This is a genomic window from Pseudooceanicola aquaeponti, from assembly GCF_050897975.1.
Taxonomy (GTDB): Bacteria; Pseudomonadota; Alphaproteobacteria; order Rhodobacterales; family Rhodobacteraceae; genus Pseudooceanicola.
Genome location: NZ_JBPAXY010000006.1, coordinates 54,180 through 166,171 on the forward strand (window position 1 = coordinate 54,180; position 111,992 = coordinate 166,171).

Annotated in this window: 103 protein-coding genes and 2 tRNA genes (2 of these 105 cut by a window edge); 72 read left to right on the forward strand and 33 right to left on the reverse strand. The window is 67.4% G+C overall.

Going from position 1 to position 111,992, the window contains the following annotated elements:
* The 5 genes in view from ACRARE_RS15215 to ACRARE_RS15235 are tightly spaced (at most 5 nt apart) and all read left to right on the forward strand, a layout consistent with a single transcriptional unit that may run on beyond the window.
* On the forward strand, window positions 1–605 hold the 3' portion of the coding sequence (locus tag ACRARE_RS15215; protein WP_432657307.1) for an ABC transporter permease. 391 nt of this gene lie to the left of the window's left edge; the window shows 605 of its 996 coding nt (coding positions 392–996); its start codon lies beyond the left edge, outside the window; its stop codon occupies window positions 603–605.
* Window positions 602–1,447, forward strand: a complete 846-nt coding sequence (locus tag ACRARE_RS15220; protein WP_432657308.1) for an ABC transporter permease — start codon at window positions 602–604, stop codon at window positions 1,445–1,447. The genes ACRARE_RS15215 and ACRARE_RS15220 overlap by 4 nt, the downstream gene beginning before the upstream one ends.
* Window positions 1,447–2,466 carry an ABC transporter ATP-binding protein gene (locus tag ACRARE_RS15225; RefSeq protein ID WP_432657309.1) on the forward strand — a complete coding sequence of 340 codons (1,020 nt, stop codon included), beginning with the start codon at window positions 1,447–1,449 and terminating at the stop codon, window positions 2,464–2,466. The genes ACRARE_RS15220 and ACRARE_RS15225 overlap by 1 nt, the downstream gene beginning before the upstream one ends.
* On the forward strand, window positions 2,463–3,305 hold the full coding sequence (locus tag ACRARE_RS15230) for an ATP-binding cassette domain-containing protein (protein ID WP_432657310.1): 843 nt from the start codon (window positions 2,463–2,465) through the stop codon (window positions 3,303–3,305). Before ACRARE_RS15225 ends, ACRARE_RS15230 begins: the two co-directional genes overlap by 4 nt.
* A 5-nt stretch (window positions 3,306–3,310) precedes the next feature.
* A complete protein-coding gene (locus tag ACRARE_RS15235; protein WP_432657311.1) occupies window positions 3,311–4,636 on the forward strand; it encodes a UbiD family decarboxylase in 1,326 nt (441 codons plus the stop codon).
* A 24-nt stretch (window positions 4,637–4,660) separates the two neighbouring features.
* On the opposite strand, the gene ACRARE_RS15240 is transcribed toward ACRARE_RS15235, so the two are convergent.
* Window positions 4,661–5,122, reverse strand: coding sequence for a TIGR02444 family protein (locus tag ACRARE_RS15240; RefSeq protein WP_432657312.1), 462 nt, complete (start codon window positions 5,120–5,122; stop codon window positions 4,661–4,663).
* A gap of 7 nt (window positions 5,123–5,129) precedes the next feature.
* The gene (locus tag ACRARE_RS15245; protein WP_432657313.1) at window positions 5,130–5,714 is read right to left on the reverse strand and encodes a UbiX family flavin prenyltransferase; all 585 of its coding nucleotides are present in this window, start codon (window positions 5,712–5,714) and stop codon (window positions 5,130–5,132) included.
* A 324-nt stretch (window positions 5,715–6,038) separates the two neighbouring features.
* On the opposite strand from ACRARE_RS15245, the gene ACRARE_RS15250 reads away from it, so the two are divergent.
* Complete coding sequence (locus tag ACRARE_RS15250) at window positions 6,039–6,806, forward strand: SDR family NAD(P)-dependent oxidoreductase (RefSeq protein ID WP_432657314.1); 768 nt, start codon at window positions 6,039–6,041, stop codon at window positions 6,804–6,806.
* A 76-nt stretch (window positions 6,807–6,882) separates the two neighbouring features.
* Here the strand turns inward: ACRARE_RS15250 and ACRARE_RS15255 are convergent, their stop codons facing one another.
* Window positions 6,883–8,094, reverse strand: a complete 1,212-nt coding sequence (locus ACRARE_RS15255) for a multidrug effflux MFS transporter (protein ID WP_432657315.1) — start codon at window positions 8,092–8,094, stop codon at window positions 6,883–6,885.
* A gap of 29 nt (window positions 8,095–8,123) precedes the next feature.
* Complete coding sequence (locus tag ACRARE_RS15260; protein WP_432657316.1) at window positions 8,124–8,861, reverse strand: SDR family oxidoreductase; 738 nt, start codon at window positions 8,859–8,861, stop codon at window positions 8,124–8,126.
* A gap of 261 nt (window positions 8,862–9,122) precedes the next feature.
* Between ACRARE_RS15260 and ACRARE_RS15265 the strand changes: the two genes are divergently transcribed.
* The 10 genes from ACRARE_RS15265 (at window position 9,123) to ACRARE_RS15310 (ending at window position 16,692) form a co-directional block, all read left to right on the forward strand.
* The gene (locus tag ACRARE_RS15265; protein WP_432657317.1) at window positions 9,123–9,836 is read left to right on the forward strand and encodes a YoaK family protein; all 714 of its coding nucleotides are present in this window, start codon (window positions 9,123–9,125) and stop codon (window positions 9,834–9,836) included.
* A gap of 202 nt (window positions 9,837–10,038) precedes the next feature.
* Complete coding sequence (gene atpD, locus ACRARE_RS15270; protein ID WP_432657318.1) at window positions 10,039–11,499, forward strand: F0F1 ATP synthase subunit beta; 1,461 nt, start codon at window positions 10,039–10,041, stop codon at window positions 11,497–11,499.
* A complete protein-coding gene (locus ACRARE_RS15275) occupies window positions 11,496–11,963 on the forward strand; it encodes a F0F1 ATP synthase subunit epsilon (protein WP_432657319.1) in 468 nt (155 codons plus the stop codon). The genes atpD and ACRARE_RS15275 overlap by 4 nt, the downstream gene beginning before the upstream one ends.
* Window positions 11,960–12,235: an AtpZ/AtpI family protein gene (locus ACRARE_RS15280; RefSeq protein WP_432657320.1), complete on the forward strand. Its 276-nt coding sequence runs from the start codon at window positions 11,960–11,962 to the stop codon at window positions 12,233–12,235. Before ACRARE_RS15275 ends, ACRARE_RS15280 begins: the two co-directional genes overlap by 4 nt.
* A complete protein-coding gene (locus ACRARE_RS15285; protein WP_432657321.1) occupies window positions 12,232–12,534 on the forward strand; it encodes an N-ATPase subunit AtpR in 303 nt (100 codons plus the stop codon). Before ACRARE_RS15280 ends, ACRARE_RS15285 begins: the two co-directional genes overlap by 4 nt.
* Complete coding sequence (locus ACRARE_RS15290; RefSeq protein ID WP_432657322.1) at window positions 12,531–13,235, forward strand: F0F1 ATP synthase subunit A; 705 nt, start codon at window positions 12,531–12,533, stop codon at window positions 13,233–13,235. Before ACRARE_RS15285 ends, ACRARE_RS15290 begins: the two co-directional genes overlap by 4 nt.
* A gap of 3 nt (window positions 13,236–13,238) precedes the next feature.
* Window positions 13,239–13,484, forward strand: coding sequence for a F0F1 ATP synthase subunit C (locus ACRARE_RS15295; RefSeq protein ID WP_432657323.1), 246 nt, complete (start codon window positions 13,239–13,241; stop codon window positions 13,482–13,484).
* Window positions 13,485–13,491: 7 nt separating this feature from the next.
* Entirely contained in the window at window positions 13,492–14,223 is a 732-nt protein-coding gene (locus tag ACRARE_RS15300; protein WP_432657324.1) for a F0F1 ATP synthase subunit B family protein, read from the forward strand.
* Window positions 14,216–15,796: a F0F1 ATP synthase subunit alpha gene (locus ACRARE_RS15305; protein WP_432657325.1), complete on the forward strand. Its 1,581-nt coding sequence runs from the start codon at window positions 14,216–14,218 to the stop codon at window positions 15,794–15,796. Before ACRARE_RS15300 ends, ACRARE_RS15305 begins: the two co-directional genes overlap by 8 nt.
* A complete protein-coding gene (locus ACRARE_RS15310) occupies window positions 15,793–16,692 on the forward strand; it encodes a F0F1 ATP synthase subunit gamma (protein ID WP_432657326.1) in 900 nt (299 codons plus the stop codon). Before ACRARE_RS15305 ends, ACRARE_RS15310 begins: the two co-directional genes overlap by 4 nt.
* 119 nt (window positions 16,693–16,811) lie before the next feature.
* On the opposite strand, the gene ACRARE_RS15315 is transcribed toward ACRARE_RS15310, so the two are convergent.
* Together ACRARE_RS15315 and ACRARE_RS15320 are read right to left on the reverse strand one after the other, a co-directional pair.
* Window positions 16,812–18,284, reverse strand: a complete 1,473-nt coding sequence (locus tag ACRARE_RS15315) for a sensor histidine kinase (protein WP_432657327.1) — start codon at window positions 18,282–18,284, stop codon at window positions 16,812–16,814.
* Window positions 18,281–19,000, reverse strand: a complete 720-nt coding sequence (locus ACRARE_RS15320; RefSeq protein ID WP_432657328.1) for a response regulator transcription factor — start codon at window positions 18,998–19,000, stop codon at window positions 18,281–18,283. The genes ACRARE_RS15315 and ACRARE_RS15320 overlap by 4 nt, the downstream gene beginning before the upstream one ends.
* A gap of 283 nt (window positions 19,001–19,283) precedes the next feature.
* On the opposite strand from ACRARE_RS15320, the gene ACRARE_RS15325 reads away from it, so the two are divergent.
* From ACRARE_RS15325 to ACRARE_RS15350, 6 genes are all read left to right on the forward strand, one after another.
* A complete protein-coding gene (locus ACRARE_RS15325; RefSeq protein ID WP_432657329.1) occupies window positions 19,284–20,525 on the forward strand; it encodes an ABC transporter substrate-binding protein in 1,242 nt (413 codons plus the stop codon).
* 102 nt (window positions 20,526–20,627) lie between these two features.
* Entirely contained in the window at window positions 20,628–21,500 is an 873-nt protein-coding gene (locus ACRARE_RS15330; RefSeq protein ID WP_432657330.1) for a carbohydrate ABC transporter permease, read from the forward strand.
* Window positions 21,493–22,401, forward strand: coding sequence for a carbohydrate ABC transporter permease (locus tag ACRARE_RS15335; RefSeq protein WP_432657331.1), 909 nt, complete (start codon window positions 21,493–21,495; stop codon window positions 22,399–22,401). Before ACRARE_RS15330 ends, ACRARE_RS15335 begins: the two co-directional genes overlap by 8 nt.
* A 4-nt stretch (window positions 22,402–22,405) precedes the next feature.
* Window positions 22,406–23,503 carry an ABC transporter ATP-binding protein gene (locus ACRARE_RS15340; protein WP_432657332.1) on the forward strand — a complete coding sequence of 366 codons (1,098 nt, stop codon included), beginning with the start codon at window positions 22,406–22,408 and terminating at the stop codon, window positions 23,501–23,503.
* Between the two features lie 326 nt (window positions 23,504–23,829).
* Window positions 23,830–24,723, forward strand: coding sequence for a glucokinase (locus tag ACRARE_RS15345; RefSeq protein WP_432657333.1), 894 nt, complete (start codon window positions 23,830–23,832; stop codon window positions 24,721–24,723).
* A gap of 121 nt (window positions 24,724–24,844) precedes the next feature.
* On the forward strand, window positions 24,845–25,621 hold the full coding sequence (locus ACRARE_RS15350) for an AbiU2 domain-containing protein (RefSeq protein ID WP_432657334.1): 777 nt from the start codon (window positions 24,845–24,847) through the stop codon (window positions 25,619–25,621).
* A 19-nt stretch (window positions 25,622–25,640) separates the two neighbouring features.
* Here ACRARE_RS15350 and ACRARE_RS15355 read toward each other — a convergent pair.
* The 5 genes from ACRARE_RS15355 to ACRARE_RS15375 form a co-directional block, all read right to left on the reverse strand.
* A tRNA-Glu gene (locus tag ACRARE_RS15355) sits at window positions 25,641–25,715 on the reverse strand.
* 105 nt (window positions 25,716–25,820) lie between these two features.
* Window positions 25,821–25,895: transfer RNA gene (locus tag ACRARE_RS15360), tRNA-Glu, on the reverse strand.
* 127 nt (window positions 25,896–26,022) lie between these two features.
* Window positions 26,023–27,768, reverse strand: coding sequence for a single-stranded-DNA-specific exonuclease RecJ (gene recJ / locus ACRARE_RS15365; RefSeq protein WP_432657335.1), 1,746 nt, complete (start codon window positions 27,766–27,768; stop codon window positions 26,023–26,025).
* 91 nt (window positions 27,769–27,859) lie between these two features.
* The gene (locus ACRARE_RS15370; RefSeq protein ID WP_432657336.1) at window positions 27,860–29,161 is read right to left on the reverse strand and encodes a homoserine dehydrogenase; all 1,302 of its coding nucleotides are present in this window, start codon (window positions 29,159–29,161) and stop codon (window positions 27,860–27,862) included.
* 179 nt (window positions 29,162–29,340) lie between these two features.
* Complete coding sequence (locus tag ACRARE_RS15375) at window positions 29,341–29,622, reverse strand: hypothetical protein (protein ID WP_432657337.1); 282 nt, start codon at window positions 29,620–29,622, stop codon at window positions 29,341–29,343.
* Between the two features lie 147 nt (window positions 29,623–29,769).
* On the opposite strand from ACRARE_RS15375, the gene ACRARE_RS15380 reads away from it, so the two are divergent.
* Both ACRARE_RS15380 and ACRARE_RS15385 read left to right on the forward strand, forming a co-directional pair.
* The gene (locus ACRARE_RS15380) at window positions 29,770–30,357 is read left to right on the forward strand and encodes a TetR/AcrR family transcriptional regulator (protein WP_432657338.1); all 588 of its coding nucleotides are present in this window, start codon (window positions 29,770–29,772) and stop codon (window positions 30,355–30,357) included.
* Between the two features lie 103 nt (window positions 30,358–30,460).
* Window positions 30,461–30,958: a hypothetical protein gene (locus ACRARE_RS15385; RefSeq protein ID WP_432657339.1), complete on the forward strand. Its 498-nt coding sequence runs from the start codon at window positions 30,461–30,463 to the stop codon at window positions 30,956–30,958.
* A gap of 34 nt (window positions 30,959–30,992) precedes the next feature.
* On the opposite strand, the gene ACRARE_RS15390 is transcribed toward ACRARE_RS15385, so the two are convergent.
* Genes ACRARE_RS15390 through ACRARE_RS15400 form a run of 3 tightly spaced genes read right to left on the reverse strand, consistent with a single transcriptional unit; the run spans window position 30,993 to window position 33,420 of the window.
* The gene (locus tag ACRARE_RS15390) at window positions 30,993–31,547 is read right to left on the reverse strand and encodes a TadE/TadG family type IV pilus assembly protein (RefSeq protein WP_432657340.1); all 555 of its coding nucleotides are present in this window, start codon (window positions 31,545–31,547) and stop codon (window positions 30,993–30,995) included.
* Window positions 31,547–32,098 (reverse strand): TadE/TadG family type IV pilus assembly protein, encoded by a 552-nt coding sequence (locus tag ACRARE_RS15395; RefSeq protein ID WP_432657341.1) that lies wholly within the window; start codon window positions 32,096–32,098, stop codon window positions 31,547–31,549. The genes ACRARE_RS15390 and ACRARE_RS15395 overlap by 1 nt, the downstream gene beginning before the upstream one ends.
* The gene (locus ACRARE_RS15400; RefSeq protein WP_432657342.1) at window positions 32,098–33,420 is read right to left on the reverse strand and encodes a Tad domain-containing protein; all 1,323 of its coding nucleotides are present in this window, start codon (window positions 33,418–33,420) and stop codon (window positions 32,098–32,100) included. The genes ACRARE_RS15395 and ACRARE_RS15400 overlap by 1 nt, the downstream gene beginning before the upstream one ends.
* A 458-nt stretch (window positions 33,421–33,878) precedes the next feature.
* Between ACRARE_RS15400 and ACRARE_RS15405 the strand changes: the two genes are divergently transcribed.
* The gene (locus ACRARE_RS15405) at window positions 33,879–35,309 is read left to right on the forward strand and encodes a Glu/Leu/Phe/Val family dehydrogenase (RefSeq protein WP_432657343.1); all 1,431 of its coding nucleotides are present in this window, start codon (window positions 33,879–33,881) and stop codon (window positions 35,307–35,309) included.
* Between the two features lie 66 nt (window positions 35,310–35,375).
* On the opposite strand, the gene ACRARE_RS15410 is transcribed toward ACRARE_RS15405, so the two are convergent.
* Window positions 35,376–35,867: a flavodoxin family protein gene (locus ACRARE_RS15410; protein WP_432657344.1), complete on the reverse strand. Its 492-nt coding sequence runs from the start codon at window positions 35,865–35,867 to the stop codon at window positions 35,376–35,378.
* A gap of 201 nt (window positions 35,868–36,068) precedes the next feature.
* Here ACRARE_RS15410 and ACRARE_RS15415 point away from each other — a divergent pair, with 201 nt between their 5' ends.
* From ACRARE_RS15415 to ACRARE_RS15455, 9 genes are all read left to right on the forward strand, one after another.
* A complete protein-coding gene (locus ACRARE_RS15415) occupies window positions 36,069–37,322 on the forward strand; it encodes a sarcosine oxidase subunit beta family protein (RefSeq protein ID WP_432657345.1) in 1,254 nt (417 codons plus the stop codon).
* 39 nt (window positions 37,323–37,361) lie between these two features.
* Window positions 37,362–37,619, forward strand: coding sequence for a sarcosine oxidase subunit delta (locus ACRARE_RS15420; protein WP_432657346.1), 258 nt, complete (start codon window positions 37,362–37,364; stop codon window positions 37,617–37,619).
* The gene (locus ACRARE_RS15425; RefSeq protein ID WP_432657347.1) at window positions 37,616–40,549 is read left to right on the forward strand and encodes a sarcosine oxidase subunit alpha family protein; all 2,934 of its coding nucleotides are present in this window, start codon (window positions 37,616–37,618) and stop codon (window positions 40,547–40,549) included. The genes ACRARE_RS15420 and ACRARE_RS15425 overlap by 4 nt, the downstream gene beginning before the upstream one ends.
* Window positions 40,542–41,096 carry a sarcosine oxidase subunit gamma gene (locus ACRARE_RS15430; RefSeq protein ID WP_432657348.1) on the forward strand — a complete coding sequence of 185 codons (555 nt, stop codon included), beginning with the start codon at window positions 40,542–40,544 and terminating at the stop codon, window positions 41,094–41,096. Before ACRARE_RS15425 ends, ACRARE_RS15430 begins: the two co-directional genes overlap by 8 nt.
* Before the next feature lie 85 nt (window positions 41,097–41,181).
* Complete coding sequence (dnaG, locus tag ACRARE_RS15435) at window positions 41,182–43,170, forward strand: DNA primase (protein ID WP_432657349.1); 1,989 nt, start codon at window positions 41,182–41,184, stop codon at window positions 43,168–43,170.
* 144 nt (window positions 43,171–43,314) lie between these two features.
* Window positions 43,315–45,303 carry an RNA polymerase sigma factor RpoD gene (rpoD, locus tag ACRARE_RS15440; RefSeq protein WP_432657350.1) on the forward strand — a complete coding sequence of 663 codons (1,989 nt, stop codon included), beginning with the start codon at window positions 43,315–43,317 and terminating at the stop codon, window positions 45,301–45,303.
* 204 nt (window positions 45,304–45,507) lie between these two features.
* Window positions 45,508–45,981, forward strand: a complete 474-nt coding sequence (locus tag ACRARE_RS15445; RefSeq protein ID WP_432657351.1) for a YbjN domain-containing protein — start codon at window positions 45,508–45,510, stop codon at window positions 45,979–45,981.
* Window positions 45,982–46,196: 215 nt separating this feature from the next.
* Window positions 46,197–47,174 (forward strand): ABC transporter substrate-binding protein, encoded by a 978-nt coding sequence (locus tag ACRARE_RS15450; RefSeq protein ID WP_432657352.1) that lies wholly within the window; start codon window positions 46,197–46,199, stop codon window positions 47,172–47,174.
* A 4-nt stretch (window positions 47,175–47,178) separates the two neighbouring features.
* On the forward strand, window positions 47,179–48,870 hold the full coding sequence (locus ACRARE_RS15455) for an ABC transporter permease (RefSeq protein WP_432657353.1): 1,692 nt from the start codon (window positions 47,179–47,181) through the stop codon (window positions 48,868–48,870).
* A gap of 99 nt (window positions 48,871–48,969) precedes the next feature.
* On the opposite strand, the gene ACRARE_RS15460 is transcribed toward ACRARE_RS15455, so the two are convergent.
* On the reverse strand, window positions 48,970–50,703 hold the full coding sequence (locus ACRARE_RS15460; RefSeq protein WP_432657354.1) for a hydantoinase B/oxoprolinase family protein: 1,734 nt from the start codon (window positions 50,701–50,703) through the stop codon (window positions 48,970–48,972).
* A 289-nt stretch (window positions 50,704–50,992) separates the two neighbouring features.
* Window positions 50,993–53,044: a hydantoinase/oxoprolinase family protein gene (locus ACRARE_RS15465; RefSeq protein ID WP_432657355.1), complete on the reverse strand. Its 2,052-nt coding sequence runs from the start codon at window positions 53,042–53,044 to the stop codon at window positions 50,993–50,995.
* 174 nt (window positions 53,045–53,218) lie between these two features.
* On the opposite strand from ACRARE_RS15465, the gene ACRARE_RS15470 reads away from it, so the two are divergent.
* The 6 genes from ACRARE_RS15470 (at window position 53,219) to ACRARE_RS15495 (ending at window position 59,657) form a co-directional block, all read left to right on the forward strand.
* The gene (locus ACRARE_RS15470; RefSeq protein ID WP_432657356.1) at window positions 53,219–54,601 is read left to right on the forward strand and encodes a hypothetical protein; all 1,383 of its coding nucleotides are present in this window, start codon (window positions 53,219–53,221) and stop codon (window positions 54,599–54,601) included.
* Window positions 54,602–54,781: 180 nt separating this feature from the next.
* Complete coding sequence (locus ACRARE_RS15475; RefSeq protein ID WP_432657357.1) at window positions 54,782–56,092, forward strand: ABC transporter substrate-binding protein; 1,311 nt, start codon at window positions 54,782–54,784, stop codon at window positions 56,090–56,092.
* A 244-nt stretch (window positions 56,093–56,336) separates the two neighbouring features.
* Window positions 56,337–57,272: a branched-chain amino acid ABC transporter permease gene (locus ACRARE_RS15480; protein WP_432657358.1), complete on the forward strand. Its 936-nt coding sequence runs from the start codon at window positions 56,337–56,339 to the stop codon at window positions 57,270–57,272.
* A complete protein-coding gene (locus ACRARE_RS15485) occupies window positions 57,269–58,207 on the forward strand; it encodes a branched-chain amino acid ABC transporter permease (RefSeq protein ID WP_432657359.1) in 939 nt (312 codons plus the stop codon). Before ACRARE_RS15480 ends, ACRARE_RS15485 begins: the two co-directional genes overlap by 4 nt.
* Complete coding sequence (locus ACRARE_RS15490) at window positions 58,204–58,950, forward strand: ABC transporter ATP-binding protein (RefSeq protein WP_432657360.1); 747 nt, start codon at window positions 58,204–58,206, stop codon at window positions 58,948–58,950. The genes ACRARE_RS15485 and ACRARE_RS15490 overlap by 4 nt, the downstream gene beginning before the upstream one ends.
* Window positions 58,950–59,657, forward strand: coding sequence for an ABC transporter ATP-binding protein (locus tag ACRARE_RS15495; RefSeq protein WP_432657361.1), 708 nt, complete (start codon window positions 58,950–58,952; stop codon window positions 59,655–59,657). The genes ACRARE_RS15490 and ACRARE_RS15495 overlap by 1 nt, the downstream gene beginning before the upstream one ends.
* 255 nt (window positions 59,658–59,912) lie before the next feature.
* Here the strand turns inward: ACRARE_RS15495 and ACRARE_RS15500 are convergent, their stop codons facing one another.
* Window positions 59,913–60,350 (reverse strand): MarR family winged helix-turn-helix transcriptional regulator, encoded by a 438-nt coding sequence (locus tag ACRARE_RS15500; protein WP_432657362.1) that lies wholly within the window; start codon window positions 60,348–60,350, stop codon window positions 59,913–59,915.
* Window positions 60,351–60,542: 192 nt separating this feature from the next.
* Between ACRARE_RS15500 and ACRARE_RS15505 the strand changes: the two genes are divergently transcribed.
* Genes ACRARE_RS15505 through ACRARE_RS15515 form a run of 3 tightly spaced genes read left to right on the forward strand, consistent with a single transcriptional unit; the run spans window position 60,543 to window position 63,480 of the window.
* Entirely contained in the window at window positions 60,543–62,042 is a 1,500-nt protein-coding gene (locus ACRARE_RS15505) for a 6-hydroxynicotinate reductase (protein ID WP_432657363.1), read from the forward strand.
* A complete protein-coding gene (locus ACRARE_RS15510; RefSeq protein ID WP_432657364.1) occupies window positions 62,042–62,845 on the forward strand; it encodes a UPF0280 family protein in 804 nt (267 codons plus the stop codon). The genes ACRARE_RS15505 and ACRARE_RS15510 overlap by 1 nt, the downstream gene beginning before the upstream one ends.
* Window positions 62,846–62,901: 56 nt before the next feature.
* Window positions 62,902–63,480 (forward strand): amino acid synthesis family protein, encoded by a 579-nt coding sequence (locus ACRARE_RS15515; RefSeq protein ID WP_432657365.1) that lies wholly within the window; start codon window positions 62,902–62,904, stop codon window positions 63,478–63,480.
* A gap of 129 nt (window positions 63,481–63,609) precedes the next feature.
* Here ACRARE_RS15515 and ACRARE_RS15520 read toward each other — a convergent pair whose 3' ends face one another.
* Window positions 63,610–64,632, reverse strand: a complete 1,023-nt coding sequence (locus ACRARE_RS15520) for a ketopantoate reductase family protein (RefSeq protein WP_432657366.1) — start codon at window positions 64,630–64,632, stop codon at window positions 63,610–63,612.
* Between the two features lie 353 nt (window positions 64,633–64,985).
* Here ACRARE_RS15520 and ACRARE_RS15525 point away from each other — a divergent pair, with 353 nt between their 5' ends.
* The 3 genes from ACRARE_RS15525 (at window position 64,986) to ACRARE_RS15535 (ending at window position 68,442) form a co-directional block, all read left to right on the forward strand.
* The gene (locus ACRARE_RS15525; protein WP_432657367.1) at window positions 64,986–67,142 is read left to right on the forward strand and encodes an anthranilate synthase; all 2,157 of its coding nucleotides are present in this window, start codon (window positions 64,986–64,988) and stop codon (window positions 67,140–67,142) included.
* Between the two features lie 264 nt (window positions 67,143–67,406).
* Window positions 67,407–67,727, forward strand: coding sequence for an H-NS histone family protein (locus tag ACRARE_RS15530; RefSeq protein ID WP_432657368.1), 321 nt, complete (start codon window positions 67,407–67,409; stop codon window positions 67,725–67,727).
* A 334-nt stretch (window positions 67,728–68,061) separates the two neighbouring features.
* Window positions 68,062–68,442: a YigZ family protein gene (locus ACRARE_RS15535; protein ID WP_432657369.1), complete on the forward strand. Its 381-nt coding sequence runs from the start codon at window positions 68,062–68,064 to the stop codon at window positions 68,440–68,442.
* Between the two features lie 10 nt (window positions 68,443–68,452).
* On the opposite strand, the gene ACRARE_RS15540 is transcribed toward ACRARE_RS15535, so the two are convergent.
* Entirely contained in the window at window positions 68,453–69,067 is a 615-nt protein-coding gene (locus ACRARE_RS15540; protein ID WP_432657370.1) for a TetR family transcriptional regulator C-terminal domain-containing protein, read from the reverse strand.
* Between the two features lie 258 nt (window positions 69,068–69,325).
* Between ACRARE_RS15540 and ACRARE_RS15545 the strand changes: the two genes are divergently transcribed.
* From ACRARE_RS15545 to ACRARE_RS15580, 8 genes are all read left to right on the forward strand, one after another.
* Entirely contained in the window at window positions 69,326–70,576 is a 1,251-nt protein-coding gene (locus ACRARE_RS15545) for a Zn-dependent hydrolase (RefSeq protein WP_432657371.1), read from the forward strand.
* Window positions 70,577–70,699: 123 nt separating this feature from the next.
* Entirely contained in the window at window positions 70,700–72,160 is a 1,461-nt protein-coding gene (gene hydA, locus ACRARE_RS15550; protein WP_432657372.1) for a dihydropyrimidinase, read from the forward strand.
* 10 nt (window positions 72,161–72,170) lie between these two features.
* Window positions 72,171–72,953, forward strand: a complete 783-nt coding sequence (locus ACRARE_RS15555; RefSeq protein ID WP_432657373.1) for an ABC transporter ATP-binding protein — start codon at window positions 72,171–72,173, stop codon at window positions 72,951–72,953.
* Window positions 72,940–73,380: a GNAT family N-acetyltransferase gene (locus ACRARE_RS15560; RefSeq protein WP_432657374.1), complete on the forward strand. Its 441-nt coding sequence runs from the start codon at window positions 72,940–72,942 to the stop codon at window positions 73,378–73,380. Before ACRARE_RS15555 ends, ACRARE_RS15560 begins: the two co-directional genes overlap by 14 nt.
* On the forward strand, window positions 73,377–74,294 hold the full coding sequence (locus ACRARE_RS15565; protein ID WP_432657375.1) for an ABC transporter permease: 918 nt from the start codon (window positions 73,377–73,379) through the stop codon (window positions 74,292–74,294). The genes ACRARE_RS15560 and ACRARE_RS15565 overlap by 4 nt, the downstream gene beginning before the upstream one ends.
* 187 nt (window positions 74,295–74,481) lie before the next feature.
* Window positions 74,482–75,324, forward strand: a complete 843-nt coding sequence (locus ACRARE_RS15570) for an ABC transporter permease (RefSeq protein ID WP_432657376.1) — start codon at window positions 74,482–74,484, stop codon at window positions 75,322–75,324.
* Between the two features lie 44 nt (window positions 75,325–75,368).
* On the forward strand, window positions 75,369–76,361 hold the full coding sequence (locus ACRARE_RS15575) for an ABC transporter substrate-binding protein (RefSeq protein ID WP_432657377.1): 993 nt from the start codon (window positions 75,369–75,371) through the stop codon (window positions 76,359–76,361).
* Between the two features lie 157 nt (window positions 76,362–76,518).
* Window positions 76,519–77,232 (forward strand): FadR/GntR family transcriptional regulator, encoded by a 714-nt coding sequence (locus tag ACRARE_RS15580; protein WP_432657683.1) that lies wholly within the window; start codon window positions 76,519–76,521, stop codon window positions 77,230–77,232.
* A gap of 218 nt (window positions 77,233–77,450) precedes the next feature.
* Here ACRARE_RS15580 and ACRARE_RS15585 read toward each other — a convergent pair whose 3' ends face one another.
* On the reverse strand, window positions 77,451–78,155 hold the full coding sequence (locus ACRARE_RS15585) for a DUF1028 domain-containing protein (RefSeq protein ID WP_432657378.1): 705 nt from the start codon (window positions 78,153–78,155) through the stop codon (window positions 77,451–77,453).
* A 105-nt stretch (window positions 78,156–78,260) separates the two neighbouring features.
* Between ACRARE_RS15585 and ACRARE_RS15590 the strand changes: the two genes are divergently transcribed.
* From ACRARE_RS15590 to ACRARE_RS15605, 4 genes are all read left to right on the forward strand, one after another.
* Entirely contained in the window at window positions 78,261–79,850 is a 1,590-nt protein-coding gene (locus ACRARE_RS15590) for an ABC transporter substrate-binding protein (protein ID WP_432657379.1), read from the forward strand.
* Window positions 79,851–80,056: 206 nt separating this feature from the next.
* Window positions 80,057–81,004 (forward strand): ABC transporter permease, encoded by a 948-nt coding sequence (locus ACRARE_RS15595; protein WP_432657380.1) that lies wholly within the window; start codon window positions 80,057–80,059, stop codon window positions 81,002–81,004.
* Window positions 81,005–81,017: 13 nt separating this feature from the next.
* Window positions 81,018–82,916, forward strand: coding sequence for a dipeptide/oligopeptide/nickel ABC transporter permease/ATP-binding protein (locus ACRARE_RS15600; protein ID WP_432657381.1), 1,899 nt, complete (start codon window positions 81,018–81,020; stop codon window positions 82,914–82,916).
* Entirely contained in the window at window positions 82,913–83,869 is a 957-nt protein-coding gene (locus tag ACRARE_RS15605) for an ABC transporter ATP-binding protein (RefSeq protein WP_432657382.1), read from the forward strand. Before ACRARE_RS15600 ends, ACRARE_RS15605 begins: the two co-directional genes overlap by 4 nt.
* A 9-nt stretch (window positions 83,870–83,878) precedes the next feature.
* Here ACRARE_RS15605 and ACRARE_RS15610 read toward each other — a convergent pair whose 3' ends face one another.
* Together ACRARE_RS15610 and phaR are read right to left on the reverse strand one after the other, a co-directional pair.
* Window positions 83,879–84,865, reverse strand: a complete 987-nt coding sequence (locus ACRARE_RS15610; protein ID WP_432657383.1) for a LysR family transcriptional regulator — start codon at window positions 84,863–84,865, stop codon at window positions 83,879–83,881.
* Between the two features lie 26 nt (window positions 84,866–84,891).
* A complete protein-coding gene (phaR, locus tag ACRARE_RS15615) occupies window positions 84,892–85,458 on the reverse strand; it encodes a polyhydroxyalkanoate synthesis repressor PhaR (protein WP_432657384.1) in 567 nt (188 codons plus the stop codon).
* 226 nt (window positions 85,459–85,684) lie between these two features.
* On the opposite strand from phaR, the gene ACRARE_RS15620 reads away from it, so the two are divergent.
* Complete coding sequence (locus ACRARE_RS15620) at window positions 85,685–86,269, forward strand: outer membrane protein (RefSeq protein ID WP_432657385.1); 585 nt, start codon at window positions 85,685–85,687, stop codon at window positions 86,267–86,269.
* Window positions 86,270–86,429: 160 nt separating this feature from the next.
* Here the strand turns inward: ACRARE_RS15620 and ACRARE_RS15625 are convergent, their stop codons facing one another.
* Window positions 86,430–86,873 carry a phasin family protein gene (locus ACRARE_RS15625; protein WP_432657386.1) on the reverse strand — a complete coding sequence of 148 codons (444 nt, stop codon included), beginning with the start codon at window positions 86,871–86,873 and terminating at the stop codon, window positions 86,430–86,432.
* On the opposite strand from ACRARE_RS15625, the gene ACRARE_RS15630 reads away from it, so the two are divergent.
* A complete protein-coding gene (locus ACRARE_RS15630; RefSeq protein WP_432657387.1) occupies window positions 86,842–87,063 on the forward strand; it encodes a hypothetical protein in 222 nt (73 codons plus the stop codon). The two genes, ACRARE_RS15625 and ACRARE_RS15630, sit on opposite strands and share 32 nt — an antisense overlap.
* 12 nt (window positions 87,064–87,075) lie before the next feature.
* Here ACRARE_RS15630 and ACRARE_RS15635 read toward each other — a convergent pair whose 3' ends face one another.
* Complete coding sequence (locus tag ACRARE_RS15635; RefSeq protein ID WP_432657388.1) at window positions 87,076–88,884, reverse strand: PHA/PHB synthase family protein; 1,809 nt, start codon at window positions 88,882–88,884, stop codon at window positions 87,076–87,078.
* A 143-nt stretch (window positions 88,885–89,027) separates the two neighbouring features.
* Between ACRARE_RS15635 and phaZ the strand changes: the two genes are divergently transcribed.
* On the forward strand, window positions 89,028–90,299 hold the full coding sequence (gene phaZ / locus ACRARE_RS15640; protein WP_432657389.1) for a polyhydroxyalkanoate depolymerase: 1,272 nt from the start codon (window positions 89,028–89,030) through the stop codon (window positions 90,297–90,299).
* 105 nt (window positions 90,300–90,404) lie between these two features.
* On the opposite strand, the gene ACRARE_RS15645 is transcribed toward phaZ, so the two are convergent.
* The gene (locus tag ACRARE_RS15645) at window positions 90,405–90,860 is read right to left on the reverse strand and encodes a methylated-DNA--[protein]-cysteine S-methyltransferase (RefSeq protein WP_432657390.1); all 456 of its coding nucleotides are present in this window, start codon (window positions 90,858–90,860) and stop codon (window positions 90,405–90,407) included.
* Between the two features lie 389 nt (window positions 90,861–91,249).
* Between ACRARE_RS15645 and ACRARE_RS15650 the strand changes: the two genes are divergently transcribed.
* A complete protein-coding gene (locus ACRARE_RS15650; RefSeq protein WP_432657391.1) occupies window positions 91,250–91,666 on the forward strand; it encodes a hypothetical protein in 417 nt (138 codons plus the stop codon).
* 248 nt (window positions 91,667–91,914) lie between these two features.
* Here ACRARE_RS15650 and ileS read toward each other — a convergent pair whose 3' ends face one another.
* From ileS to ACRARE_RS15670, 4 genes are all read right to left on the reverse strand, one after another.
* Window positions 91,915–94,821, reverse strand: a complete 2,907-nt coding sequence (ileS, locus tag ACRARE_RS15655) for an isoleucine--tRNA ligase (protein ID WP_432657392.1) — start codon at window positions 94,819–94,821, stop codon at window positions 91,915–91,917.
* A gap of 406 nt (window positions 94,822–95,227) precedes the next feature.
* Window positions 95,228–96,268 (reverse strand): YcjF family protein, encoded by a 1,041-nt coding sequence (locus ACRARE_RS15660; RefSeq protein ID WP_432657393.1) that lies wholly within the window; start codon window positions 96,266–96,268, stop codon window positions 95,228–95,230.
* On the reverse strand, window positions 96,265–96,741 hold the full coding sequence (locus tag ACRARE_RS15665) for a GNAT family N-acetyltransferase (RefSeq protein ID WP_432657394.1): 477 nt from the start codon (window positions 96,739–96,741) through the stop codon (window positions 96,265–96,267). Before ACRARE_RS15665 ends, ACRARE_RS15660 begins: the two co-directional genes overlap by 4 nt.
* A complete protein-coding gene (locus ACRARE_RS15670; protein ID WP_432657395.1) occupies window positions 96,738–98,183 on the reverse strand; it encodes a YcjX family GTP-binding protein in 1,446 nt (481 codons plus the stop codon). Before ACRARE_RS15670 ends, ACRARE_RS15665 begins: the two co-directional genes overlap by 4 nt.
* A 127-nt stretch (window positions 98,184–98,310) precedes the next feature.
* Between ACRARE_RS15670 and truA the strand changes: the two genes are divergently transcribed.
* The 3 genes from truA (at window position 98,311) to ACRARE_RS15685 (ending at window position 102,168) form a co-directional block, all read left to right on the forward strand.
* A complete protein-coding gene (truA, locus tag ACRARE_RS15675; RefSeq protein WP_432657396.1) occupies window positions 98,311–99,078 on the forward strand; it encodes a tRNA pseudouridine(38-40) synthase TruA in 768 nt (255 codons plus the stop codon).
* A gap of 401 nt (window positions 99,079–99,479) precedes the next feature.
* On the forward strand, window positions 99,480–100,445 hold the full coding sequence (locus ACRARE_RS15680; protein WP_432657397.1) for an isopenicillin N synthase family dioxygenase: 966 nt from the start codon (window positions 99,480–99,482) through the stop codon (window positions 100,443–100,445).
* 88 nt (window positions 100,446–100,533) lie between these two features.
* Entirely contained in the window at window positions 100,534–102,168 is a 1,635-nt protein-coding gene (locus tag ACRARE_RS15685; RefSeq protein WP_432657398.1) for a S1 family peptidase, read from the forward strand.
* Between the two features lie 58 nt (window positions 102,169–102,226).
* On the opposite strand, the gene ACRARE_RS15690 is transcribed toward ACRARE_RS15685, so the two are convergent.
* From ACRARE_RS15690 to ACRARE_RS15700, 3 genes are all read right to left on the reverse strand, one after another.
* Window positions 102,227–102,715 (reverse strand): hypothetical protein, encoded by a 489-nt coding sequence (locus ACRARE_RS15690; RefSeq protein WP_432657399.1) that lies wholly within the window; start codon window positions 102,713–102,715, stop codon window positions 102,227–102,229.
* Window positions 102,716–102,888: 173 nt separating this feature from the next.
* Window positions 102,889–104,109 (reverse strand): DegT/DnrJ/EryC1/StrS family aminotransferase, encoded by a 1,221-nt coding sequence (locus ACRARE_RS15695; protein ID WP_432657400.1) that lies wholly within the window; start codon window positions 104,107–104,109, stop codon window positions 102,889–102,891.
* A 149-nt stretch (window positions 104,110–104,258) separates the two neighbouring features.
* Window positions 104,259–104,909, reverse strand: a complete 651-nt coding sequence (locus tag ACRARE_RS15700; protein ID WP_432657401.1) for an IclR family transcriptional regulator — start codon at window positions 104,907–104,909, stop codon at window positions 104,259–104,261.
* 111 nt (window positions 104,910–105,020) lie between these two features.
* Here ACRARE_RS15700 and ACRARE_RS15705 point away from each other — a divergent pair, with 111 nt between their 5' ends.
* The 7 genes from ACRARE_RS15705 to ACRARE_RS15735 all read left to right on the forward strand — a co-directional run.
* The gene (locus ACRARE_RS15705) at window positions 105,021–105,887 is read left to right on the forward strand and encodes a Bug family tripartite tricarboxylate transporter substrate binding protein (protein WP_432657402.1); all 867 of its coding nucleotides are present in this window, start codon (window positions 105,021–105,023) and stop codon (window positions 105,885–105,887) included.
* A 93-nt stretch (window positions 105,888–105,980) separates the two neighbouring features.
* Entirely contained in the window at window positions 105,981–106,460 is a 480-nt protein-coding gene (locus tag ACRARE_RS15710; RefSeq protein ID WP_432657403.1) for a tripartite tricarboxylate transporter TctB family protein, read from the forward strand.
* Window positions 106,461–106,470: 10 nt separating this feature from the next.
* A complete protein-coding gene (locus tag ACRARE_RS15715) occupies window positions 106,471–107,982 on the forward strand; it encodes a tripartite tricarboxylate transporter permease (RefSeq protein ID WP_432657404.1) in 1,512 nt (503 codons plus the stop codon).
* Window positions 107,979–109,457, forward strand: coding sequence for an aldehyde dehydrogenase (locus tag ACRARE_RS15720; RefSeq protein WP_432657405.1), 1,479 nt, complete (start codon window positions 107,979–107,981; stop codon window positions 109,455–109,457). The genes ACRARE_RS15715 and ACRARE_RS15720 overlap by 4 nt, the downstream gene beginning before the upstream one ends.
* A gap of 4 nt (window positions 109,458–109,461) precedes the next feature.
* Entirely contained in the window at window positions 109,462–110,580 is a 1,119-nt protein-coding gene (locus tag ACRARE_RS15725; protein WP_432657406.1) for a zinc-binding dehydrogenase, read from the forward strand.
* Window positions 110,577–111,764: a CaiB/BaiF CoA transferase family protein gene (locus ACRARE_RS15730; RefSeq protein ID WP_432657407.1), complete on the forward strand. Its 1,188-nt coding sequence runs from the start codon at window positions 110,577–110,579 to the stop codon at window positions 111,762–111,764. Before ACRARE_RS15725 ends, ACRARE_RS15730 begins: the two co-directional genes overlap by 4 nt.
* Window positions 111,757–111,992: the 5' portion of a citryl-CoA lyase gene (locus ACRARE_RS15735; protein ID WP_432657408.1), read on the forward strand. It continues 580 nt past the right edge of the window; the window shows 236 of its 816 coding nt (coding positions 1–236); its start codon is at window positions 111,757–111,759; its stop codon lies beyond the right edge, outside the window. The genes ACRARE_RS15730 and ACRARE_RS15735 overlap by 8 nt, the downstream gene beginning before the upstream one ends.

The window sequence follows — 111,992 nt, forward strand, 5'->3', positions numbered from 1 at the left end:
CGGCGCGCTATGCCAACCGGGCGCCGGATCAGGCGATCTCGCTGGTGGCGCTGCTGCTTTACGCCACGCCGCCCTATTGGATCGGGCTGATCCTGATCCTGGTCTTCTCGGTCTGGCTGGGCTGGACGCCGACCTCGGGCATGGTGGATGTGCTGGCCTTCAACACCGGCTGGGCCCATGTGGTCGACGTGGCGCATCACATGATCCTGCCCGCGCTGACCCAGGCGTTTTTCTACCTGGCGATCTATATCCGGCTGGTGCGGGCGGGGATGCTGGACGTGCTGTCGCTGGACTTCGTCCGGGTGGCCCGCGCCAAAGGCATCTCGGAAAGCCGCATCATGTATCGCCACGCCCTGCGCAACGCCGTGCTGCCCCTGCTGACCGTGGTGGGCACCAACCTTGGCGGCTTCCTGGGCGGTGCGGTGCTGACCGAGACGGTCTTTTCCTGGCCCGGGGTGGGGCGGCTGATGTTCGACGCCATGTTCGCCCGTGACCTGAACCTGCTCTTGTCGATCCTGGTGCTGTCCTCGGCCTTCGTGGTGCTGACCAACCTGGTGGTCGACCTGCTCTATGTGGTCATCAACCCGACGGTGGAGCTTAAATGATGCGTGCGTTTCTCACTTCCGCCGCCCGCAACTGGCCCGTGTCGCTGGGCGCGCTCTTGCTGCTGGCCGTGCTCTTCATGGCACTGACCGCAGGCCTCTTCTTCCCCGAAGGCCCCTACGTCAGCGTCGGTCGCCCGCTGCAATGGCCCGGCGATCTGGCGCGCGCGCCCATGGGCACCGACGCCCTGGGCCGCAACATGGCTGCGGGCATCTTCTACGGGGCGCGCATCTCGCTTCTGGTGGGCTTTGCCTCGGTCGCCGTGGCGCTGGTCTTCGGCATCCTGGTGGGCGCCTATGCGGGCTATTACGGCGGCTGGGTCGACAACCTGCTGATGCGCGCGACAGAGCTGTTCCAGACCATCCCGCAGTTCATGCTGGCCATCGTCGTGGTCGCCATCTTCGGCCCCACCATCAAGGTCATCGTCTTTGCCCTGGCCGTGGTCAGCTGGCCCGCCATCGCGCGGCTGGTGCGGGGCGAGTTTCTGGTGATCCGTGAACGGGCCTATATCCAGGGCTGTATCGTGCTGGGCATGTCCGACAGCCGGATCATCTTTACCCAGATCCTGCCCAATGCCCTGTCGGGCGTCATGGTGATGTCCACCGTGCTGGTGGCCACCGCCATCCTGATGGAAAGCGCGCTGTCCTTCCTGGGCTTCGGTGATCCCAACGTCATCACCTGGGGCTCGATGATCGGGTCGGGCCGCAACAACATGCGCGACGCCTGGTACATCATCACCATTCCCGGCCTCTGCCTGCTGATCACCGCCCTGGCGCTGAACCTGGTGGGCAACGGGTTGACCGACCTGATGAACCCGCGCCTGCGCAAACGGAAGGTGAAATGATGCTGGATCTGAACGCAGAGGCTCCGTTGCTGGAGGTCGAGAACCTCGAAGTTACCGTCGCGGGCCACCCCGAGGCGCGCATCCTGCGCGGCGTCACCTTCGCCGTCCACCGGGGCGAGACCCTGGCCATCGTGGGCGAGTCGGGTTGCGGCAAGTCGATGACCTCTCTCGCCGTCATGGGCCTGCTGCCCGACGGGGTTCAGAAGGTCGCCGGATCGCTGCGCCTGGATGCTGCAGAGCTGCCGATCACCGACAACCGCCGGATGCGCAAGATCCGCGCGGCGCGGATCGGCATGGTCTTTCAGGAACCCATGGCGGCGCTGAACCCGGTCTTTCCGGTGGGAAAACAGGTGGCCGAGGTGATCGGCGAACACCTGAGCCTCAGCCGTGCCGAGACCCGCGCCCGGGTGCTGCGCCTGCTGGATCAGGTGGGCCTGCCCGATCCGGCCCGCATCGCCAAATCCTATCCGCACCGCCTGTCGGGCGGCCAGTTGCAGCGGGTGGTGATCGCCATGGCCCTGGCCTGCGACCCCGAGGTGATCATCGCCGATGAGCCCACCACCGCGCTGGACGTGACCGTGCAGGCCCAGATCATGCGCCTGCTGAAAGAGCTGCAAGAGACCACCCAGGTGGCCATCGTGCTGGTGACCCACAACCTGGGCCTGGTGGCCCATACCGCCGACCGCGTGGCGGTGATGTACGGCGGCCGCAAGGTCGAAGAGGCGCCGACGCGCGAGCTGTTCCTGAACCCGCAGCACCCCTATACCCGCGGCCTGCTGGACGCGACGCCACATCCCGACCGGCAGCGCAAAGGCGGCAAGCTTTTGAACGAGATCCCGGGCACCGTGCCCTCGATCACCGATCCCATGCCCGGCTGCCGCTTCGCGCCGCGCTGCGCCTTCGCCCAGGCCGATTGCCAGGCCGCACCCCCGCCCGAGACCGGCCCGGCAGGCCATCGCGTCGCCTGCTACCACCCCGCCGCCTGGGCGGCCCAGGACAAGACGGAGGCCCCGCAATGAGCATGACCCCGCTTCTGCGCGTCACCGACCTGCATTGCAGCTTCAAGGTCTCTTCCGGGATGATCCACCCGGTGCGCGGCGTCTCCTTCGAGCTGGAGCGGGGCGAGACCCTGGCCCTGGTGGGCGAGTCGGGCTGCGGCAAGACCACCCTGGCGCGCTGCATCCTGGGGCTGCAACAGGCCACCTCGGGCTCGATCCAGCTGGACGGGAACGAGATGGCGGGACTGGACCGGATGCAACTGCGCAAGTTCCGCCCGCAGGTGCAATGCGTCTTCCAGGATCCGTTCTCGTCCCTGAACCCGCGCAAGCGGGTGGAGGTGCTGCTGCGCGAGCCGCTGGATGTGCACCATGTCGGTCCGAAGGAAGACCGCCTGAAGGCCGTGCACGAGATGATGGAGCGCGTGGGCCTGCCGTCCGAATGGGGGCGCCGCTTCCCGCATGAGTTCTCGGGCGGCCAGCGCCAGCGGATCGGCATCGCCCGCGCCCTGATGCTGCGCCCCGATCTGCTGATCTGCGATGAGCCGGTTTCGGCGCTGGACGTCTCGGTGCAGGCGCAGATCATCAACCTGCTGGACGAGCTGCAACGCGATCTGGGCGTTAGTTACCTGTTCATCAGCCATGACCTGACCCTGGTGGAAACCTTCGCCGACCGCGTGGCGATGATGTTCAAGGGTGAGATCGTCGAGACCGGCCCGGCCCGCGAGGTCTGGCGCAATCCGCAAAGCGATTTCACCCGCCGGATGATCGACGCGATCCCGGTGCCGGACGTGACCCGCCCTGCGCCGCCCGCCTTCCGCCCCGACGCGGCCCCTCAAGACAAGATCCTGACTGAAAGCTGACCCTCATGAAGACCACCATCGAAGACATGCGCGCCCATGGCGAACTGGCCGAGGTCAGCAAGCCCGTCCAGCCGAAACACCAGCTGGCCGCCGTCACCCGCGCGTCGCAGAAGGCCAGCGAACAGGCAGTGCTGTTTCACGACGTGGCGGGCAGCGACCTGCCGGTCATCACCAATGTCTTCGGCAGCCACGACCGCCTGCGCCGGATGATCGCCACCGCCGCCGAACAGACCTTTTGCGAACGCTGGAACGACCTGACCGAAGAGGCGGGCGCGGCCCTGGCCGAGGATTGCCTGGTGCCCTTCGAGGGCGCGGATGACTTTGTCTCGGGCAAGCTCTCGGATCTGCCCGCCATCACCTATCACGCCCGCGACGGCGGCCCCTATTTCACCTCGGCCATCTACCTGGCCAAGGATCCCGAAACCGGCGTGCCCAACCTGTCGTTTCACCGCAGCCAGATCATCAGCGATGACGAGTTGCGGGTGCGTCTGGGCGGCCCGCACGACCTGACCCGCTATCAGAAGATCGCCGAAGAAAAGGGCGAGGCGCTGGAAGCGGCGCTGTTGCTCTCGGGCCCGCCCGAAATCTTTCTCGGCGCCTGCGCCTCGCTGCCCTATGAGGCCTCCGAGCTGAACATGGCCGCCAAGATCCGCGGCGAGGCCATCGCCATGCGCCGCTGCAAGACCATCGACCTGGAGGTGCCCGCCTCGGTCGACATCGTGGTCGAGGGCCGTTTCCTGCCCAACGTCAAACGCCCCGAGGGCCCCTTTGGCGAGTTCATGGGGAACTATGTCGAGGTGGGCGACAACCACGTCTTCGAGGTGACCCATGTCAGCTATCGCCGCGATGCCGTCTTCCACTCGCTGCTCTGCGGCTCGCCCGAGGATCTGCGCCCGCTGGAGGCGGTGACGGCGGCGCGCGTCTACAAGCATGTGTCGGGCACCGTGCGGGGCGTCATCGACGTCTCCTGCCGGCCCAACGTCATGATCTCGATCATCAAGATCAAGAAGATGTACGAGGGCCACGCCCAGCACGTCTTCCTGGCCGCGCTGGCCTCGCACCTGGATTACAACAAGGTGGTGATCGTGGTGGATGAGGACGTAGACATCCAGAACATGGATGACGTGATGTGGGCCTATATGACCCGTGGCCGCGCCGATACCCGCGCCATGATCCTGAACGACATTCCGGGCTTTTACCGGGATGAGAAGAAGGACCATTGGGGCCGGCTCTGCATCGACGCCACCATGCCCTGGGGCCGCGAGGCCGAGTTCGCCCGCAAGACCGTGCCCGGCGAGGATGACATCGACCTCAAGGCCTGGCTGGACTGACCGAACCTCTCCCCCTCGGGGTTCTCACGCCCCGAGGAACCTTCGGGCCAGCGTTTCGCTGGCCCCTTTTTCATCCAGATAGGCCCGCGCCGCGCCGCCCTCGGGGGCCACGGTGTCCAGGGTTTCGAACAGGGCACAGAGGCGGGCCAGTTGCAGGCGCTCGGCGTGCAGCTCCAGCGCCTTGACCTGGTCGCGCAGGGCGGCCTCGTCTTCGGTCTGGGCTTGGGTCTTTTGCCATTGGCGCACGGCGCGCAGGGGCCGCACGACCTGGGCGCGCCACGGCTCCACGGCCTCTGTCAGCGCCTGACGCCCGGCCTTGGTGGGCGACAGGCCCGCGCGGTCGGCCAGCAGCAGGAACAGCGCCATGACCACATCGACGTCATGATCGTCCTGAAGCGCCAGACAGGTGCGTTGCAGATCCGGCGCGGCGAGGTAGAGCGCCTTCATCCGGTCCCAGCAGGTGGCGGTGAATTGGGCGCGCTCCATGGCCGTCCTATCCGTTCTTCCAGCGGCGCATCCGCCCGGTGTCGATGTCGAAAAGATCCAGAACCCGGCTGACCGAATGGTCCACCATCTCGTCCAGATCCTTGGGCATGGCATAGAAGGCCGGAACGGGCGGCGCAATGATCGCCCCCATTTCCGAGGCCTGGGTCATGGTCCGCAGGTGCCCGGTGTGCAGCGGCGTCTCGCGCACCATCAGCACCAGGCGGCGGCGTTCCTTCAGCACCACATCGGCGGCCCGGCTCATCAGGCTGGAGGTGACGCCGGTGGCGATCTCGGAAAGGGTGCGGATCGAACAGGGGGCGATGATCATCCCCATGGTGCGGAACGACCCGCTGGAGATCGCGGCGCCAATGTCGCTGGATTTATGCACCTTGTCGGCCAGATCGCGCACCTGGGCGACCTTCAGGCGGCTTTCATGGGCCAGGGTCACCTCGGCCGAGGGGGACATGACCAGGTGGCTTTCGATGTCCAGCGCGCGCAGCATTTCCAGCAGGCGGATGCCCAGCACGACGCCCGAGGCGCCAGTGATGCCGACGATCATCCGTTGCGGCGGGCGTGCGGGGGTGTCCGGCATAGGGGGCTCCGTCCTGGGCGCGGGGGCGCGAGGTGTCCGGCCATCTGGCCGCAGCGGGCGGCGGGGTGCAAGCGCCGGACGGGGCCGGGGGCGCGGCAAGGTCCGAAATCGAAAAAACGAATGCCGATTGCCGCAACCCTGCCGCGCGGCGCGGCAGGGGGGCAAGGCGGCGGGCGGGATTGATGAGGGGCGCTCATCACTCTCAGGCGCGGGGGCAGGCTAATCCTTTGGCAGGGCGGCGTTATCTCAGTTCAGGTAAGGACGCGCGCCGCCTTGTGCCGTCTCGGCCCGAGGACCGCTCCAGCAGAGAGAAAGGATACCGTCATGCACATGATGCTTGAAGGAAAGACCGCCGTGATCACTGGGGCGAGCAAGGGGATCGGCTATGCCATTGCCAAGCTGTTCTCGGAAGAGGGCGCCAATGTGGTGATCACCGCCCGCCGTCAGGGCCCGCTGGACGAGGCCGCCGAGACCATCCGCGCAGCGGGCGGCAAGGTCTTGGCGGTGGTCGCCGACAGCGCCGACCGCGAGGCCCCGGGCCGTGTGTTCAAAGAGGCGATCGAGGCCTTCGGCCAGGTCGACATCCTGGTCAACAACGCCGGTGTGGGCGAGATGTTCGCGGTCGAGAAGACCACCGATGACCACTTCGACGAGATCATGCAGATCAACCTGGCCGGGCCCTTCCGCTTTGCCCGCGAGGCGATCAACCACATGATGCCCCGCAACGAGGGGCGGATCATCAACGTCAGCTCGGTCAACGGCACCCTGCCGATCTGCGGCGTGGCCTATACCACCACCAAGGGCGGGCTGAACACCATGACCCTGAACATGGCCATTCGCCTGTCGGGCACCAGGATCCGCGTCAATGCCATCGCGCCGGGGGTGACCGACACCGACGCCGCGCGCGCCTGGGCGGCGGGCGAACAGGAAGGTGGCGGCGAGATGCTGGAATTCTCGGACAAGTACACCAACACCACCGTGCCCTCGACCCAGCCGATCGACCAGGCCTATGCGGCGCTTTATCTGGCCTCGGAGATGGGGCGTTGCGTCACCGGCCAGGTGATCCAGGTGGACAACGGTCAGTTCATCTAAGGCCTAGCGGTCAGAAACGGAAAGGCCGGGCATCTGCCCGGCCTTTTTCCTGCCTCTGGCCTGCACCGTCCGGGGATCAGCGCCCGGCCATGGCGGGCAGCCGTCCCAGCAGCCAGGTGGTGAGGAAACAGCTGACGCCCGCCAGGGCCATCACCAGGCCGAAGGGGGCGGCGGTGCCATTGGCGAAGGCTCCCACCAGGGCCGAGCCCAGGATGCCGCCGCCATATTGCAGCGCCCCGCAGAAGGCCGCGACCGACCCCGCGTCGCGCCCCGCCACGTCCAGCGCGCCCGACAGCCCGTTGGGCATCACCAGACCGGTGCAACCCAGGAACAGGAACAGCGGCACGAAGACCCCGATCCAGCCGCCAAGGTCGGTCAGCCCGGCCAGGGCCGAGCACAGGCCGAAGACCGCCGCCAGTCTGGCGCCCAGGCGCAGCACTCGCTGGGTGCCCAGGCGCGCCACGATACGGCTGTTGATCAGGTTGCCGGTGGTGACCGCGCCGACACAGGCGGCAAACAGCAGCCCGTAGGCCTCGGGCGACAACCCGTGATAGTCGATGAAGACAAAGGGGGTGCCCGCCACATAGGCGAACATGCCGATGTAGAAGAACCCCACGGCCAGGGCATGGCACAGCACCGCGGGGTTCAGGGCGATCTGCCCATAGGTGCGGAAGGCGCGGCCCAGGCGCAACTCGGGGGTGCGGGCGGCGGGGGCCAGCGGCTCTGGCAGGGTCAAGAGCGCGCCCAGGGCCACTGCCCCGATCACCACCAGCAGGGCAAAGATCATCCGCCAGCCGAAGCTGCCCGCGATCAGCGCGCCGGCGCTGGGCGCGATCACCGGGGCGATGGTCATCACCGCCATCAGCACCGACATCATCTGCGCTGCCCGCGCCCCCGCGTAAAGGTCGCGCACCATGGCCCGCGACAGCACCACGCTGGCCGCTGCGCCGAAGGCCTGCACCACCCGCCACAGCACCAGGCTGCCGATGCTGTCCGACAGGCCGCAGCCGACCGAGCCCGCGATGAACAGCGCCAGCCCCACGGCCACCGGGCCGCGCCGACCAAGCGCGTCGCTGATCGGCCCCCAGATCAGCTGACCGACCGACAGGCCGATCAGATAGGTGGTGACGGTGAATTCCATCGCCCCCGGGCCGACGCCCAGGTCCTGGGCCATGGCGGGCATGGCGGGCAGGTAGAAGTCGGTGGAAACCGAGGCGAAAGCCATGAGCAGCGACAGGACCGCCCCGGCGTGCCAGACGCCCGGTGCGCCGCGGTGGTCTTTGCTCATCTGCTCGTCGTCCTTCTTTCCCGGGCCTGTTACATCATCTGCACGGTGGGGCGCATCAAGATTTCGCTGATGTCCACATCCTCGGGTTGGCTGACCGCATAGACCACGCCGCGGGCGAAGGCATCGGGGGCGATCGCCGACTGGTCGTAGAACTCGCTCATGCCCTTCTGGATTTCTTCCGACTTGATCGACTGCACCAGCTCCGTGGCGATGGCCCCGGGCGACAGCACGGTGACCCGGCCGCCCCAGTCCTTCACCTCCTGGCGCAGGGATTCCGCGATGGCCCGGACGCCGAACTTGGTCGCCGAATAGACCGCGCCCACCGGGGTGCAGACATGGCCCGCCACGGACGAGACGAAGATGTTCTGCCCCGTGCCCTGGGCCTTCATCACCGGCAGTACCGCGCCCAGCCCGTAAAGCACGCCCTTGAGATTGACGTCGATACACCGGTCCCATTCGTCATGGCGGTTTTCCACCAGCGGGGCGAAGGGCATCAGACCGGCATTGTGCAACATGACGTCGATGCGCCCGAAGCGCGCCTGTGCCGCCTCGATGAACCCTTGCAGGGCCAGGCGGTCGGTCACATCCACCGTATGGGCCATGGCGTTCTCGGCGCCCAGTTCCGCCACCAGCGCCTCCAGCCGGTCCAGGCGGCGGGCGCCCAGGGCGACCTTGGCCCCAGCCCGGACCAGATGGCGGGCGGTTTCCGCCCCCAGACCCGAGCTGGCGCCGGTGATGACCACGATCTTGCCGTCCACATTCTGCATGGGGGCTCTCCTTCGTCTTTGTGAAACCTGGGGGCGGCCCGGCAGGCCGGGCGTCGCCCCTGATGGCCCTCAAGATATGTGGTCCCGGGCGGGGGACTATGGCGCCCGCGCTCATGATGGTGATGGGCCAGGCGACAGAACGGCGGCGGGCAGGGCAGGGGGCTGCGCCCGCCGGGCCGATTGCGCCTGCGCCGGGGCGCGTTACACTTGGCCCCGGACGCATCGGCGGGATGCGATGCGCGGGGACGGAAAGAGGCCGTTATGCTGATACATGCAGGGCAGGATCGCAGCGTCTCGGTCGATCTGCGGCTGGCGATCTGGCTGTCGCTGGCGGCGGGGGCGGTGAATGCGGCGGGGTTTCGCGCCCTGGGCTATTTCTCGGCCAATATGACCGGCAATGTCTCGACCCTGTCGGACATGATGGCCCTTGGCCGGATCGGCACCGCGCTGTGGTTCCTGGCGCTGTTGCTGGCCTTCATCCTGGGGGCCTTCGTTTCGGGCCTGCTGATCGCCATGGGGCACCGCCGCCGGATCCGGGGCATCTATGCCTTCTCGATCCTGCTGGAGGCGCTGTTGCTGGTGCTCTTGGCGCTGATGGACCTGCTGTGGCAGGTGGCTTTTGCCGGGCATCTGATGCTGATCGGCCTGTCGGCGCTGATGGGATTGCAGAACGCGGCGACGACACGGATCTCTGACGGACGGGTGCGCAGCACCCATGTCTCGGGCCTGGCCACCGACATTGGCCTCGAACTGGCGGCCCTGGCCAGCCCGGGCGAGGCCGGGGTCGATACCCGCCGTCTGGTGGCCGCCCGCCTTGGCCTGCACCTGGCCACGCTGCTGGCCTTCTTTAGCGGCGGGCTGGCCGGGGTCTGGGGCTATGAGCGCACCGGGCCGGTGGTCTTCCTGGCGGTGGCCGCGCTGCTGCTGGTGCTGGCGGTGCCGCAGCTGCGGCGCAGTTTCGCGCCTGGCGCCTGAGGCCCCGTGCAGGCGCCAGCACGGTCCCGGCGCCCCTGCCACTGCCTGCTCGGTGGGCAGGATCGGCCCGCTGTCGCCGATGGCTGCCCCTGCGACACCGCGACGGGTGACAGGCCCGGCATCCGGGTATAGGCCAGAGGTATTCCCTTCGGAGATCAGACCCTTGGCATCCGAGACCTCAGCCCCCTCCGGGCGCCCCTCCGTGCCCGCCACCCCCGAGACCCCGCCCGACGCCCTGGCCGAGGCCCCGGGCCGGGTGATCGCGATCCGGGGCGCGGTGGTCGACATAGCCTTCGACGCCGGGCCGCTGCCCGCGGTCAATGATGCGCTGGAAATCAGGGCCCCCGACAGGGATCCCGACATGGCGCCGGTGCTGGTCGAGGTGCAGGCCCACCTGGACGCCACCCGCCTGCGCGCCATCGCCCTTCAGGCCACCAGCGGTCTGCGCCGGGGCACGCCCGTTCGCGCCCTGGGCGGGCCGCTGACCGCCCCCGTGGGTCCGGCGGTGCTGGGCCGCCTGCTGGACGTGACCGGCGCCACCGGCGACCGGGGCGCGCCGCTGCCCGCCGACACCCCACGCCGCCCGATCCACGCCGCCCCGCCGCCCTTTGCCGCCCAGGGCGCGGCGGCGCAGATCTTTCATACCGGCATCAAGGTCATCGACCTGCTGGCGCCCCTGGCCCAGGGCGGCAAGGCCGCCATGTTCGGTGGCGCGGGCGTCGGCAAGACCGTCCTGGTGATGGAGCTGATCCAGGCCATGGTGGCCCGCTACGAGGGGATCTCGGTCTTTTCCGGCATCGGCGAACGCTCTCGCGAGGGGCACGAGATGTTGCAGGACATGACCGAGGCCGGGGTGCTGGGGCACACGGTGCTGGTCTATGGGCAGATGAACGAGCCCCCCGGCGCGCGCTGGCGGGTGCCGATGACCGCCCTGGCCATTTCCGAGCATTTCCGCGACGCGGAGGGGCGTAACGTCCTGCTGTTGATGGATAACGTCTTTCGCTTCGTCCAGGCGGGCTCCGAGGTGTCGGGGCTTCTGGGGCGCATGGCCAGCCGGGTGGGCTATCAGCCGACCCTGGCCACCGAGGTGGCGGCGCTTCAGGAACGCATCGCCTCGGCCAACGGGGCGGCGATCACCGCCATCGAGGCGGTCTATGTGCCCGCCGACGACTTCACCGACCCGGCGGTCACCGCCATCGCGGGCCATGTGGACAGCATGGTGGTCCTGTCGCGCGCCATGGCCGCCGATGGCATGTATCCGGCGGTGGATCCCATCGCCTCCTCCTCTATCCTGCTGGACCCGCGGGTAATGGGCGCAGAGCATGTGGCCATCGCCACCGAGGTCCGCCGCACCATCGAACATTACCGCGAGCTTCAGGATGTGATTTCGCTTCTGGGCAAGGAAGAGCTGGGCCGCGAGGATCGCCATATCGTCGACCGGGCGCGGCGCCTGCAACGTTTCCTTACCCAGCCTTTCAGCGTGACCGAGGCCTTTACCGGCATGGCGGGCCGGTCCGTCGCGCTGGAGGATACCATCGCCGGCTGTCGCGCCATCCTGGCGGGCGAGGCCGACGACTGGGACGAGGCCTCGCTTTACATGGTCGGCACCTTTGAAGAGGCCCGCGCCAAGGAAGAGGCCGCCCGCCGCGAGGCCGCCGCATGAGCGCGCCCCTGCTGCATCTGACCATCACCACGCCGATGGCCGCCCTGGTCGAGGTCCGCACCCCCTCGGTCCGGGCCGAGGATGCCAGCGGCGGTTTCGGCCTCTGGCCCGGCCATGTGGACCTACTGACGGCGCTGCCCGCCTCGGTGGTGCGCTGGCGCGATGTTGAGGGCGGCGCCTGGCACTTCTGCGCCCTGCGCGGCGGTCTGTTGAGCGTGAGGGACGGCGCCGAGGTGGCGATTGCCTGCCGCGAGGGGGTGCTGGGCCGTGATCTGGCGGAGCTGGCGGGGGATGTGGCCGCCTTCCGCGCCCGCGAGGCCGGGCAGGACCGCGACCTGCGGGTCGAACAGACCCGGCTGCACGCCCAGGCGGTGCGCCAGATGATGCGCTATCTGCGCCCGGACCGTCCGGGGCTGCTGTCGCATCCGCCGCGGATCCAGCCGGGGCAGGGGGTGCCGCGATGAGCCAGCCCCCCGACCGCACCGAAGAGGCCGCCCGCCGCAGCCAGACCCGCGACCGCCTGGGGCAGGAGGTGCCCGAACCCTCGCTGGCGGCGCGCCTGGGCCAGATCGGCATCCTGGGCTGGACCATCGTCGTTCCCATGCTGCTGGCCACGGTGCTGGGCCGCTTTCTGGACCGGGTCTTTGCCACTGGCATCTTCTTTACCGCCCCCGCCATCATGCTGGGCGCGGTGTTTGGCCTCTGGTCCGCCTGGCGCTGGATGCACCGGCAATGATGCAGCTGGCCGCCGCATATCCCGCCGCCACAGCCCTGCTGGCCGCCCTTCTGGGGCTGGGCCTGGGGGTGGTGCATTTCGCCTCGCTGCGCCGGGTGACGGATCTCTACCTCGGCCCGGGCCGGGCACCCGCGCGGGCCCTGGCGCTGCAACTGGCGCGGCTGGCGCTCTTGGTGGCGGTCTTTGTCCTGCTGGCGGGCCTTGGGGCCTATCCGCTGCTGGCGGGCGCGGCGGGCCTGGTGCTGGGCCGGGCGCTGGTGCTGCGCCGGGCGCGGGCCGAAGAGAGAGGGGAGGCGTGATGGAAAACCCGCTGGAAAGCCACGCCCTGTTCCACATCGGCCCGGTGCCGGTGGCCGAAAGCGTGGTGGTGACCTGGGCGCTGATGGCGCTGCTGGTGCTGGGCGCCGCCCTGGCCACCCGGCGCCTGGCGCTCAGCCCCTCGAAGGGGCAGGTGGTGCTGGAGATGCTGGTTTCCATGGTCGACGACCTGATCCGCGACACGATGAACCGCGACCCGGCCCCCTTCCGGGCGCTGATCGGCACCCTTCTGGTCTTTGTGCTGGTGGCCAACTGGTCCGGCCTTCTGCCGGGGGTCGAGCCGCCCACCTCGCATCTGGAAACCGACGCGGCGCTGGCGCTGGTCGTCTTCATCGCCACTATCGCCTATGGCATCCGCGCCCGGGGCCTGGGCGGCTATCTGGCCACCTTCGCCGAACCCTCCTGGGTGATGATCCCGCTGAACGTGATCGAGCAGATCACCCGGGCCTTCTCGCTGATGGTGCGCCTTTTCGGCAATGTGATGAGCGGGGTCTTTATCGCCGCCATCGTGCTGTCGCTGGCCGGGCTTCTGGTGCCGATCCCCTTCATGGCGCTGGATCTGCTGACCGGCGCCATCCAGGCCTATATCTTCGCCGTCCTCGCCACCGTCTTCATCGGCGCCGCCGCCGGTGAGGGCGCGGCGGCGCCCCCCGCTGACACGAACAATACGAAGGATCCCTGACCCATGGACAATCTTATCGAAGTGGTCTCGATCATCGCCGCAGCCCTGGCCGTGGGCATGGGGGCCATCGGCCCCGCCCTGGGCGAAGGCCGCGCCGTCGCCGCCGCCATGGATGCCATCGCCCGCCAGCCAGAGGCGGCGGGCACCATCAGCCGCACCCTGTTTGTCGGCCTGGCGATGATCGAGACCATGGCGATCTATACCCTGGTGATCGCCCTGCTGGTCCTTTTCGCCAACCCCTTCGTCTGAGCCGGTCATGACCATCGACTGGTGGACCCTCGGCCTCCAGACCGTGAACTTCCTCGTCCTGGTGGGGTTGCTGGGATATTTCCTTTTCGGTCCGGTGAACCGGATCCTGGCGGCGCGGCAACAGGCGGCGCGCGCCGGGCTGGAGGCGGCTGAGGAAGCTCGGGCCGAAGCCGAGGCCACGCGCGCCGCGGCGCGGGCCGAGCAAGAGCGCCAGGCCGCCGCCCGTGCCGCGCAGTTGGAGGCCGCCCGCGCGGAGGCGGAAGAGACCCGCGCCCGGCTGCTGGAAGAGGCGCGGCACGCCGCCGAGGAGAGCCGCGCCCAGGCCCTGGCCGATCTCGACCGCCAGCGCACCCGCCAGGCCCGCCAGCTTGAGGCGCAGGCCGCCACCCTGGCCACCGAGATTGCCGCCCGCCTGCTGGACCGCCTGCCCCCGGCGGCCCGGGTGGCGGGCTTCCTCGACGGGCTGATCGCCGCCCTGGACGCCCTGCCGCAGGCCAGCCGCGCGGCGCTCTGCGCAGGCCCGGTGACCCTGCGCACCCCCCGCCCGCTAGGCGAGGCCGAGACCGCAGAGATCGCCGCGCGCCTGGCCGAGGCCCTGGGTCAGGACGTGCCCTTCACAGTCGAGACCGACGCGGGCCTCCTGGCCGGGTTGGAACTGGTCACCCCCACGGCGGTTGTGGCCAATCACCTCCGGGCCGATCTGGACCGGATCCGGGCGGAGCTGAACGCCGATGGCTGATCCCGACATGACCCCCGAGACCGACAGCGAACCGAACGCCCCCTGGCTCGACCGCAGCCGCGCCACCCTGGCGGCCACGCCGCTGGCGGCCGAGGCCCGGGCGCTTGGCCGTGTGGTCTCGGTCGCCGATGGCGTGGCGCAGGTGGCGGGCCTGCCCGATGTGGCGCTGAACGCCCTGCTGCGTTTCGAAGGGGGCCAGCTTGGCTTTGCCCATACCCTGGACGAGGCAGTGATCGACGTGGTGGTGCTGGACGACAGCGCCGCGATCCGCGCCGGTGCCGCCGTGCGCGACCTGGGCGAGGTGGTGCAGGTGCCCGTGGGCCCGGGCCTGCTGGGCCGGGTGGTCGACCCGCTGGGCCGCCCGCTGGACGGGGCGGGGCCGGTCGAGGCGGCAGGCCATCTGCCCATCGAGCGCCCGGCGCCCGCCATCATCGAGCGTGACAACGTCTCGGAACCGCTGGAGACCGGGGTTCTGGTGGTCGACAGCCTGTTTGCCCTGGGTCGTGGCCAGCGCGAGCTGATCGTCGGCGACCGCGCCACCGGCAAGACCGCGCTGGCGGTGGATGCGATCCTCAACCAGAAGGACAGCGACGTGATCTGCATCTACGTCGCCGTGGGCCAGCGCGCCTCGGCGGTAGAGCGGGTGATCGAGGCGGTGCGCGCCCATGGCGCGCCCGAGCGCTGTATCTTCGTCATGGGGGGGGCGGCCACCGCGCCCGGCCTGCAATGGATCGCCCCCTTCGCCGGCATGGCCATGGCCGAGCATTTCCGCGACGCGGGCCAGAACGCGCTGATCGTCATCGACGACCTGACCCGCCATGCGGCCACCCACCGGGAACTGGCCCTGCTGACCCGCGAACCCCCGGGGCGCGAGGCCTACCCGGGCGACATCTTCTATCTGCACGCTAGGCTGCTGGAGCGTGCGGCGAAACTGGCGCCGGAACAGGGCGGTGGCTCGCTGACCGCGTTGCCCATTGCCGAGACCGACGCAGGCAATCTTTCGGCCTATATTCCGACCAACCTGATCTCGATCACCGACGGGCAAATCGTGCTGGACAGCGGGCTGTTCGCCGCCAACCAGCGCCCCGCCGTCGATGTGGGCCTGTCGGTCAGCCGGGTGGGCGGCAAGGCGCAGCACCGGGCGCTGCGCGACGTGTCGGGCCGGGTGCGGCTGGACTATGCCCAGTTCCAGGAGCTGGAGATGTTCACCCGCTTCGGCGGCATCTCGAACCCGCGTATCGCGGCGCAGATCGCCCGGGGCCAGCGTATCCGCGCCCTGCTGGGCCAGCCGCGCTTTACCGGCTACCGCCTGGCCGATCAGGTGGCCCTGCTGGCCGGGCTGGCCGAAGGCGCGCTGGACGGGCTGACGCCTGAGCAGATCCCCGGCTTGCGCGACAGGCTGCCCGCCTGGCTGGACAGCCGGGCCGCTGCGGCGGTGGCCGATCTGACGCGCAGCGGCCAGCTGACGGCCGAGACCCGCGCGGCGCTGGTCGCCGCCCTGGCAGATCTGGCGCGGGACATGGGCAGGGCTGCCGACAAGGCCGAGGCCGAGGCCGGGGACGCCCCCGCATGAGCGGGCGCCTGGCAGAGGTCGAGGGGCGCATCGACACGGTGCGCAAGCTCTCGTCGGTGATCGGGGCCATGCGCGGCATCGCCGCCGCCCGGGCGCAAGAGGCCCGCGCCCATCTGGACAGCATCCGCCGCTATGCCGAGACCATTGGCGCGGGCATCGGCCAGGCCATGGCGCTGATGCCCGAGGGCGACGCGGCGGGCCTGACGGACCGGGGCGCGCGCGCCTCGCAGGCGCCGGGCGATCCCGGCCATGGTCTGATCCTGCTGGCCGCCGAGCAGGGCTTTGTCGGCACCTATAACGAGCGGCTTTTCGATGCCGCCGCGCCCTATCTGACCGGCGAAGGCCCGGTTTTCCTGCTGGGGGACCGGGGCGTGCTGCTGGCGGCGGAACGGGGGCGGCCCCTGCGCTGGTCGGCGCCGATGGTGACTCATCCCGACCAGGTGCCGCGCCTGGCCACCCGGCTGACCGAGGCGATCTTTGCCCCCCTGGCCGAGGGCCGGATGCAGCGGCTGACCCTGCTTCATGCCCGCCCCGGCATGGCCACGGACCCGGGCGGCGGCGAGGGCCAGATGCGGATCGTGACGCGCCCGCTGCTGCCCTTCGATTATTCCCGCTTTCCGCCCCCCGCCAGCGCCCGCGCCGCGCCGATGCTGACCCTGCCGCCCGCCGATCTGCTGGCCGGACTGGTCGAGGAATATGTCTTTTCCGAGCTGTCGGAGGCCATCATGATGGGCTTCGCCGCCGAGAACGAGGCGCGGATGCGCGCCATGATCGCGGCCCGGGCCAATGTGATGGACAGCCTGAACAGCCTGACCGGCGAAGCCCGCCGCCTGCGCCAGGACGAGATCACCGACGAGATCGTCGAGCTGGCCGCCGGGCAGCGTGCCCGGCAGTAAGGGGCGGGAAGAGGGGGGCGCTGCCCCCCGTCGCGCGGGCGCGCGCCTCCCCCCCGGAGTATTTTCAGCCGTCGAATAGGAGGGGGCAGGGGGCCTTTGGCAGGCGGCGGCGCGCCGCCCTAGCGCCGGGCGATCTCCAGCCGGGCGATCAGCCCATGGGCCCCGTCCTGAAACGACAGGCTGCCGCCGTGCTGTTCGGCCACCGCCTGTACGATGGTCAGGCCCAGGCCGAAGCCCTCGGTGGTGGTGGCATTCTCGCCGCGCCGGAAGGGCCGCATCAGCGCCTCGACCGCGCGGGCGTCCAGGCCCTGGCCCGCATCCTCGACCAGGATGGCCACCCGGTCGGCGCCCACCTCCAGCGACAGGACGGCGTGGCGGCCGTATTTCAGCGCATTGTCGATCAGGTTGCCGATCGCCCGGCCCAGGGCGACGGGGCGGGCGGTGACCAGCACCGGGCCGGTTCCGGCGCCGGGCAGGGCGGGGGACAGGGGCACCCGCTGCTGCGCGCGGGCGGCAAAGAGGGTGCCGGGGGGCGCGATGCGCGCGGGCTCGGTCGGGCGCAGCCGCACCGGGCGGTCCATGTCGCGGTAGTCGTCCACCAGCGCCTCGATCAGCGAGCTGAGGGACAGCTCGCGCGGCGCCTCGGCGGACATCTCGGCGCGGGTATAGGTCAGCACGCTGTCGATCATCCCGGTCATCCGGTCGATGTCGCCCTCGACCTTGGCGCGCAGCCCCTCGTCGGCGATCAGCCGGGCGCGCAGGCGCAGCCGGGTGGCGGGGGTGCCCAGGTCGTGGCTGACGCCCGACAGGATCTCGGCCCGGCGCGCCAGGCGGGCGCGTTCATCGGCCAGGTGGTCGTTGACCGCCCCCACAAGCTGGGCCAGTTCCGCCGGACCGGAGGCGAAATAGCGTTCCGGCCCGCCCGCCACCCGGCGCCGCCCCAGGGCGCGGGCAAAGCCCGAGAACCGCGCCGCCACGTCCGACACCCGCGTCCAGAGCACCGCCAGGGCCAGCCCGGCCAGCAGCAGCGCCCCCAGCCGGTAGTCGCCGGGCGCCGCCGCGCAGCCCCAGAGGGCGGCGCCGTCGATGCGCATCCAGGGCGCCTCGCCCGCCTGGGCAAAAAGCACCGGATCGCTGCAATAGCTGGCCATCAGCCGGGTCACCCGGCCCAGCTTCTCGGGGGCGGTGCGCGCGCCGCCCGCCAGCTGCGCCACCTCGTAGCGCAGCCCGGCCGAGACGATGGCCAGGCGCAGCACCGGGGTGCCGAAATCCTCGGCCGTGCCGTCGCGGATCGAGACGCGGGTGACCTGGGCGGGCACCGGCACCCCTTCCAGCCGGGCGAAATCGCCCGCCTCGGCCAGGGCCTGTTCGGCCCGGGGCAGCGGCGTCATCACCAGCCCGGCGGGGGGCGTGGTGCCGCGCACCAGGCTGTCATGCAGGGTGACGCCCGCGATCTCGGCCCGGGCCAGATAGGCGCCCCAGGCCCCGCGAGAGCCCATCCATAGCGCCGTGGCCGCCACCCCCGCGGCAAAGGCCAGCAGCACCCAGGCCGTGCCGATCCCGCGCAGGCCGGGCCGCCAGCGCGCGATCACGCCGCGCCCCGCTCCACATCGGCGGCCAGCATGTAGCCGGTGCCGCGCACGGTCTTCAGGATCAGCGGCGCCTTGGGGTCACGCTCGATCTTGCCGCGCAGCCGCCCCATCAACACGTCGATCGCCCGGCCAGAGCCCTCATCCTCGGTGCCGAGGGCGGCGGCGATCTCTTCCCGGGTCAGGGGGATGCGCGGATTGGCCAGCATCACCTTCAACAGCTCGGTCTCGCGCCGCGACAGGGCCACCTGGAACCCTGCGGGCGAGAGCACCTCGTCGCGTTTGCCGTCATAGGTCCAGCCGGCGAAATCGAAGCGGTCGGTGGCGCGGCGATAGACCAGCGAGGCGGTGCGCCGGGCACGTTTGAGCACCGCGCGCACCCGCGCCAGCAGCAGGTCGGGGTTGAAGGGTTTGGCGATATAGTCGTCCGCCCCCACCTCGTAGCCCGCCATGCGCTGGTGATCGGCCGACAGGGCCGAGACCAGGATGATGGGCATGTCGTGGTCGCGGCGCAGCCGGGCGCAGATCTCGACCCCGCTGTCATCGCCCAGCATCACATCCAGCAGGATCAGGTCGATCCGGCCCGCGCCAAGGGCCGCGTCGATCTCGGCCCGGGTGGCGGCGGCGGTGACGAAAAAGCCCGAGCTGCGCAGGAACTCGGTCAGCATCTCGCGCATTTCCGCGTCGTCATCGACGACCAGCAGCCGGGCAATGGTCATGGGGGGTCCTCTCTCCTGGGGCGGATCCTAGGGGCAGGGGCGGGGCAGGGCAATCTTTGCGCGCGTCCGGGGGGCCGCACGGCTTCCCCTGCGGCAGGGATGCGCGCTGCATCGCGGCAATTTTCCCTTTCGTAACAGCCTGTAACAGAGGGGGGCAGAATCTGCCCCCTGGGTGGGGTCCGGCCCGTTTGTCGGACTTGTCAAATGCGGGGCAGGGCGGAAAGACTGCCCCATCACCGCGCCGGGAGGGGTGCGGGAGCGATGTTCAAGGGAGGACATTTCCATGTCGATGAAATCCGTTCTGGCGGCCTCTGCCGCCGTGACCTGCCTGGCGCTGCCCGCGCTGGCGGAGCCCCAGGCCGAGGTGCTGCACTGGTGGACCTCGGGCGGCGAGGCCAAATCGGTGGCCGTGCTTCAGGAAGAATTCGCCTCGCGCGGGGGCAGCTGGACCGACATGCCCGTGGCAGGCGGTGGCGGCGATGCGGCGATGACCGCACTTCGCGCCCGCGTGCTGTCGGGCAATGCGCCGACCGCCGTGCAGCTGAAGGGCCCGGCGATCCAGGAATGGTACGAAGAGGGCGTTCTGGCCGACATTTCCGATGTGGCCGAGGCCCAGGGCTGGGCCGATGTGCTGCCGGCGCAGCTGGCCGAACACATGAAATGCGAGGGCCAGTGGTGCGCCGCGCCGGTCAACGTGCACCGGGTGAACTGGGTCTGGGCCAATACCGAGATCCTGGCCGCCAACGGCATCGAGATGCCCACCACCTGGGACGAGTTCAACGCCGCCGCCGAAAAGCTGCAAGCGGCGGGCATCACGCCCCTGGCCCATGGCGGGCAGGCCTGGCAGGACGCGACGGTCTTCGAGACCGTGGTGCTGGGCATGGGCGCCGATTTCTACCAGCAGGCCCTGGTGGAACTGGACCCCGAGGCGCTTGGCTCTGACACGATGGTCAAGGTCTTCGACCAGATGCGCACCCTGCGCGGCTATGTGGATGACAACTTCTCGGGCCGCGACTGGAACCTGGCCACGGCCATGGTGATGAACGGCGAGGCCGCCTTCCAGATCATGGGCGACTGGGCCAAGGGCGAGTTCCTGGCCGCGGGCAAGACCCCGGGCGAGGATTTCACCTGTGCCGCGACCCCGGGTCATGGCTTCCTCTACAACGTCGACAGTTTCGCCATGTTCGAGGTGGACGGCGAAGACAAGCAGGCCGGTCAGGCCCTGCTGGCCGAGCTGATCGTCGGCCCCTCGTTCCAGGAGACCTTCAACCTGAACAAGGGCTCGATCCCGGTGCGCTCCGACGTGGCGCTGGATGCCTTCGACATGTGCGCCCATATCTCGGCCGAGGACATGGCGGCGGATGCCGAAGACGGCTCGCTGCTGCCCTCTTACGCCCATGGCATGGCGCTGCGCGGTGAACCCGCCGGGGCCATCACCGATGTGGTGACGGCGCATTTCAACTCCGACATGTCCTCTGAAGAGGCGGTCGAGATGCTGGTCGAGGCCGTCGCCAACGCGATGTGATCCCCGCCGGTCGCCTGCGCCGCCCGACCTTCGCCGTCGGGCGGCGTCTTTCCTTCTCCTCGCCCGGGCCCGTCTTGCGTGCCCGCCCAACCCGGACCCCCCATGACCAAATGGCTTGAAACCCATGTGCCGAAGCTGGTCCTGGCGCCCAGCTTTGCCGCCATCCTTCTGTTCGTTTACGGCTTCATCGCCTGGACCGCCTGGGTCTCTTTGACCAAGTCCAAGCTGATGCCGCGCTACGAAATCGACGGGATCGGCCAGTACACCAAACTTTTCTCGACCCCCCGCTGGGACACGGCGATGACCAACCTGGCCATCTATGGCGTGCTGTTCATCGCCATTGCCATGCTGCTGGGTCTGATGCTGGCCATCCTGCTGGACCAGCGGATCCGCGTCGAAGGGGCGATCCGCACCATCTACCTCTACCCGATGGCGCTTTCGATGATCGTCACCGGCACCGCCTGGAAATGGATCCTGAACCCCGGTCTGGGGCTGGAGGCCATGGTGCGGGGCTGGGGCTTTGAAAACTTCACCTTCAACTGGCTGGTCGACCCCGACATGGCGATCTACACCATCGTCCTGGCGGGGGTCTGGCAATCGGCGGGCTTTGTCATGGCGCTGTTCCTGGCCGGGCTGCGGTCGGTGGATGGCGAGATCATCAAGGCCGCGCAGGTCGACGGCATTCCGCACTGGCGGATCTATACGGCGATCATCATCCCCTCGATGGCGCCGGTCTTCCTGTCGGCCTTTATCGTGCTGTCGCACCTGGCGATCAAAAGCTTCGACCTGGTCATCGCCCTGACCGGCGGCGGGCCCGGCTATGCCACCGATCTGCCCGCGACCTACATGTACGCCATGGCGTTTTCGCGCGGCAATCTGGGTCAGGCGGCCAGTTCCGCCATGGTGATGATGGCCGTCGTCTTTGCTATCGTCGTTCCCTACCTTTATTCCGAACTGAGGGCGAAACATGACTGACCTCGCCTATATCTCTGCCCGCGCGGGCCAGCGCAGCCTGGGCGCGCGCCTGGGCCGGATCGCCCTGCGCTGGACGCTGTACCTGGTGCTGGGGGTCTTCGCCCTGTGGTTCCTGATGCCGCTGTTCGTCATGGTCACCACCTCGCTGAAATCGCTGGACGAGATCCGCACCGGATCGCTGGTGGCCCTGCCGCGCGACGTGACCTTCGAGGCCTGGAAGACCGCCTGGGGATCCGCCTGTACCGGGATCCAGTGCGAGGGGCTGAAACCCTATCTGTGGAACTCGGTCCTGATCGCGGTGCCGGGCGTGGCGATCTCGACCATGATCGGGGCGCTGAACGGCTATGTCTTCGCCCAGTGGCGGTTCCGGGGCGCCAACCTGCTGTTCGCAGCGCTGCTGTTCGGCTGTTTCATCCCCTTCCAGGTGGTGTTGCTGCCCATGGCGCGGATGCTGGGCATCCTCGGGCTGGCGGGCACGATCCCAGGGCTGATCCTGGTGCATACGGTCTACGGCATCGGCTTTACCACGCTGTTTTTCCGCAACTATTACGTGACGATCCCGCAGGAATTGGTGCGGGCGGCCAAGATCGACGGGGCGGGGTTCTTTCGCATCTTCTGGTCGATCTTCCTGCCGCTGTCGCTGCCGATCTTTGTCGTCTCGGTGATCTGGCAGTTTACCCAGATCTGGAACGACTTCCTCTTCGGCGTCTCCTTCAGCTCGGCCGGCACCCAGCCGGTGACCGTGGCGCTGAACAACATCGTCAACTCCACCACCGGCGTGAAGGCCTACAACGTGGACATGGCCGCCGCGATCCTCGCGGCCCTGCCCACGCTTCTGGTCTATGTCGTCGCCGGCAAGTATTTCATCCGCGGCCTGACGGCCGGCTCCGTGAAGGGATAAGCTCATGGCCCCGATCCTCGATATCAAGAACCTCGACAAGTCCTATGGCCAGACCAAGATCCTGCGCGACATCAACGTGGCGATCGAGCCGGGCGATTTCCTGGTCCTCGTCGGCCCCTCGGGCTGCGGCAAGTCCACGCTGCTGAACTGCATCGCCGGGCTCGAGCCGATCACCGGCGGGTCCATCGGCATTGCCGGGCAGGACATGACCGACGTCAGCCCCAAGGACCGCAACATCGCCATGGTGTTCCAAAGCTATGCGCTTTACCCCACCATGACGGTGGCCAAGAACATTACCTTCGGGATGAAGGTGCGCGGCATCGACCAGGCGACGCAGAACGCCAAGCTGGCCGAGGTGGCCGAGCTGTTGCAGATCTCGCAGCTTCTGGACCGCAAGCCGGGGCAGCTGTCGGGCGGGCAGCGCCAGCGGGTGGCCATGGGCCGCGCCCTGGTGCGCGATCCGGCGCTCTTCCTCTTCGACGAGCCGCTATCGAACCTCGACGCCAAGCTGCGCGTCGAGATGCGCACCGAGATCAAGAAGCTGCACCAGACCCTGGGCGCCTCGATCGTCTATGTGACCCATGACCAGATCGAGGCCATGACCCTGGCAACGCGGATTGTGGTGATGAAGGGCGGGGTGATCCAGCAGATCGGCACCCCCGCCGAGATCTACAACCGGCCCGCGAACCTGTTCGTGGCGGATTTCATGGGCAGCCCGGCGATGAACCTGATCCCCGCCAAGGTGGCGCGCGACGGCAGCGGCCACCGGATCGAGATCGCCCGGGCCTCCGAGCCGCCATTGGTTCTGGCCGACCCGCGCCCGCTGGACCTGCCCGCCGATGTGATCCTGGGCCTGCGGCCCGAGGATATCGCCGAGGCGGGCTATCGCTCTGGCGATCAGGTGCAGGAGGCGGCCTGTCAGGTGGATATGGTCGAGCCGGCGGGGGCCGACACCTATGTGGTGTCGCATCTGGGTGGCAAGCAGGTGACGGCGCGGCTGCACGCCGAGACCTCGGCCCGCGCCGGGGCGCCGCTGACCCTGGCCTTTGACCTGGCCAAGGTGTCGTATTTTGCCCCGGAAAGCGGTGAGCGGCTGAACTGAGGCGTCGCGACGGGTCGAGGGGTAGAAGGGGGGGCTCTGCCCCCCCTTTCGCCTGCGGCTCAATTCCCCCCCCGGGATATTTTTGGCAATGAGAAGAGAGGGGCGGGGGTCAGCCGACCCTGCGTGGTGTGGGATGAGAAGGGCCACGCCCCGGCTGAGAGTTGGGGCGCATCGGGGGCGAGGCGGGACCCTTGGGCATTGGTGGGGCTGGTTGCCCGTGGCGGGGGCGGGGCGGCGAAAAAGCCCGGCTTTGGGCCGGGCGGCCATTGGTTTTACCGCTAACATTGGCTATGCAACCGGCGACGACAGCTTTCGGCGAGGGACAGATGAAACTGGTTGCTGATGTGGGCGGGACCAATGTGCGCTTCGCGCTGGCCGAGGGGACGCGGATCCTGCCGCAGACCATCCGGGCCTATCGCAACGACGATTTCGCCACCTTCTATGGCGCGGCCGACCACTACCTGGCCGAGGCCGCCCCGGGGGCGCTGGACCGGGTCTGTGTCGCCGTCGCGGGGCCGGTGACCGGTGATCATGCGCGGCTGACCAATCGCGACTGGTCGTTTCAACTCGACCGGCTGATCGAGCGTTACGCCCCCGAGGCGCGGCTGATCAACGACCTTGAGGCCCTGGGCTATTCCGTCCCCGCCCTGGGGGCCGATGGGGTGCAGATGGTGACCGAGGGCGTGGCGCCCTGGGGCAACCAGGCGCTGGTCGCCGGGATCGGCACCGGGTTCAACGTCAGCCCGGTGGTGATCCGCGACGAGGGGCCGGTGGTGCCCAAGGCCGAGATGGGCCATGTGCAGCTGGCCGCGCGGATTCATGACGCGGTCAACGCGCGGGTTCGTGGCGCCGTGCACGGGTTCGAGACGATCGAACATCTGTTCTCGGGGCGCGGCTTCGAACGGCTGTGGCACCTCGCCACCGGGCGCAGCGAGACGCCCGCGGGGCTGATGGGATCGGGCGATGCCGACCTGGCGGCCCATGTCACCTTCTATGCCGAGCTGATGGCGATGCTGGCCCAGGACCTGACCCTGGCCTTTCTGCCGGGGCAGGGGATCCATTTTGCCGGGGGCGTGGCCCGGGCGGTGCTGCTGCACGGCGGCGCCCCGGCCTTCGCCGCCGCCTATGGCCGCCCGCTGGCGCTGGATACCGCCTGGCATGTGCCGGTGAAGCTGATCCTGGACGACACCGCCGCCCTGGCAGGCTGCGCGGCGGCCTAAGGGGCGCTGACGCTGCCTTTGTCTGGCGGTCTGCGGCAGGGCGACCGGCTATCGCTGTCTTGTTGTCTTCGCTAGTGTCGAAGGCCAAATCAGGAGTGAGGAGCATCCGCAAGGGGGCGGTATGGGAACCACATTTCCAGACAATTTAAGCGAGCAGGCCCGACTGGAGCGCGCAAAGGTGCTCACTGGCAAGCTCGTTGATCATACCTGCGCCCTGATACGGCTGGCAGAGAACAACGCTGTCGTGCTTTATTCCGATAGGCTCTCTGCCCAGATCCCAAGATCGCGAGCTGCCAATGCTTTCAACGATATGCAGCACAGTATGCAGTCCTATTTCCTGGTGCGGTTGAGCGCCATTTGGGACAAGGGGACGGCTGACCGTGTGAGCATACCGACCGTACATAAGCTGATCTCAACACCTGAGGTGAAAGAGCGCGTTGTTCGTGAGACGTATCACTATCATGCGACAGTTGAAGAGCCGAGGCGCCCGGAAGCGGCGGTGGATCCCGAGCAGCAGCGTTTCCTGAGCGAACATCGGGAGCGGATGCGCAAGGAACGCGGGGCCTATGAGAGCGAACGCGTCGGCAGATGGTTCGCAGCCGTTGACAGGGTTGTTCCCAAAGTCGAACAAACCTATCTCGCGGCCGCTCTGAGGCCTTTCCGCGATGGCTTCCTTGCCCACAACCTCAGGGGAGAGGCAGTCAACAAGGGGAACCCGGTCAAGTTTCGTCGTGGGCATGAAATGCGGCTTTTGAAACTCACGATCTATATCGTCGACAGGCTGCACTTGGCGCTCAATGGCGCCAGCTTTGACTGGGAGGGGGCGCGACGCCAGGCGAGGAGAAATGCCAATGAGCTGTGGCACTCGTGCCGCTTCGACCTTCCACCGGGTCGCTAGGTCTAAGCAGTGCTGGTAATGGTAGCCCGTAGGGGAATCGAACCCCTCTTTCCAGGTTGAAAACCTGGCGTCCTAACCGATAGACGAACGGGCCACTGGGGCGGGCTCTGCTGCATCTGGCGGCGAGCCTATGACGCGTAAGCGGCGGATCTGTCACCCTTTTGTGCGACATCCTCTGCATATGCAGAGAGGCGCAGGGTGGTAGCCCGTAGGGGAATCGAACCCCTCTTTCCAGGTTGAAAACCTGGCGTCCTAACCGATAGACGAACGGGCCGCGCTTGGCGTGAGGCGGTTTCTATGAAATGGCGTGTCCCACTGCAAGGTCTTTTTTCGCCTCGGGATCACTTTTTTGTCCACCCCGGGCCGCGCCGAAGGGGCGGGGGGCAAGTGGTTGTCAGGGCTTACTTTTCCGTGGCGGGCGCCGCGTCTTCCAGGCGCAGCTGCACGCTTTGGCGGCCGCCCCAAACGTTGATCTCCAGCCGCCCGGCCAGGTGGAAGCTTTGGCCGCCGTGGTTCTCCAGCGCCGGGCCCAGGGGGCCGTCGAAGGCGCCAAAGCAGATCCCCTCGATCCGGCCGCCCATGCCGTCGGAAAAGGCGATCTTCAGGTGGCTGTCACCGACCCGTTTGGCGAAGGAGATTCGCTGCGCGGGGAAGGCGAAGCGGGGGGCGGGGGCGGCGGCGCCATAGGGGCCTGCTGCCTCGAGCTGTGCGATCAGTTCGGGCGTCGCGGCGCCGGGCATCAAGAGGCCGTCCAGCTTCAGATCCGCCGGGCCCGCCTGACCGGCGCCCTGCTTCTCCAGCAGCTCGGTCAGCCTGGCCATGGCCGGTTCCAGCTGGTCGCGGGTGACGGTCAGGCCCGCGGCCATCTTGTGCCCGCCGCCCTTCACCAGAAAGCCCTCGGCGGCCAGTTTCTGGATCGAGGCGCCCAGGTCGACGCCCGAGATCGAGCGGCCCGAGCCCTTGCCCTCGTCGCCGTCGAAGCCGATGACCACGGCGGGGCGATTGGTGGCCTCTTTCAGGCGCGAGGCGACGATGCCCACCACGCCCGGGTGCCAGCCCTCGCCTGCCGCCCATACCAGCGGCGCCTCCAGCCCGCGGGCCTCGGCCTGGGCCATGGCGGCGGCGCGCACCTCGGCCTCGATCTCGCGGCGTTCCGCGTTCAGGGCGTCCAGCCGTTCCGCCATGGCCTTGGCCTCGAGCGGGTTGTCGGTGGCCAGAAGGCGCGCGCCCAGGTCGGCGGCGCCGATGCGCCCGCCCGCGTTGACGCGCGGGCCCAGCAGAAAGCCCAGGTGGTAGGCGGCGGGGGCCGTGGTCAGCCGGGCCACATCCGACAGGGCCACCAGCCCGGGCCGTTCGCGCCGCGCCATCACCTTCAGCCCCTGGCGCACCAGCGCCCGGTTCACCCCCAGAAGGGGCGCCACATCGGCCACCGTGGCCAGGGCAACCAGGTCCAGCATCCGCATCAGGTCGGGGCCCTGGGCGCCCGCGTCGCGCATCTGGCGGTTGGCCTCGACCAGCATCAGGAAGACCACGGCGGCGGCGCAAAGATGCGCCAGCGCGCCGTCCTCGTCCTGGCGGTTGGGGTTCACCACGGCGACACAGTCGGGCAGGGTCTCGCCGCCCAGGTGGTGATCCAGGATCACCACGTCACAGCCTGCCGCCGCCACCGGCTCGTGGCTCAGGGTGCCGCAGTCGACGCAAAGGATCAGGTCGTGGGCGCGGCCCAGCTCCTGCATGGCGGGGACGTTGGGGCCGTAGCCCTCGTCGATGCGGTCGGGGATATAGAGGGTGGCGGGGCGGCCCATGGCGCGCAGCCAGTCGATCAGCAGCGCGGCAGAGCTGCCGCCGTCGACGTCGTAGTCGGCGAAGATGGCGATGCGCTCGCGCCCCTTCACCGCGCGCAGAAAGCGGGCGGCGGCGGTCTCCATGTCGCGCAGACTGCGCGGATCGGGCAGCAGGGCGCCCAGCTTCGGATCCAGGAAGGCGGCGGTGTCGCCGGGGGCCACGCCGCGCCGGGCCAGCACGCGGGCCAGGGGGGCGGGCAGGTGGTCGGTCTGCTCCAGGGCTTCGGACAGACGCTCGACCTCCGGCCCGGGGCCGACCCAGCGGCGGCCTGTGACCGAGGTGGAAACGTCGAGGAAATCCATGGCCTTACCTTCTTGCCCCTTGCGGTGGTCCGCGGGGCGAAGGCGGGGCGGGGCGCAACGGCCCCGGTCCGCGCCCCCGCCCCGGACGGTCTTAGACGGTCTCGATGCGCAGGGCGACGGGCTCGCCCTCGACCACGCCGGTTCCGGCCATCCCGGCAATCGCCAGGTCCAGGGCCGCGCGGGCGGTCTTGTGGGTGACGATCAGCACCGGGGCGCCTGCGCCCTCGTGGTCGTACTGGCGCATCCGGTGGATAGACACGCCGGATTCGCCCAGCACAGAGGCGACCTTGGCCAGGGCGCCGGGTTTGTCCTGAAGCGTCAGGCGCAGGTAATAGGGGGCTGGCGTGTTCGAGCGGGCGCCGTCGACCTCGCGCAGGGTCTGGGCGGCCTGGCCGAAGACCGGCAGGCGGAAGCCGCGCGCCAGGTCGCAGATGTCCGACAGCACCGCCGAGGCGGTCGGGCCTTCGCCCGCGCCCGCGCCACGCAGCACGATCTGGCCCACGGCGTCGCCTTCCAGCACCACCATGTTGGTGCCGCCGTCCAGCTGACCCAGCGGGCTGGTGGCGGGCACCAGGCAGGGGGCCATGCGTTGTTCCAGCCCGCGGCCGGTCATCTGGCTGACGCCCAGAAGCTTGATCTTGTAGCCCATGTCGGCGGCGGCGCGGATGTCTTCCAGGGTGATGCGCTGGATCCCCTCCAGCTCCATCTTGTCGAAGGCCACGCGGGTGCCGAAGGCCACCGAGGCCAGAAGCGCCAGCTTGTGGCCCGCGTCGATGCCGCCCACGTCGAGGTTCGGATCGGCCTCCAGGTAGCCCAGCTTGCCCGCCTCTTCGAACAGGGCGTTATACCCCGAGCCGGTGGCCTCCATCCGGGTCAGGATATAGTTGCAGGTGCCGTTCATCACCCCCATGACGCGGGTGATGTTGTTGCCCGCCAGCCCCTCGGTCAGGGCCTTGACCACCGGGATTCCCCCGGCGACGGCGGCCTCGAAGCGGATCACCAGCCCGGCGGCTTCGGCCTGTTCGGCCAGGTCCTGGCCGTGAATGGCCAGCATCGCCTTGTTGGCGGTGACCACATCCTTGCCGGCGGCCAGGGCGGCCTCGGTCGCGGCCTTGGCGGGACCGTCCGAGCCGCCCATCAGTTCCACGAAGATGTCCACGTCGTCGCGCTGCGCCAGGGCGACGGGGTCGTCCTCCCAGGCGTAGCCGTCCAGCGGCACGCCGCGATCCTTGCTGCGGTTGCGGGCCGAGACGGCGCTGACGGTGATTTCGCGCCCGGTGCGGGCGGTCAGCATCGCGGCCTCCTTGCGCAGGATCTTCAACACGCCGATACCGACGGTGCCGAGGCCGGCAATCCCCAGTCGCAGGGGTTGAGGGCGCAAGCTGTCGCTCATGAGGACTCTCCGAAATTCATGCAGGTCTGTCGTTGCATGGGCCTAATGCCTTCGCGAGGGCCTTGCAACGCGAGACTGCGCCCAGGCCCGCCGGATGCGCCCCGAAGCGGTGGCAAAGGGTGGGTTCGCGGGCGATGCGGGGCGGATCGGGGTCTGCTCGGGGCTTGGCCGGGGGCCGATCAGACGTCGAAGTCGCGGGCGCGCAGGGCCTCGGCGCGGCGGCGCAGCAGGGCGGCGCGGCTGGTCAGGGCGTCCTCGGCCTCGGTGCTGACCTGGGCCCTCTCTTCGGGGCGCGCCACCAGGCTGGCCGTGGGCACCAGGTCGAGATAGGCCAGATCGCTCGCCACACTCTCTTGCGGGGCGCCGCCCGGGGCGCGGGTGCAGGCCGGGACCGACAGCAGCAGGGCTGCGGCAAGGGCAGGCAAAAGCGGGCGGGGCAGGGCGGTGCGGCGACGGGTCATGGCCCAGAAGTGCCCCAGCCTGCGTCCCTTGGCAAGCCTTCGCAGCGCGGCGGGCGGGCGATGCGGGGTTTCCCCTCGGGCGCCCGGCGTCCGCCGGGCCGGGCGGATTTTCCCTTGTCGCCTCGGCCCGGCGGGGTAGAAGAGGGGATGACCCGAACCGTCGGATCCACCGCCGCCGATACCGGCACCCGCCTGCGCCGGGCCGCGCTGACGCTATTCGCGCGCCATGGCTATGCCGCCGTCTCGATGCGTCAGATCGCGGCCGAGATCGGGGTGCAGGTCGGTGGCCTTTACAACTATATCCCCGACAAGCAGACCCTGCTTTATCAGCTGCTGTCGGAGCATATGGCCGAGCTGCTGGAGGCGGTCGAGGCGGCCGAGATCCCGGCCGAGCCCTTGCCCGCGCTGGAGGCCTTCACCCGCTTTCACATCCGCCACCATGCCGCGCGGCCCGAACAGGTCTTCATCTCCTACATGGAGCTTCGCAACCTGACCCCCGAGAACTTCGCCCTGCTGGAGGCGCAGCGCCAGGCCTATGAGGCGCGCCTCAGCGCCATTCTGGAGCGCGGGCGGGACGCGGGTGGGATGCAGGTCGAGGATGCGCGCATGGCGACCATGGCGATCATCGCCATGCTGACCGGGGTGAACACCTGGTTCCGCGAAAGCGGTCGCCTGAGCCTGGCCGAGGTGGAAGAGGTCTATTGGGGCATGGTGCGCCGCATGGTGGCCGCCTGAGGCGCGGCCCGCGCCTGGGCCTTCGAAACCGGGTCGTCAAACACCGCATTCCCGCGTAGAACCGCCCCGAAAGCCCAACCCATCCGCAGAGAGGATCGCCCCCGTGGAGCCAACGCAGCATAGCCCCGTCCTGGCCACCCTGACCGTGGGGGCGGGGCGCAAATATGTGGGCCTGGCCGTCACCGGCGCGCTGGCCGTGGCCCTGGCCTGGCTGGCCCTGTCGCCGCAGCCCGCGCCGCTGAAGATGCGCCTGCTGCTGCTGGCCCTGGCGGCGGCGGAAGCCTGGATCGTCTGGCGCCTGTACCGCGCCACGCAGCTGCGGCTGGAGCTGACCGAGGCGGGCCTGAGCGACAGTTCGGGCGAGGTTCTGGCGCCGATGGAGCAGATCGAGGCGGTGGATCGCGGCCTCTTTGCCTTCAAGCCGTCGAACGGGTTTCTGCTGCGGCTGAAAACCCCGGGCCCGCGCCGGTTCCGGCCCGGCCTCTACTGGCAGTTCGGGCGGCGTCTGGGGGTTGGTGGGCTGGTGCATGGGGCCGAGGCCAAGCAGATGGCCGATGCCCTGGCGCTGTTCCTGGCGCGGCGCGACGGCGCCGAGGACTGAGGGCGCAGGGTAGGGGGCGCAGCCCCGGCGGCGGTCAGCCGTTGTCGGTATATTTCAGCACCGCCGCGAAACGCGGGCGGGTGTAGACGAAGGTGTGCATCTTCAGGTCGTCCATGTCGATCTGAAGGAAGGCGATCTCGTAATCGTACCAGGTTTCCACCAGGATCAGCTCGTCGCCACTGGCCAGCAGCGGCAGGCGATCGTCCCAGTCGGCCACATCGCCGGTGGTCAGCCGCGGCTTGCCGCCCCGGCCCTGGGACCAGGACACTTCGTAGCGGCGCTGCTCGTCGTTATAGCCGATCGAGCTGATGCGGATCGCGTTGTTGCGATCGACGCGCATCAGATAGTCGAACAGTTTCTTGCTGTTATCAATGTAGGTCGGGTTGATGTACTCGGTCTCGCGCGACAGCATGTCCGAGATCACGTAAGAGGCCTTTTGGTGCTGTGCGGTGACCCGCAGCATGTCGAAGAAGACGAACATCGCCACGTAGGCCCAGACCAGCAGCGGGAACAGCAGCAGGAATTCGACGGTGATCACACCGTCCTCGCGGCGCCGGAACCGGCGCAGGTGGAGGCGCAGGCGGCGCATCATGGCTCGTTCACGAAGGCAGAGAGGGCAAACATGATCGCATCCCCGTTGGCATCGGTGCCGAAGTTGCGCCCCAGCCCGACATTGGGGAAGAGCGGGGCGAATTTCAGGCAGGCGCGCAGGATCATCAGCTCGTTCGACTGACCGTTGGTGAAGGTGCGCACCGGGTTCACATCCTCGGCCCGGTCGACGCAGTCGACGTCCTCGGGCAGGGTGGTATAGGCGCGCAGGTCGACCGGCATCATCTCGAGCTTCAGCGAGTTGTCGCAGTCGGGCAGCAGCCCGGCGTAGTCGCAGATCAGCTCCTTGATGGTGTCATGGTCCACATTCTCGGTCAGGCCGATTTGCAGGTCGCGCACCGCCAGGTTCAGCCCCTGTTCCATCATCGTCTGGCGCACGGTCAACATGCCCAGTTCGACCGTCGACATGAACATGATCACGATGATCGGGAACAGGATGACGAATTCCACCGTCACGCTGCCCTCTTCGCGCCGCCGGAAGCGGTGCAGGCGCAGGCGCAGCGCGCGCAGGATATGCGACCGGCGGGCCATCAGTTGGTCAGGTGCAACGCGTTAAGCTGGCGGGCGATCGAGGCGAAGGCCTCTTTGATCTCGATCCCCTCGACCCGGTAGAAATGCGCGGGCGAGGAGGCGCATTCCTCCATCTCGTTGGCGCCGTGGTTCGACACTTCGAAGCCGATGGTCCAGATGATCACGCCCTTGGCCTTGGCCGCGTCGCAGACCCGTTGCAGGTAGGTGTCGCCCTCGCCCGAGCTGTAGGCGTCTTCGTAGAAGTGGGTGGCCAGGCTGGAATCCATGTCGTTGGTGAAGTTGAACAGCCGGTTGCGCGCCCAGAAGTAGCGCATGTCGGGGGTCTCGTAGACCTCCATCTTCAGGCGGCGGGTGCGCACGTTCACACCGTCGGTCATCAGTACGATGGTCTTCAGCGCGCCCGCGCCCCAGTCCTGCGGGCGGCCGTCGAAGGCCGCGTCGACCAGGCCGTCGTCGACCATGTCGGCGATCACCGGCTGGAAGGACGGATCCAGCAGGGCGGCGGCCCATTTCATGCCCAGATGGATCGAGGTGTTCTGCCGCGAGCGCATGGCGCCGATCTGATCCTTCAGTGTCTGGGCATTCTGGCTGAAGGGGGTGATCCGCTCATAGCTTTCATCCGGGCAGCCCGGGTCGCTGATCAGGCTGCTGGTGCTGGACGAGCCGGAAGAGAAGTGCGGGAACTGGATATGAAATTCTGTGGTGGTGATCGCCGTGGTGCTGAAATCCCCCGCAGAGAATTCCATGCAGTGGGAATAGCCCTGCAATTGCAGCACGTTAAGGCGGCTCAGGATCTCGGGGCCCGCGTTCACCTGGCTGGTGTAGGGCACGATCGACAGCGACACGGTGCCGGCGGTGTCTTCCGAGATCACGGTATCGACGAATTCCTGCGCCGCCTCGCGCATCCGCGGCAGGCGCTGGTTGCTGCCCATCGAACCCGAGATGTCGAGCACCAGCGACACTTCGGCGTCGCCGATGGATTCCTCGGCGGTGCCGCCGACATTGACGTCGATGGTGGGATAGCCGATGGCGCCCAGGAACTGGGTCTTCATCGGGTTCTTGGCCGTGGCCGAAACCGTGCGGTAGCCCGAGCCCGACTGCACGTCGACCGACGACAGGTAGCTGGTCATCTCGGCCTTGGCGAAATAGTCGCGCACCACCGCTTCGGGGTCCAGGTCGTTCTTGGTGTTGGCGGCGGCCAGCACGGCGCGGTCGAGGACGGCCTGCAACTTGGCCCGCTCCATCTCGTGGCGCATGAAGTCCACGCCCATACCGCCCAGAATCAGCGTGATCATCAGGAAAAAGACGACAAGCGGCACCATGGCGCCGGAGTCCCCGTGCCAGAAATCCCGCGCCCTATGGCGCAGCCGCCCTGCCAAAGAGCAGTTTCGCGGTGATGTGATGATCTCTACCATGATCGTTTTCCCTACCCGCGCCTTGTCTTGCGACGCTTTGAGTCTCCATTGTCCTAGGCCGCGAAAACGGCGGAAATGGGGCGGCAATAGGGACCGCTCGGGCCATTTCGGCCAGCGCGGCGCCGCAGGTGGCGTGCGCCCTCTGCGCGGGCGGGGGACAGGCCTGGCCGCTGGCGGGCGGCGGAGTAACCTCTACGTATTTATGATGATTTTACGCGCTCCGCGCCACTTGTCCCGGTCGGGGTGGGGCGAAAAGCGGGTGGCGTTCAGGGAGATATTAATTGACCTGTCATAGATGTCCGTCAGATTGACCATTACCGTCCGGTCCCTGTAGGTCCGGGCGCGGCACAGATGGGAGGAGCGTCATGCAACCGATCAAGGAACCGGGTTTTCGCCGCAGCGTGGACCTGATGTTCAACCGCGCCGTCGCGCTGATGGATCTGCCCCCGGGGCTGGAAGAGAAGATCCGCGTCTGCAATGCCACCTATACGGTGCGCTTTGGGGTCCGCCTGCGCGGTCAGATCCAGACCTTCACCGGCTACCGATCCGTTCATTCCGAACATATGGAGCCCGTGAAGGGCGGCATCCGCTATGCGCCCAATGTCGATCAGGACGAGGTCGAGGCGCTGGCCGCGCTGATGACCTTCAAATGCGCCCTGGTCGAGGCGCCCTTCGGCGGCTCGAAGGGCGGGCTTTGCCTGGATCCGCGCGACTACGACGAACACGAGCTGGAGTTGATCACCCGCCGCTTTGCCTATGAGCTGATCAAGCGCGACATGATCAACCCGGCGCAGAACGTGCCCGCCCCCGACATGGGCACGGGCGAGCGCGAGATGGCCTGGATGGCCGATCAATACGCCCGGATGAACACCACCGACATCAACGCCAAGGCCTGTGTCACCGGCAAGCCGCTGAACGCCGGCGGCATCGCGGGCCGGGTCGAGGCCACGGGGCGCGGGGTGCAATATGCCCTGCGCGAGTTCTTCCGCGAACCGGCGGATGTGCAGCGCGCCGGGCTTACGGGCACGCTCGACGGCAAGCGGGTCATCGTGCAGGGCCTGGGCAACGTGGGCTATCACGCGGCGCATTTCCTGCAGGAAGAGGATGGCGCGAAGGTCATCGCGGTGATCGAACGCGACGGGGCGCTGTTTTCCGAGACCGGGCTGGACGTGCATTCGGTGCATGACTGGATCGGCACCCACGGTGGCGTCGCGGGCTATCCCCATGCGCAATTCGTCGAAGAGGGCGCCACCCTGCTGGAAGAGGAATGCGACATCCTGATCCCCGCCGCGCTGGAAGGGGTGATCAACCTCGGCAATGCCGAGCGGATCCAGGCCAAGCTGATCATCGAGGCCGCCAATGGCCCGATCACCTTTGGCGCCGACGAGGTGCTGCGCAAGAAGGGGATCGTGATCATCCCCGACCTCTACGCCAATGCCGGGGGTGTCACCGTTTCCTATTTCGAATGGGTCAAGAACCTCAGCCACATCCGCTTTGGCCGGATGCAGCGCCGCCAGGAAGAGGCGCGCCACCAGCTGGTGGTCGACGAGCTGGAACGGCTGTCGGCGGATACCGGCATCGGCTGGCAGCTGTCACCGGGGTTCAAGGACAAGTACCTGAAAGGCGCCGGAGAGCTGGAACTGGTCCGTTCGGGCCTGGACGACACGATGCGCGGGGCGTTCCAGTCGATGCGCGCCCTGTGGCACGACCGCGCCGATGTCGAGGATCTGCGCACCGCGGGCTTCCTGGTGTCGATCGACCGGGTCGCGGCGGCCTATCGCGCCAAGGGGCTGTAGCCGCCGGGTGTGGGGCAGCCGGAGCAGGGGCGGCGGTTGCGTCCGGCCCGCTGGGCCGGGGGGGCCTCAGGCGGTCTGCCGGTAGCGCACCACGCATTGGTCCAGGAAATGCTCGACCGGGCCTTTCCAGGCGCCGCTGGTCAGGTCGCCGCGCCCCAGGTGCAGCACCGCCACCGGCTTGTGCCCGGTCAGGGCGGTCAGATCCTCGACCGCCTCGGCGGGGTAGCCGCTGTCGTCCGAGGTCAGCAGGAAGGCCACCCGCTCTGGCAGGGCGGGCTGGCTTTCCAGCCATTGCCGCAGCGGCCGCGCAGAACGCCCCTGCCAGATCGGCGCGCCGAGGATCAACAGGTCGCTGCGATCCCAGGGCTGATCCGGCACGTCGATGGTCAGATTGCGCGACAGCAGGGCGAAAAGTCCGGTCTTCATCCGCGACCACATGCCCTCTTCGGGCGTGCTGGCCTCGATCTCATGCAGCTGCGCCCCCAGCTCCCAGGCCAGCTCTTCGCCAACCTTCAGCGTGGATCCGTCATCGCAATATAGCAGAATACGGCACGTCATCTGATGTCCCCCAAGCCGTTCATTCAAATTGTGTCGAGACGATGACGCCCTGTCACCGGCGATGTTTCTGCTGCGCAGAAAAGTCATGCATTTGGGCGGCAAAATGCCCGGAAATGGCGAAAATTTACGCAAACCGCTTCATCGGATTGCACCTGACCCGCGAAGCGGCTTAGCTCGGGACGAGGGAAGAAGGAGCGAGCGATGCGGTTTTCCGGGCTGCGTGTTCTGAAAGAAGGACTCACCGGCAATCGGGGCTGGGGGCCGCACTGGCGCGACCCGGCGCCCAAGCCCGCCTATGACATCGTGATCATCGGGGGCGGCGGCCACGGCCTGGCGACGGCCTTCTACCTGGCCAAGGAACACGGGCTGCGCAATGTCGCGGTGCTGGAGAAGGGCTATCTGGGCGGCGGCAACGTGGGGCGCAATACCACCATCGTCCGCGCCAACTACTTCCTGCCCGGCAATTCCGAGTTCTATTCCCATTCCCTGAAGCTTTGGGAAGGTTTGGAGCAGGAACTGAACTACAACGTCATGCATTCGCAGCGCGGCATCATCAACCTGTTCCATTCCGATGGGCAGCGCGATGCGGCGGCGCGGCGGGGCAATGCGATGATCAACCAGGGCGATGATGCGGAACTGCTGGACCGCGCGGGCGTGCGTCGCCTGCTGCCCTATCTGAACTACGACCAGGGGCGGTTCCCGATCTACGGCGGCCTGTATCACCGGCGCGGCGGCACGGCGCGGCACGATGCGGTGGCCTGGGGCTTTGCCCGCGGCGCCTCGGACCGCGGGGTCGATCTGATCCAGAACTGCGAGGTGACGGGGATCGACGTCGAAGGCGGCCAGGTGACCGGGGTGCAGACCTCGCGCGGGGCCATCCGGGCGCGCAAGGTGGCCATCGTCACCGCCGGGCGCTCGGGTCAGGTGGCGGCCATGGCGGGGCTGCGCCTGCCGATCGAAAGCCACATCCTCCAGGCCTTCGTCACCGAGGGGCTGAAGCCGGTGATCGACAACGTGATCACCTTCGGCATGGGGCATTTCTACATCAGCCAGTCGGACAAGGGCGGGCTGGTCTTCGGCGGCGACCTGGACATGTACCCCTCCTATGCGCAGCGCGGCAACCTGCCCACGGCGGAACATGTGATGGAGGCTGGAATGGCCCTGATGCCGATGATCGGCAAGGCGCGGATGCTGCGCAGCTGGGGGGGCATCATGGACATGACCCCCGACGGCTCGCCCATCATCGACCGGACGGATATCGGCGGGCTCTACCTCGACTGCGGCTGGTGCTACGGCGGGTTCAAGGCGGTGCCGGGCTCGGGCTTTGCCCTGGCGCATTTGCTGGCCACCGACCGCCCCCATGACAGCGCCGCGGGCTTCCGGCTGGACCGGTTCCGCGACGGCGTGGGCCTGATGGACGAAGAGGGCACCGGTGCGCAACACAACCTACACTGACGGCCCGGCACCGATCCGCCCGGCAAAAAGGAGCGCGGCATGAGACTGACCTGTCCCCTGTGCGGCGAGCGCGATCTGCGCGAGTTCACCTATCGCGGCGCGGCACTGGCCCGCCCCGAGGACGCGGCCTGGACCGACGCCTGGCACGACTATATCCACCTGCGCGACAACCCGGCCGGGGCCAGCCGCGAATACTGGGCCCATTCCATGGGCTGCGCGGCGGTGCTGCTGATCACCCGCGACACCCGCACCCATGAGGTGCTGGGGGCCGCACTGGCCAAGGGGAGCGGGGCATGAGGCTTTCGACCGGCGGACAGATCGACCGCAAGCGCCCGCTCGACTTCACTTTCGACGGGGTCACCTACTCGGGCTACCACGGCGACACTCTGGCCTCGGCGCTGATGGCCAACGGGCTGAAGGTGGTGGGCCGCAGCTTCAAGTACCACCGCCCGCGCGGCATCTTCAGCGCCGGCAGCGAGGAACCCAATGCCCTGGTCACCCTGGGCGCCGGGGCGCGGGCCGAACCCAACGTGCGCGCCACCATGCAAGAGCTGTTCGCAGGGCTTGAGGCGCGCAGCCAGAACCGTTGGCCCTCGCTCGACTGGGACGTGCTGGAGCTGAACGACATCTTCGCCGATTTCCTTGGCGCGGGCTTCTACTACAAGACCTTCATGTGGCCGAAGGCCTTCTGGGAAAAGCTGTACGAGCCGCTGATCCGCCGTGCCGCCGGTCTGGGCGCCCTGTCGGGCCAGCCCGATCCCGACCCCAGCGAAAAGGCCTTTGCCCATTGCGACCTGCTGGTGATCGGCGCGGGCCCCGCCGGTCTGATGGCGGCGCTGCAGGCGGGCGCAGCCGGGGTCGATGTGATCCTGTGCGACGAGGATCCCACGCCGGGGGGCAGCCTGCTGTCCTCTACCGAAGATGTGGACGGGATGCCCGCGCCTGACTGGGCGGCAGAGGCTACGGCCCGGCTGGCGGCGATGCCCAACGTGCGGATCATGACGCGGACCACGGTCACCGGCGTCTATGACGGCGGCACCTATGGGGCGCTGGAACGGGTGGGGCGGCATCTGCAACACCGCCCCGGCGCGCTGCCCGTGGATTGCTTCTGGCGCATCGCGGCGAAACGCGCGGTGCTGGCGGCGGGCGCCCTGGAACGGCCCGTGGCCTTTCAGGACAACGACCGGCCCGGCGTCATGCTGTCGGGCGCCGTGCGCACCTACGTCAACCGCTACGCCGTGGCGCCGGGCACGGCGGTCACGGTCTTTGGCAACAACGACGACGCGCACCGCACCGCCCGCGACCTGCTGGCGGCGGGCGTCCATGTGGCGGGGCTGGTCGACTCGCGGCACGAGGCCACCACCGATCTGGACGTGCCCTTCTACCCCGGCACCGTGGTCAGCCGCGCGGCAGGCCGAATGGGCCTGGAAAGCGTCACCCTGCGCAGCCATCGCGGCGAGGAAAAGCTGCAAAGCGACTGCCTGGCGGTCTCGGGCGGCTGGAACCCCTCGCTGCACCTGACCTGCCATCTGAACGGGCGGCCGGTCTGGGACGAGGGGATCGCCTCTTTCCTGCCCGCCCCCGAAGGCCTGCCCGGGCTGATCCCGGCGGGCGGCGCGGCGGGGCGTTTCCCCACCTGGGAGGCGCTGGAGACGGGCCGCGCGGCGGCGGCGCGGGCGCTGGAAGAGATGGGCCATGCGGTGCCCCATCAGAAGGTGCCCGAGGCCGAGGGCGCCCCCTATGCGGTGAAAGCCCTGTGGCATGTGCCGGGCAAGGGGCGCGCCTGGCTGGATCTGGCCAATGACGTGACGGTCAAGGATGTGCGCGCGGCGGCCACCGAGAACTTCCGCTCGGTCGAGCATATGAAGCGGTACACCACCCAGGGCATGGCGCCGGATCAGGGCAAGACCTCGAACCTGTCGGCCATGGCGGTGCTGGGCGATGCGACGGGGCGCGATGTGGCCCAGACCGGCATCACCACCTATCGCCCGCCCTATGTGCCGGTGCCGATCGCCGCCCTGGGCGCGGGCGGCAAGGACAAGGGGTTCGCGCCGGAACGGCTGACCACCAGCCATGGCCGCAGCCTGGCGATGAACGCCCCGATGATCGAGGCGGGCCTGTGGTATCGCCCCAGCTATTTCCCCCGCGCGGGCGAAAAGACCTGGCGGCAAAGCTGCGACCGCGAGGTGCGCATGGTGCGCGAGGCCGTGGGCGTCGCCGATGTCTCGACCCTGGGCAAGATCGACATCCAGGGCCGCGACGCGGGCGCCTTCCTCGATTTCGTCTATGCCAACACCTTCTCGACCCTGAAGGAAGGGCGGGTGCGCTATGGCGTGATGCTGCGCGAGGATGGCCACGTCATGGACGACGGGACTACCGCGCGGCTGGGGCCGCAGCACTACCTGATGACCACCACCACCGCGGCGGCGGGGCAGGTGATGGGCCATCTGGAGTTCGCGGCCCAGGTGCTGCGCCCCGATTGGGACGTGCGCCTGATCTCGGTGACCGAGCAATGGGCGCAGTTCGCCGTGGCAGGACCGCAGTCGCGCGCCCTGCTGGAAGAGATGCTGGGGCAGGATCTGTCCGGCGACGTTCTGCCCTTCATGGGCTGGATGCCGGTGGATCTGGGGGGCGTCGAGGGGCGGCTTTTCCGCATCTCCTTCTCGGGCGAGCTGGCCTATGAGCTGGCGGTGCCCGCGCGCTATGGCGAAAGCCTGTTCACCCAGTTGGTCGCCCGGGCCGAGGCCCGGGGCGGGGGCGCCTACGGGATGGAGGCGCTGAACGTGCTGCGGATCGAGAAGGGCCTCTTGACCCATGCCGAGCTGCAAGGTCGCACCACCGCCTTTGATCTGGGGCTGGAACGGATGGTCTCGACCAAGAAGGCCTTCATCGGTCAGGCGGCGGCGACCCGTCCGGGCCTTCTGGCCGAGGATCGCGAACGGCTGGTCGGCCTGCGCCCGGTGGGTGCGGTGCAGATGATCCCGGCGGGCGCCTTCCTCTTTACCGAGGGCGACGCGGCAGTGCGCGAGAATGCGCAGGGCTACGTCACCTCTACCGCCTTTTCGCCGACCCTGGGGCATACCGTGGCGCTTGGCTTCCTGCGCTCTGGCCCCGAGCGGATCGGAGAGCGGATCCGCCTGGTCGATCACCTGCGCGGTGTCGTGACCCTCTGCGAGGTCTGCGAGCCCTGTTTCCTGGACCCGGAAGGGGAGAGAACCCGTGCCTGAGCTGCGCCTGATTGCCCAGAACGCCCTGCCGCAGGGCACCGTCACCACCCTGGCCGAGACCCGGATCGAGGTGCTGCCGATGCGCCGCCTGACGGTGCTGATGCCCGGCCCCGATGCCGGGCCCCTGGCCGAGGCGCTGATGGCGCAGCACGGGCTGGCCCTGCCGGCGCCCGCCGTCAGCGAGGGCGACGCGGCGGCGGAATGCCTGTGGTTCGGGCGCGGTCAGTACCTGCTGGCGGGGCCTGCGCCCTCGCCGCTGCTGACCGGGGCCGCGACCCTGACCGACCAGTCCGACGCCTGGGCCAGCCTGCTGCTGGAGGGGCCGTTGGCGCGGGCGGTTCTGGCGCGGCTTTGCCCGCTGGATCTGCGCGACGCGGCCTTCGGCCAGGGCGCCACGGCACGCAGCGAGATAGGCCATATGGCCGCCTCGGTGACCCGGGTCGCGCCCGAGGGGTTCCGCCTGATGGTCTTCCGCTCGATGGCCGAGACGCTGCTGCACGAGCTGCGCACGGCGCTGGAGGCGGTGGCAGCACGCGGCAGGCTCTGACCCGCGCGCGCGCCCGAAGGCTGTCGGACGCCGGTGGATGTTGCCACGTCTGGACTCCGCCGCGCCGAGGGACGATATTTCGCCCATGAAGCTGGACCCTTCGTTCCTCGACGAATTGCGCAATCGTGTGTCCCTGGCCCAGGTGGCCGGGCGCAAGGTGCTGTGGGACAACCGAAAATCGGTGCCGTCCAAGGGCGACATGTGGGCGCCGTGCCCCTTCCACCAGGAAAAGAGCGCCTCGTTCCACGTCGATGACCGCAAGGGATTCTTCTACTGCTTCGGGTGCCATGAGAAGGGCGACGCGATCTCTTTCGTGCGCAAGACCGAAAATGTCGAATTCATGGAGGCGATCGAGATCCTGGCCCGCGAGGCCGGGATGCCCTTGCCCGAACGCGACCCGCAGGCCGCCAAGAAGGCCGAGAAACGCGCCTCGCTGACCGATGTGATGGAAGAGGCGGTAAAGTTTTTCGCCCTTTCGCTGCGCGGGGCGGGCGGGCGGGACGCCTCGGCCTATCTGAGCAAACGCGGCCTGGACGAGGCGGCGCGCGGGCGCTGGAACCTGGGCTTCGCGCCCGATGCCTGGCAGGGGTTGTGGGATCACCTGACCGCCAAGGGGGTGAAACCCGACGACCTGATCGCCTGCGGTCTGGCCAAGCCCTCGACCAAGGGTGGCAAGCCCTATGACGTCTTCCGCAACCGCATCATGTTCCCGATCCGCGACACCCGCGGGCGCTGCATTGCCTTTGGCGGGCGGGCGATGGATCCGAACGACAATGCGAAATATCTGAACTCGCCCGAAACCGTGCTCTTCGACAAGGGGCGGACGCTGTACAACCATGCGCCTGCGCGCGAGGCCGTGGGCAAGGGCCAGCCGCTGATCGTGGCCGAGGGCTATATGGACGTGATCGCCCTGTCCGAGGCCGGGTTCGGCGGCGCGGTGGCGCCCCTGGGGACGGCGGTCACCGAGACCCAGCTAGAGATGATGTGGCGGATGTCGCCCGAGCCGCTGATCGCGCTGGACGGTGACACCGCGGGCCTGCGCGCGGCGCGCAAGGTGATGGATCTGGCGCTGCCGAAACTGACGGTGGGCCATTCGGTGCGCTTTGCCCTGATGCCCCAGGGGCAGGATCCCGACGAGGTGCTGAAGGCCAAGGGCCGCGAGGGGATGCAGGCGCTGCTAGACACGGCCCTGCCGCTGGTGGAACTGCTGTGGCAACGCGAGACCGAGGGGCGCAGCTTCGACAGCCCCGACCGGCGCGCGGCGCTGGACAAGGCGCTGCGCAGCGCCACCCAGCAGATCCCCGACGAGGGGCTGCGTTATCACTATGACCAGGCGCTGCGCGAGAAGACGCGCGAGCTGTTCCGGCCCGCGCGGTTTTCCGGCAAGGGCAGCGGCGGGGGCTTTGCGCCCGCGCGCGGCAAGGGCGGATTTGGGCGCAACGCGCGCTTTCAGCCCGCCGTGCCCATGCCCAGCACCAAGGCCAGCCTGCTGGCCGGGCAGGACGTCGAGGCCACGGAATACCTGCGCGAGGCGGTGATCCTGGCCTCGCTCTGCGTCACCCCCGCCGTGGCCGAGGATTTCGAGGGCCAGTTGCTGCGGATGGAGTGTCGCGACGCCACCCATGCCCGGCTGCGCGACCTGATTCTGGCCCATGCGGCCCAGGGTGCGGAAAATCTTTCGCAAAAACTGACCGAGGCGCTCGGGGGGACGGCCCTTGACGAATTGCTCGGGCGGACCCATGTGGCCCTCTGTCCTCCGGTGCGACATCCCGGGGACGAGGAGCAGGCCCGCATGACGCTGGTCGAGGAATTCGCCAAGCTTCAGGCGGTGCGGGCGCTGAGGGATGAGATCAACGAGGCGGCGCAAGAGATTGAGACAGTCGAGGATGAGGCGGTGACCTGGCGTCTGGGGGACGCGGCCCGCACCAGCCATTCGGCCCTTCGTGGCCTGCAAGAGGACACCGCCGAATACGACGTTGGAGAGAACGGGGCCCCGATCAATCGGGAAGAACGCAGCGCGCTGGACGCGCTGATGCAGACCATTCGCTTTGATAAGCCCCGCCGGAACGGGTGACACGGGGGCGATTCGGGTGAAATGACAGGGACCCTCAAGAAAAACAGGGTAAACGGGTGTGCGAATCGGTGAAAGCAGGTATTGATTCGGTTTAATCGAATCACCGCAGCTGCACCGCCGCATCCAGTGCGCAGGAGTACCGCCATGGCCGCCAAGGATAACGACGACAACCAGATGGAAGAGCAGGAGGCAGAAGTCTCCCTCGACATGAGCCAGGCGCAGGTGAAGAAGATGATCGCGGAAGCCCGCGAGAAAGGCTTCATCACCTATGATCAGCTGAATCAGGTGCTGCCGCCGGATCAGGTTTCGTCCGAACAGATCGAAGATGTGATGTCCATGCTCTCGGAGATGGGCATCAACATCATCGAGGATGAGGAAGCCGAGGAAGAAGAGCAGAAGACCACGGCCGTCACCACGACGAACCAGAACCGTGAAGTCGCGCTTGGCACCACCGGCCAGGAGAAACTGGACCGGACCGATGACCCCGTGCGGATGTACCTGCGCGAGATGGGCTCGGTCGAGCTGCTGTCGCGCGAGGGCGAGATCGCCATCGCGAAGCGGATCGAGGCCGGTCGCAACACGATGATCGCGGGGCTTTGCGAAAGCCCGCTGACCTTCCAGGCGATCACCATCTGGCGCGACGAACTTCTGTCCGAAGACATTCTGCTGCGCGATGTCATCGACCTGGAAACCACCTTTGGTGACCAGCTGGGCGATGACGAGGAGGGCGGCCAGCCGGTCGTCGACCCCTCGGCGGTCAACGCCGCCGCCGCCCAGCCCAAGAAGGACACCGGCCCCGAGTTGGACGCCGACGGCAACCCGATTGCCAAGGATGACGACGACGACGAGGACGACCAGTCCAACATGTCGCTGGCGGCGATGGAAACCGCGCTGAAACCGCGGGTTCTGGAAACGCTGGACCGTATCGCCCATGACTTCGAGATCCTGTCCGAGATCCAGGACAAGCGGATCAGCGCGACCCTGAACGAAGACGGGTCTTTCTCGGACAATGACGAGGCGACCTATCAGAAGCTGCGCTCGGAAATCGTGCTGCTGGTGAATGAACTGCACCTGCACAACAACCGGATCGAGGCGCTGATCGACCAGCTCTACGGCATCAACCGGCGGATCATGTCGATCGACTCCAGCATGGTGAAACTGGCCGACCAGGCGCGGATCAACCGGCGCGAGTTCGTCGAGGAATACCGCGGCCACGAGCTGGACCCCAACTGGATGGAGCGGATGGCGCAAAAGCCCGGTCGGGGCTGGCAGATGTTCATCGAACGCTCGTCCGACAAGGTCGAGGAGCTGCGCAATGACATGGCGCAGGTCGGCACCTATGTGGGCCTCGATATCAGCGAATTCCGCCGCATCGTCCAGCAGGTCCAGAAGGGCGAGAAAGAGGCCCGGCAGGCCAAGAAGGAAATGGTCGAGGCGAACCTGCGCCTGGTGATTTCCATCGCCAAAAAGTACACGAACCGTGGCCTGCAATTCCTTGATCTTATTCAGGAAGGCAACATCGGCCTGATGAAGGCCGTCGACAAGTTCGAGTATCGCCGCGGCTACAAGTTCTCGACCTATGCCACCTGGTGGATCCGTCAGGCGATCACCCGGTCCATCGCGGACCAGGCGCGCACGATCCGTATCCCGGTGCACATGATCGAGACGATCAACAAGCTGGTCCGCACCGGGCGCCAGATGCTGCACGAGATCGGCCGCGAGCCGACGCCGGAAGAACTGGCCGAAAAGCTGCAAATGCCGCTCGAGAAGGTGCGCAAGGTGATGAAGATCGCCAAAGAGCCGATCTCTCTGGAAACGCCCATTGGCGACGAAGAGGATTCGCAACTCGGCGATTTCATCGAGGACAAGAACGCGATCCTGCCGCTGGACAGCGCCATTCAGGAAAACCTGAAGGAAACCACGACCCGGGTCCTGGCCAGCCTGACCCCGCGCGAGGAACGGGTGCTGCGGATGCGGTTCGGCATCGGCATGAATACCGACCACACGCTGGAAGAGGTCGGCCAGCAGTTCAGCGTGACCCGCGAACGGATCCGCCAGATCGAGGCGAAGGCGCTGCGCAAGCTGAAGCACCCGAGCCGCTCGCGCAAGCTGCGCAGCTTCCTCGACCAGTAAGCGCGCCTGTCGCAGAACTTGCAAAGCCCTCCGGCCTCTGGCCGGGGGGCTTTTTGCTGGCCGGTGGTCTGGCCGACAGGGGGGGCAGGGCGCGCGCGGGCGATGAAACCTGCTGTCATCTTGCCGGGGCAGCGATCTGCGCGCTTGCGCCCCGGGCGGGATCTAAGGCATCACCTAGGGGCAGTTTTCACGACAGGAGTTGCCATGAAACCCTTTGCCGCCGCGCTCGTCTGCCTTGCCGCCGTCACCGCGCCCGCCTTTGCCCAAAGCAATATGATCACCGCCGCCGATCCCGCCAGCATCGCCGATGCGATGCAGGGCCTGGGCTATCGCGCCGAGATGGATACGGACGGGGTCGGTGACCCGATGATCCGGTCCGCCGCCGAGGGCGTGAATTACCGCATCTATTTCTACGGCTGCTCGAACAATGCCAATTGCGACAGCCTGCTGTTCTCGGCCGGCTTCGACATGGACGATGGCATGGCCCTGCCAGCGATCAACACCTGGAACGCCGACTCGGTCGTGGCCCGCGCCTATCTGGACGATGAATACGATCCCTACGTGCAGATGTACGTGCTGACCGGCGACGGCGCCGGGATCTCGGCCGAGATCTTCGAACAGGCGGTGCGCGAATGGGGTCAGACCCTGTCCGACTTCAAGGAAACCATCGACTGGTAAGCCGCCCCGCGCCGATGCCCCTTGCGGGGCGCCGTGCCTGACCGCTTTGGATCCGTGCCCCGGAAGGGGCGCGGATCTTTTCGTTCGCGCCCGCCACGCGGGCATTTTCCCCGACCCCGCCGCCCTGACCGAAAATCGAACGTCCACCTACAAGAAACCGTCATATCCGGCTGCTAGGCCGCCTCCACACCCGCGACCCTCTCTCGGAGACAGATATGAAACGCGCCCTCACCCTTGCCGCCGCCCTTTCGCTGACTGCAAGTGCCGCGCTGGCCGATGTCAGCGGCAAGCTGGTCCTCTACACCAGCCAGCCCAATGCCGATGCCCAGCAGACCGTCGATGCCTTCATGGCCGAATACCCCGAGGTCGAGGTGGAATGGTTCCGCGATGGCACCACCAAGGTTATGGCCAAGCTGGCCGCCGAGTTCGAGGCAGGTGCGCCCCAGCCCGACGTGCTGCTGATCGCCGACAGCGTGACCATGGAAGGGCTGAAGGCCGAAGACCGCCTGATGGCCTATCCCGAGGCCGACACCGCCGCCTATGAGGCCGGTGTGATGGACCCGGAAGGCTACTGGTTCTCGACCAAGCTGATCACCACCGGCATCATCTACAACACCGCCGCGCCGATGGTGCCCACGTCCTACAAGGATCTGCTGTCGGAAGAGGCCAAGGACAAGCTGGCCATGCCCTCGCCGCTGACCTCGGGCGCTGCCACCATCCACATGGCCGCGCTGACCTCGAACCCGGCGCTCGGCTGGGATCTGTATGAAGGTCTGGCCGATCAGGGCGCCAACCCGCAGGGCGGCAACGGCGGCACCTACAAGGCGATTGCCGGGGGCGAAAAGCTCTATGGCTTCGTCGTCGACTTCCTGCCGATCCGCGAAGCGGTGAAGGGCGCCCCCGTGGCCTTCGTCTTCCCCGAGGAAGGCGTCTCGGCGGTGACCGAACCGGCGGCGATCCTGTCCACCGCCCAGAACCCCGACGCGGCGAAGGCCTTCATCGACTTCCTGATCTCGGAAAGGGGCCAGGAACTGACCTCGGCCATGGGCTATCTGCCCGCCCTTGGCACTGTGGCCGCGCCCGAGGGCTTCCCGGCCCGCGATCAGATCAAGCTGATGGCCTTCGATCCCGCAAAGGCCCTGGCCGAGGACGAGGCCAACAAGATGCGCTTCATGGATATCTTCGGCGGCTGACCCCTTGCTGAAACGACTGCTGCGCGGCGAGCCCCTGGCGCTCGCCGCGCTTTGCCTTTTCGCTCTGGGGCTGCTGGTGCTGCCCCTGGGCCTGCTGTTCCGGGTCGGGCTGGCCGAGGGGCTGGGCGCGCTGGCCGAGGCCCTGGGCGGTCGCTCGGTGCGCGCGGCGCTCTGGCATTCGCTGGAAAGTGCCGCGATCTCGGGGACGGGGGCGCTTGTGATCGGCACGGGGATGGCGCTGGTCATCGGCCTTTGCGATCTACGCGCCAAGGGGCTTTTCGTCTTCGTGCTGCTGCTGCCGATGATGATCCCGCCCCATGTGACCGCCATTGCCTGGGTGCAGGCGCTCGGGCCGGCCTCGCCGGTCTTGCAGGCGCTGCACCTGGCGCCCGAGATGGGGGCGACCCATCCGCTTTATTCCCCCGGGGGCGTCTGGCTGCTGCTGACGCTGCAACATGCGCCGCTGTTCTTCCTGGTGGTGCTGGCCGCCCTGCGCGCCCTGCCGCGCGAGATGTCCGAGGCGGCGCGGATCTCGGGCGCCCGGCCTGGCCGCCTGCTGGCGCGCGTCTTGCTGCCGCTGCTGGCGCCCTCGCTGCTGGCGGGCTTTGCCCTGGCCTTCGTCTCGGCGCTTGGCAATTTCGGCATTCCGGCCCTCTTGGGGATCCCCGCGCGCTATATCACCCTGCCGGTGCTGATCTGGCGGCGCCTGTCCAGCTTCGGGCCCTCGGTGCTGCGCGACGTGGCGGTGCTCTCGCTGCTGCTGGCGGCGGTGGCGGTGGCGGCGATCTGGCTGCAATCGGCGCTGCAACGGCGGGCGCGGTCGCAGGTGATCGGCCCGGCGCAGGCGCCGCTGCGCATCGTCCTAGGCGGCTGGCGGGCGCCGGTGACCGGCGCCATGGTGCTTTATGCCCTGGCCACGCTGGTCCTGCCCCTGACCTCGCTGCTGGCCACGGCGCTGGTGCCCACCTATGGGGTGCGCCTTGGCCTCGACACGCTGACCTGGGACAATTTCGCCGAGGTTCTCCTGCGGCAAAGCGTGACCCTGCGCGCCTTCCTCAACTCGACCCTGGCCGCCGGCGCGGCGGCCCTGGTGCTGGCCGCGCTCTCCTGCCTGCTGGCGGTCTTCCTGAACGCCCGGACACGGGGGCCGCGCCGCATCGCGGGGGGCATCGCGACCCTGGCCGAGATCAGCTATGCGATCCCCGGGCTGGTGATCTCGATCGCCTTCATCCTGGCCTTCCTGCGGCCGCTGCCGCTGACCGGGATCTCGCTTTACAACACCATGGCGATCATCGTCCTGGCCTATCTCACGGCCTTCTTCTCGGTGGCGCTGAAGCCGGTGGCGGCGGCCTATGGCCAGCTCGATCCCTCGCTGGACGATGCGGCGCGGGTCTCGGGCGCGGGCTTTGCCCGCCGCCTGCGGCGGATCCACCTGCCGCTTGTGGCCCCCGCCGCCGCCTCTGGCGCGATCCTGGTCTTCCTCACGGCCTATAACGAGGTGACGGTCTCGGCCCTGCTGTGGTCGACAGGGCATGAGACCATCGGCACGACGATCTTCAACTACGAGGACGGCGGCTATACCGTGCTGGCCGCCGCCATGGCCAGCGTGACGGTGGCGGCCACGGTGCTGCTGATGCTGGTGCTGGATCGCGCGGGCCGTCGCCTGCCGCCAGGCGTGGTGCCCTGGCGGATGTAGGGGGGGCGCCCTAGACAAGCCCAGTGCCCCCACCTTCCATTATTTGTTGGCCAGAAATATCCCGGGGGTCCGGGGGCTGGCCCCCGGTCCCGTCCGCGCTCACCGGGCGCGCAGGCTGGCCGTGGCCTCCAGGTCCGCCTGCCCCTCGGCAAAGACCACGCCGAACAGCTCGCGCGCCTCATCGGCGGTGTAGCGGCCCAGGCGCACGTCCTCGGCCACCGCCGCGACGGGGCGGGCCATCGGGTCGCCATAGCCGCCGCCACCGGGGGTGCGCACATGGACCACATCGCCCGGGGCCAGGGGGATATCCTGCTCCTTGGACAGATGCGGCGGGATATGCACCGCGCCGTCGCGGATCACCCGCACCTTGTTCACCATGCCATCGGCCCCGCCAAGCGCCCCCTGGGGCCCGCTGCGCCCGTGATCCATGACGAAGCTGGCCGTGGCCTGGCCGCGCCGCAGCTCTACCGCGTAGTCGAGGCCGAAGCCGCCCCGGTGCAGACCGGCGCCGCCTGAGCCCTCGTGCAGGGCGTAGTGATGGTAAAGGACCGGGAACTGCGCCTCCATGATTTCGACCGGCGGTGCCTTGGAAATGCCGATGGTGGAACAGCCGTTGGACAGCCCGTCATGGTCGATATTGCCGCCGTAGCCGCCGCCCGAGATCTGGTACATGACGAAATCGCGCCCCTTCTCGGGGTCGTGGCCGCCCAGGGCGAAGTTGCCCGAAGACCCGGCGGGAGAGGCCGTCACGCGGTCGGGCAGGGCGGGGGCGAGGGCCGCAAAGACCGCCTCGGCGATCCGCTGGCTGACCTCTGCGGCGCAGCCGGAAACCGGGCGCGGGTAATGGGCATCGAGGAAAGTCCCCTCATAGCCCGTCACATGCAGCGGCTCGAAGGCTCCGGCCGAGATCGGCACCTCGGGGAAGATGTGGCGCATGGCCAGGTAGACCGAGCTGAGGGTGGTGGCCAGGACCGAGTTCATCGGCCCCGTACAGGGCGCCGAAGAGCCGGTGAAGTCGAAGCGCAGCCGCTCGCCCTCGCGGGTGACGGTCAGGCGGATTTCCAGCGGCTCGTCCACCACCCCGTCGCTGTCGATCCAGGCCGAGGCGCTATGGGGCCCCTCGGGGATCTGCGAGACATAGCTGGTCATCTGGGCACTGGCGCGGGCGCGCAGCTCGGTGATGGCCTGGGCCACCACATCGTCGCCGTAGCGGTCCAGCAATTCGTTCAGCCGCTCTTCGCCCACCTTCAGCGCGGCGGCCTGGGCCTGCACATCGCCGATGCGCTGATCGGCGACGCGGATGTTGGAACAGATGATTTGATAGATCTCGCGGTCCAGCACCCCTTCCTTGAACAGACGCACCGGCGGCAGGCGCAGCCCTTCCTGTTCCACCGAGGTGGCCGAGGCCGAGAAGCCGCCGGGCACCGCGCCGCCGGTATCGGGCCAGTGGCCGGTGTTGCTGAGCCAGCAGAAGATTTCGCCGTTGCGGTAATAGGGCCGGGCAAAGCGCACATCCATAAGGTGGGTGCCGCCCAGGTAGGGGTCGTTGACGATATAGATATCGTCGGGCTTGGGGTCGGCCACCAGCCCCTTGGCGATGCCCTCGATCAACACGCGGGTGGAATACTGCATCGTGCCCACGAAGACCGGCAGGCCCATGTTGCCTTGCGCGATCAGCGCGCCGTCCTGGGCCGAATAGATCCCGTCGGAGCGGTCGTTCGCCTCGGCGATCACCGGCGAGAAGGCGGCGCGAGAGAAGGACAGGTCCATCTCGTCGCAGACCTGTTGCAGGCCCGCCTGGATGACAGAGAGGGTGATCGGGTCGATGGTCATCGGGTCACCTCGGGTGCGATGGAGGGAGCGGATTGGTCAGCGCGATATGCAGAGGCTTGAGCCCGGCCGCGGGTGGGCGCATTGCGCCCGCCCATGGGGGTGAGTCCCGCCTGGGAAACGCTCTGGGAGAGCGTTTCAGGTGCGAACGGGCGGAGCCCAGTCGTCGGGCGCAGGCCGGGCAAATGGCCCGGCCAAGTGCCTGCGGCGCGAGTATTTTTAGCCGTCGAATGGGAGGGGCGCGGCGCCTCGGGGGCGCCGTGGTCGTGGACGGGGCGCGGCGCTAGTCGGGTCATTCGGCGCCCCGGATCTCGATCAGGATATTGCCGATGGCGTCGGTGGTGACGCGGTCGCCCGGCGGGACAAGGATCGTCGTATCCATCTGTTCCAGGATCGCCGGGCCGTCGAAGGCGGCATCCGCTGGCAGCAGGTCGCGGCGGTAAAGGGGCGTCTCGTAGGTCTCGCCGTCGAAGATCACCGGACGGGTGGCACGCAGGGCCTCGGCCAGGGTGGCCTTGCGGTGCTCGGCCGGGATCAGGCGGGCCGGGTCCAGCGAATTGCGCGCCCCGATGACCGAGGTATTGGCATTGACCACCGCCGCGCGGATCGTGTCGAGGCGGACGTGGAAGCGTTTCCAGTAGACCTCTTCAAAGGCCGCTTGCAGGGCCTCGCGGCTGATCACCGGCCCCTCCAGCGTGACGCGCAAGAGGTGGGTCTGGCCGATGAACTGCATGTCCAGGGAATGCAGCACCCGGGTCTCGGTGATCTCGACCTTTTCGCGGGCGATGAGGGCGCGGCCCTCTTCGGCCTGGGCGGTCAACGTGTCGGCCAGGGCGGCCATGTCGAGGTTGTCCAGCGGTTGGCCCACGGTGCGGGTGAAATCGTGGCGCAGGTCGGCCACCAGGCAACCAAGCGCATTGGTGATGCCGGGGCGCGCAGGCGTCAGCACCCGGGGCACCCCCAATTCGCGCGCTAGCGAGGCGGCGTGCAGCGGACCCGCGCCACCGAAGGCGAAAAGGGCGAAGTCGCGCGGATCGGCGCCCAGCGAGACCGAGACCATGCGGATGGCGCCCGCCATCTTGACGTTGGCCAGCTGGATCACCGCCTCGGCGGCCTGTTCCGGCGTCAGGCCCAGGGGATCGCCCAGCTTCTCGGCGAAGATCTGGCGCACCGTCTCCAGGGTGACACCGCCCTCGACCGATTTCAGCCGGGCGGGGTCCAGGCGACCCAGCAGGAGGTTGGCGTCCGAGATCGTGGGCTCGGTGCCGCCGCGCCCGTAGCAGATCGGCCCCGGGGTGGCGCCCGCCGAATCGGGGCCCACTTCCAGCAGGCCCGCCGCAGTGACCCGGGCGATCGACCCGCCACCGGCGCCCACGGTGCGCACATCCACCATGGGGACGTGGATCGGCATGGCATATTCCACCTCGATCTCGTTCGAGACCGCAGGCTGGGCATCGCGGATCAGCGCCACATCGGTCGAGGTGCCGCCCATGTCGTAGGTCAAAAGGTTCGGGATGCCCGCTGCGCGGCCCGTAAAGGCAGCGGCCATGACGCCCGAGGCGGGGCCGGACATGACGGTGCGGGCGGCCTCTGTCGCGACGCGCCGGGCCGAGACCATGCCGCCGTTGCCGTTCATCACCAGAAGTTCTCCGGCATAGCCGCCCTGTTCCAGCGAGCCCGCCAGGTTCTGCACGTAGCGATCCAGGATCGGCTGCACCGAGGCATTGACCGCCGCCGTCACCCCGCGTTCGTATTCGCGGCTTTCCGACAGCAGGGCATGGCCCAGGGTGACATAGGGGTTGGGCCAGACCTCTTTCAGGATCTCGCCCGCGCGCAGCTCATGCGCCGGATTGCGGTAGGAATGCAGGAAGTGGATGACCACGGCGGCGCAGCCCTGATCCAGCAGGGCCTGGGCGGCGGCGCGCAGGGCGTCCTCGTCCAAGGGCGTGATGACGCGGCCCTCGGCATCCATCCGCTCGGGCACTTCAAGGCGCAGGTCGCGGGGGATCAGCGGTTTGAAATCGCCTTTCATCCCATAGGCTTGCGGGCGGGTGCGACGGCCCAGTTCCAGCACGTCGCGGAACCCTTGGGTGGTGATGATGCCGGTGCGGGCCAGCTTGCGTTCCAGCACCGCATTGGTGGTGGTGGTGGTGCCATGGACGATCAGCGCGGTCTCGGGCAGGGTGGCCTGGGCCTCGGCCACCGCGTTCATCACGCCGCGCGACTGGTCGTCCAGGGTCGAGGGCACCTTGGCGATGCGCACCTCGCCCGTGGCCGGGTCCATCAGCACCAGATCGGTGAAGGTGCCGCCCACGTCGCAGCCGATGACCTGCCCTCGTTCCATGTCGTGTCTCCGCCGTTGTCCGGGTCGTTAGATACATTTGTGTGCAAATGAATTTCGTAACCCGCCGTGGAAGTCAATTCTTCTTTGCATCGCCGCGCCTGGGAAGTTTGTCTTGCACAAGGAGGTGCCCAGAGCATGATCAGCACAAGACGAATGCGCAGGGCAGGGGGGCCGATGCCACGACAGCAGGGACAGATCGCGGCAGCGGCGGCGCTGGCGCTGGCCGTGGGCCTGCTCTGGCCCGGGGCGGCGGCGGCCCATGCCTCGGAAGGGGGCTTTGTCCTGCTGCTGCCCACAGACGCCTATATCGCGGGCGGTGTCGCCTCGGTGCTGGCCACGGTGGTGCTGATCGCGCTGATCCCCGAGGGGCTGGCGCGGCGGCTGTTCCGCCCCCTGGATCTGGGGCGCGCGGGGCGTGCGCGCGGGCAGGCGCTGACCTCGACGCTGTCGGCGCTGCTGCTTTTGTGGGCAATCGTGCAGGGGTTTGTCGGCTCGCAGGACCCGGTGAAGAACCCGCTGCCTCTGCTGGTCTGGACCGGGTTCTGGCTGTTCCTGGTGGCAGGCTGCGGGGTATTGGGCGACCTCTGGCGCTGGCTCAGCCCGTTCCGCGCCAGCTGGGCGCTGGTGCGCCGGGCGGGGCTGCGACCGCTGCTCCGCTACCCCGCGTGCTGGGGCTATTGGCCCGCGCTGCTCAGCTATCTGGCCTTCGCCGGGGTGCTGATGGTGCATATCGCGCCCACCGATCCCGACCGGCTGGCCTGGATGGTGCTGGGCTACTGGGGGTTTACGCTGCTGGGCTCTGTCCTCTTCGGCGCGCGCTGGCTGGTCCGGGCCGAGGGGCTGGGCGTGCTCTTGCATCTATATGCCCAGCTGGCGCCGCTGCGTCGGCGCGGCGGGCGCTGGCGCCTGGGCTGGCCCGGCTGGGACCTGGAGGGGCGCCCGCGTCCGCCAGCCAGCCTGGCGATTTTCATCCTGATGGCCCTGGCGCTTGGCTCTTTCGACGGGCTGAACGAGACCTTCCGCTGGTTCAGCTGGATCGGGATGAACCCGCTGGAATTCACCGGGCGCAGTGCCGTGGTGGGGCCGAACCTGACCGGGCTGATCCTGGCCGGGCCGCTGCTGGTGGCGCTTTATGCCGCTTCGATCCAGGCCGGGTTGATCCTGATCGAGGCCGATGGCTTTGCCGCCAGTTTCTGCGCCCTGGCCCCGGCGATTCTGCCGATCGCCTTCGGCTATCACGTGGCCCACTACCTGCCTTCGGCCCTGGTCGAGGGGCAGTATTTCTGGAACATGGTGGCCCGGACCCTGGGCCTGAACGAAGTCACTGTCACCACAGGGTTTTTCAACCGACAGGCCTCGGTCCGCACGATCTGGCTTTGCCAGGCGGCGGCGGTGGTTCTGGGCCATGTGCTGGCCATCGTGATGAGCCATGTGGCTGCCCTGCGCCTGCACGGGGGCCATGGTCGCGCGGCGCTCAGCCAGGCGCCGCTGGCCTTGTTCATGATATTCTATACGCTGTTCGGGCTCTGGCTTCTGGCCTCGCCCCGGGGGGCGTGAAGATGCGGCGGGCCCGACCCCGTCGCGCTGCCCTTTCCTTGGGCACAGCCGCGCCACCGGCGCGTGCCGCATCCGGGGGAGGGACGCAAAAGGCTGGACAGATCGTTTGTGTGCCTACAGACTTTCGCCAGGGTCAGCCGAATAAGATCCGGTAAGAACGTTGCCAACAGGGAAAATGAGATGACCGAGACAACCAGCAAGACCAAGACCAGCGGGCTGATCCAGCCCACGCGCCGCGGGGCGCTGAAAACGCTGGCCATGGGGGCGGGCGCCGCCGCGACCATGCCGCTTTGGGCCCGCTACGCCAGCGCCCAGAGCGCCGAACCGATCCGCATCGGCTTTGGCAAACACGCAACCGGCATCGGCGCCGCCTATGGCCGCTGGTACGAACGCACCTCCGTCGCCGCCATCGAGAAGATCAACGCCGAGGGTGGGATCAACGGCCGCCCGGTCGAGCTGGTGACCGAGGATGACGGCACCGATCCGCGCCGCGCCGCCGAGGTGCTGGAGAAATTCGCCAACCAGTCGAACTGCGACGTGGCCTTCGGCACGCTCTTCTCCCACGTGGTCGTGGGCGCCGCACCCCGCGCGGGCGAGCTGAAGCTGCCCTATTTCGTCTGCTCCGAAGGCCACCATGTCGCCTCGGGGATGCTGAACCGCTGGACGGTGCAGCCGGGTATCACCGACGTGAAAAGCCAGGTGTCCGCCATGGCGCCCTTCCTGACCGACGTGCTGGGCAAGAAGGTTACGATGATCTACCCCGACTACGCCTTCGGCTATGACCACCGCGACAACCTGGGCCCGGCGATCGAGGCCGCGGGCGGCGAGGTCGTGGGCTCGATCGCGATCCCGCCGACCGAGACCTCCTTCACCAAGTACTTCCCGCAGATCCCGCGCGACACCGAGGTCATCTATCACGTGATGATCGGCCCCGCCGTTCTGACCTTCGTCAAGGAAATGGGCGAATTCTTCGGGCCCTCGCGCCCCGAGATCTTCGGCTTCATCGACAGCCTCGAGGCCACCGACCTGACCTCGCCGGGGCTGGAGTTCCTGGAGGGTACCTATTTCTGGGAAGGGATGCCGCGCTACCTGCAAGCTGACGCGCCGGCCTATGTGACCGCCTATCGCGATGCCGTGGGTCTGGACGCCAACGGCGCCTCGGTCAGCGACCCCTCGGATGTGTCCACCAGCGCGCATATGTTCGCCTGCTGGGAGACGCTGCACATCATCAAGGCGGGCATGGAGGCCGCGGGCTATCAATCCCCCGCCGACCGCCAGGCACTGATCGAAGCGGTCGAGGCGATGACCCTGATGGAAGCGGGCCCCGCCCATCCCCAGGGCACGAAGATGTTCAACGGCAAGACCCACCAGGTCTTCGGCCCGCAGTACATCTCGAAGGTCGAGGGCGGCAAGCTGGTGGTGCAGAAGACCGTCGGCTACGAGGATACGATGTATCCCGACGAGGTCGATTACACCTCGATGAGCTTCTGAGGCTCCGCGCCTCACGCCGCACCTATGCGGGTCGCGGCGTGAGGTCGTCGTTCTTGAGTATTTCTAGCCCGGTGAATGAGCGGGGCGGTGCAGGGCCCCGGCCGCCTTGGCGCCGCCTTCGGGGCAGGGCGCGCGGCGCTCTCCTCACTGGGCCGGAAATACTCTGGGGGTCCGGGGGCAAGGCCCCCGGCGCCCGAACCAGGCGCCGGCCTGACCGGTGCGAGAGACTATCAAGAGAGAGAAGATGGACTTCGGACCCTATCTGATGCTGGCCATGCTGGAGGGCGCCGTTCTGGCGGCGGTCCTGGCGCTGATGGCCAGCGGTTTGAGCCTCGTCTTCGGGGTGATGCGCGTGGTGAACGTCGCCCATGGCGAGTTCTACATGCTGGGCGCGGTGATGGCCTGGGGCGTGACCCAGTTCATGGCCGGTTTGGGCGGCGGGGCGGCCGTCAACTTCATCGCCGCCGCCGTGCTGGCGCCGCTGATCGTCGGCTCTATCGCCGCCGCCGCTGATGTGGTGATCCTGAAGCGGCTCGACTACGACCCGGAACGGGTGATCGTGGCCACCATCGGACTGCTTTACATCATCCAGCAGGCCACGCTGATGGGCTATGGCCCGGATGCCAAGCCGGTGGTCGCGCCCTTCAACGAACGGATCGCGCTGCCCTGGTTCGCCTGGGGCGAGAACGGGTTCGAGATGTATTATCCCTGGGGCCTGTCCACCACCTCTTACAAGCTGTTCGTCATTGTCGCCGCCGTGGTGATCCTGGCCGCGCTGCGTCTGTTCATGACGCGCTCGCGCGCGGGACTGATCATGCGCGCCACCCAGCTGGACGGCGAGATGGCCACCGCCTTCGGCATACCGGTGGAGCGGGTCTATGCCATCGTCTTTGGCGCCGGGGCCGCCCTGGCCGCGCTGGCGGGCGTGCTGATCGTGCCGATCCAGCAGGCCCACTACCTGATGGGCGGGGACGCGCTGTTGCTGTCGTTCATCGTGGTGATCATTGGCGGGCTGGGCAGCCTGGCAGGCACCGTGGTGGCGGCCGTGCTGATCGGCATGTCCGACGGCATCATCTCGGTCTTCTTCACGCCGACCCTGGCCAAGATCATTGCCACGCTGGCCGTGGCGCTGGTGCTGGTCTTCCGGCCCCAGGGCCTTTTCGGGGTGAAAAGCCGATGACCAGACGTGACCTGACCTTGCACCTGGGCCTGATCGCGGGCCTCTTTGCGCTGCATTTCATCCTGCCTGCCTATCACCACGGCATCTTTGCCCGGGTGATGGTGCTGGCGGTCTATGCCATCGGCTACAACATCGCCTTCGGCTATACCGGCCTGCTGTCGCTGGGCCATGCCATGTTCTTTGGCGCGGGCATGTATGGCGTCGGCATCGCCAGCTATCATTTCGCCATTCCGGCGCTGCCCGCCTGGGTGATCGGCCTGGGCTGTGGCGCCCTGCTGGCGCTGGTGGTAGGGCTGCTGGCCCTGCGGACAGAGGGCGTCAGCTTCATGATCGTGACGCTGATGTTCGCCCAGGCCGCCTATCTGGTGATCCTCTACTTCAGCGAATACACCCGCGGCGACGACGGGCTGGTGATCCCCGGCGACATGCGGGCCATCGGATCCTGGGACCTCAGCGACGAGGGTACGCGCTATCTGCTGGCCTGGGCGCTGTTCTCGATCGTGCTGATGCTGTCGCTGTGGCTGGTGCGCCATCCCTTCGGCCGGGTCCTGGTGGCCCTGCGCGAGAACGAGGAACGCGCCCGCCTGCTGGGCTATGACACCGGAGGGCGCAAGCTGGCCGCGCTGGTGATCTCGGGCACGATCTCGGCCGCCGCGGGCGGGGCCTATGCCACCATGTTCGGCTATGTGGGCGCCAGTTTCGCGGGCGTACAATATTCTATCTTCGCCCTGCTTTGGGTGCTGCTGGGCGGCGCGGGCACCGTGCTGGGGCCCTTCGTGGGGGTGCTGTTCATGACCTATCTGAACGACATCGCCTCGGGGGTGACTGAGGCCTACATGCTGATCGCGGGCGTGGTGCTGGTGGCGCTGACCCTCTTCGCGCCCCAGGGCATCGTGGGCGAGATCCGCCGCCGCTTCTGGAAGGATCTGCCATGAAACACGAGCGTAACGTGATCCTGTCGACCGAGGGGCTGGGCAAGTCCTTTGACGGGCTTCGGGCGAATCACGACATCGACTTCTCGCTGGTCAAGAACCAGGTTCATGCGCTGATCGGGCCCAATGGCGCGGGCAAGACCACCTTCGTGTCGATGCTGATCGGCCGGTTGGAACCGACCGACGGGGCGATCTGGTTCGACGGCCAGAACGTGACCGAGATGCCCGCGCATAAACGCGTGGCGGCGGGCATGGGCTATACCTTCCAGATCACCAGCGTTTTCGCCCGGCTGACCTGCCACGAGAACGTTGCACTGGCCGCCCGGCGCAAGCTGGGCCGCGACAAGGCGAAGGTAGAAGAGGTGGTGGCCCAGGCCCTGACCCGCGTCGGTCTGGGCGACCGGGCGGGGGACGTGGCGGGCGATCTCAGCTATGGCCACCAGCGCCTTTTGGAGATCGCCATGGGCCTGGCCGCCAAGCCGCGCCTGCTGATCCTGGACGAGCCGACCCAGGGCCTGGCAGAAAGCGAGATCGCCGCTTTCAAGGCGCTGATCCGCGAGCTGTCGGCGGAAACCACCATCCTGCTGATCGAACACAACATGTCGGTGGTGATGGAACTGGCCGACGCCATTACCGTGCTGAACTTCGGCGAGGTGCTGGCCCAGGGCACGGCGGCCGAGATTCACGCCAACCCGGCGGTGCAGGCCGCCTATCTGGGCACCGAAGAAAGCCGCGAGGAGGCGTGATGCTGAAGATTGACGGGCTGACCGCAGGCTATGGCCAGGCAACGATCCTGCGCGATGTGGCGCTGACGGCCGAGGCGGGCGAGATCACGGTTCTGATGGGCCGCAACGGCGCGGGCAAGACCACGCTGATGAAGGCGATCATGGGGCTGGTGAAGGCCGAAGCTGGCCGGATCGTCCTGGACGACACCGACCTGGCGCAGCTGCCGGCCTACAAGGTGCCGGGCGCGGGTGTGGGCTATGTGCCCCAGGGGCGGCGGCTCTTTTCCGAGCTGACCATCGCGCAGAATATCGAGATCGGTCTGGGCGCCGGTCCGAAGGACGCGAAACTGCGCCGCGAGACCCGCGATGAGATGCTGGAGCTGTTCCCGCGTCTGGGTGAGCGGATGAGCCAGCGGGCGGGGACGCTTTCGGGCGGCGAGCAGCAGATGCTGGCCACCGCCCGGGCGCTCTGCCTGCGGCCCAAGCTGCTGCTGCTGGACGAGCCGACCGAGGGGCTGCAACCTTCGATGATCGAGGCGATCCGCCAGGTCATGGTGCAGATGCGCGACAAGGGGCTGGCGGTTCTGCTGGTGGAGCAGCGCATCGACGCGGTGCTGGAACTGGCCGACCGGATCAGCGTCATTGAGATGGGCCGCAATGCCGAGGATTTCACCAAGGCGGAGATCGCCCCGGGCGAGGCCCGGTTGCGGGCGCATCTGGGGGTCTGAGCCCCTGCCGCAGAGTTCAAGAAAGGCCCCCACGGGGGCCTTTTTCTTGGCCGGATGATCCCGGGCCGTCCTCCGGGGCGCGCACCCGATGCCGTTCCGGGGTGGCAAAAACAGATCCGCCCGAAGCTTTCGCTTCGGGCGGGCTCCGTCACTCCCCGATACCTGAGTGGAAAACGGGGCGACACACCTCTCTGCCATCGGTCTTCGTGAGTGGTGGCATGGGATCAACGCCGGGCCGTGCCGGGCCCTGGCGGATCAGCCCATCTTGGCAAGCAGAGAGAGAAGGGTTTCCTTTTCCTTGTCGCTGAGCGGGGCCAGGGTCTCTTCGCTGATCGCCAGGGCGGCGCCGGCCAGCTCTGCGTAAAGGGCGCGACCGGCCTCGGTCGGGATCAGGTAGTGGCGGCGGCGGTCGACGGGGTCGGGCTCGGCGGTAACCAGATCGCGGGCGCGCAGCCGGTCGGCCACCCCCTTGATCGTCGCCGCATCCATTGCCGTGGCGCGGCCAAGGGCGTTCTGCGAGGTCGGGCCCAACTCGCACAGCTTCGCCAGGGCGGCGAACTGCGTTGCCGTCAGGGCCGACAGGCTTTGCGAGAAGATCGACAGGTGACGCTGGCTTGCCTTGCGCATGAGGAAACCGACCTGTTCATCCAGGCGATACCGGGCCGCGGCCTCATCGGAAAAATCGTAATGCATGGAAAATGGTCTCTCGGTCAAAGGGGATCGATTCAATCTATCGGTGATCTGGAAAGGCATTGACACCCGCGCGGGATCTGAGTCAATACCATTTGTATACGAACGAATGTGACGTGACGTGAAAGCTGCGTTTTCACGTCCCATGCCGGACGCTCTGTTCTGGGGCGGCGGTTGCAGACCACTGTTGAAAGGATGTCCGGAATGGCGCCCGTGGACAAGATCAGATGCGATGCCTGCCCTGTCATGTGTTACGTGGCCGAGGGACGGACCGGCGCCTGTGACCGCTACGCCAATGAAAACGGCAAGATCGTGCGCTGTGACCCGGTGACCGTGCTGGACCGCTCGCTGGCTGCCGGGCAAGAGGTGCGCCCCTTCCTGGCCCCCTCCGAGGATTGGGAAGGCAAGATGGTGCCGGGCAAGGATCTGTTCGTCTCGGGCGTGGGCGCGGGCACCACCTATCCCGATTTCAAACCCGCCCCCTTCATCGTCAGCCGCGAGGTCGAGGGCGTCGATACCGTCACCGTGGTGACCGAGGCGATCTATTCCTATTGCGGCGTCAAGGTGAAGATCGACACCGACCGCCACTTGGGCGACGAAACCGCGCCCGTGCGCGCCGGGGGAGAGGTGATCGGCCATGTGACCACCGGCGAATACGGCAGCCAGATGCTGTCGCTGGGGGGCGTGGATCACCTGACCGGCGGCTCCAAGGCCGAGGGCCGCGTCACCTGCAACAGCCTGATGGCCCTGTGCAACGGCGAGGCGGTCGAGCTGGAGATCGAGGGCGGATCGAGTGTGATCGTCCAGGCAGGCCAGGCGCCCATCGTCGATGGCAAGCCCGAAACCCGGATGCGCGTCGGCTGCGGCTCGGCCACCATCGGTATGTTCGCCACCCAATGGCAGGGCCATGTGGACGAGGTGGTGGTGGTCGACGACCATATCACCGGCGTCGTCTCTGAGCACCAGGCGGGCAAGGTCATCGGCTGGCCCGATACCGGCATTCGCATCAAGGGCCGCCGCTCGACCCCGGGGCGCTATTTCCAGGTGGCCGAACCGGGCCTGGGCTGGGGCGGGACGGATATTCAGGATCCGCTGACCATCCTCGACAAATGGCTGGAAAAGAAGGGCGCGCGCCCGGGTCTGACCTTGATGATGGTCTCGACCACCGGCGAACACGCCGCCTATTACGTGCTGGACGAGGATCTGGTGCCGCAGCCCGCCCCCATGCCCGAGGCCCTGGCCGCCTCTGTCGCGCTGATCGAGGAAAACTGCGAACCGGCGCTTTGCACGGTGATGTTCTGCGCCGGTGCCGGCGGTTCCCTGCGCTCTGGCGTGACCCAGAACCCGGTGCGCCTGACCCGCGCCGTGCAGGCGGGCGAGGCCAAGGTGACCCTGGGCGGGGCCGAGGTCTTCCTCTGGCCCGGTGGCGGCATCACCGTCATGGCCAATGTGCTGGACATGCCGCAGAATTCTTTCGGCTATGTGCCCACGCCCGCGCTGGTGGCGCCGCTGGAATTCACCATGCCGCGCGACCTTTACGTGGGTCTGGGCGGCCATGATGGCGCGATCCGGCCGATCCGCGACGTGCTGGAACGGGGGGGCGAATACCATAACGAGTTCCGCGCCCTGGGCCGGGACGCCGTGCGCGGGCCCAAGGTCACCCCCTTCCCGGGCGACAGCAAGAAGGCCGGCTGATGCAGGCCGGGCTGCTGCCCGACGGGGTGCGGCTGCACCTCAACGCCGGGCCGATCGACCTGATCTGCTTTGCCGAAGGCGCGCTGCGCGCGCCCGCCTATCGGGCCGCCATGGCCCGCTTCGACGGGCTGCTCGAGGAACTGGTGGCCGAATTGCCCGAATTGCGCCGCGCAGGCGGGCAGGGCCGGGGGCCGGTGGCCGCCCGGATGTGCGCCGCCGTGGCCCCCTTCGCGCCGGAGTTCATCACCCCGATGGCCGCCGTGGCGGGCAGCGTCGCCGAAGAGATCCTGGCGGCGATGGCCGCCGTCGCGCCCGGGGCCAAGCTCTGGGTCAACAACGGCGGCGACATCGCCTGGACGCCGGGCACCGAGGGGATGCGCCTGGCGCTGCCCGGCGGCCAGATGACCCTGCCGCCCGAGGCGCCCTTTCGCGGCTGTGCCACCTCTGGTCGCGGCGGGCGCAGCCATTCGCTGGGCATCGCCGATGCGGTCACCGTGCTGGCGCGCGGCGCGGCAGTGGCGGATGCGGCGGCGACGATGATCGCCAACCGCGTCGATCTGCCGGGCCATCCGGCGGTGACGCGGCGGCCCGCGGCCGAGCTGAGCCCCGACAGCGACCTGGGGACGCGGCCCGTCACGGTTGACCTGGGCCCCCTGAGCCCGGAAGAGGTGGCAAGGGCGCTGGATGCGGGCCTGGCCTATGCCGAGGATCTGCGCGCCCGCGGCCTGATCGGCGCGGCGCATCTGGCGCTGGCCGGGCAGGTCCGCACCACCGGCGCAATGGTTGAAATGTTGCCCGGCTGACCCCGGGTGGAGGAGACGGGCGCGCGCCCCGCGCGTCCCAACAGATGGAGGGCCCGATGGCCGAATTTACCCTGCGCAAGACGCAGATCGTTCTGGAAGAGATCCACCATGACGGCGGTCCGGTCAGCGGCCCGCGCCTACGCGGCGCGGTGCTGGCCCTGGTCAAGAACCCCTATGCGGGCATCTACCAAGAGGACCTGACCCAGGCGATGGAAGACCTCAAGCCGGTCGGCCTGGCCATGGCGCGCAAGCTGGTCGAGGCCATGGGCGGCGTTGAGGGGATCGATTCCTACGGCAAGGGCGCCATCGTCGGTGAGGCGGGCGAGCTGGAACATGCCGCGCTGTGGCATGTGGCGGGCGGCTATTCCATGCGCGAAGTGCTGGGCGAATCGCTGGCCATCGTGCCCTCGTCCAAGAAACAGGGCGGGCCGGGCACCCGGCTGGACGTGCCCCTGGGCCATACCAATGCCGCCTATGTGCGCTCGCATTTCGACGCCATGGAAGTGGGGCTGCCCGAAGGCCCGCGCGCGGATGAGGTTCTTTACGTGCTGACCATGGCCAAGGGCCCGCGCATCCATTCCCGCCTGGGCGGTCTCGAAGCGGACCAGATCAGCAAGTTCGACGGTCTGCGCTAAGGCGCGCGCTTTGCAAAGGGCCGGTTTGCACTTTGCAACCGGCCCGCGTCGGGGCGTCCCGCCCCCGTCTTCTCGTTTGCCAGATATATCCCCGCCGAAGGCACGGGCCCAAAGGCCCGTCCCCCGCTTTCAACCGGCCTCGCGCTGGATGCTGCGCAGCAGGGCAGTGGCCAGCGCCAGCTTCGGCATGGGAATGCCATGGCTGCGGCCCACGGCCAGGGTGGCGCCGAAAATCGGCTCGATCTCCATCGCGCGGCCCCGCTCCAGATCCTGAAGGGTCGAAGGTTTGAAGGCCGCGCCGTCGCGCGCCCGGGCCAGGCGGGCGTCGGGGTCTTCCAGCAGCTCGGCCCCCTCGGCGCGGGCCACCGCCGCCACCTCCAGCATGATGTCGCGGGTCAGCGCAAACAGCACCGGATCGGTCAGCATCCGGTTCATCGGCGCCCGCGACAGGGCGCAGACGGAATTGAAACCGCAGTTCGCGTAAAGCTTTGAAAAGAGGGCGTTCTGGAAGGGTTGCGTCTGTTTCGTGGCCAGGCCCGCCGCTTCGAAGATCGCCGCCAGACGGTCCACATCGGCGCGGTCCTCGCCGGGCAGGCGGCCCAGGTCGAAGTGGCCGTCGATATTGACCTCGACATGGCCCGGCTCGGGCAGGGTGGCGCCGATCACCGCAATGGCGCCGATGGCGCGGGCGGGGCCGATCTCGCGCCACAGGACGCCGCCGGGATCGACCTCTTCGGCGCCCTTCAGCCCGCCTGCACCGTCGCGGATCGGATACCACCAGGGCACCCCGTTCACCACCGCCACCAGGCGACCCTGCGGCGCCAGCAGGCGGCCCAGTTTCTCGGCCATGGGGGGCACCTGATGGCCCTTCAGCGCGGTGATGACGATATCCTGCGGCGGCAGGCTGTCGGGGTCATCGGTGGCGGTGACCGGCACGACCTGGCTGCCCTCGGGGGTGGTCAGGCGCAGGCCCTGGGCCTGGATCGCCGCCAGATGGGCGCCGCGCGCTACCACCGAGACCTGGGCCAGACCGGCGGTCTGGGCGGCGCGGGCCAGCTTGGCGGCGATGGTGCCGCCAATGGCGCCCGCGCCCACGACACAGACGGACAGCGGGCGGTCGGGCAGGGGCGGCAGGGCGGCGGTGGCGGGCATGGGGCGTCTCCTTCGGGGCTTGCGGGGGTCGGGCCTTTCCCTCGCCTCGCACGCGCGGCCGCCCGCGACAAGCCCGAGGCTTGACATGCGCGGCCTGCCAGCGGACATACAAGGGGTCTTGGCCCGAGAGGGCGGCGTTCTGCCGCGACGGGGGGCGAAGACGGCGTTTTCGGCCCCGCGCGGGCCAGGAGAGGATGAAGGACGCAATGCTCGGGAAGCGATGGCAATTCTGGCCGCTTTCCTGGCGATGGTAACACCATCGCCCTGCTGAGCCTTTTTCCATTTTCCGGCGGCCCCGGCCCGATCGCCTCGCGCGCAGACCCCGTGCGCCGCCCCTGCCAAGAGAAGCGAACATGACTGACCTGACCTTCCGAACCAAGGGGGGCGTGCGCGTCACCCGCAAGGAGATGCCGGGGGTTTACCCCAGCGACACCGAGGCGCTGGCCCGCCGGCTGGACAGCTACCGGGGCGTACTTCTGTCGTCCAACTACGAATACCCGGGCCGCTACACCCGTTGGGATTTCGGGTTCGCCGAACCGCCCCTGGTGGTCGAGGCGCGCGGCCGGGCGATGCGCATCGCGGCGCTGAACGGGCGGGGCCGGGTCCTGTTGCAGATCATCGCCCCCGCGCTGGACGGCGAGACGGCCATCGAGACGGCGGCGATCAGCGCCGACGAGATCACCCTGACCATCCGCAAGCCCGACCGGGTGATCAGTGAGGAGGAACGCTCGCGCGCGCCCTCGGTCTTCTCTGTCCTGCGGCGCATCGTCGATCTGTTCTTCAGCGACGAGGACGGGCATCTGGGCCTTTACGGTGCCTTCGGCTATGATCTGGCCTTCCAGTTCGAGCCGATCGACTTCGCCCGCGAACGCCCCGAGGATCAGCGCGACCTGGTGCTGTTCCTGGCCGATGACATCATCGTCAGCGACCACTATTCCACCACCACCACCCGCTATCGCTATGAGTTCGCCGCGGGCGAGCTGAGCACCGAAGGCCTGGCGGGCGGCATCGAGGCCGAGCCCTTCGTGCAGGGGCCGTCGGATGTGCCGCGCGGCGATCATGTGCCGGGCGAATACGCCAAGCTGGTGGTCGACGCCAAGGAAAGCTTCCGCCGCGGCGACCTGTTCGAGGTGGTGCCGGGCCAGGTCTTCTACGAACCCTGCAAGGACAGCCCCTCGGCGATCTATGAGCGGTTGAAGAAGATCAACCCGGCGCCCTTCGGCTTCATCATGAACCTGGGCGAGCAGGAATATCTGGTGGGCGCGAGCCCCGAGATGTTCGTGCGGGTCACCGGGCGCCGGGTGGAGACCTGCCCGATCTCGGGCACCATCAAGCGTGGCCGCGACGCCATCGAGGACAGCGAGCAGATCCTGACCCTGCTGCAATCCAAGAAGGATGAAAGCGAGCTGACCATGTGTTCCGACGTCGACCGCAACGACAAGTCCCGGGTCTGCGAGCCGGGCAGCGTGCGGGTGATCGGGCGGCGTCAGATCGAGATGTATTCGCGGCTGATCCACACGGTCGACCATATCGAGGGGCGCCTGCGCGAGGGGATGGACAGCATGGATGCCTTCCTCAGCCATACCTGGGCGGTGACTGTCACCGGCGCGCCAAAGCTCTGGGCCATGCGCTTTATCGAGAAGCACGAGAAGAGCACCCGCAAATGGTACGGCGGGGCCGTGGGGGCGGTGCAATTCAATGGTGACATGAATACCGGCCTGACCCTGCGCACCATTCGCATCAAGGACGGTGTCGCCGAGGTGCGCGCGGGCGCCACCCTTCTCAATGACAGTGATCCCGAGGCCGAAGAGGCCGAGACCGAATTGAAGGCCAGCGCCATGCGCGCCGCCATTCGCGGGGATCGCGGCAGCAACGAGGGCGCCGGCGATGGCACTCGCCTGCCGCGTGGCCAGGGGCGGCGGATCCTTCTGGTCGATCACGAGGATTCCTTCGTGCACACCCTGGCGAACTATTTCCGTCAGACCGGCGCCGAGGTAATGACAACGCGTACGCCCGTTGTTGAACAATTGTTCGATGAATTCGATCCGGATCTCGTTGTGCTTTCTCCGGGGCCCGGCAGCCCGAAAGACTTTGGAACGGCTGATACCATTCGCAAGTGTCTGGATCGTAATCTGGCGCTATTTGGCGTCTGCCTTGGGCTGCAATCCATTTGCGAATATGCTGGTGCTGAATTGCGTCAGTTGGACGAGCCGATGCATGGCAAACCCTCGCGTATTCGTATTTCGGAACCCGGCCTCGTGTTCGCGGGTCTGGGCGAAGAGGTGACGGTTGGGCGCTACCACTCGATTCACGCCGTGGAAGAGACCTTGCCCGCAGACCTGCAAGTCACGGCGCGGACGGATGACGGAATCGTGATGGGGGTCGAGCATCGCAGCCTGCCCATGGCCGCTGTGCAGTTCCACCCGGAATCGATCATGTCCCTTGGCCAGGATGCGGGAATGCGGATGATTGAAAACGTGGTCGAGCGTTTGGGTATCAAAAACAAGTAGTTAATACCTGGCGCTTTTTCGCGTCTCCCCGGATCTTATGATTGACAGACAGGCGCCGGGCGGTCTTTCCGCCCGGCGCCTTTTTGCCGAAATTCAGCGTCAGGTGAATGGCGGGAAAGTAGGCGATCCGGGGTTTCGATCCGAAAGCCTCCTTTGTTAATGGAATTTATATAGGTTCTGGTTGCTCATTCCAAAATCATTGGTGTAAGAGGCGGAATGGGTGACGGGAAGTCTCCTTTCCCCAAGCGTAAAGGATGTGTGATTATGCTGGACATTGATTTGGATTCCCTGTCCCTGGGAGATCTGAAGAAGCTGCAAACCCGTGTTTCGACGGCGATCAAGACCTATGAAGAACGTCAGCGCAAAGCGGCGCTGGTCGAACTGGAAGCCAAGGCGGCCGAGATGGGCTTCAGCCTTTCGGAATTGACCGGCCAGACCGGACGCAAAGCGAAAGTGAACCCGCCGAAATACCGCAATCCCGAGGACGCCACGCAAACCTGGAGCGGCCGTGGCCGCCAGCCCGCTTGGATCAAGGAAGCGCTGGCCCGGGGCGAGTCCCTGGACAATTTCCTGATCGTGAAGTGACAGGCCGTCTGTTGCGGGGCGGCCAGAGACAGCGGTCGCCCCACATTCTGCCCTGACAGCGATCTGCGCCCAGAGAGGCGCGCGGGCCCTTCGGGGCCTTTTTCATGCCCGGCCCCCCGTCGCCGGAGGGCGACAGGTCGAGGGGAAGGGGGGCTCTGCCCCCCCGTCGCCAGGGGGCGACAGGCAGAGGGGGAAGGGGGGCTCTGCCCCCCGTCGCGGCAGGCCGCGCCTCCCCCCGGAGTATTTCCGGCCATCGAATAGAGAGACGAAGGCGCAGCGGCGGCCTGTGGCGCCGGGGCTTGCCAAGGGCGCGACGGCGGGGCAGGGGAAAGGCATGAGCGATCTGACGATATTGGACGGGGTGCTGAGCGACCGGGGCTCCAAATACGCGGTGTCCGGCGGGCCTGCCGCCAGCCGGGCCGAAGCCGAGGCGCTTGTAAAGGTGCTGAAGCGGAAGAAGAAGTTCGCCAAGGCCACGCACAACACCTGGGCCCTCTTGCTGCCCGGCGAGCCGGTGAAGGCCGACGACGGCGAGGCGGGTGCGGGAATGGTGATCCTGCGGATGCTGGAGCGCGCGGGCCTTGAGGGCCATGTGGTGATCGTCACCCGCTGGTTCGGCGGCACCCATCTGGGCGGCGACCGGTTCCGCCATGTGCAATCCTGCGTGCGCGCCTATATGGACGAGATCGGCGTCGATCCCGGCGGCAGCGATTAGCGGGGCGCGATCAGGGGGTCAGCATCCGGGTAAAGAGCGTGGTCAGATAGGCCTCGGCCTCGGGGAAGGGATCGGGCTTTTGCGGCCCCAGCACCGCCTTCACCTGCACGTCGAAATCCGCGTAATGCTGGGTCAGCGACCAGATCGAGAAGATCAGGTGGTAAGGATCGGCGGGCGCCAGGCGGCCCGCGTCCATCCAGCCCTGGATCATCGCCGCCTTCTCATCCACCAGGTCGCGCAGATCGGTTTCCAGCATTTCCAGGATGCGCGGCGCGCCCTGGACGATCTCATTGGCAAACAGGCGGCTTTCGCGCGGATGGTCACGGCTCATTTGCAGCTTGCGGCGCATGTAGGTCAGGATCGCGTCCAGCGGCTCGCCATCGTCGGTCAGCTCGCGCAGCGGGTCCAGCCAGGTTTCCATCAGCGTGGACATCAGGTGCCGGTGGATCGCCTCTTTCGAGGGGAAGTAGTACAGCAGGTTGGGTTTCGACAGATCCGCCTCGCGGGCGATCTGATCGACGGTCGAGCCGCGAAAGCCGTAGGTCGAGAAGACCGACAGCGCGGCCTCGGAGATCAGGGCGATGTTCTTGCGCTGGATTCGGGTGCGGGCGACCGGTTGCGTCATGCGGTTCTGCTCTTTTCCTGTGCCGAGGGGCTGTGGGGAGAGGCCCCCGCCGGCGATGTTTGCAGGTGTTTTTCCGGGTCATATTTTTTGACCGGTCAGGCGGGGATGTCCAGCGCTGATCCAATAGGCACTTTGCGCATTGTTCGGGCGCAGGCCTGCCTCTGCGGCGGGGGTTTTCTTGACTGATCATGGCGCTCTGCTAGCGTGTCGTTTGACCAAGTGGTCAAAAGGACGACAGCAAGCTTTGGAGGCCAAGTCATGCCCGCAGCCGGAGAAAACCTGAAAATCAACGGGGAAAGGCTGTGGGACAGCCTGATGGAGATGGCCAAGATCGGCCCCGGCGTGGCGGGTGGGAACAACCGCCAGACCCTGACCGATGAAGACGCCGAGGGGCGCAAGCTGTTCCAGGAATGGTGCGAGGCCGCGGGCTGCACCATGGGCGTTGACCAGATGGGCACCATGTTCATGACCCGCCCGGGCACCGACCCCGAGGCGCTGCCGGTCTATGTGGGCAGCCACCTCGACACCCAGCCCACGGGCGGCAAATACGACGGCGTGCTGGGCGTTCTGGCCGCGCTGGAGGTCGTGCGCACGATGAACGACCTCGACATCAAGACCAAGCACCCGATCGTGGTCACCAACTGGGCCAACGAAGAGGGCGCGCGTTTCGCCCCCGCCATGCTGGCCTCGGGCGTCTTCGCCGGCGTGCATTCGCTGGACTACGCCTATAACCGCACCGATCTGGAAGGCGCCTCTTACGGGGCCGAGTTGCAGCGGATCGGCTGGAAGGGCGAGGAAGAGGTGGGCGCGCGCAAGATGCACGCCTATTTCGAATATCACATCGAACAGGGCCCGATCCTGGAGGCCGAAGAAAAAAGCATCGGCGTGGTCACCCATTGCCAGGGTCTGTGGTGGCTGGAGTTCACCCTGACCGGGAAAGAGGCCCATACCGGCTCTACCCCCATGGCGATGCGCGTCAACGCGGGCCTGGCCATGAGCCGCATCCTGGAGATGGTCCAGGAGGTCACCATGGGCGAACAGCCCAATGCCGTGGGTGGCGTCGGCCAGATGCAGTTCAGCCCGAACTCGCGCAACGTGCTGCCGGGCAAGGTGGTTTTCACCGTCGACATCCGCACCCCCGACCAGGCCAAGCTGGACCGGATGCGCGCCGAGATCGAGAAACGCGCCGCCGCGATCTGCGACGAGCTGGGCGTCGGCTGTTCGGTCGAGGCCGTGGGCCATTTCGACCCGGTGACCTTTGCGCCGGAACTGGTCGAGAAGGTGCGTAGCGCCGCCGAGACCCTGGGCTACAGCCATATGGACATTATTTCGGGTGCCGGTCACGACGCCTGCTGGGCCGCCAAGGTGGCGCCCGCGACGATGATCATGTGCCCCTGCGTGGGCGGGCTGAGCCATAACGAGGCCGAAGAGATCAGCCCGGAATGGGCTGCCGCCGGGGCAGATGTGCTCTTGCACGCTGTCGTCGAAACGGCTGAAATCGTCGAATAACACGAACCGGAACGCGAAAGGGGGCTCTGCCCCCGACCGCGCCTTCGGGCGCGGCCTCCCCCGGGATATTTCAGGCCAGAAAATGGGCCGGGCCGGGTGCGGGGCGAACACAGGGAGACATCTATGACCAAGGTTATCAAGGGCGGCATCGTGGTGACCGCCGACCGTCAGTGGAAGGCCGATATCGCCATCGAGGGCGAGACGATCCTGGAGATCGGCGAGGACCTGAAGGGCGATGAATATATCGACGCCGAAGGCGCCTATGTGATCCCCGGCGGTATCGACCCGCATACCCACCTGGAAATGCCCTTCATGGGCACCACCGCCGCCGAGACGTTCGAGTCCGGCACCTGGGCTGCGGCCTGTGGCGGCACGACGATGCTGATCGACTTCTGTCTGCCGGGCGCCGACGGGTCGATCAAGAACGCGATCAACGAATGGCACCGCAAGTCGGCGCCGCAGATTTGTTCCGACATCGGCTATCACATGGCGATCACCGGCTGGAACGAGCTGATCTTTGACGAGATGAAATATGCCGTCGACAACGGCGTGAACAGCTTCAAGCACTTCATGGCCTACAAGGGCGCGCTGATGGTCGAGGACGACGAGATGTTCGCCTCCTTCGCGCGCTGCCGTGAACTGGGCGCGCTGCCCATGGTCCATGCCGAGAACGGCGACCTGGTGGACCTGATGCAGAAGAAGTTCCTGGCCGAGGGCAAGACCGGCCCCGAATGGCACGCCCGCTCGCGTCCGCCCGAGTTCGAAGGCGAGGCCGCCAACCGCGCGATCACCATCGCCGATGCCGCAGGCACGCCCCTTTATATCGTCCACGTCAGCTGCGAGCAGGCCCATGAGGCCATCCGCCGCGCCCGCCAGAAGGGGATGCGCGTCTATGGCGAGCCGCTGGCGCAGTTCCTGACCCTGGATGACGACGAATACCTGTCGAAAGACTGGCTGCATTCGGCGCAGCGCGTGATGTCGCCGCCCTTCCGCGGCAAGGAGCATCAGGAAGGCCTGTGGGCCGGTCTGCAATCGGGCTCTCTTCAGGTGGTGGCCACCGACCACGCCGCCTTCTCCTCCGAGCAGAAGAAGATGGGGCTGGACGACTTCACCAAGATCCCCAATGGCACCAACGGGCTGGAGGAACGCCTGGCGGTCCTGTGGACCTTCGGCGTGGAAACCGGCCGCCTGACGCCCGAGGAATTCGTCGCCGTCACCTCCTCGAACATCGCCAAGATCCTGAACATCTACCCCAAGAAGGGCGCGCTGATGCCCGGGGCGGATGCCGATATCGTGGTCTGGGATCCGAAGATCACCCGCACGATCAGTGCCTCGAACCACAAGTCGATCATCGACTACAACGTCTTCGAGGGCGTCGAGGTCAGCGCCCAGGCGCGTTACACCCTGTCGCGTGGCGAGGTCATCTGGGCCTGGGGGCAGAACAGCCAGCCGCAGCCGGGCCGGGGCCGCTTCGTGCCGCGTCCCGCCTTCAGCTCGGCCGCCAAGGCCATGTCGAAGTGGAAGGAACTGAACAGCCCGCGCTCTGTGCAGCGTGATCCGCTGAACATTCCGGCCGGGATCTGAGGACAGCTTTGTGACGCAAGTACCTGTTATTGAGGCAAAGCATCTCGATCTGACCTTCCAGACCAACGACGGGCCCGTGCACGCGCTGCGTGATGTGAACCTGGAGATCAACAAGGGTGATTTCGTCAGCTTCATCGGCCCCTCGGGCTGTGGCAAGACCACCTTCCTGCGCTGCATCGCGGCGCTGGAAGAGCCCACGGGCGGCAAGCTGACCGTCAACGGGATGAGCCCCGAGGAGGCACGGCGCGCCCGCGCCTATGGCTATGTCTTCCAGGCCGCAGGCCTCTACCCCTGGCGCACCATCGCGGGCAATATCAAGCTGCCGCTGGAGATCATGGGCTTCGCCAAGAAGGACCAGGAGGAGCGGGTCGAGAAGGTGCTGGAACTGGTCGACCTGGCCGGCTTCGGCAAGAAGTTCCCCTGGCAGCTGTCGGGCGGGATGCAGCAGCGGGCCTCGATCGCCCGCGCGCTGGCCTTTGATGCCGATATCCTGCTGATGGACGAGCCCTTCGGCGCCCTGGACGAGATCGTGCGCGATCACCTCAACGAAGAGCTGCTGAAGCTCTGGGCGCGCACCGAGAAGACCATCGGCTTTGTCACCCACTCGATCCCCGAGGCGGTGTACCTCTCGACCAAGATCGTGGTCATGTCGCCCCGGCCGGGGCGGATCACCGATGTGATCGAAAGCCCGCTGCCCAAGGAACGCCCCCTCGACATTCGCGATACGCCGGAATTCCTGGAGATCGCGCATCGTGTCCGCGAGGGGCTGCGCGCGGGTCATGCCTATGACTGAGGCGGTGACCATACGCCGGGCGGGCAGGGCGGATATTCCCGCCTGCGCCGCCGTGGCCAGCGACTGGGTCGAAGAGACCGGCTGGATGCCGCGCCTGCATTCGGTGGCCGAGCTGGAGGGCCATATCCGTGCTGCCTTCGATGCGCGCGAGATCTGGGTCATTGGCACGCCCGTGGCGGCCTATATGTCCGTCGATCCCGAGGCGGGCCATATCGGCGCGCTGTACTGCCGGACGCGGGGGCAGGGCTGGGGCAAGGCCTTTCTCGACAAGGCGAAAGAGGGCCGCGACCGGCTGAGCCTGAACACCCATGTGCCGAACCGGGCCGCGCAGCGGTTCTATGCTCGCGAAGGCTTCTTCGAGACCGGGCGCCGGATGCCCGCGCCGCCCGAGACGGTCGAGGAGTTGCGGATGGAGTGGCGCCGATGAAACGTGTCGTCTTTCCCGTCGTCGTCGTCGTCGCCGCGATCATGGCCTTCTGGTATGCGGCCTGCGTGCCGATGAACATCAAGTTCGCCCTGATGACCGCCGAGCGGCAGGGCGCCGTGGTCAGCCCCGAGGGGATGATCACCCGCCGCGACATGTCGCCCTTCGTACTGGCGGCGAAGAACCCCGCGCAATGGGCCGATACCTGGGTGCAGGCCAAGCCGCGCCTGCCCGCGCCGCATCAGGTGGTGACCGAGCTTTGGGCCCAGACCATGGAGGTGGCCCCCACCTCGAAGCGTAGCCTGGTGTTCCACGGCTGGATCACCCTGTCGGCCACGCTTCTGGGTTTCGCCATCGGTTCTGGCCTGGGGATCCTGCTGGCCGTGGGCATCGTGCATAGCCGCGCCATGGACATGTCGGTGATGCCCTGGGCCATCGCCAGCCAGACCATCCCGATCCTGGCCATCGCGCCGATGATCATCGTGGTCCTCAGCTCGATCGGCTTGCAGGGGCTGGTGCCCAAGGCGGTGATCTCGGCCTATCTGTCCTTCTTCCCGGTGGTCGTGGGCATGGTGAAGGGGCTGCGCAGCCCCTCGCCCATGGATCTGGACCTGGTAAAGACCTGGTCGGCGACCAAGGCCCAGACCTTCTGGAAGCTGCGCCTCCCGGCCTCGGCGCCCTATCTCTTCGCCTCGCTGAAGATCGGCGTGGCCTCGTCGCTGGTGGGGACGATCGTGGGCGAGCTGCCCTCGGGCACCGGCCAGGGCCTGGGCTTCCGCCTGCTGTCGGGCAGCTATTATGGCCAGACGGTGCAGATCTGGTCGGCGCTCTTCGCCACGGCGATCCTGGCCGCCTGCCTGGTGGCGGTGATCGGGCTGCTGGAACGTGGCGTGCTGAAACGGATGGGGCTGGGGTGATGCAGATGGCATTTGAAAACCGCTTTCCGACCCGAGGCCTGGGCCCGTCCGCGGGAGGGCGCATTGCGCCCGCCCGGGGGGGCGGACGGGCGCAGGCCGGGCCGCTGGCCCGTCCGGCGGAAATGACGCGGGACGGCGCAATGGCGCAGGTCTGCGCAGACCTGCGCCTGATCGAGGAGGGCTTCCAATGACGCTCGTAATCGCCGCCTTCGTCCTCTGGGCGGGCCTGTGGTATCTCAACGTGCAACTGGCCAATGGCCGGGGCGGGGACACCCGCGCCGTGGGCCTGGCCGTGCCGGTGATCTTCGGCCTGACCCTGCTGGGCATGTGGGAGCTGATCGTGCGCGGCCTCGAACTGCCCATGGTCATCCTGCCCGCGCCCTCGATGATCGCCGCGCGCTTCGCCAGCTCGATCCCGACGCTGTGGACCGACTTCGTGCAGACCTTCCTCAAGGGCGCGCTGTCGGGCTTTGTCATCGGCAGCCTGGCGGCCTTCGTGGTGGCCATCCTGGTGGACCGCAGCGACTTCTTGCGCCGGGGCATCCTGCCCGTGGGCAGCTTCGTCGCCGCCCTGCCCATCGTCGGCACCGCGCCGATCCTGGTCATGTGGTACGGTTTCGACTGGCAGTCGAAGGCCGCCGTGGTCACCATCATGGTCTTCTTCCCGATGCTGGTGAACATCACCGCCGGTCTTCAGGAAACCACCCAGATGCAGCGCGACCAGATCAAGACCTGGGCCGCAACCTATTGGCAGGGGCTGTGGAAGCTGCGCCTGCCTGCCGCCATGCCCTTCATCTTCAACGGGCTGAAGATTTCATCGACACTGGCCCTGATCGGGGCGATCGTGGCGGAATTCTTCGGATCGCCGATTGCGGGCATGGGCTTTCGTATCTCAACATCGGTGGGACAATTGGCGCTGGACATGGTCTGGGCCGAGATCGTCGTCGCCGCTCTGGCGGGATCGCTGTTCTACGGGGCGATCGCTCTGGTGGAACGCTGGGTGACCTATTGGCACCCGTCTCAGCGCTGAAGAGCGCATATAAAAACATGAAGACCAAACAGGGAGTTATACTCATGAAGAACTGGATCGCAGGGGCCGTTGCCCTGACCGCGACCGCCGCCGGCGCCCAGGCCGCCGACGAGGTGACGCTGCAACTGAAATGGGTCACCCAGGCCCAGTTCGCCGGCTACTACGTGGCCGAGGCCAAGGGCTTCTACGACGCGGCCGATCTGGACGTGACGATCAAGGCCGGTGGCCCCGACATCGCGCCCGAACAGGTGATCGCCGCCGGTGGCGCCGATGTCATCACCACCTGGATGGCCGCTGGCCTGGCGGCGCGCGAACGCGGTGTGCCCCTGGTCAACATCGCCCAGCCCTTCAAGACCGGCGGTCTGCAAGTGAACTGCCTGAAGGCCGCGGGCATCGAAAGCACCGATGACTTCCCCGGTCACACCATGGGCGTCTGGTTCTACGGCAACGAATATCCCTTCTACGCCTGGATGGCGAAGCTGGGCGTGGAAACCGACGGCGCTGATGACAACGGCGTGACGGTGATCAAGCAGGCCTTCTCGGCGGATCCGCTGATCAACGGCCAGGCCGACTGCATCTCGACCATGACCTACAACGAGTACGGTCAGATCCTGGATGCGGGCATCACCGAAGAGGAACTGGTGACCTTCAACTACCTCGAAGAGGGCGTGGGGATGCTGGAAGACGGCCTCTACGTGCTGGAAGAGAACCTCGAGGACCCGGCCTTCAAGGACAAGATGGTCCGCTTCGTCGCCGCCTCGATGGAGGGCTGGAAATACGCCGAAGCCAACCCCGATGAGGCCGCCGAGATCGTGCTGGAATTCGACGAGACCGGCGCCCAGACGCTGGAGCACCAGCAATACATGATGGGCGAGGTCGCCAAGCTGACCGCCGGTTCCGACGGTACCCTGGACCCGGCCGACTACGAGCAGACCGTGGCCACCCTGCTGTCCGCCGTCAGCCCGGAAAACCCCGCCATCACCAAGGAACCCGAGGGCGCCTGGACCCATGCGATCACCGACGAGGCGCTGAAGTAAGCGCCCCTTCGGCAGCAAAACCTGCGAAAGGGCCGGGCATTGCGTCCCGGCCCTTTTTGCGTCAGCCTCGCAATTCATCATGAGAAATCGGCGCGGGCAGGCGCGCGGGGAAGGGCAGCGGCAGGTGGCAGACGGGGCAGAACGGCGATCGCGGCCCGTGCAGGTGGCCGAGGCGATCAAGGACTACGTGGTCGAAGAGGGGTTGCGCATGGGCGACCGCCTGCCCGGCGAGGCCGAAATGATCGCCCGTTTCGGCATGTCCAAGGGCACGATCCGCGAGGCGATGCGCATCCTCGAGGCCCAGGGGCTGGTCAAGACCCGGACCGGCCCGGGCGGCGGCAGCTTCGTCCATGAGGTCAGCCGCGAACGGGCCCAGGCGCTTCTGGGCAATTACTTCTACTTCCGCGACCTGACCCTGAAGGACATCTACCAGATGCGCCGCTGGCTTGAGCCCGAGCTGGCCGCTTCGCTGGCGGGCAAGCTGACCGATGCGCAGCTGTCGCGGCTGGATGCGGTGGTGGAAACCTACGACCACCCCTCGGCCAGCGTCGAGGAAGAGCGCGAACAGCATGTGGCCTCGCTGCGCTTCCACCAGCTGCTGGCCGAGTTCGCCCGCAACGAGTTGCTGGGCTTCGTCATCGGCTTCATGGCGCAGATCCTTAGCGATCTGACGATCTATCGCCGCCTCTATGAACCCGCCAATCCCGAGCTGTGGGAAAAGGGCCGGGCCTACCAGCTGGAACTGCTCGACGCGCTGCGCCGGGGCGACCCGGACCGGGCGCGGCTGGTGATGGCCGATCACATGGCCACCGCCGAGGCGCTGATGGAGGGGCAGGAGGCAGAGATGATGAAACGCTTCCTTACTGCCTGAACCTCGCGCCCGCCGCTGATGTGGCAGATCGCCCGTGCCGGGCGATGCCTCCCTAGCGGGGATATTTTTGGCAATGAGAAAAGGTTGGCGTGGCGCCTTTGGGGCGAGGGCGCGCGATATCGGTCCGCGCCCCACGCCCTCCCATTCGCCGGGCTGAAAATACTCCGGGGGAGTCTCCGGTACGGAGACGGGGGCAGCGCCCCCTCTGCCGGGGCCGCTCAGTCCGCCGTGGGGGCGGCGTCCAGCCGGGCGAAATCCGCGTCGGTTGGCGCGCGGAAGGGTGCCTCTTTCGTGGGCACCAGCCCGGCCCATTCGGCGTAAAGGCCGGTGGTGGCGCGCAGATGCAGGGCGCGCAGATCGACCAGCGGCGAATCGGAGGCGTCGATGCGCAGGCTCAGCGGCGCCATGTCGGGGCCAAGGCAGAGCAGCGCCGCCGACAGCAGACCGCGACTGTCCGAGCCCGCCGCCTCGGCCGCCGTCAGTGCCGCCAGCAGCCGTTCGGGCATCGTGCCGCGTGCCTTTTCATAGCCCTGGGCCAGCGCCTCCAGCACCGCTTCGGAGCTGAGCATGTTGCCTGCCACCACCAGGTTTGGCCGGGTCAGTGCTGCGCAGGCGGGGACCGAGGCCGCGCCGGTGAAGGCGCCGGTGTTGCCCAGCAGATCAAGGGCCGAGAGCTGGCGATGATCGCGGCCCGTATCGGGGGCGGTCACCTCAGTCACCGCGGCGGGGGCAGGGGCCCCGGCCTGCATCTCGTCCAGCACCGCCTCGCCCCAGAGGGTCGAGGGCGCGGTGCCCTGGCTGGCGGACATCCCCGCGCCAAGCCGGCCGCGCAGGACCCATCCGCCGACGCAAAGCGAGCCGGTGGCCGCCGCCCCGCCGATCCTGCCTGTTTCCGCGTCACGGACGAGAATGGAAAAGGTCATGCTGCCTCCGGTCGTTTCTTGCCTCTTGAATTTATCATGAGAATTTGGCTCAGTGCAATTTATCATGATCAATAGCGGCCCGCTTACCCGAAGGAGAGGCGCAAGATGACACAGGGAATTCTCAACTGGACCCGCCGGGGGCTTCTGGCCTCGGGCACGGCTTTGACCATGGCGCTGGCCCTTGGCGCAGGCGGTGCCGCTCAGGCGCAGACGCCGCCGGGCGTTCTGATCGTCGGCCAGATCGCCGAGCCGAAGGCGCTGGACCCGGCCGCGGTGACGGCGGTGAACGACTTCCGTATCCTGATGAACGTCTATGACGGGCTGGTGCGCTACAAGTCCGGCACGCTGGAGGTCGAACCGGCCCTGGCCGAAAGCTGGGAGATTTCCGAGGACGGCACCACCTACACCTTCCACCTGCGCGAGGGCGTGACCTTCCACGACGGCAGCGCCTTCGACGCCGAGGCGGTGAAGTTCAACTTTGACCGGATGCTGGACGAAGAGCACCCCTTCCACAACACCGGGCCCTTCCCGCTGGCTTTCTTCTTCTCGTCGGTCGAAGAGGTGACGGTGGTCGATCCGCTGACGGTCGAATTCACCCTGAACGCCCCCTTCGCGCCCTTCCTGTCGAACCTGGCCTATCCCACCGGGCTGATCGTCTCGCCCGCCGCGGTCGAGCAATACGGCACCGACTATGGCCGTCACCCCTCGGGCACCGGACCCTTCACCTTTGCCGAATGGGAATCCAACACCCATGTGATCCTCAACGCCAATGCCGACTACTGGGATGGCGCGCCCGAGCTGAAGACGGTGGTCTTCCGCCCGATCACCGATGCCAACACCCGCACCGCCGAGATGCTTGCGGGGGGGATCGACCTGATGGTCGAGGTGCCGCCGGTGTCGCTGTCGGAATTCCAGGGCGATGACTTCACCGTGGTCGAACAGGCAGGCCCCCATGTCTGGTTCCTGATCCTGAACGCCAAGGACGGCCCCTTTGCCGACAAGCTGGTGCGCCAGGCGGCGAACTATGCGGTCAACAAGCAGGCCCTAGTGGAAAACGTGCTGGAGGGCACCGCCGAGGTGGCCGCCGGGCCGATCCCGCCCGCCTTCAACTGGGCCTATGACGACAGCCTGACCCCCTATGCCTATGACCCCGAAAAGGCCAAGGCGCTGCTGGCGGAGTCCGGTGTCGAGGATCTGTCGCTGACCTTCTACGTCACCGAAGGCGGCTCGGGGATGCTGGATCCGGTGGCCATGGGCACCGCCATCCAGGCGGACCTTGAGGCCGTGGGCTTTGACGTCGCCATCGAAACCTACGAGTGGAACACCTTCCTGGGCGAGGTGAACCCCGGGCTGGAGGGCAAGGCGGACTTGGCCGAAATGGCCTGGATGACCAACGACCCCGACACGCTGCCCTATCTGGCGCTGCGCTCGGAGGCCTGGCCGGACAAGGGGGGCTTCAACTCGGGTTACTATTCGAACCCCGAGGTCGATGCCCTGCTGGAAACCGCCCGCGTCTCGACCAGCCAGGAGGAACGCGCCGCTGCCTACAAGGAAATGCAGCAGATCGTGCAGGAAGACGCCCCCTGGCTCTTCGTGGCGAACTGGAAGCAGAACGCGGTGACCTCCGAGGCGGTCGAGAACTTCGCGCTGGAGCCGTCCTTCTTCCTGCTGCTGAAGGACGTTGTGAAGAACTGACCCCTGGGTCCGTGAGAGTGTTCCGGGCGTGGGACGGTGGATTGGCATCCACCCTACGCCCGGGATTCGGCGGCGGGGCGTAGCTCTGGCCGCCCGTTTCCTTGGGCGCGGCCCGGCCTTTGCGCGCAGGGGGCGCGCCCGCGTAGGGTGGATGCCAATCCACCATGGCCCCAAGATCCCCCACCGGACCCCAGCGGAGGCAAGGCATGACCGGCTATATCCTCAAGCGACTTCTTTCGGCGGTGCCGGTGCTGTTCGGCATTACCGTCATCGTCTTCCTGATCATGGCGATGATCCCGGGCGACCCGGCGCTGGCCATCCTGGGCGCCTATGCCACGCCCGAGAATGTCGCCAAGATCAACCGTGACCTGGGCCTGGATGCGCCGCTGGTGGCGCGCTATTTCATCTGGCTGGGCAATATGCTGACCGGGGATTTCGGCACCTCTTTCAGCCTGAACCGCCCTGTCATCGACGAGGTGACGGACCGTTTCAGTGCCACGCTTTTGCTGGCCGGGACGTCCTTCATCCTTTGTGCGGTGCTGGGGATCGCGGCGGGCGTCATCTCGGCCGCCAGGCAATACGGCTGGGCCGACAAGGGGATCACCTTTGCGGTGCTTCTGGGGATCTCGATCCCGTCCTTCTTCCTCGGCATGATGATGATCCTGATCTTCGCGGTCGAGCTGCGCTGGTTCCCCGTCTCGGGGATGAAGATGGCCTATGGCGGCGGCGGGTTCTGGGATGTGGCCGACCACCTGGTGATGCCGGCCCTGGCCCTGGCGGTGGTGGCCACCGGCGTGGTGGCGCGGCTGTCACGCTCGGCCATGCTGGAGGTGCTGCGCCAGGATTTCATCCGCACCGCCCGCGCCAAGGGCGTGGGCGAGGGGCGCGTGATCTGGGGCCATGCCCTGCGCGCCGCCATGGTCAGCATCATCCCCGTCCTGGGCATCCAGGCGGGCTTCGTCCTGTCCGGCGCGGTCTATATCGAGATGGTCTTCCAGTGGCCCGGGGTGGGGCGGATGCTGGTGGATGCGATCCTGAAGCGTGACATCCTGCTGGTACAGGGGGGCGTCGTCTTCGTCGCCGCCTGCTACGTGCTCTTCAACATCGCGGTGGATGTGGCGCAATCGCTGCTCGACCCCCGAATCAAGACCTGAGGGGGCGCGAGATATGCAATTCCTGAGCCTTATCGCCCGCAATCGCCTGGCTGCCGCCGGGGGGATCGTGCTGGTGGCGGTGATCGTCCTGGCGCTGATCTCGCCGCTCTTGCCGTTGCCCGACCCGGATGTGACCGATACCGCCAACCGCTTTCTGAAACCCGGGGCGCCGGGGCATCTGCTGGGCACCGACCACCTGGGCCGCGACCTGGCGGCGCGGTTGATGGACGGCACCCGGCTTAGCCTCGCCGTGGGCTTTGCCGCCGCCATCTTCGCCGCCGTGATCGGCGCCGCCATCGGCATCATCGCGGGCTATTTCGGCGGGCGCACCGACAATCTGATCATGCGCGCCGTCGATATGCTGATGGCCTTTCCCTATATCCTGCTGGCCCTGGCCATCGTCGCGGCCCTGGGCCCTGGGCTGGTCAATGCGCTGATCGCCGTGGCCGCCGTCAACATCCCCTTCTTCGCCCGCAATATCCGGGGCGTCACCGTGGGGTTGGCGCATAAGGAATTCGTCGATGCGGCCCGCCTGGCGGGCCTGGGCCACACCCGGATCATCCTGACCGAGATCCTGCCCAATGTGATCCCGGTGATCGTCATCGCCATGTCCACCACCATTGGCTGGATGATCCTGGAAACCGCCGGCCTCTCGTTCCTCGGGCTGGGCAGCCAGCCGCCCCAGGCCGATCTGGGCTCGATGCTGGGCGAGGCGCGTTCGGCGCTGATCACCAATCCCCATACTTCGGTCGTGCCCGGCGCCATGATCCTGATCATCGTCATGGGGATCAACCTGCTGGGCGACGGGGTGCGCGACGCGCTGGATCCGCGCCTGCGCTCTGGCGCGCTGACCCGGCCCATGGCGGCAACCCAGGTGCGGCGCGAGGGGCCGGTGCCCGCCTCGACCGACCCCGAGGCAGTGCTGGAGTTGCAGGATCTGCAAACCCAGTTCCACGTCAAGGATCGCATCTACAAGGCCGTGGGCGGTGTCTCGCTGCGGGTGGCGCCGGGCGAATGTCTGGGGATCATCGGCGAAAGCGGGTCCGGCAAGTCGGTCACTGCGCTGTCGGTGATGGGGCTGGTGGCCTCGCCGCCGGGTGTGATCACCGGGGGCGCGGCCCGCTACAAGGGCGAGGATCTGGTGGGCGCGCCCTATGATCACCTGCGGCGTCTGCGCGGCGACCGGGTGGCCTATATCTTTCAGGATCCGCTGGCCACGCTGCATCCGCTTTACAAGGTGGGCGACCAGCTGGCCGAGGCGATCCTGGTGCACCACAGGGTGGGCAAGGCCGAGGCGCGGCGGCGCGCGGTGGATCTGCTGAAACAGGTGCGCATTCCCAATGCCCAAAGCCGCGCCGACAGCTATCCGCACGAGATGTCGGGCGGGATGCGACAGCGCGTGGGCATCGCCATGGCCCTGGCCAACGACCCCGACGTGATCATCGCGGACGAGCCGACAACGGCGCTGGACGTGACCGTGCAGGCGCAGGTGCTGTCGCTGCTGGATGACCTGCGCCGCGAGCGCGGGCTGGCCATCGTCTTTATCACCCACGACTTCGGCGTGGTGGCGCAGCTGTGCGACCGGGTGGCGGTGATGTACGCGGGCCGTATTGTGGAGACAGGCCCGACCGAGGCGGTTCTGGCCGCCCCCGCTCATCCCTATACCGCGCGGCTGATCGCCTGCGTGCCCGAGCTGGGCGGCGGCCGCCGACGGCTCGAGGCGATCCCGGGCCTGCCGCCCGCCGTTGATCGGCTGGAACCCGGCTGCGCCTTCGCGCCGCGCTGCCTGAAGGCCCGGGACGCCTGCCGCCGGGGCGAGATCGCCCTGGCGGGCCGTGGCGCCCGTGCCGTGCGCTGCATCGACCCGGAAACCGATCTGCCGGAAACCGATTTGAAGGAGGGCGCGGCATGAGCGCGGTTCTGAAACTCGAGGGTCTGGCCAAAAGCTTTCCGGTGGGCAAGCGTCTGCTGGGGGCGCCGCGCGGCATGGTCCATGCGGTGCGCCCGGTGGATCTGGAGGTCGAAGAGGGCGAGACCCTAGGCATCGTCGGCGAGTCGGGCTGTGGCAAGTCCACCCTGGCACGGATGCTGGTCGGCCTGCTGCCCCCCAGTGAGGGCAGCATCGAGCTGGGCGGGGCGCCACTGGACAACGCCGACCCGGCGGAGTTCGGCAAGAAGATCCAATATGTCTTTCAGGATCCCATCTCGTCGCTCAACCCGCGCAAGACCATCCGCCAGGTGATGGAGGCGCCGTTGAAGCGGCTGCACGGGCTGGACCGGGCGCAGCGGGAGAAACGGATTTCCGAGATTTTCGCCTCGGTGAATCTGCGCGAAGAGTTTCTGGATCGTTACCCGCATGAGTTTTCCGGCGGTCAGGCGCAACGGATCGGCATTGCCCGGGCCCTGGCCGCCGAGGCCAAGATCCTGATCCTGGACGAGCCGGTTTCGGCGCTGGACGTCAGTGTGCAGGCGCAGGTGCTGAACCTGCTGGCCGATCTGAAGGCCAAGCTGGGGCTGACCTATCTCTTCATCAGCCATGACCTGGCGGTGGTCGAGGCGGTGTCGGACCGGGTCGCGGTGCTCTACTTCGGGTCGGTGGTCGAGGTGGGGCGTGCCGAAGAGATCTTTCGCGCCCCGCGTCACCCCTACACCCAGCTTCTGGCCCGCTCGGCGCCGGTCGTGGGCCGCGCCCTGTCGGCGCCCGAGGGGAAAGAGACCGAACTGCCCGATCCGCTGAACCCGCCTGCGGGCTGCGCCTTCAAGGCGCGCTGCCCGCGCGCCACGGATCTTTGCGGGCAATCGGTGCCGCAACTGGAGGGGGACGCCGCACAGCGCGTGGCCTGTTTCCATCCACTGGAAGGGTAGGCGCGTCCCTCAGTCGGCGGCGATGCGCACCGAGTTGGCAACCCAGGGGTAGGCGGCCAGATCCGTTTCCGCCTCGATCTGGCGCAACAGGGCGCGCAGGTCGCGGGCCAGACGGGTGGGCAGATCCGACAGGATCCCCTGGCGCGCGGTCAGCACGATCCGGCGCGACAGCGGCGCAAAGGGCAGGGGGTGGATGTCCAGGCTCGGCATCAGCCGCCGCGCCCGCAGCAGGGCCAGCGGCGGCAGGATCGTCCAGCCGGTGCCCGCCGAGACCAGCGCCAGGATGGCGTGATAGCTGTCCAGTTCGAACCGGTGATCCAGGCGCAGGTTCTGCTGTGCCAGATGGGTCGAGATCAGCCGCCCCATATAGTGGCGCGTGGTGTACTGGATCATCGGCTGGCCCTTCAGCTGCTCCATCAGCGGGCGGGCGGGATCGACGGCGCCGGGCGGGGTGGCGACGATGAAATCCTCGGTCAGGATGTCGTGCACCTCGGCCCAGTCGGCGGGTTCGGACATCTCGGCGGCGATCACCACGTCCAGGGCCTCGGCGTCCAGCTGATCATGCAGGTAATGCGAGGCGCCGGTTTCCAGCAGGAAGCGGCATTCGGCCAGATCGCCCGCCACCCGGGTCAGCAGGCGGGGCGTCACATCGGCCTCGAAATCCTCGATCACCCCCAGGCGCAGATGGGTCAGCACCGGCGCGCCCGCCACCGCCAGTTCGGCCCGGGCCTGGGCGGCCTCGGTCAGGATCGCCTCGGCGCGGCGGCGAAAGGCCTCGCCCGCGCGGGTCAGCGTAATGGGCCGGGTCTGGCGCAGCAGCAGGGTGGCGCCCAGGGCGCTTTCCAGATTGGTCAGCTGCTGCGACACCGCCGAGGGGCTGGCCCCCAGTCGCCGCGCCGCAGCAGAGATCGAGCGCTCTTCGGCGGTGGCCACAAAGACCTCGATCCCCCAGAGGGTGACCCGACCGGGAGAGGCAGTAGCGGATTTGTCGGCCATGGGCAGCCCGTCGTTCTATGCGGCGCTCAACTGAGCTTCGACAGTTTCGTCTGCAACTCGGCCAGCTGCTTCTTGATGCTGTCCAGATCGTCGCCCTGCGGGGCAGGGGCGGCGCCTTCGGCGCTGTCGTCTGCGGGGGCGGACCAATTGCCGGAAAAGCCCGAGGTCATCGCCTTCAGGAAGGCCGCCTGCTGCGCCTGCATCGCTTCGATGCCGGGCATGTTGGCCATCATCGGGTTCACCTTTTCCAGGTTTTCCATCATCTTGGACTGCCCGTCGCGCAGCATCTCGAAAGAGGCGGCCAGGAACTGCGGCACCACCGACCCGGCGGAGGAAGAGTAGGAGCGCACCAGGTCGGTCAGCACATTCAGCGGCAGCACGTTCTCGCCGCGGCTTTCATGCTCGGCGATGATTTGCAGCAGGTATTGCCGGGTCAGGTCGTCGCCGGATTTCAGATCGACGATCTGCACGTCGCGCCCGGCACGGATGAAGCCCGCGATATCCTCCAGGGTCACGTAGTCGCTGGTCTCGGTGTTGTAGAGACGGCGTGACGCGTAGCGCTTTATGAGCAGCGGAGATTCACTATCAGCCACCGGTTATCCCTCCCCGTTATGCAGCGTTGCAGCAAAGCCTAGATCACAGTTTCGCAAAAAGAAAGCACTGTAAGTGCCCAGGAACTCATCGGGGTGATGTCGATGGGCACTACGGATGCGGGCATTGTTAACCAGCTTTATCCGTATGCCTAGAAATGATCGGGCGACTGTGGTTACTGACTCGTGAACCAGTTGTTAATCACTAGTTAAATGGGTGAATATCTGAATGCTACGAACGACTTGCGCAGCCCTCTGCCTGGGGCTTCTGGCCTCTCCTGCCTTTGCCGGAAATCCGAAAACCCCGGTGGTAGCGGCCGAGCCCGTCCTGGCGCCGGTGGCGCCTGCCGTGGATTGGACCGGATTCTATATCGGCGCCATCCTGGGCACCGGCCAATCCGATACCTCGCTTGGGGCAAGCGGCATCGAAGTGTCCCATGACCACGACACGCGGGGCCTGTTCCTGGGCTATCGCCACGATTTCGGCAAGCTGGTGCTGGGCGGCGAACTGGCGCTGGATCATGCCAATGTCGACACCCTGGGCGATACCGCACGCTATCACCTGTCGGCCCATGCGGGCTATGACCTGGGCCGCGTGCTGCCCTATGTCAGCCTGGGCGTGGCCAAGCTGGAGCTGCCGGGCGGCGACGAGACCGGCCATTTCTTCGGCCTGGGCGCCGATTTCAAGGTCAGCGAACGGGTGCTGGTCGGCATCGAGGCACGGCGCACCTATTTCGCCGACGATTTCCTGGGCTTTGCCGGGGGCGACATGGAAGGCGAGACGCTGATGCTGCGGATGGCCTTCCGCTTCTGATACCGGCGGCCTGGCCGGGGTCTGGCCGGGCCGGGCGCTGCGGCTCTTGCCCATCGGGCAAAAAGGAAGGGCGGGTCCTGGCGGACCCGCCCTTTGTTATCGCGCCCTTTTCAAGGGGAGGAGCGAGAGGGGCGCAATTTCCCGGGAGGGGAACCTTGGCTTACTTCGCGGCCGCTTTCTTGGCTGCGGTGGTGGCGTCCTTGGTGGCCTTCTGCACGGCGGCAGAGGCTTCTTCGGTCATGTCCTTGCCGGCGGCCATCATCAGCTCGACGGTGTCGGTCTGGACCTTCTTGGCGATCTCGGCGAAGGCGGCCATGTTCTCGGCCGACATTTCGGCGAAGGCAGAGGCGAAATCGGTCATCGCCTTGGCGTAGTCAGCCGGGTCGGTCTTGGCCTTGGACATTTCCGACATCTTGGTCAGGGTTTCCTTGGTCCACTTGGTCGACAGGTCGGTCGACTTGCCTGCGGCGTCCAGAGCCACGGCGGACAGCTTTTCATTCAGCGTCGCCTGGGTCTTGAATGCGTCTTCCATCGAGGAAGTGTCGACGGGGAAAGCGCCCATGAAGTCTTTCATGATCGCGGTGAAGTCTTGGGTCTTTGCCATTAGTCCATCCTCTTCTGGCCTTTCCGGCGCCTATCCCTGGCCCCGGCGTTTCAATCTTAGGGAGAATATGAATGCTGCGCCGCAGAAAATCAAGATTTTTTCTGCGGCGCAGCAAAAATGGCCGGAAGCGTATGGAAATGTCAGGCGCGCCAAGGCCTTGCGGATCGGCGCGCGCCGCGGGGCAGGGTGACCCTAGGGCAATTCAGCCGGGCAGCGGGGTCGCCACATAGGTCCCGGGCGCGTCGCAAAGCGCCGGGTGAGTCGAATCTCCGGGGGCGCGGGCGGGCACCAGCGTGCCGGAGCGCTTGCGCAACCAGGTCTCCCAGCGGGGCCACCAGGACCCGGGGGTGAACTCGGCCCCCTCCATGAAGGCCTCGGGGGTGTCGGGCAGATCGGCATTGGTATAGTGGCCGTACTTCTTCTTCGACGGCGGGTTCACGATGCCCGCGATATGGCCCGACTGCGACACGATGAAGGTGCGGTCCTTGGCGCCGGTCTTCAGGAAGCCGCGATAGGCGGCCTTCCAGGCGGCGATATGGTCGGTCTCGCAGGTGATCGAACAGATCGGCAGGGTCACATCCGAGATCTGTAGCCTCTCGCCGCAGATCTCGATCCCCTCTGTGGTGAACCTGTTCTTTTGGCACAGCTCGCGCAGGTACTGCACGGCCATGGCGGCGGGCAGGTTGGTGCCGTCGCCGTTCCAATAGAGCAGGTCGAAGGCCGGGGGCTGTTCCCCCATCATGTAGCTGCGGATCGCCGGGCGGTAGACCAGGTCGTTCGAGCGCAGGAACGAGAAGGTCCGCGCCATGATGGCCGAGCGCAGGATACCGACCTTGCTTGCCTCTTCCTCGATCGCATCGACGAAATCGTCCTGAAGGAAGGGGGTGAAATCCCCCTGGTCCGAGAAATCGGTCAGGGTGGTAAAGAAGGTCGCCGACTTGACCGAGCGGTCGCCGCGTTTCTTCATCAGGGCCAGCGCCAGGTGCAGGGTCGTCCCGCCGATGCAATAGCCGATGGCGTTGACCTGCTTCAGCTCGGTGATCTGCTTCACCTGTTCGATGGCCGCCAGGAAGCCGTCTTCGATATAGTCGTCCAGGCTGATGTCGCGATAGCTGGCGTCGGGATTGACCCAGGAGACCACGAAAAGGGTATAGCCCTGGTCGACCACCCAGCGGATGAAGCTGTTCTGCTCCTTCAGGTCGAGGATGTAGAACTTGTTGATCCAGGGCGGGAAGACGATCAGCGGGGTCGAGCGCACTTTTTCGCTGCTGGGCGTGTACTGGATCAGCTCCAGCATGTGGTTGCGCCAGACCACCTTGCCGGGCGCGGTGGCCACGTTCTCGCCCAGGCGGAAGGCGCTTTCATCGGCCAGCCGCACCAGCATCTCGCCGCCCGAGGCCTCTAGGTCGCGCACCAGGTTCTCCAGCCCCTGTACCAGGCTTTCGCCATCGGTTTCCAGCGCGCGTTCCAGCGCGTCCGGGTTGGTGGCCAGGAAGTTGGTCGGCGCCATCATGTCCGCCACCTGGCGGGTGAAATAGCGCAGCCGCTCTTTCTCGGTGGCGTCCAGCCCCTCGACGTCCTCGACCGCCTGGGTCATGGCGGCGGCGTTCAGCTGATATTGCTGTTTGATGAAGTTGAAATAGGGATGCGTCTTCCACAGCGGGTTGGAAAAGCGCGGATCGGCGGGGCCGCTGTCCTCGGGCGCCTCCAGGCGGCCCTTGGCCAGGGCTTCCTGCGCCTCCAGGAAATGGGTAACCGACTTGCCCCAGAAGGCCAACTGGTGCTCGAAGATGCGGGCGGGGTTCTGCACCATCTCGGTCCAGTAGGCGCCTGCGGCCTGGGTAAACAGGTCGGGCGAGGGGGCCTGAAGCCCGGCGGGGGTGGCGTGCTTGTCCTTCAGCGCGGCGATGAAGCGCTGACTCAGTTCCTCGACCCGCGCCAGGTTGGCGTGCAGTTTTTCGAGATTTTCCTGGCTGGAAAGCGCACTCTCGTCAGTCTCTTGTGTTGTCATCTAAACGATTCCCCCCTATTTTCTGCTGTGCAGCATGTGCCGTTTTCCGGTCGACCCCCCTGATGAGGGCTGGCGGAAGGGCACGGCCCGGAAGACCCTTGAAACGGAGAAGCCGGGTTCTGCCCCGCTTTATGGAGATACTGATGCGCTTTATGGCAAGCTACGACCTTATGGAGACGGTGCGCAATACCCAGCAATGGATGGGCGCCTCTGCGCTTAGCCTCGCCTCTTACCCGGCGTTCTCTCTGGTGCCCAACCCGATGCTGACGATGATGGCAGCCTGGGGCGAGGTCACGGAACGCAGCTACAAGCGCATGGTGGCCAAGCCCGACTGGGGCATCCACTCTGTCGCCTGCGAAGATGGCCGCGATCACCTTGTGTCGATCGCCAAGGTCATTGAGCGCCCCTTCGGCGACCTGATCCATTTCGAGGTGCAGGGCCGCGAAGAGAAGGCCCGCAAGGTCCTTCTGGTGGCGCCGATGTCGGGGCACTACGCCACGCTGCTGCGCTCGACCGTGGTCTCGCTGCTGCCAGATTGCGAGGTCTACATCACCGATTGGCATAACGCGCGGGACATTCCTGTCAGCGAGGGCAAGTTCGATATCGAGGACTACACCCTCTACCTTGTCGATTTCATGAAAGAGCTGGGGCCCGACATCAATGTCATAGCGGTCTGCCAGCCCGCGCCGCTGACCCTGGCCGCCACCGCCTATCTGGCCGAGATCTTCCCCGAGGCGCAGCCGCGCACCCTGACCCTGATCGGCGGCCCGATCGACCCTGACGCCACGCCGACCGAGGTGACCGATTTCGGCAACCGCGTGTCCATGGGCCAGCTGGAACAGCTGATGATCCAGCGCGTCGGCGCCAAGTACAAGGGCATCGGCCGCCAGGTCTATCCGGGCCTGTTGCAGCTGACCTCCTTCATCTCGATGAACCTGGACACCCACAGCCAGGCCTTCACCGACCAGATCATGCGCGTGGCGCGCGGCGAGTCGGGCGACCATGACCGGCACAACCGCTTCTACGACGAATATCTGGCGGTGATGGACATGACCGCCGAATTCTACCTTTCGACGGTGGAACGCATCTTCAAGGATGGCGAGATCGCCCAGAACCGCTTCACCATCAACGGCCATGAGGTCGACATCGGCAAGATCACCGATGTGGCGGTCAAGACCGTGGAGGGCGAGAAGGACGATATCTCGGCCCCGGGCCAATGTGTCGCGGCGCTGAACCTCTGCACCGGGGTGCCCGAGAAGATGAAGTCGAACCACCTGGAGCCGGGGGCGGGTCACTACGGCATCTTCGCGGGCTCGTCCTGGCGCAACAACATCCGCCCGCTGGTGCTGGATTTCATCGACCAGAACGCCAACCGCCCCAAGGCGGGCAGCAAGGCCAAGCTGGCCGCGGTCTAAGCGCCGCGTGAAGGTCCCGCACCGCTGAAAGGCCCACAGCCCGCGACCCCAGGTCGCGGGCTTTTTCGTGGCCTGCGGGCTGTCTTGCCCGGGAATGCGGCAGGATCAGATCAGCAAACCCGCCGCCCCTTCGTGTTTCAGCAACCAAACCTTGGTCTCGATCCCGCCATCGCTGGAAAACTCGCCCAGGCCTGTGGCCGACAGCACCCGGTGGCAGGGGATCAGCAGCGGGATCGGATTGCCGCCACAGCCCTGGCCAACGGCCTGGGCGGGCCGGTCCAGGCGCCGGGCCAGCTCGCCATAGGTGCGCGTCTGGCCAAAGGGGATGGCGGCGATCTCGGCGCAGACCGCCTGCTGAAAGGCGCCGCCGGTCACCCGCAATGGCAGGTCGAAATCCTGTCGCTGCCCTGCATAATAGGCGCGGATCTGCGCCGCCGCCTCCTCCAGCAGGGGCGAGGGCGCCTCGGGGCCCAGCGGATGCCAGGCGGCGGCGGTGATGGCGCCGTCACTGGCGCGAAGCCAGAAACGGCCCGTGGGGGTATCGAGGGACAGGCAGGTCATGACACCAGCCTAGCAGCGCGCGGGGCCGGGGCCAGCCCGGATCCTGCGCCTTCGCAGGCGCGGTCAGCTGGGCGCTTTTGCGCGGCAGCTAGGGCGAATTGTCGGGAAATTCCCCTTGGAAACAGGGGAAATCGGCCAAACATGGGCCAAACGTAAAGAACTGCCCGGGCGATTTCTTACCGGCCTTAAGCTGTTGGTAACAGGTCTCTGCACATTCTTACCGTGATCGCCGCCGGTGCGGCCCTCGGGTGAGAAGACGGCGCTGGCGCCGCCTGACCGGACAGAAGACCGGGCCCCTTCGGGCCACATGCGGCCCCCTGACGGCCCGCCCCCGGGTCGCCGCCCCTTTGGGCCCTGCCGGGCCCGGGATTGTCAGAAAGGAGAGTGTCATGCTGGAGACCCTGACAACGGCGCGCCCTCTCTACGCGCCGGACCCAAGACCCAACACGCCCGGAAGCGAGAGTGCCGCCGTAGCCGCGCGCGCCGCGCCAACCGAGGAACAACCGCTGCCCGCGCCCGCGGAACTGCTGCGCCTGACGCTGCAAGCGCCGCAGAAACCGCCCGCGCCGCCGCAACGCCCTCCGCAAGCCCGGGCCGAGGCCCCCGCCGCGCCCGCCGCCGAGGCGCCGGTCTTTCTGGTCGAGCCCGAGGTGCCGCCGGGGCTGAACGCCATCAGCCTGTTTCAGGGGATGCTGACCGAGGCCTCGCGCTCTGGCGCCAATGTGCCGGGGACGTCGATGCATATCTACGCCCTGGTGCAGCAGCTTTCGACGCTGGTCGAGAACAAGATGGAACTGGCGGCCTGACCCCTGTCCTACGGGCGCGCCCGGCCTGATCCGTGGCGGCCGTGACAACGGGCCGGTGCCTATGCAGAGCCGATCCCGAAAGCGGCGGCCGCACGGCAAGATCCTTGGGCGCGCTTGGCGGACCCGACAGGGGCAGGGGGCATGACCTGTCCCGAGCCGCAGCCCAAGCCTCAACGAAAACGCCCCCGCCTGTTCTCAGGCGGGGGCGTTTCCAGTCATCAGGTGCCGAAGGGCCCTTTGGCCAGGCCTCAGTCCAGCGCGCTGTCGCAGCGTCCGCAGACGCCCGCATGGGCATGGGTGCCCACATCCGGCAGGATCTTCCAGCAGCGCTGGCACTTCTCGCCCTCGGCCTTCTCGAAGACCACGGCGACGCCAGTGACCTCGGGCAGGCGATAGGCCTCTTGCGGGGCCGGATCGGCGGTCAGTTGCAGCGCGGAGGTGATGCAGATGTCGGCGAAATCGACCGATTTCAGCGCCTCCAGCACCTCGGCCTCTTCCACATGCACCACCGGCGCGGCCTCCAGCGAGGCTCCGATCACCTTCTCGACCCGCTGCACCTCCAGCGCGGCGGTCACCACGCGGCGCGCCCGGCGCACCCGCGCCCATTTGGCGGCCAGCGCCTCATCCTTCCACGCCGCGGGCGTTTCCGGGAAGTCTTGCAGGTGGACCGAGCTGCCCTCGCCGGGGAAGCGTTCCAGCCAGACCTCCTCCATGGTGAAGACCAGCACCGGCGCCAGCCAGGTGGTTAGCCGGTGGAACAGGATGTCCAGCACGCTGCGCGTGGCCTTGGCTCGCAGGGTGTCGCCGTCGCAGTAAAGCGCATCCTTGCGGATGTCGAAGTAGAAGGATGACAGTTCCACCGTGGCGAAGTTGAAGACCGCCTGGAACACCCCCTGGAAGTCGAAGGCGCGGTAGCCGTCGCGCACCACCTGGTCCAGTTCCGCCAGCCGGTGCAGCACCCAGCGTTCCAGTTCGGGCATATCGGCGGGGGCCACGCGCTGGCTCTCGTCGAAATCGCCCAGGCTGCCCAGGATGAAGCGCATCGTGTTGCGCAGACGGCGGTAGCTGTCGGCGGTGCCCTTCAGGATCGTGTCGCCGATCCGCTGGTCGGCGGTGTAATCGGTCTGGGCCACCCAGAGGCGCAGGATATCCGCGCCATATTGCTTGATCACGTCCTGCGGCGCGATGGTGTTGCCGAGCGATTTGGACATCTTGTTGCCCTTCTCGTCCAGCGTGAACCCATGGGTCACCACATTGCGATAGGGCGCACGGCCCAGGGTGCCGCAGGCCTCCAGCAACGAGGAATGGAACCAGCCGCGGTGCTGGTCGGTGCCTTCCATGTAGACATCGGCGATACCGTCCTCGGTGCCGTCCGCGCGGTCGCGCAGCACGAAGGCGTGGGTCGAGCCACTGTCGAACCACACGTCGAGAACGTCATCGACCTTGGTCCATTCCTCGGCATTGTAGTCGTTGCCCAGGAAGCGTTCCTTGGCCCCGTCCTTGTACCAGGCGTCGGCGCCCTCGGCCTCGAAGGCCTCCACGATGCGGGCATTGACGGCCCTGTCGCGCAGCAGGAAGTCGGGGTCGGTCGGCAGGGCGCCCACCTTGGTGAAACAGGTCAGCGGCACACCCCAGGCGCGTTGCCGCGACAGCACCCAGTCGGGGCGGGTTTCCATCATCGAATGCAGGCGGTTCTTGCCCGATTGGGGGGTGAACTTCACCAGCTCCTCGATGGATTTCAGGGCGCGTTCGCGGATCGTCTCGCCATGGGTGTCCTGGCCGTCGCCCACCTTGCGGTCGATTGCGGCGAACCATTGAGGCGTGTTGCGGAAGATCACCGGCGCCTTCGAGCGCCAGCTGTGCGGATAGCTGTGCTTGATCTTGCCGCGTGCCATCAGCCCGCCGACCTCGGCCAGCTTGTCGATGACGGCCTTGTTGGCGTCGCCTTCACCGCCCTTGCGGTTCAGGATGTACTTGCCGCCGAAGAAGGGCAGGTCGGCGCGGAAGCCGCCGTCGTCCATCACATTGTAGGTGATGACCTGATCGAGCATCCCCAGATCACGGTAAAGCTCGTATTCCTCCATCCCGTGCGAGGGGGCGCAGTGCACGAAGCCGGTGCCTTCCTCGTCGGTGACAAAGGGGGCGGCGCGGAAATCGCGCAGGGCGTCCCATTCGCCGTTTGAGCCCTCAGTGCCGGCGAGGGGGTGCTTGAGGTCCAGCTCGGCCAGCTCGCCGGTCGGCACGTCGCGCACACGGATCCACTGGCCGTCTTCCAGACGCGCCTTGGCAAAGGTGGCGGCGGCCAGCTTGTCGGCCAGCAGGTATTTCTCGCCCACCTTCAGCCAGCATTCCTCGGGCGTGCCGGTGACCTCGTAAAGGCCATAGGCATAGTCCGCGCCGAAGACGACGGCCTTGTTGGACGGGATGGTCCAGGGGGTCGTGGTCCAGATGACCACATGGGCGCCCTCCAGGTCATGGCCCGCATTGGCCACCTTGAACTTCACCCAGATGGTGAAGCTTTCCTTGTCGTGATACTCGACCTCGGCCTCGGCAAGCGCCGTCTGTTCGACGGGCGACCACATCACGGGCTTGGAGCCCTGGTAGAGCGTGCCGTTCATCAGGAACTTCATGAATTCCTCGGCGATGACGCGCTCGGCGTGGAAGTTCATGGTCAGATAGGGATCGGCCCAGTTGCCGGTGATGCCGATGCGCTTGAATTCCTCGCGCTGCACATCCACCCAGCCTTCCGCGAACTTGCGGCATTCCTGGCGGAAGTCGACGATCGGCACCTCGTCCTTGTTCTTGCCCTTCTTGCGGTACTGTTCCTCGATCTTCCATTCGATGGGCAACCCGTGGCAGTCCCAACCGGGGACATAGCGGCTGTCATGGCCCATCATCTGGTGCGAGCGGACGATCATGTCCTTGATCGTCTTGTTCAGGGCGTGACCGATGTGCAGGTGGCCGTTGGCATAGGGCGGGCCGTCATGCAGCGTGAAGGGCGTGCGGCCCTCTTTCTCGCGCAGGCGGTCGTAGATGCCGATCTCCTCCCAGCGGTCCAGCCAGCCGGGCTCGCGCTTGGGCAGGCCCGCGCGCATAGGGAAATCGGTTTTCGGAAGGTTCAGCGTGTCTTTGTAGTCAGGCGTCTCGGCGCACATGGTCGTGATCCGTTTCAGGAAGTCGCAATGTCTGTGAAAGGTCGGCGCGGTAGCCCATGCGCCTTGTCCCGGCCGCTCGAAGTCAGAGCGCCGGGCATGTAATTCGAATGATGGTGGCAAAGGCTCGGGACATCATGGGGGTTGCATACACGCGGGGCGGGCGGGCGTCCAGTGGATCGGGCCGCCGCACCCGGGCCAGAGGGCGGAGGCCTCCGGCGGGAGTATTTCCGTCCCGGTGAAAGAGCAGGGCCCGCCCCCGGATTGGCCGACTTTCGAAGGCGGGCGCGTGGCACGCTCTTCATGGCCAAAGTAGGCCGCCTTATAAGGCCCCGTCCCGCTCTTTCACTGGGCCAAAAATACTCCGGGGGGAGCCGCAGGCGGGGGGCGGAGCCCCCCTCCGCTCGGTTCAGTCCGCGCCGCCCTCTGGCTTCTCGGCCTTGGCAAAGAGCCCCGCCAGGGCCGACTGGATGATCGCGGTGACCCGCGGGCGGCGCGCGGCGGAGAAGGGCATGGGGCGGCAGACCTCCATCGCGGCCAGGCCCACCCGGGCGGTCAGGGCGCCGTTCACCACCCCCTCGCCAAAGCGGCGCGACAGACGCGCCAGAAGGTTGCCCCCCAGGACCGAGCCCAGCATGTCGTCGCCCATGGCCACCGCGCCGGTGGCCACCAGATGGGTCATCACCGCGCGCAGCAGGCGCCAGGAGCCTAGCGTGCCCGAGCGGCCACCGTAGATCTCGGCAATGCGGCGGATCATGCGGATATTGGCGCCCAGGGCCGTGGCCACATCGGCCAGGGCCAGGGGCACCAGGGCCGTGACCGTGGCGACCTGGCGGGCCGCCGCCTCGACCTCGGCGCGGGCGGCGCGGTCCAGCGGCGTCAGCAGCTCGCTCTCGGCCAGGTCCAGCAGGGAGGCTGCGTCGAACTGGTCGGGCTGGCGCTCCTCGAGCCTCTCTACCTGCCAGCGCATCTCGGGGCGGTGCCGGTAAAGCTTCGTCAGCTGGGCCGTGGCCGTGCGGGCCTCTGCCAGGCTGTCCGAAGCGCGGGCCCCGGCCATGGCCTTGTGCAGCCGGTCCATGCGCGACAGTCGGGCGAAGGCGGTCAGTTCCTTCACCACGATGGCTGCGAGCACCGCCAGGAAGGCTGCGATCAGCGCTGTGACCGCCCAGCCCAGCCAGGGGGTGGCGGCGATCATTGCGGTCACCGCGTTCCAGGCCGCTGTCGAGATCGCCACGGTCAGCAGGGCGCCCGCCAGCCCCCAGAACCAGCGCGCCAGCCGCGAGGGTTTGCGCGCCATCAGACGGGCGGAGCGGGCCAGGCGCGCCTCGGCGGCGGGCAAGGTGCTGTCGGGCACCGGGGGCGCCATGTCGGGGCGGGCGGCGGGGCCCTCGACCTCGATCAGGACGGGGCCGGAAGAGGGGCGGGGGGGATCGTCGGGGCGCTCGGTCATGCGGCGGCCTCCTGTCGGGATTGCGGGACGTGGGGCGTGGCGCTCCAGATCATCAGGACCTCGGGCAGGGCCTCGTCATTGCCGCGCCCGTCGCTGTAGCCCATGGTGACGAATCCCTCGGCGGCGTAGAAGCGGCGGGCGGCGTGGTTGTCCTGGGCGGTCCAGATCGACAGGGCCGCCTGACTGGCCTTGGCGCGGTGCAGCAGCGCCCGGCCCATGCCTGCCCGGCGGGCGCGGGCATGGACGTAAAGGGCGTGGATCTGCTGCTCGCGCTGCGCCAGAAAGGCCGCCGGGCCCCGGCTGTCGCGGATCAGCCAGACCGTATCGCGCCGCACCAGCCGCGCCAGCAGCCGCAGGTCGGCCAGGGCCGTGCGGGCGCGCGGATGGCCCGGTGCGCGGGTATGCGACCAAAGCACCCGGGCCAGCCCCGGAACGTCACGCAGCCGGGCGCGGGTAAGGCGCGGCGCGCTCATAGCCTGTCCCCCAGCAGGAACTGCGCGGCACGGTCCAGCCGGATATGCGGCGGCCCTTCGCCGGGTTTCAGCATCAGGGGCGCGGGCTGGAAATTCATGATGCGATAGTCGCCGTCCAGCCATTTGTCGCCCGCCTGAAAGCCCCGGGTGATGCGGGTCGGATCCTCGGGCAGGTCGCCGGGATAGAAGGCCGCCTCGCGCCCGTCCGCCAGGCGCCCGCGGACGCAGTCGAGCTGTCGGCCCTCGTGCGTCAGCGTCTCTTCCACCGTGGTGCGCAGCGCGGCCAGCGACATCGAGGCGGTGCTGGCGCCGGCGAAATCGGCGCGCGAGACGGCGCGGGCCAGCAGCGTGTCCAACACCGCCGTCAGCCGGGGGTGCTGGCTGTGGTGCAGGTGGTCGGCCTTGGTGGCGGCGAAGAGGATCTTTTCCACCCGCTTGCCGAAGAGGAACTGGGTCAGCCAGGCGTTGCGACCGGGGCGGAAGGCGGACAGGATCGCCTCCATCCCGCGGCCCAGATCGTCCACGGCCTCGGGGCCTGCGTGGATTGCCGACAGGGCATCCACCAGCACCACCTGGCGGTCGATGCGGGCGAAATGCTCGGTGAAGAAGGGTTTGACGACCCGGGCCTTATAGGCCTCGAACCGCCGTTCCATCTCGCGCCAAAGGCCCTTGCGGGCGGGGCGGTCCTGCGGTGGCAGGGGGGCGAAGGTCAGCACGGGCGAGCCCGCCAGGTCGCCGGGCAGCAGGAAGCGGCCCGGGGTGACGTCCGAGAGGCCCTGCACCCGCGCCTCGGTCAGATAGTCGGTATAGAGCCGGGCCAGAGCCTGGGCGGCGGGTTCGTCGAAGCCCGCGTCGGGGTCGGCCGCCCGCGCCGCCGATAGAAAGCCCTGCGCATAGGGGCGTTTCGCCATCCGGGCCAGCAGATCGGCGGACCACTGGGCATAGGTCTTGTCCATCAGCCCCAGATCCAGCAGCCATTCGCCGGGGTAATCCACGATATCCAGATGGAAGGTGCGCGGCCCCGTCACGCCCCCCAGAAGCCCGGTGGGCCGCACCCGGAACGACAGGCGCAGTTCCGAGATCGAGCGGGTGCTTTCGGGCCAGTGCGGCGTGGGGCCGGTCAGCGCCGCCAGGTGGTCCTCGTAGTCGAACCGGGGCAGGGTGTCGTCGGGCTGGGGTTGCAGATAGGTGGCCAGGATCCGCCCCTCGGCCTGGGCGGCGAGGCCCGTCATCCGGGCGCGGTTCAGCAGGTTGGCCACCAGCGAGGTGATGAAGACCGTCTTGCCCGCCCGTGCCATGCCGGTGATGCCAAGGCGCAGCGAGGGTTCCAGGAAGGTGGCCGAGAAACTGTCCGACGCCGCCTCGACCTGGCGCGACAGCCCGTCAGCCAGAGAGGTGATGCCGAATTGCGTACCGTATCGGTCGTATATGCGGGATGCCACGGTCTGTCCTCTTGCCTGCCCTGAAAGAGATAGAGGCGACGGCGCGGCTTTCCAAGCGTTCCGGGACGGCGGTGTGCCGGGCGGCGGGGGATTGCGGGGGCGGGCCTGGATGGGCTAAGCGCCGGATATGCCGAGATTTGCGTTACAGGTCGAATATCATGGGGGCCCCTTTGCCGGTTGGCAGAGGCAGGCCGACGTGCCCTCGGTGCAGGGCGCCATCGAGGCGGCGCTGGCCCGGCTGGAGCCGGGGGCGCATACCATCGCCGCCGCAGGCCGCACCGATGCGGGGGTTCATGCGACGGGACAGGTGGCCCATTGCGACCTGACGCGCGACTGGGATCCCTTCCGGCTCAGCGAGGCGCTGAACTATCATCTGAAGCCGCAGCCGGTGGCGATCCGGGCCTGTGCCCGGGTGGACGACGACTGGCATGCGCGGTTCTCGGCGCTGGAACGGCGCTATCTGTTCCGCCTGCTGGTGCGGCGCGCGCCCGCGACCTTCGAGGCCGGTCTGGTCTGGCAGGTGAAACAGCCGCTGTCGCTGGAGGCGATGCGGGCAGGGGCCGCGCATCTGCTGGGGCATCACGATTTCACCACCTTCCGCAGCTCGATCTGCCAGGCCGCCAGCCCGGTGAAGACCCTCGACGAGATCCGTATCGAGGCGGTCGAAGGCCCCTCTGGCCCCGAGTTCCGTTGCCACCTGCGCGCCCGTAGCTTCCTGCACAATCAGGTGCGCTCGATCGTCGGCACCCTGGAACGGGTGGGGGCCGGGGCCTGGGCGCCCGAGGACGTGAAGACCGCGCTGGAGGCCCGCGACCGCGCCGCCTGCGGCCCGGTCTGCCCGCCCGAGGGGCTGTATCTGGCCGGGGTTGGCTACCCCGAGGATCCTTTCGCCTGAGAACGGCAGCGCCGCGCGTGAGCGGTGCTCACGACGCCCCGCCCGCCGTCCCGTCAGGGCGGGTGGCAGCGGCAGTCGGCCATCCAGATCCCCGTGCTGGTGATGGCCCTCGATGGGGCAGATCGACCGGCACGGTGAAACAATGCTCGGGGCTTCGCTTAATCGCAGTCTGCCAAACGACAGGCGGCGCAGCCTGTTTGCGCATCAGGCCTGGAGATCAGGTCGGATCCGTCGTCCTGTGCGAGGACCGGCCGTCCCCTGCCTGCCGCTTGGGCAGCCCTTTTGCCCCGGGGGCCTGTCGCTGCGCGCCCGCTGGTCTGCCCCTGCGCCTGGGGGGCGCGCGCCGTTGACAGCCGCGCCGGAAGGGCGTTGCCTTCGGGCGAAAGATCAAAGGAAGACCTATGAGCCTCGACGACAGCGCCGCCCCCGATTTCGCCATCCTCGACCTGGGCGCCTTTGCCGCCGCCGATGCCGCGGGCCGCGCCGCCATCGGCGCCGAGGTGGACCGCACCTGCCGCGAGACCGGTTTCCTGGCGGTCGGCAACCACGGCGTGCCCGAGGCGGTGATCGCCGGCCTCTGGTCCAAGCTGACCGCCTTCTTCGACCTGCCCGCCGAAGAAAAGCAGGGCCTGAAACCCGCCCCCGGCGATCCCTACGGCTATCTCGGCCCGGGGACCGAGGCCCTGGCCAGGTCGCGCGGCGAGGACACGCCCCCCGACCTGAAGGAAAGCTTCAACGGCGGCCCCCAGGTCGTGCCCGAGGGCGAAACCGACCCCCAGGCCCTGGCCTTCTGCTATGCCCCCACCCCCTGGCCCGACGCCCCCGAGGGCTTTCGCGAGGCCTGGGTGGCCTATTACGCCGAAATGGTGCGCCTGGCCGAGCGGATCATGGAGGTCTTCGCCGTGGCCTTGGGCCTGCCGCAGGACCATTTCGCGCCGATGATCGACGCCCCGATCAGCGGGATGCGGGCACTGAACTACCCCGCCCAGGAGGTGGCCCCGCAAGAGGGCCAGCTGCGCGCCGGGGCGCATACGGACTATGGCTCGCTGACGATCCTGCTGCCCGAACCGGGCTCGCGCGGGCTCGAGATCCTGACGCCCGAGGGCACATGGCGGGGCATTCCGCCGGTCGAGGGGGCCTTCGTGATCAATATCGGCGATCTGATGACCCTGTGGACCGGGGGCGACTGGGTTTCGACCCTGCACCGGGTGGTGACGCCCCCCGACTGGGCGACGCGGCGGCGCATGTCGATTGCGTTTTTCCACCAGCCCAACTGGCACGCCGAGGTGAAACCGCTGACCGGCGAAGGCGAGACGGTGCTGTCGGGGCCGTATTTGATGGGGAAATTTGCGGCGGCGAATGGGTGAGGGGGCCTTGGGCTCTCTTTCACAACTCGTTTGGGACCAAGATAGGTGGCTGTAAAGTCGAGCTATTGGCTAAAGAAAACAACTTGCCGTGACTCACCAACTGAACGAACATCGGACCATGTCGAGAACACCAATCGCCATTGCCTCAACTCTTGCGGTCGGCCTGTGTGGTACACCTGCCTTCTCTGGAGATGATCTTCAGTGGGCAGGCTGCGCGGGCGGTGACGTTCGAGGTGGAAAAGTAATGGGCGACCTTCACTCGACGCTGGGCCATAGCCTCAAATGTGTATTGAAGACGGATTCTTCTCCAAGGGTGGAATGGAGAGGGGTGAATGACACCCTGATAGAGGCTTCCGAAGCGCAGGGATTGTTGTCTGAGGTCTTTCAAGCGGGAAGAATGACGTCCTCCGAGAAGCGCATGTTGCAATCTATTCTGGCGCTTCGCGGAGACTACAATGGACTCATTGACGGAGATTGGGGAAGGCGAAGCGAAACAGCCTTGCGTCATGCCGTGGATAAGGATTTCGGGGGTGGGGATCCGCTAAACTGGCAGATCGCATCTATGCTCTTCGATTTTTTGGACGCTGTTGACGAAAACGGCTGGTCTATTCGGCCCGTTGCTCCGTTAGCAATTGCGATGTGGTTTCCTGAGAAGTTACTTATTTTGCGGGATCGGGACGGTGCATTTGAAGAGTGGCGTTCGGCAGATGATAGGGTCTCGGTTTCATTTCTGGATCTTCAAGACTATGAAGTCGTGGAAGCGCACTTACATCTTTTTGGTATGTCGGGACAGTCAAAGGAACCATATACTGTTCGCGGAGACACAAGGTGGGTGACCAGTGTCGTCACCCCATATGTTACAGGCTACTTGCGCAGTGACCTGATATCAGGAACGTGGTCGACGGTACTGATCTTTACCGATGCCGAAATGAAGGGCGAGATGGCGCTGATGTCCGGTAGTATCCGAGCCGGGCGTGGCTATGATGTTGTGCCCCCTGATCGTGGCTATCTTATGCAAAGCTTCGAAGCCTATCTCTCTGCTTTGGCGGAAATTAATGTCGAAAAGGAACCAGTTGCTAGACCTGACCAAGGACGAACGCCCGAGGGGGCAGAAGAAGGCAGTAGCGGGACTGCCTTTTATGTGACCTCGGATGCGATAGCACTGACAAATGCCCATGTTGTGGAAGGTTGCGACCGTATCTCTCTGGATCGCAACCCCGCCCGAATTCTTGCGATGAGCAGTGCTTTCGACCTTGCCGCGCTGCAACGTGTCGACCAGAAACGCACTGCCTTTCTAGCTTTTGCACCTGAGGATGTCCGTCTCAATGCTGATGTTACGATCGCGGGATATCCCCTTCACGGATTGCTTGGAGGCATCAATATAAGTCGTGGAAGCGTTTCGTCTCTAAAAGGTCTTCATGGGGATGAAATGACGATTCAGATTTCTGCCCCAGTGCAACCCGGAAACAGTGGCGGGCCAATGGTTGACAAGTTTGGCAATGTGGTCGGTGTCGTCGTGTCCAAGCTTAATGCAAAGGCTATCGCGGAGGTTACGGGAGATATCGCTCAGAACGTCAATTTCGCGATTCGTGGATCAATCGCTCAGGTGTTCCTTAGCGCTAATTCTGTTCATTACGATTTTGGAGGCGTCGAGCAGGCCTTGGGGCCGGAAGATGCTGCTTCAAAATTGGAGGCTGCCACTGTTCTGGTGGAGTGCAACTAGGCTAGTGGCGCAATTCTCAGAGCTTGGTCATACGCCGTTACCCGCTTTGCTCCCCCCCTCACCCCGCCCAGCTCCGCAACTCCCGCAGCTGCGGGGTCTTCTTCGCCTGGTGCTCGGCCATCCGGCCCATCAGGCGGTCCAGGGCGGCGATCACCTCGAAGATATGCGGGCCCTTGTTCAGCATGACGCACTCGGCGCGGGCGGCAATGCGCGCCTCGCCGGCAAAGAAGCCATCGGGGGCGGGGGGCTGGTAGGGGGCGCCCTGGGCGGCGGCCAGAAGGGCGCGGGTGGCCTCCAGCGTTGGCAGGACGCGGGATTCGGCGCGACCCAGCGAGGATAGCCCGGCCTGCATCAGCCGCCATTGCAGGGGGCGGATGTCGTGCTGGCGCAGGGCCAGATACTGGGCGAAATTCTCGGCCGAGGGGGCAAAGCCCGGCGCCTCGATCCAGCCCTGCCAGCGCGCGGCGATCGGGGCGGCGCCCGACAGGATCTGCGCGCGCAGCCTGTCGACCTCGGTCAGAAGGGATGCAAGATTCGGGGTGTCCATGGGGGGTCCTCCGCTGCCTCTACTCGCGCTAGGCGCCGGGTGTGACAGGGGAATGACAGGACGGGGGTGGGCGACCTTCGGCCGCAGCCGGGGCCCCGCCTTGCCCGCGCCGGATGCAAAACGGCCCCGGAGGCAGAGCACCCGGGGCCGTTGATCGGATCTGTCGGGGCCGCCTATTCGGCGGCGTGCGTCACTTCCGCTTCGCCCATCACATCCTGGGCCGCGCCGGTCAGGGCGTCGGCGATCATGTCGCATTCGGCCAGCGTCAGGCGGGCGGGCAGGCGGCAGTCACAGGCGCGCATCAGCATGGCGCGGGTGGCGGGCAGCTCGGGCAGATCCTCGATGAACTGCCAGTTCCAGAAGGCGCGGGCATTGTCGGCGGACATGCCGAAGACCTGCACCTTGACGCCGCGTTTGGCTGCCGCGTCCTGGAAGGCGCGGGTCTGGTCGTCGCTCAGGCCCACGAGGTTGAATTGCAGGCTGTCGGGGGCGCGCTCTTCGGGGGCCAGCTTCTCGGGCACCTCGATCCAGGGGCTGGCGCTGATCGCGGCGGCGGTGTGGTCGTGGTTGCGGCGGCCATCGCGGACACGGCGGGCCACTTCGGGCAGCTGGCTGCGGGCGATGGTGGCCGACATGTTCGACAGGCGCAGGTTGTAAAGCGGCAGCTTGTTCTGCCAGCGCTCCAGCGCCTCGATCAGGTCGTTCGAGTTCTCGCCGTGGCGCGCTTTGTGCTTCTTCCACATATGCTCGTAGGCGCCCGACATGATGATGGCGCGGGCCACCAGGTCGGCGTCATCGGTGATCAGGATGCCACCCTCGCCGGAGTTGACCAGCTTGTAGCTTTGGAACGAGAAGCAGCCGATCTTGCCGATGGTGCCGATGTTCTTGCCGTGCCAGGTCGTGCCCAGCGAGTGGGCCGCATCCTCGACCACCGGGATCCCGGCGGCGTCACACAGCGCCATGATCGCATCCATGTCCGAGGTATGGCCGCGCATGTGCGAGATGATCACGGCCTGCACTGTCGGCAGCTTGGCTTTGAAATCTTCGATGTCGATGCGGTAGTTCGTGCCCACTTCGCAGAGCACCGGCTGGCAATCGGCATGGACGATCGACGAGGGCACGGCGGCGAAGGTAAAGCCCGGGATCATCACGCGGGCGCCGCGCGGCAGGTCCAGGGCCTTCAGCGACAGGAACAGCGCGGCAGAGCAGGACGAGACGGCGAGGGCGTATTTGGTGCCCATCATCTCGGCAAACTCGGTCTCAAGCAGGGTGACCGGGGCGTTCTCGGGGGCGGTATAGCGGAACAGGTCTCCGGACGAGAGCAGACGCTCGATCTCGGCGCGGGCGGCTTCGGGGATCGCTTCGGCGTCGTAAACATTCGGCGGCAGAGTCATGTCTTCGGCTTTCCTGAAAATCATCTTCGGGAAATCTAACGGAAGCGTCGGGTGCCGCAAAGTGAAAAATATGTAACGGGTCGTCGCAGGCGGAAGGCCGGAGGGCCGATCGGGGGACGGCGTTCCGGTCTGTGGCCCCGCCGCCGGGCCTAGCCCTCCAGGATCAGCCGATTGCGCGCCTCCAGCAGCAGCTCGCCCGCCCGGGTCCTGGCGACCTCGTCGAAGCGGGTGCAGATGCCAGAGACGCACAGCGCGCCGCGCAACTCTCCGTCCGCAGAGCTGATCCGAACGGCCACCGCCGCGACCTCGGGGTTGCGCTCGCCCACCGAGACGAAGACCCGGTCGGGGGGGCTGTCCTCGGCGCTTAGCGCGTGGCCCGCCGCGCCCCGGTCGATGCTCAGCCGCGAGCCTTCGTCCAGGTGGTGGCGCACGGGATTCGGAGAGTTCTGCCGGTAAAGGCAGATCCGTTCCTCCTGTTCGCGCACGTAGTAAGAGGCGGTCTCTCCGGTCAGCTCGACCAGCTGGCGCAGTTCTGGCCGGACCTTCTCGCCCAGGTCGAACCGGCGCCGGAACAGCGCGCCCAGGCGCCAGACATTCGAGCCGAGCGCATAGCGCTTTGCCGGGTCGCGAACGATGAAACCAAACAGGATCAAAGAGTTGAGAAGGCGCGGCAGCGAGCTTTTCGAAATGCCGGTCTCTTGCGCGATCTCGCTCAGGCTGAGCGACATGCGGTCCTCCGAAAAGGCATCCAGGATCGACAGGGCCTTCTCGACAGCCTCGACACGTTGTCCGCTTTCCATGGCAATTGTTCCACTAGATGAAAATCGAGTTTCGCACTGTGGACTTTCTTTTCCCGCCTGTCCAGTGTCCGAAGCGTCGACAGGGAGGCTGTCGAACGAGGAGGAAAGCTTATGAACAAGACCGTCTTTGCCGGTGCGCTCAGCGTGCTTGCCCTGTCCGCAGGGGCCGTGACCGCACAGGATTACCCGACCCGCACCATCGACATGGTGATCGCCTATAGCGCCGGTGGCGGGACCGATGTCGCCGCGCGCACCCTGGTGCCCTTCATCGAGAAATACCTGCCGGGCGATAAGACCGTCGCCGTGATCAACAAGCCCGGCGCCTCCGGCGAACTGGGCTTTGCCGAGATCGCCAAGGCCAAGCCCGATGGCTACACGATCGGTTTCATCAACACCCCGACCAGCATCACCATTCCGATCCAGCGCGAGGCGTCCTTTGCCTTCGACCAGTTGAAGCCGATTGCCAACGTGGTCTTCGACGCGGGCTCGCTGGTGGCGCTGCCCGACAACGACTACGGCGATTTGGCCGGTCTGGTCGAGGCTGCAAAGGCCGCGCCGGGCACCATCACCTACGGCACCACCGGCATTGGCTCGGACGACCACCTGTCGATGCTGGCGCTGCAACGCGCGGCGGGGATCGAGCTGCGGCACGTGCCCTTCGGCGGCTCGTCCGAGATCCGCGCGGCCCTGCTGGGCGGCCATATCGCCCTGGGTTCGATGAACATCGGCGAGGTGATCGACAGCGTGAACGAGGGCGAATTGTCCTCCTTCGGGCAGATGGGCACCGAGCGTTGGGAAGGCGCCCCCGAGGTGCCGACTTTCCAGGAGCAGGGCTTCGACGTGGTGTCGGGCGCCTATCGCGGCATCGGCGCCCCCGTGGGCCTGGATCCGGCGATCATCGCGACCCTCTCGGCCGCCATCGGTGAAGCCGTCGCCGACGAGGAATTCCGCGCCGCCGCCGCCGAGCGCTGCCGCTGAACTACCAGGGGTCCGATGACTTCACCGCGACGCTGACCGATCTCCAGGGCCTCTATCAGGCGCTGTGGGACGAGAACCCCTGGGTCGAGTGACATGAGCCCGCGCGACGACATCTCCGTTGCGTCCTCCCGGGTGGTGGCGGCAGAACTTGCCGCCGCCCTCGGGGTGGCAGCGGTCTTTGCCCTGCTGGGCTGGGTCGGCAGCGGCTATCGCGGGGCGGCGGCCTTCATGCCGATCGCCGTCTCGGGGCTGGGCTGCGTGGCGGCGCTGGTCTGGGCCGGGGGGCTGGTGCGGCAACTGCCGCGCGCCGAGGGCGAGACCACGCTGTCGAAGGCCTCGCTGCGGCGCCTGGCCACCCTGGCGGTGCTGATGGTGGCCTTCGTGGCGGCGATCCCGCATCTGGGCTTCTTCACGTCCATCCTGGTCTTCCTGACTGCCGCGCCCGCCCTGATGGGGCTGCGTCCGGCCTGGCAGGCGGCCCTGGCCGCCGTCGGCCTGGCGGTCCTGCTCTGGCTGATCTTCATTGTGCTGCTCGAAAGTCCCATGCCTGCGGACCTGATCTTCGGCGGCTGAGGAGTTCCCCTTGGATATTCTGACACATCTGGTGGACGGTTTCGCCGCCATCTTCACGCCCGTGGTTATCCTGGCCATGGTGGCCGGTACGGTGATGGGCGTCCTGGCCGGGGCCCTGCCGGGGCTTTCGGCGACGATGGGGATCGCGGTGCTGATCCCCTTCACCTTCGGGATGGAGCCGCTGGTGGCGCTTGGCCTGGTGGCGGGCATCTACAACGGCGCCATGTACGGCGGGTCGATCCCCGCGATCCTGCTGCGCATCCCCGGTACGCCCGCGGGCATCGCCACCGTCTTTGACGGCTACCCGATGACCCGGCAGGGCCGCGCCCGGCAGGCGCTGCGCGTCTCTCTCTATTCCTCCGCCTTCGGCTCGTTCGTCAGCGCGTTGTGCCTGATCCTGCTGTCGCCGCCGCTGGCCGCGCTGGCGCTGAAGTTCGGGCCGTCGCAGTTCTTCTGGCTGGCGATCTTCGGGATGCTGTGCATCACTTCTGTGCTGGGCGGCTCGCTGTCCAAGGGGCTGATCTCGACCTGCGCGGGTCTGCTGATGGGCCTGGTGGGGATCGACCAGATCACCGGCGCCGAACGCTACACCTTCGGCTCGGCCCATCTGGTCTCGGGCTTCTCGATCATCGTCGTGCTGACCGGGCTTTACGCCATCCCGCCCGCGTTGGAACTGGCCGAGAAGGCCCTGCGCATCGACAGCAAGGACCTGGACACCGGCAAGAGCGCCGATGACGGGTTCAAGATGCGCTCGCTGCTGCCGGTCTGGCTGCGCTCTTCGGTGATCGGCGTCATCGTCGGCATCATGCCCGGCGCGGGCGGCAATATCGCCGCGGTGATCTCCTGGAACGAGGCCCGGCGCCGCGCCAAAGAGGGCGATCGCTACGGCAAGGGCGACCCCAAGGGCGTGGCCGCCGCCGAATGTGCCAACAACGCGGATACCGCCGCGACGCTGATCCCCGCCCTGACCCTGGGCGTGCCGGGCTCGGCCGTGGCCGCCGTGATCATGGGGGTGCTGCTGGTGCACGGGCTGCGCCCCGGGCCGGCGCTGTTCCGCGACACGGCCGAGATTACCTACGGCTTCATGATCGCCATGGGCGTGACCGCGCTGATGATGATCCCCATCGGGGCCCTGGGCTCGCGCCTTTTCATCAACGCGTTGCGCCTGCCGCCGCTGATCCTGGCCCCCGGCATCGTCGTGCTGACCTCGATCGGCGTCTACACGGTGGGCAACAGCATCGTCGAAGTCTGGATCATGCTGATCGTCGGCCTTGTCGGCTATGGCATGGAAAAGCTCGAGATCCCCACGGCGCCCGCCGTGCTGGCGATCATCCTTGGCCCGATGGCCGAATCCGAATTGCGCCGCTCGCTGCTGATCAGTGGCAATGATCCCGCGATCTTCTTCAGCGGGGTGGTGAACTGGATCTTCATCCTGCTGATCGCGCTGATGCTGGCGCTGACCCTTATCCGCCGGCGCAAGGCGCGCCGTGCCGCGACCGAAAACCAGAAGGTGGAAATATGACCAAGTACCTCAACTACATCAACGGCGCCTGGGCCGAACCCGCGTCGGGCCAGTGGATGGATGCGGTCGAGCCGTTCTCGGGCAAGGTCTGGGCCGAGGTGCCGCAATCGGATGCGACCGATGCCGACCGCGCCGTGCGCGCCGCCCATGCGGCGATGGACAATCCTGACTGGGCGGGCCTGACCCCGACCGCGCGGGGCGCGCTGCTGCGCCGCTTCGCCGACTACATCCAGGCCAACTCCGACCGTCTGGTCGAAGTGGAACAGCGCGACAACGGCAAGCTGGTGGCCGAGGTGAAGGGCCAGGTGGCCAATATGACGCAATGGCTGAACTACTACTCGGGCCTGTGCGACAAGGTCGGCGGCCATGTCGTGCCGATCAACAAGCCCGGCGTCATCAACTACGTCAAATACGAACCCATCGGGGTGGTGGTGGCGATCACCGCCTGGAACTCTCCGCTGTCGCTGACCGCCTGGAAACTGGCACCCGCGCTGGCGGCGGGCAATACCATCGTCATCAAGCCCTCTGAATTCGCCTCGGCCTCGGTGCTGGAACTGGCGCGGCTGGCCGATGAGGCGGGGATGCCCAAGGGGGTGATTAACGTGGTCACGGGCCTGGGTGGCGAAGTGGGCGAGGCGCTGGTCTCGCACCCGCTGACCGCCAAGATCGCCTTTACCGGCGGCGAGGGGGGCGGGCGCCATGTGGCCATGGCCGCCGCCCGGCACTTCAAGCCCGTCACGCTGGAGCTGGGGGGCAAGTCGCCCAACATCATCTTCGACGATTGCGACCTGGACCAGGCGGTGAAGGGCGCCATCGCGGGCATCTTCGCCGCGGCGGGCCAGACCTGCATGGCAGGCAGCCGGGTGTTGGTGCAGAAAAGCGTGCTGGAACCCTTCCTGAAGGCCTTCACCGCCGCCACCGAGGCCGCCAGGATCGGCGATCCGGCGGATCCCGAGACCCAGATCGGCCCGATCTGCACCCGTCCGCAGTTCGAGAAGGTCCAGGCGATGATCGCCATGGCCCGGGACGAGGGCGCGCGACTGGTCACTGGCGGCGAGGTGGTCTCTGGCCCCGACCTTGGCCAGGGGCAGTTCATTCGCCCCACGGTCTTTGCCGATGTCACCAATGACATGCGCATCGCCCGCGAAGAGGTCTTTGGCCCGGTGGCCTGCGTCATCGCCTTCGACACCGAGGAAGAGGCCTATGCCATCGCCAATGACACCGACTATGGCCTGGCGGCGGCTGTCTGGACCCGTGACCTGGCCCGCGCCATGCGGGCCGTCGACCGGATCCGTGCGGGCACCGTCTGGGTGAACAACTACCGCACCACCAGCTTTGCCACGCCGTTTGGCGGCTACAAGCAATCGGGCATCGGGCGCGAGGGCGGGGTGGACGCCTTCAAGGACTATCTGGAAACGAAAAGCGTCTGGATCACCCCCGAACCGAACCGCGCCAACCCTTTCGTGCTGGGGTAAGATCATGAAACTTCCCGACCATTCCCGCGCCGCAGTCCTGCGCCAGTACGGCACGCCGCTGCAAATCGAGGACGTGCCGATCCCGCAGGAGATCGAGCCCGGCGCGATCCTGGTGAAGACCGATTGCTGCACCATCTGCGGCACCGATGTGCATCTGGCGAATGACGCCCTGGCGCGCCCCGTCGAACTGCCGGTGATCGTCGGTCACGAGATGACCGGGACCGTCGCCGCCCTTGGCCCCGGGTCCGAGCGCGACAGCGTCGGCCAGGACCTGCGCGTCGGCGACCGCATCACCTGGACCCGCACCAACTGCGGCCATTGCTATATGTGCACCGTCGCGGCCAAGCCGACCCTGTGCCAGAACGCCCGCGCCTACATGTACGAAACGATGGAGCGCTCGCCCTACCTGCTGGGTGGCTTCTCGGAATACGTCTACGTCCTGCCCGAATCCGGGCGGGTGAAGGTGCCCGACAGCGTCTCCAGCCCGCTGGCCAGCATGGCCAGCTGCGCCTTCCGCTCTGTCATCCACGCGGTGGAAGAGCTGGGCGAGATCCGGCACACCGACACGGTGGTGGTGCAGGGCACCGGGCCCCTGGGCCTGCTGGCCACCGGCGTGGCCCGCATGTCCGGCGCGCGCCGGGTGATCGCCATCGGCGCCCCCGAGGCGCGGCTTGACCTGGCCCGGGCCTTTGGCGCCGATGATGTCCTTTCGGTCGAGACCCTGTCGGCGGAAGAGCGTCAGGCCTTCGTCCTGGACGCCACCGAGGGGCGCGGTGCCGATGTAGTGATGGAATTCGCGGGCATCCCCCAGGCCTTCACCGAGGGCCTGCACCTGGCACGGCGCGGCGGCAGTTACCTGCTGGTCGGCCAGCTGGGGCAGGGCGAGGTGACGATCAAGCCCTCGACCTTCGTCAACCGCAACCTGCGGGTGCTGGGCTCGCTGGCGGGCGGGGCCAAGGATTACTGGGCGGCGATGGAATTCATCCGCCGCCACGGCGCCGACCTGCCGTTCGAGCGGCTGATCTCGAACCATTACCGGCTGGATCAGGTGAACGACGCGCTGGCGGCGATGAAACAGCAGACCGAGGTCAAGCCGGTCGTCACCTTCGCGGAGGGCGCATGACCCAGGACAGCAAAGCCACCTCTCCGCTTGCCGGTGTCCGGGTGCTGGACATGACCAATGTGCTGGCGGGCCCCTTCGCCTGCCAGCAACTGGCCCATCTGGGCGCCGAGGTGATCAAGATCGAGATCCCGGGCCGGGGCGACCTGGCGCGCCAGCTGGGCGCCTCGCGCGCCCTGTCGGCGGATCTGATGGGCGTGTCCTTCCTGGCGCAGAACGCCGGCAAGGGCTCGGTCGAGTTGGATCTGAAAAGCGCCGAGGGCAAGGCGGAGTTCCTGGCCCTGGTCGAAACCGCCGATGTGGTGGTCGAGAACTTCCGCCCCGGGGTGATGGACCGGCTGGGCCTGGGCTGGGAGGTGCTGCGCGCCCGCAAGGCCGACCTGATCTATTGCGCCATTTCCGGCTTTGGCCAGACCGGCCCCTGGGCCAAGCGCCCGGCCTATGACCAGATCATCCAGGGCGCGGCGGGGGTCATGGCCGTCACCGGTACGCCCGAGGTCAACCCGCTGCGCGTGGGTTTCCCGGTGGCCGATACCATCGGCGGGCTGACCGCCGCCATGTCGATCTGTGCCGCCCTGGCGGACCGCAGCGAGGCGCGGTTTATCGACGTGTCGATGCTGGAGGCGACTGTGGCGACCATGGGCTGGGCCGTGTCCAACTGGCTGGTGGCCGGTGTGCCGCCCGCGGTGATCGGCAACGAGAACATGACGGCGGCCCCCTCGGGCGCCTTCCAGACCGGCGACGGCCTGCTGAACATCGCCGCCAACGAAAGCCGCCAATGGGAGGCGCTGTGCCGCCACATCGGGCGCGAGGATCTGCTGAGCCATCCCGACTACAGCCAGCGCGATGACCGCAAGGCCAATCGCGAGGCCCTGCGCGCCGAGATCGAGGCGGCGCTGGCCGCCAAGCCCGCCCGCCAGTGGGAGGCCGAGCTGAACCCGCTTGGGGTGCCGGCGGGCGCGGTGCTGAAGGTCGAGGAGGTCCTGGCCTCTGATCACCTGTCCGAACGTGGGTTGGTGCGCGATTTCGGTGCCTTCGAGGGCGCGCGCGGCGGGCGGCTATCGCTGGTCGCCTCGCCAGTGACAATCAACGGAGAGCGGCCCTGCGTCGCGGCCCCGCCGCCCCGGTTGGGCCAGGACGGCGACCGCTACCTGGGACGGCAGCGAAAGGTGGTGGGCGATGACTGAGGCAACGGCAGGCCCGGCGGGAGGCCCCGCGACGGACAAGGCGGTGTCCGACTGGTGGACCACCTCGATCATCCGGATGGAACCGGGCGTGATCGAGTTTCGCGGCCATCCCATCCAGGACCTGATCGGCAACGTCAGCTTTCCGCAGATGATCTGGCTGATGCTGCGCGGCGAGCTGCCCAGCGAGGGTCAGGCCAGGCTGCTGGAAGCGGCGCTGGTGGCTTCGGT

Excerpts from the sequence above, each read along its gene's own strand:
- ACRARE_RS15220 (WP_432657308.1), top strand. The coding sequence starts at position 602 with ATGATGCGTGCGTTTCTCACTTCCGCCGCCCGCAACTGGCCCGTGTCG.
- ACRARE_RS15225 (WP_432657309.1), top strand. The coding sequence starts at position 1,447 with ATGCTGGATCTGAACGCAGAGGCTCCGTTGCTGGAGGTCGAGAACCTC.
- ACRARE_RS15230 (WP_432657310.1), top strand. The coding sequence starts at position 2,463 with ATGAGCATGACCCCGCTTCTGCGCGTCACCGACCTGCATTGCAGCTTC.
- ACRARE_RS15235 (WP_432657311.1), top strand. The coding sequence starts at position 3,311 with ATGAAGACCACCATCGAAGACATGCGCGCCCATGGCGAACTGGCCGAG.
- ACRARE_RS15240 (WP_432657312.1), bottom strand. The coding sequence starts at position 5,122 with ATGGAGCGCGCCCAATTCACCGCCACCTGCTGGGACCGGATGAAGGCG.
- ACRARE_RS15245 (WP_432657313.1), bottom strand. The coding sequence starts at position 5,714 with ATGCCGGACACCCCCGCACGCCCGCCGCAACGGATGATCGTCGGCATC.
- ACRARE_RS15250 (WP_432657314.1), top strand. The coding sequence starts at position 6,039 with ATGCACATGATGCTTGAAGGAAAGACCGCCGTGATCACTGGGGCGAGC.
- ACRARE_RS15255 (WP_432657315.1), bottom strand. The coding sequence starts at position 8,094 with ATGAGCAAAGACCACCGCGGCGCACCGGGCGTCTGGCACGCCGGGGCG.
- ACRARE_RS15260 (WP_432657316.1), bottom strand. The coding sequence starts at position 8,861 with ATGCAGAATGTGGACGGCAAGATCGTGGTCATCACCGGCGCCAGCTCG.
- ACRARE_RS15265 (WP_432657317.1), top strand. The coding sequence starts at position 9,123 with ATGCTGATACATGCAGGGCAGGATCGCAGCGTCTCGGTCGATCTGCGG.
- ACRARE_RS15275 (WP_432657319.1), top strand. The coding sequence starts at position 11,496 with ATGAGCGCGCCCCTGCTGCATCTGACCATCACCACGCCGATGGCCGCC.
- ACRARE_RS15280 (WP_432657320.1), top strand. The coding sequence starts at position 11,960 with ATGAGCCAGCCCCCCGACCGCACCGAAGAGGCCGCCCGCCGCAGCCAG.
- ACRARE_RS15285 (WP_432657321.1), top strand. The coding sequence starts at position 12,232 with ATGATGCAGCTGGCCGCCGCATATCCCGCCGCCACAGCCCTGCTGGCC.
- ACRARE_RS15295 (WP_432657323.1), top strand. The coding sequence starts at position 13,239 with ATGGACAATCTTATCGAAGTGGTCTCGATCATCGCCGCAGCCCTGGCC.
- ACRARE_RS15300 (WP_432657324.1), top strand. The coding sequence starts at position 13,492 with ATGACCATCGACTGGTGGACCCTCGGCCTCCAGACCGTGAACTTCCTC.
- ACRARE_RS15305 (WP_432657325.1), top strand. The coding sequence starts at position 14,216 with ATGGCTGATCCCGACATGACCCCCGAGACCGACAGCGAACCGAACGCC.
- ACRARE_RS15310 (WP_432657326.1), top strand. The coding sequence starts at position 15,793 with ATGAGCGGGCGCCTGGCAGAGGTCGAGGGGCGCATCGACACGGTGCGC.
- ACRARE_RS15320 (WP_432657328.1), bottom strand. The coding sequence starts at position 19,000 with ATGACCATTGCCCGGCTGCTGGTCGTCGATGACGACGCGGAAATGCGC.
- ACRARE_RS15325 (WP_432657329.1), top strand. The coding sequence starts at position 19,284 with ATGTCGATGAAATCCGTTCTGGCGGCCTCTGCCGCCGTGACCTGCCTG.
- ACRARE_RS15330 (WP_432657330.1), top strand. The coding sequence starts at position 20,628 with ATGACCAAATGGCTTGAAACCCATGTGCCGAAGCTGGTCCTGGCGCCC.
- ACRARE_RS15335 (WP_432657331.1), top strand. The coding sequence starts at position 21,493 with ATGACTGACCTCGCCTATATCTCTGCCCGCGCGGGCCAGCGCAGCCTG.
- ACRARE_RS15340 (WP_432657332.1), top strand. The coding sequence starts at position 22,406 with ATGGCCCCGATCCTCGATATCAAGAACCTCGACAAGTCCTATGGCCAG.
- ACRARE_RS15345 (WP_432657333.1), top strand. The coding sequence starts at position 23,830 with ATGAAACTGGTTGCTGATGTGGGCGGGACCAATGTGCGCTTCGCGCTG.
- ACRARE_RS15350 (WP_432657334.1), top strand. The coding sequence starts at position 24,845 with ATGGGAACCACATTTCCAGACAATTTAAGCGAGCAGGCCCGACTGGAG.
- recJ (WP_432657335.1), bottom strand. The coding sequence starts at position 27,768 with ATGGATTTCCTCGACGTTTCCACCTCGGTCACAGGCCGCCGCTGGGTC.
- ACRARE_RS15370 (WP_432657336.1), bottom strand. The coding sequence starts at position 29,161 with ATGAGCGACAGCTTGCGCCCTCAACCCCTGCGACTGGGGATTGCCGGC.
- ACRARE_RS15375 (WP_432657337.1), bottom strand. The coding sequence starts at position 29,622 with ATGACCCGTCGCCGCACCGCCCTGCCCCGCCCGCTTTTGCCTGCCCTT.
- ACRARE_RS15380 (WP_432657338.1), top strand. The coding sequence starts at position 29,770 with ATGACCCGAACCGTCGGATCCACCGCCGCCGATACCGGCACCCGCCTG.
- ACRARE_RS15390 (WP_432657340.1), bottom strand. The coding sequence starts at position 31,547 with ATGCGCCGCCTGCGCCTCCACCTGCGCCGGTTCCGGCGCCGCGAGGAC.
- ACRARE_RS15395 (WP_432657341.1), bottom strand. The coding sequence starts at position 32,098 with ATGGCCCGCCGGTCGCATATCCTGCGCGCGCTGCGCCTGCGCCTGCAC.
- ACRARE_RS15400 (WP_432657342.1), bottom strand. The coding sequence starts at position 33,420 with ATGGTGCCGCTTGTCGTCTTTTTCCTGATGATCACGCTGATTCTGGGC.
- ACRARE_RS15405 (WP_432657343.1), top strand. The coding sequence starts at position 33,879 with ATGCAACCGATCAAGGAACCGGGTTTTCGCCGCAGCGTGGACCTGATG.
- ACRARE_RS15410 (WP_432657344.1), bottom strand. The coding sequence starts at position 35,867 with ATGACGTGCCGTATTCTGCTATATTGCGATGACGGATCCACGCTGAAG.
- ACRARE_RS15415 (WP_432657345.1), top strand. The coding sequence starts at position 36,069 with ATGCGGTTTTCCGGGCTGCGTGTTCTGAAAGAAGGACTCACCGGCAAT.
- ACRARE_RS15420 (WP_432657346.1), top strand. The coding sequence starts at position 37,362 with ATGAGACTGACCTGTCCCCTGTGCGGCGAGCGCGATCTGCGCGAGTTC.
- ACRARE_RS15425 (WP_432657347.1), top strand. The coding sequence starts at position 37,616 with ATGAGGCTTTCGACCGGCGGACAGATCGACCGCAAGCGCCCGCTCGAC.
- dnaG (WP_432657349.1), top strand. The coding sequence starts at position 41,182 with ATGAAGCTGGACCCTTCGTTCCTCGACGAATTGCGCAATCGTGTGTCC.
- rpoD (WP_432657350.1), top strand. The coding sequence starts at position 43,315 with ATGGCCGCCAAGGATAACGACGACAACCAGATGGAAGAGCAGGAGGCA.
- ACRARE_RS15445 (WP_432657351.1), top strand. The coding sequence starts at position 45,508 with ATGAAACCCTTTGCCGCCGCGCTCGTCTGCCTTGCCGCCGTCACCGCG.
- ACRARE_RS15450 (WP_432657352.1), top strand. The coding sequence starts at position 46,197 with ATGAAACGCGCCCTCACCCTTGCCGCCGCCCTTTCGCTGACTGCAAGT.
- ACRARE_RS15460 (WP_432657354.1), bottom strand. The coding sequence starts at position 50,703 with ATGACCATCGACCCGATCACCCTCTCTGTCATCCAGGCGGGCCTGCAA.
- ACRARE_RS15465 (WP_432657355.1), bottom strand. The coding sequence starts at position 53,044 with ATGGAACGAGGGCAGGTCATCGGCTGCGACGTGGGCGGCACCTTCACC.
- ACRARE_RS15470 (WP_432657356.1), top strand. The coding sequence starts at position 53,219 with ATGCCACGACAGCAGGGACAGATCGCGGCAGCGGCGGCGCTGGCGCTG.
- ACRARE_RS15475 (WP_432657357.1), top strand. The coding sequence starts at position 54,782 with ATGACCGAGACAACCAGCAAGACCAAGACCAGCGGGCTGATCCAGCCC.
- ACRARE_RS15480 (WP_432657358.1), top strand. The coding sequence starts at position 56,337 with ATGGACTTCGGACCCTATCTGATGCTGGCCATGCTGGAGGGCGCCGTT.
- ACRARE_RS15485 (WP_432657359.1), top strand. The coding sequence starts at position 57,269 with ATGACCAGACGTGACCTGACCTTGCACCTGGGCCTGATCGCGGGCCTC.
- ACRARE_RS15490 (WP_432657360.1), top strand. The coding sequence starts at position 58,204 with ATGAAACACGAGCGTAACGTGATCCTGTCGACCGAGGGGCTGGGCAAG.
- ACRARE_RS15495 (WP_432657361.1), top strand. The coding sequence starts at position 58,950 with ATGCTGAAGATTGACGGGCTGACCGCAGGCTATGGCCAGGCAACGATC.
- ACRARE_RS15500 (WP_432657362.1), bottom strand. The coding sequence starts at position 60,350 with ATGCATTACGATTTTTCCGATGAGGCCGCGGCCCGGTATCGCCTGGAT.
- ACRARE_RS15505 (WP_432657363.1), top strand. The coding sequence starts at position 60,543 with ATGTCCGGAATGGCGCCCGTGGACAAGATCAGATGCGATGCCTGCCCT.
- ACRARE_RS15510 (WP_432657364.1), top strand. The coding sequence starts at position 62,042 with ATGCAGGCCGGGCTGCTGCCCGACGGGGTGCGGCTGCACCTCAACGCC.
- ACRARE_RS15515 (WP_432657365.1), top strand. The coding sequence starts at position 62,902 with ATGGCCGAATTTACCCTGCGCAAGACGCAGATCGTTCTGGAAGAGATC.
- ACRARE_RS15520 (WP_432657366.1), bottom strand. The coding sequence starts at position 64,632 with ATGCCCGCCACCGCCGCCCTGCCGCCCCTGCCCGACCGCCCGCTGTCC.
- ACRARE_RS15525 (WP_432657367.1), top strand. The coding sequence starts at position 64,986 with ATGACTGACCTGACCTTCCGAACCAAGGGGGGCGTGCGCGTCACCCGC.
- ACRARE_RS15530 (WP_432657368.1), top strand. The coding sequence starts at position 67,407 with ATGCTGGACATTGATTTGGATTCCCTGTCCCTGGGAGATCTGAAGAAG.
- ACRARE_RS15535 (WP_432657369.1), top strand. The coding sequence starts at position 68,062 with ATGAGCGATCTGACGATATTGGACGGGGTGCTGAGCGACCGGGGCTCC.
- ACRARE_RS15540 (WP_432657370.1), bottom strand. The coding sequence starts at position 69,067 with ATGACGCAACCGGTCGCCCGCACCCGAATCCAGCGCAAGAACATCGCC.
- ACRARE_RS15545 (WP_432657371.1), top strand. The coding sequence starts at position 69,326 with ATGCCCGCAGCCGGAGAAAACCTGAAAATCAACGGGGAAAGGCTGTGG.
- hydA (WP_432657372.1), top strand. The coding sequence starts at position 70,700 with ATGACCAAGGTTATCAAGGGCGGCATCGTGGTGACCGCCGACCGTCAG.
- ACRARE_RS15560 (WP_432657374.1), top strand. The coding sequence starts at position 72,940 with ATGCCTATGACTGAGGCGGTGACCATACGCCGGGCGGGCAGGGCGGAT.
- ACRARE_RS15565 (WP_432657375.1), top strand. The coding sequence starts at position 73,377 with ATGAAACGTGTCGTCTTTCCCGTCGTCGTCGTCGTCGCCGCGATCATG.
- ACRARE_RS15570 (WP_432657376.1), top strand. The coding sequence starts at position 74,482 with ATGACGCTCGTAATCGCCGCCTTCGTCCTCTGGGCGGGCCTGTGGTAT.
- ACRARE_RS15575 (WP_432657377.1), top strand. The coding sequence starts at position 75,369 with ATGAAGAACTGGATCGCAGGGGCCGTTGCCCTGACCGCGACCGCCGCC.
- ACRARE_RS15585 (WP_432657378.1), bottom strand. The coding sequence starts at position 78,155 with ATGACCTTTTCCATTCTCGTCCGTGACGCGGAAACAGGCAGGATCGGC.
- ACRARE_RS15590 (WP_432657379.1), top strand. The coding sequence starts at position 78,261 with ATGACACAGGGAATTCTCAACTGGACCCGCCGGGGGCTTCTGGCCTCG.
- ACRARE_RS15595 (WP_432657380.1), top strand. The coding sequence starts at position 80,057 with ATGACCGGCTATATCCTCAAGCGACTTCTTTCGGCGGTGCCGGTGCTG.
- ACRARE_RS15600 (WP_432657381.1), top strand. The coding sequence starts at position 81,018 with ATGCAATTCCTGAGCCTTATCGCCCGCAATCGCCTGGCTGCCGCCGGG.
- ACRARE_RS15605 (WP_432657382.1), top strand. The coding sequence starts at position 82,913 with ATGAGCGCGGTTCTGAAACTCGAGGGTCTGGCCAAAAGCTTTCCGGTG.
- ACRARE_RS15610 (WP_432657383.1), bottom strand. The coding sequence starts at position 84,865 with ATGGCCGACAAATCCGCTACTGCCTCTCCCGGTCGGGTCACCCTCTGG.
- ACRARE_RS15620 (WP_432657385.1), top strand. The coding sequence starts at position 85,685 with ATGCTACGAACGACTTGCGCAGCCCTCTGCCTGGGGCTTCTGGCCTCT.
- ACRARE_RS15630 (WP_432657387.1), top strand. The coding sequence starts at position 86,842 with ATGATCGCGGTGAAGTCTTGGGTCTTTGCCATTAGTCCATCCTCTTCT.
- ACRARE_RS15625 (WP_432657386.1), bottom strand. The coding sequence starts at position 86,873 with ATGGCAAAGACCCAAGACTTCACCGCGATCATGAAAGACTTCATGGGC.
- ACRARE_RS15635 (WP_432657388.1), bottom strand. The coding sequence starts at position 88,884 with ATGACAACACAAGAGACTGACGAGAGTGCGCTTTCCAGCCAGGAAAAT.
- phaZ (WP_432657389.1), top strand. The coding sequence starts at position 89,028 with ATGCGCTTTATGGCAAGCTACGACCTTATGGAGACGGTGCGCAATACC.
- ACRARE_RS15645 (WP_432657390.1), bottom strand. The coding sequence starts at position 90,860 with ATGACCTGCCTGTCCCTCGATACCCCCACGGGCCGTTTCTGGCTTCGC.
- ACRARE_RS15650 (WP_432657391.1), top strand. The coding sequence starts at position 91,250 with ATGCTGGAGACCCTGACAACGGCGCGCCCTCTCTACGCGCCGGACCCA.
- ileS (WP_432657392.1), bottom strand. The coding sequence starts at position 94,821 with ATGTGCGCCGAGACGCCTGACTACAAAGACACGCTGAACCTTCCGAAA.
- ACRARE_RS15660 (WP_432657393.1), bottom strand. The coding sequence starts at position 96,268 with ATGACCGAGCGCCCCGACGATCCCCCCCGCCCCTCTTCCGGCCCCGTC.
- ACRARE_RS15665 (WP_432657394.1), bottom strand. The coding sequence starts at position 96,741 with ATGAGCGCGCCGCGCCTTACCCGCGCCCGGCTGCGTGACGTTCCGGGG.
- truA (WP_432657396.1), top strand. The coding sequence starts at position 98,311 with ATGCCGAGATTTGCGTTACAGGTCGAATATCATGGGGGCCCCTTTGCC.
- ACRARE_RS15680 (WP_432657397.1), top strand. The coding sequence starts at position 99,480 with ATGAGCCTCGACGACAGCGCCGCCCCCGATTTCGCCATCCTCGACCTG.
- ACRARE_RS15690 (WP_432657399.1), bottom strand. The coding sequence starts at position 102,715 with ATGGACACCCCGAATCTTGCATCCCTTCTGACCGAGGTCGACAGGCTG.
- ACRARE_RS15695 (WP_432657400.1), bottom strand. The coding sequence starts at position 104,109 with ATGACTCTGCCGCCGAATGTTTACGACGCCGAAGCGATCCCCGAAGCC.
- ACRARE_RS15700 (WP_432657401.1), bottom strand. The coding sequence starts at position 104,909 with ATGGAAAGCGGACAACGTGTCGAGGCTGTCGAGAAGGCCCTGTCGATC.
- ACRARE_RS15705 (WP_432657402.1), top strand. The coding sequence starts at position 105,021 with ATGAACAAGACCGTCTTTGCCGGTGCGCTCAGCGTGCTTGCCCTGTCC.
- ACRARE_RS15710 (WP_432657403.1), top strand. The coding sequence starts at position 105,981 with ATGAGCCCGCGCGACGACATCTCCGTTGCGTCCTCCCGGGTGGTGGCG.
- ACRARE_RS15720 (WP_432657405.1), top strand. The coding sequence starts at position 107,979 with ATGACCAAGTACCTCAACTACATCAACGGCGCCTGGGCCGAACCCGCG.
- ACRARE_RS15725 (WP_432657406.1), top strand. The coding sequence starts at position 109,462 with ATGAAACTTCCCGACCATTCCCGCGCCGCAGTCCTGCGCCAGTACGGC.
- ACRARE_RS15730 (WP_432657407.1), top strand. The coding sequence starts at position 110,577 with ATGACCCAGGACAGCAAAGCCACCTCTCCGCTTGCCGGTGTCCGGGTG.